The following is a 115,343-nucleotide window of genomic DNA, read 5'->3' as shown; positions in this document are numbered from 1 at the left end:
GCCCCGGCGACGTTCGGTGACGAGCTGCTGCGGTTCGACACGTCGTTCGGCGACTTCAACGGCGGCTGGTTCGGGTTCTCCGTCCGCTCGAAGACCGCGGGCCTGCCCGTGTGGACCAACAGCAACTCGGGCTACCTCGTGGTGATCAAGGAGGACGTCATCGAGATGCAGCGGTGGAAGCCGGACGTCTTCATGATCGACGTCTTCCCCAACACGGTGATCGAGCCGGGCTCGACGCACGAGGTCACGTTCGGCACCGTGGCCGTCGAGGGCGGCGTCCGCGTGGTGCTGCGCGTGGACGGCGAGCCGGTGTGGAGCTACCTCGACGACACGCCGGACAACCCGCTGGCGGCGCCGGGCTACTTCACGGTCTACCGCCAGGGCCCTGCGGGCGAGATGAGCATCTCCCCGATCAACTGACCACCTGGTTCGTTGAGTGCGGGCTATTTGTTGAACCAACGCGCGATATGCAACAAATAGCCCGCACTCAACGGGTGGGGGTCAGGTGAGGGAGGTGAAGGTGTGGGTCTGGCGGCCCAGGTGCTCGATCTCCAGGGTGACTTCGTCGCCGTCCCGCAGGTACGGGAAGCGGCCCGACAGGGCGACGCCCTCGGGCGTGCCCGTGCAGATCAGGTCGCCCGGCTCCAGCGCCATGTACTGCGACAGGTGGTGCACGATCGCGTCGACGCCGAAGATCATGTCCGCCGTCGACGAGTCCTGCCGCGGCTGACCGTTGACGAAGGAGCGCAGGCGCAGACCACCCGGGTCCACCTCGTCGGCGGGCACCAGGGCGGGGCCGGTGGGCAGGAACCCCGGGCCGCACTTGCCCTTGGACCACTGGCCCAGGGAGTCGTCGAGCTGCCAGGCACGCTCGCTGACGTCGTCCACCACGGTGTAGCCCGCGACGTGCTCGCGCGCGGCCTCGACCGACGGCAGGTAGCTCGCGCGCCGGCCGATCACGACCGCCAGCTCCACCTCCCAGTCGACCTTCTCGGCGCCGGGCGGCAGCGGCACGGCGTCGTCCGGCCCGGCGACGGTGTTGGGGTGCTTGAAGAAGATGATCGGCAGCCGCGGCGGCTCCGCGCCCGACTCGCGCGCGTGCGCGGCGTAGTTCTGCCCGACGCAGACGACGGCGGCGGGTCGCGCGATCGGCGCCCCGCGGCGCAGCGTGTCCGCGCCGTCGAGCACGGGCAGCTCCCCCGCGGCCAGGGCGGCCCGGGTACGGGCCACGCCGTCGGCCGCGAGGAACGCGCCGTCGACGTCGGCGGTCAGCGGGCGCAGGTCATGGGTGGCGCCGTCGGAGGCGACGGCGGGGATCTCCTGGCCGAGGGGGCCCAGGCGGAGCAGGTGCATCGTGTCCTCGTTCTCGGTGGGGTGAGCATGGTTCGGGTGGGCGCGCGCGTGACCGCGCCCGCGTCAGGCCTGCTCGGGCGGGCGCACACGCAGCTCGTGCATGCCGCCGTCGACCGCGAGCGCCGTGCCGGTGGTGGCCGTGGCGAGCGGGCTGGCGAGGTAGCAGACGGCGTGCGCGACGGCCTGGGGACTGACGAGCTTGCCCGTGGGCTGCCGGGCCTCCAGGGCGGCGCGCTCGGCGGCCGGGTCGGCGGCGGCGTCGAGCAGGCGGCCCACCCAGGGGGTGTCGACGGTGCCGGGGTTCACGCAGGTCACGCGGATGTTCTCGCGCACGTGGTCGGCGGCCATGGCGAGCGTGAGCGCCTGCACGGCCCCCTTGCTGGCGGAGTACAGGGCGCGCTGCGGCAGGCCGGTCCAGGAGGCGATCGACGCCGTGTTGACCACCGCGGCGTGCGCGGACTCGCGCAGGTACGGCAGCGCTGCGCGGGTGACGCGCACGATGCCGAGCACGTTGACGTCCAGCACGCGCAGCCACTCGGCGTCGTCGTTGTCGGCGACGGTGCCCTGGGCGCCGATGCCGGCGTTGTTGACGACGACGTCGATGCCACCCAGGCGCTGGGCGGCGGCCTCGACGGCGGCGCGGACGGCGGCGTCGTCGGTCACGTCGGCGACCTCGCCGCTCGCGCCGTCGGGCACGCCGTCGGCCGAGCGGTCGATCGCGACGACCTGGGCGCCGCGCTCCAGCAGGGCGGTCACGACGGCGGCGCCGATACCGGACGCCCCTCCCGTGACGATGGCGCGGACGCCGTCGAACTCAAGGGCTGTGGTCACGGGAACTCCTCCTGGAAAACGGCTGCGATGACGATTCATCCAATCTATAGCACCGATCCGTGCCGATTCGTAGGACTGGATCACGTTCTGGACCCGCTAGGCTCGACCCACTCGGAGCAATACGTCATACCTATTCCTGCTCCGGGACCGTCCGCTCGACGAGGAGTGATCCGCACATGACCCAGCCGGCCGATTCCGCCCCGCAGCCCCACCCGGACCGGGCCTGGTTCACCGAGGCCAGGTTCGGCCTGTTCGTGCACTTCGGGCTCTACTCCGCCGCGGCCCGGCACGAGTGGGTGATGAGCAACGAGCGCCAGACCGTCGAGCAGTACGAGCGGTACGCGGAGGTGTTCGACCCCGACCTGTTCGACGCCCGGGCGATCGCGCGCGCGGCCAAGGAGGCGGGGATGCGGTACGTGGTGCTGACCACGAAGCACCACGACGGCTTCGCCCTGTGGGACTCCGCCGTCAGCGACTACTCCGTCGCGCGCACGCGCGGGCGCGACCTGGTCGCGGAGCTGGCCGAGGCCGTGCGCGCCGAGGGGCTGCGCCTGGGGCTGTACCACTCGCTGATCGACTGGCACCACCCGGACTTCACCGTGGACTTCGTGCACCCGCGCCGGGACGACCCGGACGCCCACACCCTGAACGAGGGGCGCGACATGGCGCGGTACCGCACCTACCTGCACGCGCAGGTGCGCGAGCTGCTCACCGGGTACGGCGCCGTCGACTACGTGTTCTTCGACTACACCTACGCCCACGACCGGGACGGGTGGCGCGGCAAGTACCCCGAGGACTGGGACGCGGAGGGGCTGCTCGCCCTGGTCCGCGAGCTGCAGCCGCAGGCCGTGGTCAACGACCGCCTCGGCATCCCGGGCGACCTGGTCACCCCGGAGCAGTACCAGCCGGACCAGCCCATGCGCGACGACGACGGGGCACCCATCACCTGGGAGGCCTGCCAGACGCTGAACGGCAGCTGGGGGTACGACCGGGACAACACCCGGTTCAAGGCCCCGGACCTGCTGGTGCGCATGCTCGTGGACACCGTGGCCAAGGGCGGCAACCTGCTGCTGAACATCGGCCCGGACGGGCGCGGGGCGATCCCGGCCCGGGACGCGACCACGCTCGCCGCGCTCGGTGCCTGGACGCGGCTGCACGGCCGGTCGGTCCACGGGGCGGGGCCCGCGGAGCCCGCTCTCGCGGAGGCGGTCGCGCCGGGCCTGCCGCCCGGCGTCGTGCTCACCCAGCGTGCCGACCGGCTGTACCTGCACCTGTTCGCGTGGCCGTTCGCGCACGTGCACCTGCGCGGGCTGGCCGACCGCGTGCGGTACGCCCAGCTCCTGCACGACGGCTCCGAGCTGCGCGCCACCCGCACCGACCCCGACCAGAAGGCGTGGAACACCACGCCCGGCGGGCAGCCGCCCGGCACCCTGACGCTGCACCTGCCGACGGCACGACCCGGCGTCGCCGTTCCGGTGGTCGAGCTGTTCCTGCGATGAGTTCGGGCGGGCTCCGTCGTCGGACGTCACATGAACCTGAAAAAGCATCGGCGGGCCGCCCCCACGTCAGGCAGGGTTGAGCCATGAGCGACGTCGACGTGCCCCGCTGGAAGCGCAACGTCGGGCTGTTCCTCGCCGGCCAGACCATCTCCCTGTTCGGGTCGATGGTGGTCATGTACGCGGTCATGTGGCACCTGACCATCGAGACGCGGTCCGGGTCGGTGCTCATGCTGAGCATCGTGTTCGGCATGCTGCCGCAGGCATTCGTGTCGATCTTCGGCGGCGTCTGGGCGGACCGGCACCACCGCAAGTTCCTCATCATGGGCTCGGACACGGTCATCGCGCTCGCGACACTGGGGCTGGCGCTGCTCATGGTCAGCGGCGTCGACTCGCTGTGGGTCATCTACGCGGCGCTGGCGGTGCGCTCGGTGTTCGCCGGCATCCAGACGCCGGCCGTGAGCGCGATGATCCCGCAGATCACCCCGACCGACCAGCTCATGCGCGTCAACGGCATGTTCCAGTCCATCCAGTCGGGCATGATGCTGCTCGCCCCGGCCCTGGCGGCCGTGATCTACGCGTCCTTCGACATCGTCACCGTCTTCTTCGTGGACGTGGTCACCGCTCTGCTCGGCGTGGGGATGCTCGCCCTGGTCGCGGTGCCGCGCCTGGTGCGGTCCGACGACGGCGAGCAGGTCAGCTACTTCGGCGACCTCGCGGCGGGCGTGCGGTACATCCGCTCGAACGCGCCCGTGCGGTGGCTCATCACCCTGTTCGCGCTGGTCATGTTCCTGGTGGGCGCGCCGAGCTACCTCACGCCGCTCATGGTCACGCGCACGTTCGGCGACGAGGTGTGGAAGCTGACCGCGAACGAGCTGTTCTGGGGCGGCGGCATGCTGCTGGGCGGCATCATCATGGCGTCGGTCGGGCCGCGGATCACGCGCCGGGTGCGCCTGATGGTCGGGTCGGTCCTCGCCACGGGCGTGCTGGTCGCCGGGCTGGGTGTGTCCACGAACATGTGGGTCTTCTTCACGATCGGCCTGGTCATCGGCGTCATGTTCGCCGCGCTCAACACCCCGGCGCTGACGATCATCCAGGAGCGCGTGGAGCCCGAGATGCAGGGCCGGGTGTTCGGCTTCGTCGGCATCGTGATGACCGTTGCGATGCCGCTGTCCATGGTGGTGTTCGGTCCGCTGGCCGACCAGTTCTCCGTCCAGGCGCTGCTGGTCCTGGCCGGCGTGCTGCTGGTGGCGGTGCTGGGCGCGATCCTCGCGTTCCCCGGGGCGCGGCGCTCGCTCGGGCAGGTCGACGCGGCGCCGGCCGGTGCCCCCGAGGACGCTGTCGTGGCGGAGAGCCAGGAGACGTCGGCTGTGCCGCAGGACACAGCCGACCTGCGCTGACGGCGTGAAAGTATTACCGGGTCCCCTAGCCGTCAGCCATACGTGCGGAAGGTTCCTGTGAGCGCTCCGAAGATCTATGCCCTGCACGAGAACCCCGAGTGGTTCCCGCCGTTCGCCGAGGCCTTCGCGGCCGAGGGCGTGGACTTCGAGGAGTGGGTGCTCACCGACGGCGTCCTGGACCTGGACGAGGCGCCGCCGGAGGGCATCTTCTGGTCGCGCATCTCGGCGAGCAGCCACACGCGCGACCACGGCCTGACCAAGGACTACTCGCGCGCGGTGCTGTCCTGGCTGGAGGCGTACGGCCGCCGCACGGTCAACGGCCGGCGCGTGCTGGAGCTCGAGATGAGCAAGGTGGACCAGCTCACCGCGCTGCGCGCGACCGGGATCGACACCCCGCGCACCGTGGCCGCCGTCGGCCGCGACCAGGTGCTCAAGGCCGCGCAGGGGTTCCCCACACCGTTCGTCACCAAGCACAACCAGGGCGGCAAGGGGCTGGGCGTGCGCAAGTTCGACTCGTTCGAGGACCTCGCCGCGCACGTGACCTCCGACGAGTACGAGGAGCCGGTGGACGGCATCACGCTGATCCAGGAGTACGTCGTGGCGGCGGACGGCGGCATCACGCGCGTGGAGATCGTCGGCGGCGAGATGGTGTACGCCGTCCGCGGCGACACCGAACGGGGCGGGTTCCAGCTCTGCCCGGCCGACGCGTGCGCCGTCGACCCGGTCACGGGCCGTCCCGTCCCGCCGGTCGGCGCGACCATCTCCATGGCGCCCGACGACGAGTGGGGACTGTTCTCGGAGCGCGAGGGCTACGACGACCCGGTGGTGGCCAAGTACCTGGCGTTCACGCAGCGGCACGGCATCGAGGTGGCCGGCATCGAGAACATCCGGACGGCGGACGGCCGGGTGCTGACGTACGACGTGAACACCAACACGAACTACAACAGCGACGTCGAGCAGGGCACGGCGAGGTCGGGCCCACGAGAGATCGTCCGCCACCTGGCGCGGGTCCTGCAGGAGACGTACCCGAAGGCCTGAGCCGCTCCACGAGCGCGAGATCGGTCGGGGGGGGGGGGGGGGGGGGGGGGGGGGGGGCCGCCCCGGGGGGCCCCCCCCCCCCCCCGGCGGGGCCCCCCCGCGCCCCCCCCCCCGCGCGCCGCCCCCCCCCCCCCCCCCGCGCGGGGGGCGGCCCGCCGCCCCCCCCCCCGCCCGCCCCGCCCCCCCGGGGGCGCCCGGGGGGGGGGCCCCCCACCGGGGTCGTTCAACCGACCGATCTCAGGTCCACCGACCGATCTCGTTCTGGACCGTCAGGCGAAGCCGAAGATCGGGCCGAACGCGACCACCACGATCGCGGCCCAGGCGGCGTAGACCGGCAGGTACTGCGTCTGCCAGCGCTCGATCGCGCCGAACGTGCGATGCCCGCGCACGAATCCGGTCGCCAGCCACGCCGCCCACGCGAGGTGCACCAGCAGCACCAGGTTGAGCCCGAGCGCCGCGACCTTGTTGGCGGTGAAGCCGAACTCGGCGATCCGGGTGAGCATCGCGGTCAGCGCCACGGCGTCGACCGCGAGCGCCGCGCCGACCAGCACGAGCTGCAGCCAGTCGAAGATCCCGGGCGGCGCGAGCGGGTCGCGGGCCGAGATCGAGTACAGCAGCAGGAACAGGACGAGCACGAGGATCGCGTCCATGAGGATGAGCAGGTCGCGGTCGACGTCGGTGAGCGGCCCGTTGACGAGCAGCACCACGAAGATCGCGACCAGCATGACGATCGTCAGCGGCGTGAACACCCGCGTGAGCACCGGGGCGATGTTCTCCACGACGTTCTTCTTGGCCTCCACCAGCCAGGCGCCCACCAGGAGCGCGCCGGGAAGGGCGAACGGCAGGAGCCAGTCGCCGAGGAACGGCTCGAAGTCCACCCCGACCAGGCTGAGCGTGCCGATGGTGAGCCCGATGAGCAGCCCGCCGCCGAGCGCGATGAGGGCGAGGTAGATGATGAGCTCGCCGGTGAACCGGACGAAGTCCATGCGGCGCGCGCTCGACCGCCAGGCACCGCCGGCGTACACGACGCCGAGCAGGAGCCAGAGCACCACGGGGGTGTGGCTGATCGCGAGGAACTCGGTCATGCCGGGCTCGTCGTACGGACCGGACTCGAACGGGTAGAGGTTGACCACGAGCGCGAGTGCCGTCGTGATCGCGAGCAGCACGGCGCTCACGCGCCATGGCGCGCGCCGCTTCCACACGAAGTACCCGGCCAGGAACGGCAGGACGGCGAAGACGCCGTTGCGCACGAGCACCAGCTCGTTGCCGACGGTCGCGGCGAGCAGGACCTTGAGCACGATGCCCGCGCCGACCGCGAGGGCCAGGACGACGGCCAGCTCGCGCCAGCGCCCGCCGTCGCCGGGCTCCTCGGGCACGAGCACGAGCTGCTTCCAGAGCCGGTCGGAGTGCTCGCGCGCGAACTCGCGGGACACCTCGTCGAGGTTGCCCATGCGCTTGACCGCGACGAGGAAGGCCTCCTCGTCCTCGAGCCCGGCGGCGGTCAGGTCGCCGACCTGGCCGCGGAGGTGGTCCTCCATCTCGTCGACGTCGGCGGCCGAGATCGCCCGACGGCGCTGGACGTAGCCGCGCCACAGGTCGATCTGCTCCTCCAGCACGACGTGCTCGGCGGGCTCCGTGCGCTGGGCGGGGCCGGCGTCGTTTCCGTTCTGGTCGCTCATCAGGCCCACCCTTCGGCGACGGCGGGGCCGGGCTGGACGTCCTGCCACACCTGCTTGAGCGCGTCGGAGACGACGGCCCACTGCTGGCGGCGCTCAGCGAGCGCCTCCTTGCCCGACGCGGTGATCGCGTAGTGCTTGCGGCGGCGCCCGACGTCGGACGTGCCCCACGTGGCCTTGACGTACTCCAGGCGTTCGAGCCGGTGGAGCAGGGGGTAGAGCATGCCGTCGGTCCACTCCATGCGGCCGCCGGAGAGCTCGTTGACGCGCTTGAGGATCGCGTAGCCGTACGACTCGCCGTCGGCCAGGATGCCGAGGACGAGCGGCGTGGCGGACGCCGCGACCAGATCCTTGTCGATGTGCACCTGCACTCCTATGCCTAGTGCTGCTAGGGATACCTACCCTAGCAGCACTAGGCATAGGAGTCCTAGGTCAACGCCGGCGCGGGGTGGCGGCGCGGTAGGCCGAGACCGTCGGCTCGCCGTCGAGCCAGAACCGCCACGGGTACAGGTCCGCACGACCGCCGTCGCCGCTCACACCCACGCGCGGGCCGGACAGCACGGCGCCCGACGACGTCGTGGGGACTTCCAGCGCCACGGCACCGTCCGGGTCGGTGACGTCGGCGCCGTCGTCGGCCAGGTCGAGGCCGAGCGCGACGGCGAGCCGGGCCGGGCCGCGGGCCAGGTCACGGTCGGAGCGCGCCACACCCGAGGCGAGGCGCCGTGCCCGGGCGAGCGCCACCCCCTCGGGCCCGGGTCCCGTCACCTCGCCGGCGCGCAGCAGCACGGCCGACGCCGTCCCGTCAGGCCCGCACACCACGTTGGCGCAGTGGTGCAGGCCCAGGTGCCGGTACACGTACAGGTGCCCGGGCTCACCGAACATGGTCTCGTTGCGCCGGCTCGGCCCGCGGAAGGCGTGGGAGCCGGGATCGTTGGTGCCGTCGTAGGCCTCGACCTCGGTGACCCGGAGGGTCACGGTGCCGTCGGGCGTGCGGCGGGTCAGCGTGGCGCCGAGCAGGTCGCGGGCGACATCGACCACGGGGCGGGCGTAGAACTCGCGGACCGGGACGGTCATGGGTGCGTCGCTCAGGTTGACTCCTCGATTCTCACCGGGCGGACGGCACGGGGAGAACCCATCCGCCCGGGCCGTGTCACCGACAGTAGACATTGTCTACAGAGAGCAACCGACCCCGGCGAGAAACACATTCCTGCCGGCCGATCCACCACGCGGTACGACGCGCGTCAGCGCACGAGGAGCGTCACGTCGGCCGGCTGTCGCTGGGCGCCGAGGTCAGCGCACCGAACCCGTCGAGCCGCAGGTCAGCGCGCTCGCGGGTACGCTCCCGCGCGTAGTGCCCGGCCTCGTCGGCCATCCACCGCAGCCAGTGTTCGCGCGCCTCCTCGCCGTCGCGCTCCAGGCCGCGGCGCAGCCGCTCGGCGTCGTCCGCCTCCACCCAGATGCGGAACGCGCCCAGCGCGTCGACCTGGCGCGCGCCCGCGCCGCAGCCCTCGACCACCAGGTGGGGCGACGGCGGCACGTCGTGCCACTCGGCCCATTCACCCGCCACCCAGTCGTAGCGCCGGTAGCGCACCCGCTCCCCCGCGGCCAGGGGGTCCAGGACCCAGCGGCGGAGGTTGGCGGCGCCGCCGTCCGGGCCGGCAGCCCAGCCCTCGTAGAGGTCGTCCATGTGGATCACCGCCGCCTCCAGCGCGTCCCCTAGCTGGGCGGCGAGCGTCGTCTTGCCCGACCCGGCGGGGCCGTCGACGCAGACCAGCCGCGCGTCGGCGACCCGGATCCGCTCCAGGACATCACCCAGCACCCCTGGTGTGACGGTCATGCCGCTCCCCTCGTAGGTCTACCCGGCGATTGTGCCCGCTGACCGACGTGTCAGACACCCAGGTCACCGGAGGGACCTGGGTGTCTGACACCTCCGGGGTGCAGCGTCAGGCTTCCGGCTGGGCCCAGAAGCGGAACTCGGTGGCGCGCTCCTTGGCCGCCTCGATCTGCTCCGCGACCCGCACCGGGGCGGTGCCGCCGACGCCGTCGCGCGAGGCGAGCGAGCCCTCGACGGAGAGCACCGAGCGCACCTCGGGGGTGAGGTGCTCGGAGATCTTGGCGAGGTCCTCGTCCGACAGGTCCCACAGCTCGATGCCGCGGGCCTCGCACTCCTGCACGCAGGAGCCGGCCACCTCGTGCGCCACGCGGAACGGGACGCCCTGCTTGACGAGCCACTCGGCGATGTCGGTCGCGAGCGAGAAGCCCTGCGGCGCGAGCTCGGCCATGCGGTCGGTGTCGAAGACCATGGTGCGCACCATGCCCGTGAACGCGGGCAGCACCGTGGTGAGGGTCGCCACCTGGTCGAAGACCGGCTCCTTGTCCTCCTGCAGGTCGCGGTTGTACGCGAGCGGGAGGCCCTTGAGCGTGGTGAGCAGGCCGGTGAGGTCACCGATCACGCGCCCGGCCTTGCCACGCGCGAGCTCGGCGATGTCCGGGTTCTTCTTCTGCGGCATGATCGAGGAGCCCGTGGAGTACGCGTCGTCCAGGCGGACGAAACCGAACTCCTTGGTGTTCCAGAGGATGATCTCCTCGGAGATCCGCGACAGGTCCACCCCGATCATCGCCGCGACGAAGGCGAACTCCGCCGTCACGTCGCGCGACGCGGTGCCGTCGATCGAGTTCTCGACCGGCCCGCCCTCCAGGCCCAGGTCGGCGGCCACGGCCGCGGGGTCCAGGCCGAGCGACGAGCCCGCGAGCGCGCCCGAGCCATAGGGCGACCTCGAGGCGCGCACGTCCCAGTCCAGGAACCGGTCGACGTCGCGCAGCAGCGGCCAGGCGTGCGCCAGCAGGTGGTGCGCCAGCAGCACGGGCTGGGCGTGCTGCAGGTGGGTGCGTCCCGGCATGGGCGCGCTGCCCGCGGCCTGCGCCTGCACGATGAGCTCGTCCACGAGGTCGAGCACCTGCGTACCGATCGTGCGGGCCTGGTCGCGCAGGTACAGCCGCACCAGCGTGGCGATCTGGTCGTTGCGGGACCGGCCGGCCCGCAGCTTGCCGCCCAGCTCGTCGCCGGCCCGCTCCAGCAGGCCACGCTCCAGCGCGGTGTGCACGTCCTCGTCGTCGAGCACCGGGAGGAAGGCGCCCGAGGCGACGTCCTGCTCCAGCACGTCGAGCGCGTCGATCATCCGCGCGAGCTCCGGCTCGGTGAGCAGACCAGCGGCCGCCAGGGCGCGGGCGTGCGCCCGCGACCCGGCGATGTCGTACCGCGCGAGCCGCCAGTCGAAGTGCGTCGACTGCGACAGCGCCGCGAGCTCCGGCGAGGGACCGCCGGCGAACCGGCCGCCCCAGAGGGCGACCTTCGGCCCGGTGTGCTCGCCGACGGTCCGCGGGGTCGCGTGGCCGACGTCCTTGCCGTCGTGCTCGCTCACAGCGCGCCGGCCGTCAGGCTCGCCGAGGTGCCGAGGTCCACGCCGTTGCCGAACTTCTCGTCGCGCGCGGCGGCGAGCTTGGCGGTGAGGCCGTAGATCTCGATGAAGCCGCGGGCCTGGGACTGGTCGAACGCGTCGCCCTCGTCGTAGGTGGCGAGGTTGAAGTCGTACAGCGACTGCTCCGAGCGGCGCCCGGTCACGGTGGCCCGGCCGCCGTGCAGCACCATGCGGATCTCGCCGGAGACGTACTTCTGGGTGTCGTCCACGAACACGTCGAGCGACTTCTTCAGCGGCGAGAACCACATGCCGTCGTAGACGAGCTCGCTCCAGCGCTGCTCGACCTGGCGCTTGAACCGGGCCTGCTCGCGCTCGATCGTGACGTTCTCGAGCTCCTGGTGCGCCGTGATCAGGGCGATGGCACCGGGGGCCTCGTAGATCTCGCGGGACTTGATGCCCACGAGGCGGTCCTCGACGATGTCGATACGGCCCACGCCCTGCGCGCCGGCGCGGCGGTTCATCTCCTGGATGGCCTGCAGCGGGGTGACGGGCACGCCGTCGATCGCGACCGGGATGCCCTGCTCGAAGGTCAGGTAGACCTCGTCGGCAACAGGCGGGAACGTGGGGTCGTCCGTGTAGGAGTAGACGTCCTTGGTGGGCTCGTTCCAGATGTCCTCGAGGAAGCCCGTCTCCACCGCGCGGCCCCACACGTTCTGGTCGATCGAGAACGGGTTCTTCTTGGTGGTCGCGATGGGCAGGTCGTGCTTCTCGGCGTAGTCGATGGCCTTCTCGCGGGTCAGTGCGAGGTCGCGCACCGGCGCGATCGACTTGAGGTCGGGCGCGAGCGAGGTGGTGGCCACCTCGAAGCGCACCTGGTCGTTGCCCTTGCCGGTGCAGCCGTGGGCCACGGTCGAGGCGCCGAACTGGCGAGCTGCCCGCACCATGTGCTTCACGATGACGGGGCGCGAGATGGCGGAGACCAGCGGGTAGCGGTCGAGGTACATGCCGTTGGCCCGCAGGGCGGGCATGCAGTACTCGGCGGCGAACTCGTCGCGCGCGTCGGCGACGTACGCCTCGACGGCGCCGCAGTCCAGCGCGCGCTGGCGGATGACGTTCATGTCCTCGCCGCCCTGGCCGACGTCGACGGCCACGGCGACCACCTCGGCCCCGGTGGCCTCGGCGATCCAGCCGATGGCGACGGAGGTGTCCAGGCCGCCCGAGTAGGCGAGCACGACGCGTTCAGTCATGATTGACGATCTCTTTCCGGTGGTGGTGTCAGGTGCAATTCTTGTGCGTTCTCAGGCGCTGAGCGCGAGGAAGCGTTCGGCCAGCGCGGAACCGTCGGCGTCGCGGGCGATCACCAGGATGGTGTCGTCCCCCGCGATGGTCCCCAGCATCCCGGGGAAGACGGAGTGGTCGATGGCGGAGGCCAGCAGGTTCGCGGCCCCCGGCGGGGTACGCAGCACGACGAGGTTGCCCGAGGACTCCGCCGAGACCAGCAGCTCCTTGGCCAGCCGCGCGAGCCGCGCGGACAGGTACTCCTCGCTCGCGTCCGACTGCGCGCTGCGGTCGCCGCCCTCGCCGGGCACGGCGTACACGAGCGTGCCGTCCGAACCGCGCACCTTCTCGGCCTGCAGCTCGATCAGGTCGCGCGAGAGCGTGCCCTGGGTGACGCTCACGCCGTCCGCGGCCAGGGCGTCGGCGAGCTCGGCCTGGGAGTGGATGGCGTTGCGCGTCACGATCGCGGTGATCCGGGCGTGCCGGGCCGCCTTCGTCGTGGCGGTCGTCGCCGTCTGGCGGACGACCATCAGCCCTGCTCCAGCAGGAAGGCGAGCAGCGCCTTCTGCGCGTGCAGGCGGTTCTCGGCCTCGTCGAAGACCACGGACTGCGGCCCGTCGATCACCTCGGCGGTGATCTCCTTGCCGCGGTAGGCCGGCAGGCAGTGCAGCACGAGCGCGCCGGGGGCGGCGGCCGCGAGCAGCTCCGCGTTCAGCTGGTAGTCCCAGAACAGGTCCGCGCGCTGCTCGGCCTCGGCCTCGTCGCCCATCGAGATCCAGGTGTCGGTGGCGACGACGTCCGCGCCGGCCACGGCCTCCTTGGCCGACGTCGTCAGGGTCACCGAACCGCCCGTGGAACCGGCGATCTCACGCGCTCTGGCGACCACCTCGGCGTCGGGCAGGTAGCCCTCGGGGCCACCGATCCGTACGTGCATTCCCGCCGTGGCTCCACCCAGCACGTACGAGTTGCCCATGTTGTTCGCGGCGTCGCCCACGTAGGCGAACGTGGTGCCGGGCAGGGCGTCCAGCCCGCGGTGCTGCGCCACCGTGAGCAGGTCCGCGAGGATCTGGCACGGGTGGAACTGGTCGGTCAGCGCGTTGACCACCGGCACCCGCGAGACGGAGGCCATCTCGTCGATGCGCTCCTGGCCGAACGTACGCCACACGATGGCCGAGACCTGCCGGTCGAGCACACGCGTGGTGTCCACGACGGACTCGCGCACGCCGATCTGGGCGAGCCGGCCGTCGACGACGAGGGGAAAGCCCCCGAGCTCGGCGATACCGGCCGCGAACGACACCTGGGTGCGCAGCGTGGGCTTGTCGGTGATGAACGCGACGGCGCGCGGGCCCTCCAGCGGGCGCTTCGCGTACCGGTCGGCACGCAGGGCGAGGCCCAGCTCCAGGACGGTCTTCTGCTCGGCGGGCGTCAGGTCGTCGTCGCGCAGGAAGTGGCGGGTCATGCGAGATCCTCCGGGAGGGAAGCGAAGAAGCGGGCGGCCTCCATGGCCTGCTCCGTGGTCAGGATCAGCGGCGGGGCCAGCCGGATCGCGTCGGGTGCCACCGCGTTGACGATGAACCCGGCCTCCAGCGCGGCCGTGGCCACCTGCGGCGCCACCGGCTCGTTCAGCACGACGGCCAGCAGGAGCCCGCGACCGCGGACCTCCTTGACGATCGGGCTGCCGCACATCTCGATCTCCTGGCGCAGCAGCGCCCCGACCTCGCGCACGTTGGCCAGCAGGCCGTCACGCTCGATCACGCCGAGGGTGGCGAGCGCCGCGGCCGAGGCCACGGGGTTGCCGCCGAACGTGCTGCCGTGCTGGCCACGGCCGAGCAGGTGCGCGGCCTCGCCGTAGGCGATCACGGCGCCGACGGGGAAGCCGCCGCCGAGGCCCTTGGCGACCGTGACGACGTCGGGCACGATGCCGCCGCCGATCTCAGGCTGCTGGTAGGCGAACCACGAGCCGCACCGGCCCACGCCGGTCTGCACCTCGTCGAGGACGAGCAGCGCGCCGTGCGCCCTGGTCAGGCGGCGGGCGGCCGCGAGGTAGCCCGGCGGCAGGGGCCGTACGCCGGCCTCGCCCTGCACGGGTTCGACGACCAGGGCCGCGATCTCGCCGTGCTCGGCGACGGACTGCGGCGTGAACGCGGCCTCCAGGGCGGCGAGGTCCCCGAACGGCAGGTGCTCGACGCCGCCCGGGAGCGGCTCGAACGGCGTGCGGTAGGCGGCCTTCGCGGTCAGGGCGAGCGCGCCCATGGACCGGCCGTGGAAGCCGCCCTCCAGGGCGAGCACCCGCGTACGCGTGCCCACGCCGGACGACGTCGCCACGCGGCGCGTCATCTTGAACGCCGCCTCGACCGCCTCGGTGCCCGAGTTGGTGAGGAACACGCGCGACCCGTCGGGTGCCTCGGCGACGCGCAGGAGCGTCTCGGCGAGCGCGATCTGGGCGGGCGTGCCGAAGAAGTTCGAGACGTGGCCGAGCGTGCCGAGCTGCGCACTGATCGCGGCCGTCAGCGTGGGGTGCGCGTGGCCCAGTGCGTTGACCGCGATACCCGCGAGCAGGTCGAGGTGGCGCTTGCCGTCGGCGTCCCACACGTAGGCGCCCTCGCCGCGCACGAGCACGCGCTGCGGCGGGCCGAACGTGTCCATGACCGCGCCCGAGTACCGCTGGGTCCAGGCGGCGACCGAACCCTCGGCCGCGAGCGCCGAGCCCTCGTCGGCGGGGATCACCGTGCTCATTCGTTCGTTCCTTCCTGCGGTCCCGCGACCACCATGGTCCCGTTGCCGCGGGTGGTGAAGACCTCCAGCAGGGCGCTGTGCGGCTGCCGGCCGTCGATGACGGTCGCGGCGCCCACGCCGCCCTCGACGGCGCGCAGGCACGCCTCCATCTTGGGCACCATCCCGGACTCGAGGCTGGGCAGCAGCTCCGCCAGCTCCGGCACGGTGATGCGCTCCACCAGCGTGCCCTTGTCGGGCCAGTTCGTGTACAGGCCCTCGACGTCCGTCAGGACGATGAGCTTCTTGGCGCCGAGCGCCACCGCGAGCGCCGAGGCGGCGGTGTCCGCGTTGACGTTGAGCACCTGGGTCGGGTCGTCCTTGTCGGGCGCGATCGTGGAGACCACGGGGATGCGGCCGGCCTCCAGCAGGTCCTCGACGGCGCGCGGGTCCACCTGGACGACGTCGCCGACGAGGCCGACGTCGACGGGCACACCCTCGACGATCGCGTGGCGGCGCTGGGCGCCGAGCAGGCCGCCGTCCTCCCCGGACAGGCCGACGGCGACGGGGCCGTGGGCGTTGATCAGGCCCACGAGCTCACGGCTGACCTGGCCGGTCAGGACCATGCGCACGATCTCCATGGCCTCCGGCGTGGTGACGCGCAGGCCGCCCTTGAACTCCGACTTGATGCCGAGGCGGTCGAGCATGGCGTTGATCTGCGGTCCCCCGCCGTGCACGACGACGGGCCGCAGGCCCACCTGCCGCAGGAACACCATGTCCTGCGCGAAGGCAGCCTTGAGCTCGGCGTCGATCATGGCGTTGCCGCCGTACTTGACGACGACGAGCGCGCCGGAGAACTCCTGCAGCCAGGGCAGGGCCTCGATAAGCACCTCGGCCTTCTGGTCGGGCCGCAGCCCGTTCACGATGTCGCTGCTCATGAGCTGTAGGCGCTGTTCTCGTGCACGTAGTCGTGCGTCAGGTCGTTGGTCCACAGCGTGATCTCGGCGTCGCCGGCGTGCAGGTCGATCGTGAACGTCACGTCGCGGGACGCCGCCATGTCGACCTTCTCCGGGTCCTCGTGCGCGCCGCCGGCCTTGCAGACCATGACGCCGTTGACGCTGACATCGAGCTGCTCCGGGTCGAACGGCGCGACGTCCTCGGGCACGGTGCCGACCTGGGACAGGATGCGGCCCCAGTTGGGGTCGTTGCCGAACACGGCGGCCTTGACCAGGTTCGACCGGCTGACGGCGCGCGCGACGGCGAGCGCGGCATCCTCGGTGGTGGCGTTCGTGACGGTGATCGCGATGTCGTGGGACGCGCCCTCGGCGTCGGCCACGAGCTGGCGGGCCAGGTCGGCGCAGATCTCCGTGACGGCCGCGGTGAGCTCGTCCAGGCCGGGCGTGACCCCGGAGGCGCCCGACGCCATGAGCACCACGGTGTCCGACGTGGACATGGCGCCGTCGGAGTCGACACGGTCGAAGGTGACGCGTGTGGCCGCCCGCAGGGCGGCGTCGGCGTCCGCCGCCGGGACGACGGCGTCCGTGGTCACCACGCACAGCATCGTCGCCAGGGCGGGGGCGAGCATGCCGGCGCCCTTGGCCATGCCGCCCACCGTGAAGGTGCCGGACGGCGTCTCGACCGTGCGCACCGCCGTCTTGGCGACGGTGTCGGTGGTCATGATCGCGGTGGCGGCGGCCTGCCCGGCGGCGTCGTCGGCCGCGAGCTCGCCGACCGCCACGGGGATTCCCGCGAGCAGCTTGTCCGCGGCCAGCCGCACGCCGATGAGGCCGGTCGAACCGACCAGCACGTCGATGGCACCGATCCCGAGCTCGTCGGCGACCCTCTCCGCGGTCGCGTGGGCGTCCTGGAACCCGCCGGGTCCGGTGCACACGTTCGCGCCGCCCGAGTTGAACACCACCGCGCGGGCGACGCCGTCCTTCACCGCCTGTCGGGACCACAGCACCGGCGCGCCGACCACGCGGTTGCTCGTGAACACCGCGGCCGCGGTGAACTCAGGACCGTCGTTGACGACAAGAGCGAGGTCCGGGTTTCCGGAGGCCTTGAGGCCGGCGGTGACACCGGCAGCCCGGAATCCTTGTGCCGCGGTGACGCTCACGGTGCGACTCCTTCGGTGATGAGGCCGGCGGTCTCCCGCAGGCCGAGGGCGAGGTTCATGGACTGGACCGCGGCGCCCGCGGTCCCCTTGACCAGGTTGTCGATGGCCGTGACCGTGACCACCCGGCGGGCGGCGGCGTCCACGGCGACCTGGACCAGGGCGGTGTTGGCGCCGAGCGTCATCGCGGTGCTCGGCCACTGCCCCTCGGGCAGCAGGTGCACGAACGGCTCGTCGGCGTAGGCGGCCTCCCAGGCGGCGCGCACCTGCTCCGGGTCGGCGCCCTTGGCCAGCGGGGCCGTCGCCGTGGCGAGGATGCCGCGCGCCATGGGCACCAGGGTGGGCGTGAAGCTGATGGTCACCTCGGGCGCGCCGGCGGCCCGCAGGTTCTGCCGGATCTCCGGGATGTGCCGGTGCGTGCCGCCCACCGCGTACGGCTGGGCCGAGCCGAGCGCCTCGCTCGCCAGGAGGTGCGGCTTGAGCGCCTTGCCGGCGCCCGAGTAGCCGTTGGCCAGCACCGCGACGATGTCGGTGGGCTCGACGACGCCCGCCGCGACCCCCGGCTGGAGGCCCAGGGTCACCGCGGTGACGTTGCAGCCGGGCACGGCGATCCGGCGCGCGCCGGGCAGCTTGTCCCGCTGGCGGGCGGCGGTGGCCAGGTCGGTCGCGGCCCCGTCGGCGGCGGGAGCCGCGGCGTGGATCAGCTCGGGCATGCCGTACGGCCAGGTCCCCGCGTGGGTCGAGCCGTAGAACTGCTCCCAGTCGGCCGCCGACTCCAGCCGGTGGTCGGCGCCCAGGTCGATGACCAGCACGTCGTCGGGCAGCTGCGCGGCCACCTGGCCGGACGCACCGTGGGGCAGGCCGAGCACCACGACGTCGTGGCCGGCGAGCGTGTCGGGCGTGGTGGGCTCCAGGATCCGGTGCGCGAGGCTACGCAGGTGCGGCTGGACCTCGCCGAGGCTGGACCCGGCGCTCGCGTGCGCGGTCAGGGTGCCGATCTCGACGAAGGGGTGGGCCGCCAGGAGGCGCAGCACCTCCCCGCCCGCATAGCCGGAAGCGCCTGCGACGGCGACACGGATGAGCTGGCTGCTGGACATATTCGGCACTATACATAGTTATGCAGCGAGGGCGAAACCCGTCTCGTGGTCGCGACGTAGGCTCGGCCCATGCACGCAGTCGTAGCCCGTGAGGCGGGCGGCCCCGAGGTCCTGCAGTACACCCAGCTCCCCGACCCGGCGCCGGGACCAGGGCAGCTCCTGGTCCGCGTCGCCGCGGCAGGCGTGAACTTCATCGACACCTATCGCCGCTCGGGCGTGTACCCGATGCAGTACCCGCACACGGTGGGCGCCGAGGGCGCGGGCACCGTGGAGGCGGTGGGCGAGGGCGCGACCGGCTTCGCCGTCGGCGACCGCGTGGCCTGGCACGACGGGCCGGGCTCCTACGCGGAGCTCGTCGCCGTGGACGCCGCCGGCGTCGTGCACGTGCCCGACGGGCTCGACCTGACCACCGCCGCCGCGCTGCCGCTGCAGGGCATCACCGCGCACTACCTGGTGCGGTCCACGTTCGAGGTGCAGCCCGGGCACGACGTGCTGCTGCACGCCGGCGCGGGCGGCGTCGGGCTGCTGGCCACCCAGCTCGCCGTGGCGCGCGGCGGGCGCGTGATCACCACGGTCTCCACCCCGGAGAAGGCGGCACTGTCCGCCGCGGCCGGCGCCGCGCACACCATCGACTACGCAGCGCTGGACGACATCACCACCGAGCTGCCCGCCCTGGTGCGCGAGCTCACCGACGGCCAGGGCGTGCACGTCGTGTACGACGGCGTGGGCCGCACCACCTTCGAGGCCTCGCTCGCCTCGCTGCGCCCGCGCGGCATGCTCGTCCTGTTCGGCGGCGCGTCGGGCCAGGTCCCGCCGTTCGACCCGCAGCGGCTCAACAAGGGCGGCTCGCTGTTCCTGACCCGGCCCACCATCGCGCACTACACGCTCACGCGCGGCGAGATCGAGTGGCGCACCTCGGAGGTGCTCTCGTCCGCGGCATCGGGTGACCTCGACGTCCGCATCGGGGCCACCTACCCGCTGGCCGACGCCGCCGAAGCACACCAGGCGCTGGAGTCCCGGGCCACGACGGGCAAGGTGCTGCTGGTCCCCTGAGCTCGCCAGAGTCGTCGGCAGTTGGCATCGAGATCGGCACAGGCCTGGACCGATCTCAATGCCAACTGCCGAGTTTGCCGGGCAAACTGCCGACGCTGCCCCGCCGTCGGCCGCGACAGCCAGCCGTCAGATCGGTTTAACGTTGGACCTTTTTCGCCCTCGCCGCCGCTCAGGTCTTTACAGCGATCCGCGCGGTGGCGACAATTCACCCGACCGGTTCGTTCCAGCTCGGAGGTTCAACGTGGTACTTCCCCGCTTCTCCCGTGCCCTGGCCACGGGGATCGCCGTCGCCGCACTGGCGCTCGGCACCCTCACCACCAGCTCCGCCGTCGCGGCACCCGCGGACGACGCGCCCGCCGGCGACGTCTCCGTCCAGACGACGGTGCGGCCGAGCCTCGTGCTCGACCGCGACTTCCCCGACCCCGACGTGTCCAAGTTCGGGAACACCTACTACGCCTACGCCACCAACCAGGGCAAGAACCTGCCCTGGGCCAGCGCGCCCGACCCGGACGGCCCGTGGACCTTCCAGTCCACCGACGCCCTGCCGACGCTCGGGGCCTGGGCCAAGACCGGCCGGACCTGGGCGCCCGACGTCTCCCAGCGTGCCGACGGCAAGTACCTGCTCTACTACACGGCCTGGCACAACGCGTCCGGGCGCCAGTGCATCGGCGCCGCGCTGGCCGACTCCCCCGGCGGCCCGTTCGCCCCGGTCGGCAGCGAGCCGCTCATCTGCCCGCTGGGCGACGGGGGCGCCATCGACGCGTCCAGCTTCGTGGACAGCGACGGCACCCGGTACATCCTGTGGAAGAACGACGGCAACGCCATCGGCGCCACCACCTGGATCCACGTGCAGCGCGTGGCCTCGGACGGCATCACGTTCCAGGGCGGCGCCGCCCAGGTGCTACGCAACGACCGGGCCGACGAGGCCGGCATCATCGAGGCACCCGTGGTGACCAAGGTGGACGGCAAGTACGTGCTGTTCTACTCGGCCGGCCCGTACAGCACCAACTCGTACGGCACCAACTACGCCGTCGCCAGCTCCATCACCGGGCCGTACACCAAGGCCTTCCGGTTCCTCATGACCACCGACTCGCTCGACGGCGCCGTGGCCGGCCCCGGCGGCGCGGACGTGCTGCGCGACTCCGGCGGCGACAAGCTGATCTTCCACGGCCACCGGGACGCGGGCGGCCGCGGCATGTACGTGGCCGACCTCGGCTGGGCCGGCTCCAACCCCGTGGTGCGCGGCAGCCGGGTGCGCTACGAGGCCGAGCGCGGCACCCTGAACAACTGCTCGGTGCGCGAGAACGCGGCCGGCGCCTCGGACGGCAAGGTCGCCGCGTACATCGACCACGCGGACAGCTCGGTCGACATCGGCGCGATCTACGTGCCGACGTCCGGCAGCTACACCCTGCACGTGGGCTACGCCAACGGCTCGGCAGAGACGGCGTCGCACACGGTGACCGTCAACGGGACCTCCGCCGGGTCGATCAGCTACCCGATCACCGGCTGGGACAACTGGCAGCAGGTCAGCAAGGACATCACGCTGCAGGCCGGCTGGAACACCATCCGCCTGGGCAAGGGGACGGCGTTCACGGAGCTCGACTACATCGAGGTCGCGTAGCCGCCCCGCCCCAGCGAGTCGACAGCCCAGCGATCACGCCCGAACCGCAACCGTTCCGGCGCAATCGCTGGGCTGCGGCGTGCGCGGGGCACGATCGCCGGGCCATGGCGCACATCAGGGCCAGTACCGCGGCCCGCCGTGATGTATCTTGATATCAAGATACTCGACGGCGAGGAGTTGTGATGGCCGACTGGAACCCCGGCGCATACCTGCAGTACACGGACGAGCGGTCCCGGCCGTTCACGGAGCTGGTCGCCCGTGTGCCGGGGTCACCGACCACGATCGTGGACCTGGGCTGCGGCCCGGGCCATCTCACCCCGGTGCTCCGTGCCCGGTGGCCCGAGGCGCACGTGACCGGCGTGGACGCCTCCCCCGCCATGATCGAGCGCGCCCGGGAGGCGGACCCGGGCACCGAGTACGTGCTGGCCGACCTCAGCACGGACGAGCACCGGGCCGACCTCGTGATCAGCAACGCGGCGCTCCAGTGGGTGCCGGGACACCGCGACCTGCTGACGACGCTCGCCGACCGCGCCGCGCAGACCTTCGCGTTCCAGGTGCCGGGCAACCACGACGCGCCGAGCCACCGGCTGCTGCGGGAGGTCGCGGCGCGCGCGCCGTACGCCGACGTCGTCGGGCCGGTGGAACGGCGGGCCACCGCCGACCCGGGCGAGTACCTGGAGATCCTGGCCCGGCCGGGCTGGTCGGTGGACGCGTGGGAGACCACGTACACCCACGTGCTGCACGGGCCGGACCCGGTGCTGCGCTGGATCTCGGCGACCGGAGCCCAGCCCACGCTCCAGGCACTGGAGGCGAAGGACCCGGCCCTGCGCGCCCGGTTCGAGGAGGAGTTCGGGGCAGCCCTGCGCGCGGCCTACCCCGAGCACGCGCACGGGACGCCGCTGGCGTTCCGCCGGGTGTTCGTGGTGGCCACGCGGGTCTGAACCGGTACGGCGCCGAGCGCCGGTGCCAGGCCCGGCGTCAGCCCTGCCGGGTGACGCGGGCCTCGAGCCCGGCCAGCTCGGTGTCGACGTACTCCCGGGTGCGCTTCCCCACCAGACCGCCGACCAGCCACGCCAGCGAGCCGGTCTGCGTGATGGCGAGCGTCACCCTGGAGCGACCGTCCGGCAGCGGCTCGACCAGGTGCTCCGCCTGCGTGGTCACACCTGGCGCCTCGGTGATCCACGCGAAGTGCCGCGGCGGGTCCCACTCGTCCATCAGCCAGACCGCGAGCGGCAGCTCCGGCTGCTCGATCCGCACCTGGGTGCCGACGTCGGGCGGGTTGGGCCCGTCGATGATCTCGACCGACCGCATGGACGACGTCCAGTCGGGCATGTGCTCGACGTCGGACAGGACCGCCCACACCTCCTCGGGTGTCGCGTCGATCTCGGCGGAGGTGCTGTAGTTCGGCATCGGTGCTCCTGTCCTCGGGTCGGCGCCGTCGGCGGCGTCACCCCTAGTCTCGGCCTACAGAGGTGGCGTCGGCCAGGCGGGGCGGGTCAGGCCCTGCTCGAAGAAGAGGTACTCGTGCACCGACGAGATCTCGAAGGCCCGCAGCATCCGTTCCCGCTGGTCCGGGGAGACCCAGCGGGCGGCGGCGTCCGCCAGGGCGCGAGCCTGCCGGGTCGCTACCTGGAAGCCCTCGTCGCCGTAGGTGCCGATCCAGGCCGCGTAGGGGTGGCCGGCGAGGCCGCCGGGGCGACGTCCGGCCAGCTCCACGAGCACACCGCCGACATGGGCGTAGAGCCAGTAGCAGGGCAGCAGCGCTGCGATGGTCTCCGCGTAGCTGCCCGACGCCGCGGCATGCAGGTGACCGGTGTAGGCCGCGGTCACGGGTGAGGCCTCGACGGCGGCGACGTCGGCCGCGGCGAGCCCGGCGTGGGCGCCCAGCCAGTCGCGGTGCAGCGCCGTCTCGACCTCCAGCGCCGAGACCGACGACCGCGCGAGAAAGCCCTGTGCGGCCGGGTCTGGCGCACTCTGCGCGGCCCGTGCCAGGACGCGCGAGTACTCGCGCAGGTAGGCGGCGTCCTGGGCGAGGTAGAACGCGAACGCCTCGGCGGGCAGCGAGCCGTCCGCGAGCGCCACGACGAACGGCATCCGGTCGACGGCGTCGCGCCAGCCCGCGATGCGGTCCCAGGCCTCCTCCGTGAAGGGGCGGACGGCGTCGTCGTCCGGCGTGGTGCGGGTCTCGGCACGGGCAACGACGGGTGTCTCCGCGGAGACGGGTACGACAGAGGTCACGATGGACATCCCTTCGCCAGCATGATCTGGATCAGGTTCGACGGGTGTGGTCTCAGCCCTGGCAGGGCACCCCGTGTCACGTGCCGCCGAGGCTACCGGATGGAAGACGTGCCGGTCGTAGGCTGCCACCATGACAGACCGCCCCATCCGCATCGGAGTCCAGCTCCAGCCCCAGCACGCCGACTACTCGCAGCTTCGGGACGCGGTGCTCCGCGCCGAGGACGCCGGCGTCGACATCTTGTTCAACTGGGATCATTTCTTCCCGCTCAGCGGCGACCCCGACGGCAAGCACTTCGAGTGCTGGACCATGCTCGGCGCGTGGGCCGAGCAGACCGAGCGGGTGGAGATCGGCGCGCTGGTGTCGGGCATCGGCTACCGCAACCCCGACCTGCTGGCGGACATGGCGCGCACGGTCGACCACATCTCGGGCGGGCGGCTGATCCTGGGCCTGGGTGCCGGCTGGTTCGAGAAGGACTACGACCAGTTCGGCTACGAGTTCGGCACGGCTGGTTCCCGGATCGCGAGCCTGGCCGACGCCGTGCCGCGCATCAAGGCCCGGCTGGCGGCCGGCAACCCGGCGCCCACCCGCGAGATCCCGATCCTGATCGGCGGTGGCGGGGTGCGCAAGACGCTGCGGATCGTGGCCGAGCACGCCGACATCTGGCACGCGTTCGGCGACGTGCCCACGCTGACCGGCAAGTCGGCGATCCTCGACGAGCACGGCGCCGCCGTCGGGCGGGACACCGCGAACCTGGTGGAGCGCTCGGTGCAGGCGCAGGGTTCGCCCGAGGAGACGGGCGAGGCCCTGGTGGCGGCGGGGGCCACGCTGTTCACCGTGGGGGTGACGGGGCCGGACTACGACCTGTCGACCGCGGAGCGCTGGATCGCCTGGCGCGACTCCCACGGCTGAGACTCGGCCGGCACGGCGACGGTGCCGGGGTCGGCGGCACGCTCGCCGTCGACCTCGGCACCGGCAGCAGGCACGGCGAGGCCCTGGCCGAGCCGCAACGCGCTGTTGACCAGGCCCAGGTGGCTGAACGCCTGGGGCGTGTTGCCGAGGTGGCGCCCGGTGCGCACGTCGTACTCCTCGCTGAGCAGCCCCACGTCGTTGCGCAGCGTGAGCAGCCGCTCGAACAGGGCGACGGCCTCCTCGACGCGGCCGATGCCGTGCAGCGCGTCCACGAGCCAGAAGTTGCACACCAGGAACGTCGCCTCGGCGCCCGGCAGGCCGTCCACCTGGTCGTCGGCCGCGTTGTGGTAACGACGCAGGAGCCCGTCCTGGCCGAGCTCGCGCTGCACGGCATCGACCGTGCCGACCACGCGGGGGTCGTCCCAGGGCAGGAACCCCACCTGCCCGATGAGCAGCAGCGCGGCGTCGAGCCCGTCGGAGCCGTAGAACTGGGTGAACGTGTTGCGCTCGACGTCGAACCCGTTGGTGCAGACGTCCTCGTGGATGCGGTCCCGGACGGCGCGCCAGCGGTCCACGGGCTCGTCGACCAGGCCGTACTTCTCGACGGCGCGCACCGCCCGGTCGAACCCGGCCCAGGCCATGACGCGCGAGTGCACGAACGCCCGGCGCGGGCCGCGCACCTCCCACAGCCCGTTGTCGAGGTCGGCCCAGTGCTCCTCGAGGTGCTCCAGCAGCGCGCGCTGCAGGCGCCACGCCTCCCGGTCCTGCTCCAGCCCGGCCTCCCGGGCCTGGTGCAGGGCGTCCAGCGTCTCGCCCCACACGTCGATCTGGAGCTGGTTCGCCGCCCCGTTGCCGATCCGGACCGGCGCGGAGCCCTCGAAGCCGGGCAACCAGTCGATCGTGTACTCCGGCAGCCGACGCCGCCCGTCGAGCCCGTACATGATCTGCAGGTCGGCGGGGTCGCCGGCGACGGCGCGCAGCAGCCATGCCCGCCAGTCCCGGGCCTCGTCGATGAAACCCGTGCCGATCAGGGCCTGCAGGGTGAGCCCGGCGTCGCGCAGCCAGCAGTACCGGTAGTCCCAGTTGCGCTCGCCCCCGATCTCCTCGGGCAGCGACGTCGTGGCCGCCGCCGCTATGGCACCCGTCGGCGCGTAGGTCAGCGCCTTCAGCGTGATCAGCGACCGGTGCACGGCGTCGGACCACGGGCCGGTGTAGGTGCACCCGCCGACCCAGGACCGCCAGAAGTCCTCCGTGTCGGCGAGCGCCGCGTACGGGTCCACCGGGTCCTTCGTGGCCAGGTGCGACGCGTGATAGTTCAGGACGAACGGCACCCGCTCCCCCGGCCCCACGGTGAACTCCGCGCGCAGCACCGAACCCTCGTTCGCGCCCGCGTGCTCCAGCGGCACCGGCGAGTCGATCCGCACCGAGTCCGGGCCGGCGACGGCGCGCAGCGCGTCCCGGTCCCAGGTGATCCACGGCACGATGTCGCCGTAGTCGAACCGGAGCCGGAGCTCCGTGGTCATCGGCACGTGCCCGCTGATGCCTTCGACGATCCGGACCAGGTCTGCCTCCTCGCCGCGCGGCGGCATGAGGTCGAGCACCCGCACCCGGCCCTCGGGCAGGTCCCACTCCGTCTCCAGGATCAGCGTGTCGCCCCGGTAGCGCCGGCTCGTGCACGCGCCGCCCGACGTCGGGCCGAGCCGCCACGACCCGTGCCGCTCGTCGCCGAGCAGCGCGGCGAAGCAGGCCGGGGAGTCGAACCTCGGCAGGCACATCCAGTCGATCGAACCGTCCCGGCCGACCAGAGCCGCGGTCTGGAGATCTCCGACCAACCCGTAATCCTCGATTCGGCGCGTCACCGTCAAAGACTAGGTTCGCCGCGACCCGGACACCATGGATCGACGTGTCAGACGTACAGGCCGATCGGGTGACCCGTACGTCCGACACGTCAGGCAGCACTCAGAACGACGAGGCGTCCGCCGCGTACACCCACCGGTGACCCGGGTACTCGCCGAGCGACCACAGGTAGTCCCGCGTCGGGTCGTAGGACAGGTCCTCGGCACCCACGGTCAGCGCGTCACCGTGCCGCACGATCGCGCCCGACGGCGCGACGAACGTGTGCAGGTCACCGTCCGAGTTCGGGTTCGAGAAGTCGTCGCCGTCGCTCTGCGAGAAGAAGAACTCGCCGTTGATCGCCGTCGAGCCCTGCACGCTCTCCAGGTCCGTGCGGTACGCCTCGGTCGCCTTGATGACGCCGTCCGCGGCCGGCTTCAGGTACCGGTTCGTGTAGTCGATCGGCACGCGGATGGTCCGCACCTGGGCGCCCGCCGCGAGGTCGTCCTTGCTGCGGTACTCGCTGACGACCACCGAGTCCGGCGAGCTGCTGCGGTCCAGCGACACCGACGAATGCTGCAGCTGCGCGTAACCACCCGCCGTCGAGTCCGTGAACCTGGCCGTCTGGGGCAGCACGTACTTGTAGTCGAACGCGTGGTACGAGCCGTCGGACTGCCGCCCGATCTTCGACGCGCTGCCCGTCGAGACCTGCCACAGGTGGTCCAGGTCGAACACCCGGAAGCCGCCGCCCGTGTCCGCCACGTACAGCAGGTTGCCGTACCACATGATGCCGCCCGCGTGGATGTCGATCGGCTTGAACGACGGCGTGGCCGTGGTGCCGCTCGGCTCCACCAGCAGCAGGTGCCGGTACGGCGGGGCCGAGGCGCTCGCCGACAGGTTCGACACGCTGATGCGGACGCCCTTGTCGATGCCGTCCTCGGCGTGGTCGTACCAGCTCACCAGGTTGATGCGCTTGCCCTCGTAGGTACCCGCGGCGAACGCGTCCGAGCTGGTGGTGATGCCCTGCGGGTACCAGGCGCTCGTGTCCTGGTCGCCGTCGTTCCAGCAGTAGTACGCCGTGCGGTGCGTGACCGAGGGGGCGCTGCCGCAGCTCGGGGTGCGGTTGCCGTCGTCGGCCACGGTACTCATGGACACGTTCGGTAGAGCGGAATCGAGGGCGCCGATCAGGGACGACGACGTCTCGGACAGGGTGTAGCGGAAGTTGCTCGCGGTGAGCGGCGTGGCGGCGGCCGCGAGGGACGACCCCTGTTCGCCGGAGGCCTGGCTCGCGGTGGCCTGGCTCGCGGTGGCCTGGCTCGCGGACACGAGCAGAGCGACCACCCCCAGACTCGCTACGACAAGTGCGGAACGACGACGGCGCATGGTGGTCTCCTTGCTCGAAGGGACTTTCGCCCGCCCACCGTAGGGACCGGCCGCCCGCGGATGCGAGCAAAAAGCGGCTTCGACCGCGATGACAGCGTTGACAGTCGGATGCCCGGGTCATACGTTCCGTGCGGCGGATGTTTTGTCCGGTGTGGCGCACGGGGTGCCATGCCGCGTACTCGATCAGCGACGACTCGAGCAGCGAAGCAGGTGGACCGATGGAGTTCCGAGACCTTGCACGTACCGTGATCACGCTCGTCACCGCGGCCGGGATAGCGGCCGGTGGGGCGGTTGGCGCGAGCGCGGCAGCGCCCGCCGAGCCCGTGGCTGCCGGACCGATGATCGCCGAAGTGGCGGACGGCGGACCCTCGGACGGCGAGGCGGCCGCCGTTCCGCCTGGGCCGGACGCCGACACGTGGTCGACGTCGTGGACGCAGTCGCAGCAGCGCAGCTCCGGGCTGAGCCCGGAGACGTTCCAGAACCGCTCGGTGCGGGTCGTGACCCGGCTGACGCAGGGCGGATCGGCGCTGCGGGTGCGACTGCAGAACCAGTTCGGCACCGCACCCCTGGTGGTGAACGCCACCACGGCCGGCTTGAGCGCAGGTGGTGCGGCGGTTCGCCCCGAGAGCCTGCGCGAGGTCACTTTCGGCGGTTCGGCCTCCGTGTCGGTGCCCGCCGGCGGCGAGATCTGGAGCGACCCGGTGCAGCTCGCCACCGGCGCCATGGACGATCTGGCCGTGAGCTTCTACCTCGCGAACCCGACCCGCATGATGCTGCACGACCTGGCCGGCCGCACCAACTACTTCTCGGCCGTGGACGGCGGGAACACGACCGCCGACACCTCGGGCGGCGCCTTCCCCGACACGCACGGCTGGACCTACCTGGTCAGCGCGGTGGACGTGCTGGGTCCCGACGGCGCCGGCACGGTGGTCGCCTATGGCAGCTCGGTGGTCGACGGCGTGGGGGCGGACAACTGCGGCGCGGGCTGCCCACCGCCGGCCGTCTTCCAGCGCTGGACCGACACGCTCGCGCAGCGCGTCGTGGACGAGCTACCCGTCGACCGGCAGTTCGCCGTCGTCAACGAGGGGATCGCCGGGACCACGGCGGCGCCCGCGTGCGGGGGCGGGGGGCTGGACGGCGTCTCGCGCCTGGACCGCGACGTGCTCGCGCTGCACGACGTGCGGGCCGTCATCTACTACTACGGCACCAACGACCTCGCGAACAACTGCGCCGCGGAGACCATCCTCGCCGCCTACCGGGACACGTTCGCCCGGCTGCGCGCGGCCGGGATCAAGGTCTACGTCACGCCGATCACGCCCCGGCCCGGTTACACGGCCGAACAGAACGCGCGCCGCGCGGTCGTGAACGAGTTCGTCCGCGCCGGGGGCAACTGCTCGGGGACGTGCGACGGCGTCTTCGACTTCGACGCCGTGCTGCGCGACCCGGCGAACCCGAACTCCATCTACCCGCCGTACGACACCGGCGACGGGGTCCACGCGAACATCGCGGGACAGACGGCGATCGCCAGGTCAGTGCCGCTCGGTCGGCTCTGGCGGGGCGTGCTGGCGGTGCGCTGACGAGGCGGGCCCGATGGTCGCAGGCCCGATGGTCCCCGGCCCGGGTCGCGTCCCGCCGATCTCCTTTGAGGCCTAAGTTTCTTCGCTTTGAGCAGGCTCAAAGCGAAGAAACTTAGGCCTCGAAGGAGAAGGTGCGTCCCGGGTCGGGCCGGGACTGCAGCCAGTGAGCGGCGACTTCAGCGGCCCGTGAGGGCTCCCGTCAGGGGGTCGGTGCTGCCCGCCGGCAGCACGCGGAGCCGACGCGCCGTCCGCTGCGTGCCCTCAGCCGCGACCTGCGCCGCGCGCTCCTTGAGCGAGGCCGGGGTGTCGTGCGTGACGCGCAGGAACCAGCCCGAGCACTCGTCGAGCTCGCCGGCCGCGATCGCGTTCACGACGTCGGTGACGCGCTCGACCGGGGTCCACTCCGTGCGGTTCTCGTGCAGGGTCATACCCGTCGACATGTCGGTCTTCACGACCCCGGGCGCCAGCTCGAAGACACGGATCCCGTGGCGGAAGCCCTCGTCGTGCAGGTTGGCACCCATCCGCACCAGGGCGGTCTTGCTCGCGTTGTACGCCGAGCTGCCGCCGGACATCTCGTGCGAGCTCGCGCCCGAGGCCAGGTCGACGACCCGGCCCCCGCCGCGCGCGATCATGCCGGGCACCGTGCTGCGGCTGAACAGGAAGGGCGCGCGCACGTTGGTCTCGAAGACCGACCACCACTCGTCGGGGTCGGCCTCCCACAGCGGGTGCTCGGACTCGATGGCGCCTGCGTTGTTGACCAGCAGGTCGATCGACCCGAGCGCTTCCTCGGCCTGCCCGACGGCGGCACGCACCGCCGCCGGGTCGGACACGTCCGCGCTGAGCACCACGACCGCCGCGGCCCCGGCCGACCGGGCCTCGGCGGCCACGGCCTCGAGCCGCGCCGCGTCCCGCGCGAGCAGGGCGATGCCCAACCCCGCCTGCGCGAGACCCAGCGCGATCTCGCGCCCGATGCCGCGCGAGGCGCCCGTGACGAGCGCCGTACGCGCGGGCGGCACGGCGGCGGACACCTTCGCAGAGGTGTCCGCCGCCGTGGCGCCCGCCGCGGACGCGTCAGCCACGGAGCACCGCGCCGACCTTCTCCGACGCCGACTCCACGACGGCGTCGCGCACCGCGCGGACCTCCTGGGCCGACAGCGTGCGGTCCGCGGCGCGCAGGCGCAGCGAGTACGCGAGGGACTTCTTGCCCTCGCCCACCTGCTCCCCCGTGAAGACGTCGAACAGGGCGACGTCCTCCAGCAGCTCCCCGGCACCGGCCACGATCGCCGAGCGCACCGCTTCGGCCGGCACGTCACCATCGACCACGAAGGCGAAGTCCTCCTTGGCCGCGGGGAACGCCGACACGGGCGTGGCGCTGACTGGCTCGCCGGAGGCCGCGCCGACCAGGACGGTCAGGTCGACCTCGAACGCCGCCGCGCGGGCGGGCAGGCCCAGTGCCTCGACGACCTTGGGGTGCAGCTCGCCGGCGTGGCCGACGAGCGTGCCGTCCGCGAGCTCGAGACGCGCGCAGCGCCCCGGGTGCCACGGCATGCGGTCGGTGTCGGCGGTGACGACCAACCCGACACCGGCGCGCTCGGCCACGAGGCGGGCCGCCGCGAGGGCGTCCGCCCAGCCGGCGGCGCGGCCCGCGCCCCACCAGCCCGCGAGCTCCCGCTTGCCGGTCAGCACACCGGCGACCCGGCGCGGCTGGTCCGGGACCGCCGCCGCGAGCGCGGCGAGCTGCTCGTCGGTGGGGCGCACGCCTCCGGGCAGCGCGGGCGCCGCGGGCGCACCCGGCACCGGGCGGGTGACGAGCCCGATCTCGTAGACCGCGAGGTCGGTGAGCCCGCGCGACACGTTGCGCCGCACGGTGTCGAGCAGCGTGACCAGCAGGTTGGTCCGCATCAGCGGCTTGTCGTCGGCCATCGGGTTGACGAGGCGGAGCGCGTTGCGGCGCTCGTCGTCGGCGGGCAGACCGAGGGCGTCGTACTCCGGCATGCCCACGAACGGGTAGCTGAGCGTCTCGACGAAGCCCGCCTCGGCCAGGGCGCGCGCGACGGAGCGCCGCGTGCGCTGCTCGGCCGTGAGCCCGCGTCCGCCCGAGGCTGCCGGGAGAACCGACGGGATCTGGTCGTAGCCCAGGATGCGCACGACCTCCTCGACCAGGTCGGCCGGTTCGGTCAGGTCGGGCCGCCAGGACGGCGCGGTGACGGCGAGCACGCCGTCACCGGACGCCTCGACCGTGGCGCCGATCTCCTCGAGTGTGCTGCGCACCTGCTCGGGGGTGTACTCGACGCCCGAGAGCCGCGTCGGCTCGGTGACCTTGAGCGAGATGGGCCGGCGGCTGGTCTCGGCCGTGTGGTCGAGGTCGCTCACCGCGGCGTCGGCGGTGCCGCCGCCGAGCTCGACGAGCAGGTCGACCACGCGCTGGGCCGCGACCGCGGGCAGCAGGGGGTCGACGCCCCGCTCGAAGCGCTTGGCGGCCTCGCTGGAGAGCTTGTGCCGGCGGGACGTGCGCGCGACAGTGATCTGGTCGAAGTGCGCAGCCTCCACCAGCACGTCCGTCGTGGTGTCGCTGACCTCGGACGACGCCCCACCCATGACCCCGGCCAGGCCGAGCACGCGGCTGCCGGGTCCTGCGGGCGAGTCGGTGATCAGCAGGTCCTCGGTGTTCAGGGCACGGTCGACGTCGTCGAGCGTCGTGAGGCGCTCGCCCGCCGCGGCCCGGCGCACCACGATCGGCGCCGCGACCTTGGCCAGGTCGTACGCGTGGAGCGGCTGCCCGAGGTCGAGCATCACGTAGTTCGTGATGTCGACCGCCAGCGAGATGGACCGCATGCCGGAGCCCTCGAGGCGGTGCTTCATCCAGGCCGGCGTGGGCGCGGCCGGGTCGATGCCGCGCACGATCCGAGTCACGAACCGGTCGCAGCCCGGCACGCCGTTGATCGGCGCGTCGTCCTGCACCTGCACCTCGAAGCCGTCCGGTGTGGCCGCCGGCTCGGCGCCGGTGGCCAGGCCGTGGTCGGTGAACTTGGCGCCCGTGGAGTGGGCGTACTCGCGCGCCACGCCGCGGTAGCTGAACGCGTACCCACGGTCGGGGGTCACGTTGATCTCCAGGATCTCCTCCCCGAGGCCGAGGAGTGCGATCGCGTCCTGGCCGGGGGTGAGGTCCTCGGCGGCGAACCCGTGGCGGGTCAGCACCAGGATGCCGTCGTGGTCGTCGCCGATCCCGAGCTCGCGGACCGAGCAGATCATGCCGTCGGACACGTGCCCGTAGGTCTTGCGAGCAGCGATGGGGAACGGACCGGGCAGGACCGTGCCGGGCAGCGAGACCGCGACGAGGTCGCCGACGCCGAAGTTGTGCGCGCCGCAGACGATGCCGCGCGCGCCCTGCTCGTCGTTGTGCTCCGGGCCCACGTCGACCCGGCACCAGTTGATGGTCTTGCCGTTCTTCTGCGGCTCGGGTGTCATCTCGAGCACGCGGCCCACCACGAGGGGGCCGGTGACGGCGGCCGGATGGATCGCCTCCTCCTCCAGGCCCACCTTCACGAGGTCGGCCGCGAGCTGCTCGGCGGTCAGGTCGGCGGGCAGCTCGACGTGGTCGGCGAGCCAGTCCTTAACGATGAGAGGCACTTCAGATCTCCGTCCCGAACTGGGTGGAGAAGCGCACGTCGCCCTCCACGATGTCGTGCATGTCCGCGATCGAGTGGCGCAGCATGAGCGTGCGCTCGATGCCCATGCCGAAAGCGAAGCCCGTGTACTCGTCCGGGTCCACGCCCGCGGCGCGCAGCACGTTCGGGTTGATCATGCCGCAGCCGCCCCACTCGATCCAGCCGGCCCCGCCCTTCTTCTGCGGGAACCACAGGTCCATCTCGGCCGACGGCTCGGTGAACGGGAAGAACGCCGGGCGCAGGCGTGTCCTGGCCTCCGGGCCGAACATGGCCCGCGCGAAGGCGTCCAGCGTGCCCACCAGGTTGGCCATGGTCAGGCCCTTGTCGACGGCGAGGCCCTCGACCTGGTGGAACACCGGCGTGTGGGTCTGGTCCAGCGCGTCCGTGCGGAACGTCCGGCCGGGGCACGCGATGTAGAGCGGCACACCACGCTCGAGCAGGGAGCGCGCCTGGACCGGGGAGGTGTGGGTGCGCAGCACGAGGTTCGAGTCGGTGCCGCCCTGGCCCGCGACGTAGAAGGTGTCCTGCATCTGGCGGGCCGGGTGGTCCGGGCCGAAGTTCAGGGCGTCGAAGTTGAACCACTCGGCCTCGACCTCGGGCCCGTCGGCGATCTCCCAGCCGAGGCCGACGAAGAAGTCGGCGATGCGCTCCTGGACCAGTTCGATCGGGTGCCGCGCGCCGGTCGTCGTGCGCTGCACGGGGAGGGTCACGTCGACCGTCTCCTCCAACAGCACGCGCGCGTCACGGTCGGCCTCGAGCTCCGACTGGCGGGCGGCGATCGCCTGGTTGATCCGGCCGCGGCGCGGGCCGACGAGCTTGCCGGCCTTCGCCTTGTCGGGTCCCGGCAGCGCGCCGATCCCGCGGTTGGCGAGGGCCAGGGCGCTGCGGTCCCCCGTGTGCTGCGTGCGGACGGCCTTCAGCGCGTCGAGGTCGCCGGCCTTGGCGATGTCGTCGAGAGCGGACTTGACCGCGGCGTCGAGTGCCGCCTCGTCGAGCGGATCGATGGGTGCCTTCTCTTCGGGCGTGGACATGCTTGCCTTCCTGGCGGATTCGGGAGCCGGCCCGCTCCCCTGCTCGGGGACCCGTACCGGCATGTGAAGTCTAGGTGCCCGCCAGGGCTCAGGACGCGTTGTCCACAGGGCAGCTCAGTGCCCGCGCGCAGCGCTCGCCGCGCGGCCCGTGGCGGGCCGCATAAATCGGCGGGTGAGTGGCTGCATGCCGTCATCATTCCATGCGTCGGCGAGCCCGGGCAACGTGAATGCGGGGCGGCACGATTCCGCTTGGCACACTTTTTCCGGCTGTCGGTAGGCGGGCGTAGCCTCGCACCATCCGCCGAGTGAACGCTGCCCTTTTTACGGCTTTGGGCTTGATTAGGAACGGCCAACCCTGGTTGGCGACATGCGGTGGCATATCACGAAGCGATGCGTTAATGTAAAACACATGTTCGAATCTGGTGGGAGTGAGCGAGGCGCGTCGGCTGGTTCACCAGCCTCTTCCCTGGGGCGCCCGCCGCACTGCACACCAGCGCTTCGGGCAGTCATGTCTCCGTGGCCGGGGCGGCCCTGGTCCCGGCCACGGAGGCGGGGCTCGACGGCCCCGGGCAGGTCAGTACCCGCGCGCTCAACCCTCGAGCGACCAGGTCTCGACGATCTCGTAGCGCGGACCGCCCTGCGGCCCCTCCCCCGGATGGGACTCCAGGAGAGCGAACGAGTCCGCGGTCCAGTCCGGACCGGCGTACACGGAGAGCGCTTGGGCGGCAGGTTCCAGGGCCGACCGTGGCTCGGACCCCGCACGCTTGCCCCAGCGGTCCCGTCCGCGCGGCGGCTTCACCTGGCCGGCCCGCGCACGGGCGACGGTCACGTGCGCCCGGTGCGGCTTCACGTCGTCGGGCACCTCGCGGGGCGAGGCCGCGAGGCAGTCGGTCGCCAGGTCCTTCAGCGCGGCCGTGCCGCCGTCGACGCCGATCCACAGGACGCGGGCGCCGAACGAGCCCGCGCCCCGCAGACGCAGATCGATCGGCCCGTGCTTGCGCGCGACGTCGGACAGATCGTCGCGCAGCTCCGGCACCGTTCCTTCCGGGAGGTCGGCGTAGAACGCGAGCGTGATGTGCAGGCTCTCCCGGGGTACCCACCGCGGAGATGCCGGCACGCCGTCGATGGCAAGCCCGAGATGGTCAAGGACGCTCTGGGGCGGGATGACCGCCGTGAACAACCGCACCCGACGATCCTAGGGGCGCGCCCCGCGCTCCGGGGAGCCATTTCTCACGGGCGACGGCGACGGCGCGTGAGCGCCCACGCGACCGCGGCGGCCGCGAGCACGAACGCGATCTGGCCCCCGAGCACGATCCGGTTCACGTCGACCGCCGGCACCCAGCGCACACCCTGGTCGTCGACGACGAGCGCGCCCGCGGGCTCGGCGCGCCGGCCGAAGCCGAACCCGCCACCGCCGCCCTCGGCGAGAGTGCCCGACTCGCTGTCCGACCCGGGATCGGTCCCGGCGTCACCGCCGGGCCCGGCTTCGCCCTCGGCCTCACCGGCCCGGGCGTGGTGGCCGCCCGGCTCGGTGCCGCCTCCGCCCCCGGAGCCACCCCCGGTCGCCACCCGGGCGGCCGGGATCACGAGGGTCCCCTCGCGCTCGATCGGCTCGCCGTACACCTGCCGAACACCGAATGCCTCGGTCAGGGCCTCACTGATGCGGTTCAGATCAGGCATGTACCTCATACGATCACCGTAGGGGACCGTCCATCGGGGCGACACAGCAGCAGCATTTGTCACCCGCTCGCCCGGCTCCCGCGCGGCGAGCGCGCGGCCCACCATCTGCGGGAGCACAGCGCCGCCAGCAGGCCGCCGGCCGCGTTCACCAGCACGTCGTCCACGGAGGTGACGCGCCCGAGGCGGAGCACGTGCTGGAGCAACTCGACGGTCACGGACACTGCGACGAGCACACCGGCGACCCGGACCAGCACCGCCGCGGTGCGTGGTTCTGGTCCGGCCGCGAGCGGGAACCGCACCGGAAGGAAGAAGCCGAGCGCGGCGAGCGCGAGCAGGTTGCCGCCCACCTGGACGACGGCCACCGAGGCCGGGCCCGAGAGCTGGGCCGCGAGGTCCTGGAACGGGACGAGCGACAGGCCGCCCGCGCCGGGACGCGGCGTGAGGATCATCCACAGCCACGGCGCCGTCCCGACCACCATGCCGACCTCGGCGACGGAGTACCGCCACGCGAGCGCATGCGGTACGCCGCGCAGGCGCCGCACCCGCGCGAGCAGGCGGATCGCCAGGACGGCGACCAGCAGGCCCAGCACAGCGGGGCGGAGCACGTGGCCCCACGCACCCCACACGTCGGAGGCGGCGTCCGGCAGCCTCAGCGCTGCGCCCTGCTGCTCGCGTACAGGCAGACCGTCGCGGCCGTCGCCAGGTTGAGCGACTCGGCCCGGCCTCGGATCGGCACGCGCACCACGGCGTCGGCCAGGTCCCGGTCGGCCTTGGGCAGACCCCAGGCCTCGTTGCCGAACACCCAGGCGGTCGGCCCGGCGAGGTCCGGGGTGGTACCGCTCCCGGCGTCGTCGAGCAGCTCGTCCAGGTCGAGCGGCCCCGTGCCGTCGGCGGCCAGGACCTGACAGCCCGTGTCGCGCAGTTCCGTCAGGGCGGCGTCCAGCGGGAGCCCCGTGACGACGGGCAGGTGGAAGAGGGATCCGGCGGTCGAGCGCACCACCTTGGGGTTGTGCACGTCGACACTCTCTCCGGCGAGCACCACGAGGTCGGCTCCGGCGGCGTCCGCGGCGCGGATGACCGTCCCGGCGTTCCCGGGGTCGCGGACGGTGGCGAGCACCGCCACGAGCAGCGGCCGCCCGGCCCGCTCAGGAGCACGCGCGGCGAGGGCCTCGGCGAGCGAGGGCGCGCTGGAACGCACGACGGCGAGCACGCCCTGGGCGTCAGGGCTCATCGATTCCAGCACCTCGGGCGCGCCGACGTGCAGGTACAGCCCGGCGGCGCGGGCGTCGTCGACGATCTCGGTGTAGCGCGCCGCCGCCGCGGGCGTCAGATAGACGTCCCGGACCGACGACGCGGCGTGCCGCACCGCCTCCCGGACGCTCTGCGGCCCCTCGACCAGGAACTGGCCGTGCCGGGAGCGCGCCGAACGCCCGGCCAGTGCCCGCACCTGCTTGACCCGGTCGGCTCGCGGATTCGCGAGCGTCACGTCAAGCGGCGCGGAGGCCTCCGAGGAGGACACTGTCCGGGCGTCCGGTGAGATGCTCAACCTCAGGCAGCGGCCGGGGCGTTGACGTCCGCCGGCAGCGCATCCTTGGCGACCTGGACGAGGGCGTTGAACGCCGCCACGTCGTTGACCGCGAGCTCGGCGAGCATGCGGCGGTCGACCTCGACACCAGCGGCCTTGAGGCCCTGGATGAGGCGGTTGTAGGTCAGACCCTGCGCGCGGGACGCAGCGTTGATGCGCTGGATCCACAGCTTGCGGAAGTCGCCCTTGCGCACCTTCCGGTCACGGTAGGCGTAGACGAGCGAATGGGTGACCTGCTCCTTCGCCTTCCGGTAGAGGCGCGAGCGCTGGCCGCGGTAACCGGCGGCGCGCTCGAGGGTCGTACGGCGCTTCTTCTGGGCATTTACTGCCCGCTTCACGCGTGCCACGTGAGACTCCTTGTTACTTCGGGCTGGAAGGGTTCCTGGCGGCGCACGTCAGGCGCGCGCCACGGGGGTCACTTACCGAGCAGCTTCTTGATCTTCTTGACGTCGGCCGGTGCAACGACCTGGTCCACGGCCAGACGGCGCGTGCGACGGCTGGACTTGTGCTCGAGGTAGTGGCGGGCGTTGGTCTGCTCGCGCATGACCTTGCCGCTACCCGTGACCCGGAACCGCTTCTTGGAGCCGGAGTGCGTCTTGTTCTTCGGCATGACTGCCGTCTCTCCTCATGTCGGTCGACCGCTGCTGGAACGGCGACGTTTACCTGGGCCGGTAAGCCGGCCCGGTGTCGTGGTGGTCTTGTGGACCTGGCCTCAGCCGGCGTTGCGTGGCGCACGCGGCTTGGGGGCCACGGGCTTCGGCACCGGCTTGGGGGCCGGGGCCGGCTTCGGAGCTGCCTTGGCGGCAGGCTTCACTGCCGGCTTCGAGGCAGCCTTGGCCGCGGGCTTCGGCGCCTCCGCCGGGGCGGGTGCCTCCGCGACCGGCTCGGGCTCAGGCTCGGGCTCCGGCTCGACGACGGCCTCCTCGACGACCGGCTCCTCGACCGCGGGCTCCTCGACGGGCTCCGGCGCGACGACTGCGGCCGGCTCCTCGACGGGGGCCTCAACGGCTTCGGTGACCTGGTCCTCGGCGACCTCGTCGCTCTCGGGCGACTCGGCCGCACGGGCCTGTGCCTTGGCCTCCGACTTGGTCATCCGGCCGGCGTTGATCTCCGTAGCGCGCTTGCGCTGCTCGACCTTGGCGTCAGCCTTCTTCTTGACCGGCCCGAGGACCATGGTCATGTTGCGGCCGTCCTGCTTGGGCATGGACTCGACGAAACCGAGCTCGGCGACGTCCTCGGCCAGGCGCTCCAGCAGACGACGACCCATCTCGGGGCGCGACTGCTCGCGGCCACGGAACATGATCATGACCTTGACCTTGTCGCCGGCCGAGAGGAAGCGGACGACGTGGCCCTTCTTGGTCTCGTAGTCGTGCGGGTCGATCTTGAGGCGGAACCGGATCTCCTTGAGGACCGTGTTCGCCTGGTTGCGCCGGGCTTCCCGCGCCTTCATGTCGGACTCGTACTTGAACTTGCCGAAGTCCATGAGCTTGGTGACAGGCGGGCGGGCGTCCGGCGCGACCTCGACGAGGTCGAGGTCAGCGTCCTGGGCGAGCTTCAGGGCGACCGCCGTGGCAACCACGCCGACCTGCTCCCCGCCAGGACCGATGAGACGGACCTCGGGGACACGGATCCGGTCGTTGATGCGAGGCTCGGTGATGGTGATGCTCCTTGGAAGTCGTTGATCGACCACCAGGAACGGGAAATGGCCCCCGCCCTGAACACAGGTGGAGGCCATCACGAGGAAAGGACACGCTGGCCCGGCAACAGCACCGCCGGACCTTCGTACCCGACCAAGGACCCGGACTCTGTCGGCATCTTGCGATGCGCTGTCGTGACTCGGGTGGGATGGAATCCACTTTGCGCACCCGGCTCACACCGGGTCGGTCGTGCCTACACGGTACCAGCAGGAGGAGTCCACGTGCCAGGCGGGCCGGTGCGAGGTGGGCCGCCTCACATTCCACCGGGCGAAATCTGTTGCTCCACTCAACTGGAATGATTCCAGTTTAGGGCCTAGGCTCGGGTGCATGACGTCGACCGCCCCAGCCGCCGCGACGCCCGAGGACCTCCTCCGCGGCGCCGGCCTGCGCGTGACCGCCGCCCGCGTGGCGGCATTGCACGCCGTGGGCGAGAACCAGCACGCCACGGCCGACGCCGTCCTGAGCTCGGTCCGCGCCGAGCTCGGCACGGTGTCCGTGCAGGCGGTCTACGACGTCCTGCACGCGCTGACCGACGCCGGGCTCCTGCGCCGCATCGAGCCCGCCGGCCACCCCGCGCGTTTCGAGCGCCGCACCGGCGACAACCACCACCACATCGTCTGCCGCCGCTGCGGCGCCATCGGCGACGTGGACTGCTCCGTGGGCCACGCGCCCTGCCTCACCCCGAGCGACGACCACGGCTTCGTGGTCGAGACCGCCGAGGTGACGTACTGGGGGCTGTGCCCCGGCTGCCGCGGCCAGGGCTCCGGCGCCGATCCCAGCGTGCAGCCCTGACCGCAAGACCTTCCAGCACCGCTGGAACCCCGCAAGAACCCCCGCAAGCAGCAGCAGAGGAAGGCACGTCTGAATGACTACTCCCTACACCACCACGCAGACCGGCACCCCGGTCGCCAGTGACGCGCACTCGCTGACCGTGGGCGCCGACGGCGCCACGGTCCTCCACGACCGCTACCTGGTCGAGAAGCTCGCGCAGTTCAACCGCGAGCGCATCCCGGAGCGGATCGTGCACGCCAAGGGCGGTGGCGCCTTCGGCGAGTGGGAGATCACCGGTGACGTGTCGCAGTACACGCGTGCGGCGGCCTTCCAGCCGGGCGCCAAGGGCGAGGTCGCGCTGCGCTTCTCGTCGGTGGCCGGCGAGATGGGCTCCCCCGACACCTGGCGTGACGTGCGCGGTTTCGCGCTCCGCTTCTACACGACCGAGGGCAACCTCGACATCGTCGGCAACAACACGCCCGTCTTCTTCATCCGCGACGCGATCAAGTTCCCGGACTTCATCCACTCGCAGAAGCGCCTCCCCTGGTCGGGCCTGCGCGACGCCGACATGCAGTGGGACTTCTGGACCCTGTCGCCGGAGTCGGCCCACCAGGTCACCTACCTCATGGGCGACCGCGGCCTGCCGGCGTCGTGGCGCGAGCTGAACGGCTACGGCTCGCACACCTACCTGTGGACCAACGCCGCGGGCGAGAAGTTCTGGGTCAAGTACCACTTCCACTCCCGCCAGGGCGTCAAGTTCCTGAGCGGTGAGGAGGGCGAGAAGATCGCCGGTGCGGACGCCGACTACTACCGTCGCGACCTGTACGAGGCGATCGAACGCGGCGACAACCCGGTCTGGGACATCAAGGTCCAGGTCATGCCGTACGACGACGCGAAGACCTACCGGTTCAACCCGTTCGACCTGACCAAGGTCTGGCCGCACGCGGACTACCCGCTGATCCACTTCGGCCACTTCACGCTGAACCGAAACCCGAAGAACCACTTCGCGGAGATCGAGCAGATCGCCCTGTCCCCGGCCAACCAGGTCCCGGGCACGGACATCTCGCCCGACAAGATGCTGATGGCCCGCGTGTTCTCCTACCCGGACGCGCAGCGCTACCGCGTGGGCACCAACTACCAGTCGGTGCCGGTGAACCAGCCGCACGCCGCGCCGGTGCACAACTACTCGCAGGACGGCTCGCAGCGCCACCACTTCAACGAGGTGGGCACGCCCAACTACGCGCCGAACTCGTTCGGTGGCCCCGTCGCCGACCCGGCCCGCGGGCACGACGGCTCCTGGGCGCAGGACGGCGAGCTGGTGCGCACCGCGGCCACGCTGCACAGCGAGGACGGCGACTTCGTCCAGCCGGGCACGCTCTACCGCGAGGTCTACGACGACGGCGCCAAGGCCCGTCTGCTGGAGACCCTGACCGGCCAGGGCCAGTCGATCACGATCGACGAGATCCGCGAGCGCTTCTTCCAGTACTGGACCAACGTCGACGCCGAGCTGGGCGCCAAGCTGCGCGCGGCCGTCGCGGCCTGAGCCAGCAGCAAGCAGCCGAGGCCGGGCTCCCGTCGGGGAGCCCGGCCTCGGCCGTTGAGCGAAGTTCAGCAGGCCGGAGGCGACCGGAACCGGGCTGGTCGCAACCGCCTGTCGCCTGCTGAACGTGGCTCGGCCCGCGGCATGAGGGATTTCCACCGGGATGACGGCGGGTCCTTGTCGGGCGGCACCGGCGGCGGATAGCGTCCCGAGGTGCTCCACAGCGCTCCGGCGCCGTCCGAGATGCCCATCGCACCGAGAACAAGGGAGCCGACCATGTCCCGCTCGCTCGCCCGAATCGGCGCCGCCCTCGCGGCCGGCCTGCTGGCCCTGACCGCGGCTGCCGGCCCCGCCGCCTCCGCGCCGGACCCCGCCCCGGACCAGGCGCAGACCCCGACCGCCGCCGACCACCGGGTACTGGCCTTCTACCAGACGATCTACGAGACCGGTTCGGACGGCGTGCGCCGGTACGTCGACCCCAAGCCGCTGCTCGGCTCGGTCACCGACGTCAACGTCGGAGCGATCCACCTGAACGCCGACGCGTCCCTGACGGTCAACGACATCCCGGCCGATCACGCGGAGCTCGGCGTCATGTGGGACGACCTGGCCACGATGCAGGACCAGGGCGTCACGGTCAGCGCCTTCCTCGGCGGGGCAGCACCAGGCACCTATCGCTACCTGCGCGAGGACTTCGACCGGTTCTACCCGGTGCTCCGCGACTTCCTGCGCACCTACGGCCTGGACGGCGTGGACCTCGACATCGAGGAGACGTTCTCGCTGGCGGACACGGTGCACCTGATCGACGCACTGCGCGCCGACTTCGGCCCGGACTTCATCGTGACCCTGACCCCCGTGGCGACCGACATGGCCGGCCGGACGAGCTTCTCCGGCGGCTTCTCCTACGCCGAGCTGGAGCGTCAGGCCGGCGACCGCATCGACTGGTACAACACACAGTTCTACTGCGGCTGGGGCGACCTGCGCACCACGACGGTCTACGACCAGATCCTGGCCAACGGCTTCACGCCGGACCGCGTGGTGGCCGGAACGGTCACCAACCCCGGCAACTGCAGCGGGTACGTCGACTGGCCCACCTTCGACGCCACGGTCGGCTCCCTGGTCGCGGCGCACCCGGACTTCGGCGGCGTCTTCGGCTGGGAGTACTTCAACTCCGTGGGGTACGACGGCGGTGGCCGGGCGTCCTGGTTCTCGCACGTGCGGGACGTGGTGGGCGGTCGGTAAGACGTCGCGGCTCCTGCGGGCGGCCACGTACGAGGGAATCAGTCGCGGGCTCTGCTAGTTCTTCGTGGCGGGACCTGGCTCGCGTGCCTTCGGCGCGACCAGACAGTTGAACCCGTTGCGAGGAGCCCATCCATGACGTCACCGACCACGACCACGACCGCGCCCGGACCCACCGTCGTGGTCGTCCCGGTCGTTGCCGGAGCGGAGGTCGCGCGATGACCGCCGAGAACGTCGACCTGTCCGCCCTCGAGGAGCTCTTGGCCCAGCAGGACGAACCCCAGCTCGGCCCCGACGAGTTCAAGGCCGTCTTCCGCCACCACCCCGCCGGTGTCGCCGTCGTCGCCCTGCTGCACGAGGACCGGCCCGTCGGCTTCACCGCCACCTCGGTGATCTCGGTGTCGGCGGCGCCCCCGCTGCTGGCCTTCTCCCTGGCCTCGACGTCCTCGTCCTGGCCCGCGATCTCCGAGGCCGGCACCCTCGCGGTCAGCTTCCTCGCCGACCACCAGGACCACATCTCCGCCCGCTTCGCCACCAGCGGCATCGATCGCTTCGCCGACGGCGGGTGGTCGCCCCTGCCCACCGGCGAGCCGATCATCGACGGCGCCGTGTCCTGGTTCCGCGCGCGGATCGTGCAGCGCACGCCGGTCGGCGACAGCTACCTCGTTTCGATGCGCGCCCTGGCATCCAGCCTGACCGAGGGCAGGCGCGATCCAGCCGCCTCCCCGCTGGTCTACAAGAACCGCGCCTACCACCGCATCGGCGACGACACGGAGATCTGACCGGGGCGGGACCGCCGGGCGGCCCCGCCCCTCCTCACGGACGGCGAGAGGTCACCAGGACGGTAGCCCCAGCGCCGCCAGCGCCGAGCGCAGCCGCTCCCGCCCCCGCAGGGAACCGTGCCCGCGTAGCCGGGTCAGCACGCGACCGACCCAGCCGCCGTCGAGCCCCTCGGCGCGGTAGAACTCGGCCATGCGCCGCTCGTAGGCGGCCAGCGGCCGCAGCTGCCGCGCCGTGTCGTAGGTCTCGTGGTGCAGGACGACGGCCTGCGGCAGGCGCGGGGTCACCCGGCCGGCGCGGGCAGGGTCGGGCCGGCCGACGAGCAGGCCCACGACGGGCGCGGTGCCCCGGGGCAGCCGGAGCTCGGCCCCGAGCGCCTCGGGCCGGTCCCGGACACCATCGAGGTAGACGGTGCCCAGGCCCAGCGACTCGGCGGCGACGGCGGCGTTCTGGGCCGCGAGCGCCGCATCGACGAACGCGGTGACCGTGGTCTCCAGGTATCCGGTGGCGTGCACGGCCGTGTCGCGCCGCTCGGCGAGGGCGCGCACGCGGGCGACGTCGGCGACCCAGACCAGGAGGAGAGGAGCGTCGCGCACGCACTCCTGTCCGCCGGACAGGTCGGCGACGCGAGCCAGGCGTGCCTGGTCGGTGACGGCCACGACGCTCCAGAGCTGCAGGTCGGAGGCCGTGGGTGCGGACTGGGCGGCCGCCACCAGGGTGGGCAGCACCAAGGGTGGCAGGGGCCCGGGCAGGAACCGCCGGACCGAGCGGTGCCCGAGCTGGACGTCCAGCACGGACCGCGGGAGGTCGGACGCCGCGGCGACGGCAGCGGCGACCTGGGGCGCGACGGTGTCGGCCCGCCGGGCGGTCACGCCGTAGCGGGCGGCCACCTGGGCGCGTGCCGCCGCGAGCCGGCCGGCCTGCTCGGGTGACATCGAGTCGTGCGCCTCGTCGCGCACTGACTCGGGCGTGTGGTGGTGCGTGGGTTCGGGCTGGTGGGCCCGGGGTGCTCGGGTGATCCGGGCCGGCACGCGGGCCGGCGGTACGGGAGCGGTCTCGGTCGGGGTGGTGACCAGAAAGGCGTCGATGGCTGTCATGAGTGCTCCGTGGGGTGGACGGAAGGCCAGACACTCATGTCAGGGGCCCTTCGTCAATGCCCCAGTTCGGCGTCTCACATGCCGGTCACTCGTCGAGTGCGGCTGTCCCGCCTGCTCACAGGGTCGCGGGCGCAACCTGCCCACTATGTGGACTTTTTGTCAGATCGACCGACTCATCGGATTTTTTCCCGTCCAGCGGTATCCCGGGCTCGGACGACCGTGGCTCCCCCGGCGCGGTCGTACGGCGTGCGCCCCGCGCCCGCGAACAGGGTGACGACCCAGGCGATCGGCAGCACATAGGCCGCCGCGGTGAGGACGATCAGCCCCGGCTCGACCGTCGTCGACCCGACGAGGCCGATCGCCGCGGCGTGCCCGATCGTCCAGGGCAGCGCGACCTTGAGCGCATTCCGGAGCAGCGCCCGGGCGAATGTGAGCCGACCGCCGTCCCGGGCGCCCACCACCTGGAGTCCCAGCGCGCGCTTGCCGATCGTCGCCTGCCGCGGGCCCGACTCGAGGACGGCAAGGAAGGTCGTCAGCGGCACAGCTGTCAGCAGGGCGGAGACCACGTTGGTGGTCGCCGCGGACCACCCCGTCGTCACACCGGCGAGGTACAGCGGGATACCGATCGCGGCGAGCACCACGAGCCACGCCAGGAAGCAGAGCCAGTCGACGAGCCACGCCGCGATGCGCCGCCAGGCTTCGGAGTTCACGGCGCCGACGCTACCGCGCCCCACCTGTCAGAGATGCGGCGGCACGGCTCAGAACGCCCGCAGGTTGGCCCGCAGGCCGCCGTCGGCCCACTCGGTGCGCAGGATGCCGCGCCGCCGCAGGATCGGGACCAGCTCGTCGAGCGTGCCGTGCACGGTGACGGGGTGCAGGTCGCCCCACAGCAGCACGCCGTCGTTGCCCCACTCCCCCAGCTCCTCGATGAGGTCGGCCAGCTCGCCGGCCGTACCCACCCAGCCGGAGTGGTCGGCGATGCGGCCCAGCCGGGCGAGCCCGCCGAGCAACACGCGCAGCGGTGTGGTGGCCAGGTCGTGCTCGCCGACGAGCCGCTTGATCGACCCCTGCGAGACGTGGTCGCCGAACAGGCCCGTGGGCAGCGGCTTGTCGAGGTCGAGCGCCGTCAGGTCGGTCTCCAGGTCGCTCGACCGCTGCTCGGCGATGCGCAGCAGCGTCGCGTCGTCCGGGTTCGCCGCCTGCCCGCTGGCCAGGAACAGCGCGTCGGCGCCACCCTCCAGGGCGGCGATCCGCTGCTCGACGGCGGCCGTGGTCGGGTTGCCGGTGCGGGTGTAGGCGAACGCCTCGCCCGCGCCGAAGTGCCCGGCGGCCTGCTCCCACTCCTCGAACTCGAACCCCGCGGTGAGGTAGACGGGCGTGGCCCGCGGGACCACGCGGGCCGACGGCGCGGTGCCGGGCGCCGGTGGCACGCCCGGCGTCGTCCCGGCCTGCGCTGCGCGCGTGCACCTGCCGGCTGGCGAAGCCGGTCATGGCGCGGCGCTCGGCTCGGCCTCGGTGGCGGGCAGGCCGGCCTCCTTCCAGGCGGGGAAGCCGCCGTCGACGTGCGAGACGTCGGTGTAGCCGCGGGCGGCCAGCGCCTCGGCGACCGGGCCGGATCCGTTGATCGAGCCGCACACGATCACGACGGGCGTGTCGAGGGTGATCGCCGGGTTGTCGGACGGGCCGAACAGCGCGTCGAGGTCGTTCTGGTCGGCGAGCGTGGCGCCCGGGATCTCGCCCGCGGACGCGCGGCCCGCGGCGGAGCGGACGTCGATCAGCAGGGCGCCGCCGGCGACCTTGGCACCTGCGGCGACGGGGGTCTGCAGCTCAGGGGTGGTCATGTTGTCTCCTCGGGGTTCGTGGTGGGTGGTCAGGCGCTCAGCAGGCGGCCGGTGGGCAGCTCGCGGGCGGCCGTCGCGGCGTCGGGTAGACCGAGCGAGCCGCGCAGCGTGGTCTTCGTCCGCTCGGTGCGGAACAGGCCCGCGTGCTGGAGCGCGGGCACCAGGTGGTCGGTAATGGTGTCGAGGTCGGAGCTGAGCGAGGAGGGGCGCAGCAGGAACCCGTCGACGGCGCCGACCGTGGTCCAGTCGGCGATGAGGGTGGCCAGCTCGTCGGGTGTGTCGGCGACCACGAGCCCGTCGCCCATGGAGGCAGTGCCCTCCAGCGCCTCGACCAGCTCCAGCCGGGCACGGGCACCGGCCCGCTCGGTGGAGAGCACCACGTAGACCTCGGCGAGCACCCGCACGTCCTCGGGGTCGCGCCCGGCGGACAGCGCCGCGTCCCGCACGAGGCGGCGCAGCCGGACCGCGTGCGCGGCGTCGGTCACGGCGATCCGCGCGACGTCGGCGGTGCGGCCGGCCAGCGCCGCGCTGGCCTCGGAGCGCACGCGCACCACGACAGGCGGGGGCGTCCGCGGCAGCGGGGCGCCGCCGGCGGGACGGCCGCGGACGGCGAACCGGACGCCGTCGTGGTCCACGCGGAACCGGCCCTCGGCGTCGAGCTCCACGGCGCCCGCCCCGCCGCCGGGACGCCCGGTCCACACCCGCGTCACCGACTGGATGCCGAGCTCGACGCGGGTGGCCCAGGCGTCGTCGGACTCGGGCAGGGTGCCCTGCCGCACGGCCTGCCAGCCGGCCCGGCCGCTGCTCGCGCGGTCGATGCTGCTCAGCGCGAGGGCGGCGTGGGCCGCCTCGACATGGACCGTGTCGACGGCGGCGACCAGGCCGATCCCGGCCGTGACCCGTGCGGCGCGGGCCGCGGCGACGGCCGTGTCGAGGCGGCCGGTGACCTGGCTGCGGCCGGGGTGGAGCAGGAAGCCCTCGTCGAGGCTCACGAAGTCGAGCAGGCCGCGCTCAGCGGTCCGCACCAGGTGCAGGAACCGCTCGCCGTCGAACGGGCACGGGGCGATCGGGCCGCGTGCCCGGTGGGCACCGGGGCGGGCGCCGGCGGAGGTGAGGTCCACGCCGAGCACGACGGGACGGGACGAGAGGGCGGTGGCGGTCAGGGACGTGGGCTGCGGCGGGTACGGCACGGCGGGGCTCCGTTCGGGCTGCGGCTGCGCGACGGCACCCAGGTGGTCCCCGGGCTGCGTGCGGGTGCACGACGGCGACTGGGGTCGCCCGAGGGGCGTGGCTGCCGGAAGGCAGGAAAGAGACGTCCGGTCAGGAACGTGAGGGCCGGTTGCGGCCAGGGCTCGGCGCGAAGGCCGAGAGCAGGTCCGGGCGGCTGGCCGGTTGGGGCCGGTCAGCGCGCGGGGGTGGTGCGCGTCAGCGACAACACATGCTCGGGCGCGGGGCGGCACTCGCCGGCGCGCAAACGTTCCGGGTCGGCAGGGGCACGTGGACGGCGGGGGCAGCGCTCCGGGTCATCGTCGTTCTCCTCACCTGCTCGCCCATCGGCGAGCGACGCGTGTTGTCATCCGCCGACGGCGGTGGACCTGGTCCTCACCCGGGGCACCCACCCGCGCGGGGGGTTGCCGTCCGACCAGCCGGGGCTTCGTGTCGGAACTCATGACCTGCCGAAACTATCCACATTTTTCCGATCGGATTGATGCGGTAAATCTCGATGTCCAAGAAGATACGAATGGAACCCATAGAAGTCAACGATCTTTGCCCAGATCTCACATCCCGGGATCTGGTGGCTCGCGAAGGTGCGCTTCTACCCAGCCATCGGGCCGGTAACCTGCTGTGCTTCCCGGCCCAATGGCTGGGTAGAAGCGCACCTTGGGCCGGCACCCGCCAGTGGATGATCGGTCGCGCCGACGCGGTCGGGCCTCGTCGCCCCGGGGGCCTCGTCGCCCCGGACCAGCAGGCGACAGGCCAGTCCGACGGCGGGCGGGACCCGCGGCCGCACCCACGCCCCCGCCCCGAGAACGCGAAGTGCGCTTCTACCCAGCCATTGGGCCCGGAATCACGAGGTTTTTCGGGCCCAATGGCTGGGTAGAAGCGCACTTTCGCGCCGGCTCGCCGCGACTACGTCGTCAGCGCCCCCGCGGCGACGTGAGGAGCTCGATCTGGGAGAAGGCCCCTTCCTGGAGGAGCTCCAGGCGGACGGACGTGAGCGGCACTGGCTCGTCGAGCACGAACGGACGGAGCTGGCCCGGCCAGGGCCACTCCTCGCCGGAGCGCTCGTCGAGCACTCGGCCGTCGTCCCCGACCAGGCGCCATGCCGACGGCGGGGCCGTGCCATCCGTGCCCGAGGTCAGCGTGTAGGCACGCAGCAGCACACCCTCCGCGACGTCGGCGGCGGGCTGCCACTCCAGCGTGCCGTGGACGGCGGACGACGTCGCCAGCTCGCCGTCGGTCAGGCTCGGCAGCGCGCCCTCGGCCCCGTGCCAGGACCCAGCCGCGCGCAGCCACGGCCGAGGGCTGCCGGTCCCGGCACCGACGCCGTCGGACGAAGCCGCCGACGCTCCCTCGTCCTCGGCCCCGACGCCCTCGGACACCGCACCCCACCCCGTCGGCACGTCCGACAGTGTGAACCGCAGGGTCGCTCCCCCGACCAGGTCGCCGTTGTCGACCGACGGCCCGGCCACGGCCCGGCCGGCACCGGCACCGGCACCGGCACCGGCACCACCGACCTCCAGCCCCGCGACGTACCACCGCTCGGCGGCCCCGGGCGCCTCGATCACCAGGTCGCCGTCGGGCCGGTGCACCACCGCGCGCTCGAAGAGCGGCGACGTGACCGCCCACCGCGACGACCCGATCTCCAGCGGGTACAGCCCGAGCGCGGCCAGCACGTACCAGGCCGACATCTCGCCGTTGTCCTCGTCGCCGTGGTACCCCTGGCCGATGTCGTTGCCGGTCCAGAGCCGCGTCAGGATCTCGCGCACGACCTCCTGGGTGCGGTCCGGCCGCCCGGCGACCGACCACGTCCAGGCGATGTGGTGCGACACCTGGTTCGACTGCCCGAGCTGGCCCAGGCGCACGTCGCGCGCCTCGAACATCTCGTGGATCGGGTTGCCGTACGAGCCGGGCTTGTCGGCCCGCTCGGGCGCCGCGAAGAACCGCTCCAGCAGGCGTTCGAGACCGGCCCGACCGCCGTGCAGGGCGGCCAGCCCCGCGCCGTCGTGCACGGGGTGGAACAGGAAGTTCCACGCGTCCGACTCGGTGTAGTCGCCGCCCCACGCGTCCGGGTCGAACGGCGCCGGGTCGAACGCACCGTCCCGGCCACGTCCCCGGAAGAACCCGGTCGCGGCGTCGAAGAGGTGCACGTACCCGGCGGCGCTCTGCCGCAGGTAGGCGGCCTCGGAGCGCAGCGCGCGCCGGCGCTCGTCCGGGGTGCCGGGCGCGTCCGCGAGCGCCTGCGCCATCCGCGCCAGGCCGGCGTCGTTGATGTAGCCCTCCAGGCTCCACGACACCGACTCCTCGACGTCGCGCGGCACCCAGCCGTTGGTCAGCGCGAACTCCTGGCCCTTGCGGCCGACGCCGGAGCGGGTGGGCAGCGCCGTCGCGTTGCGCAGCCCGGCGTCATAGGTGCCGAGCGGGTCGGGCAGGTCGACGCCGCGCAGGTACAGGTCGGCGAAGGCGACGTCGGACGACGTGCCGGTCATCAGGTCGGCGTAGCCCGGCGACGACCAGCGGGCCACCCAGCCGCCCTCGCGGTACTGCTGCACGAACCCGTCGGCGAGCCGGGCCGCGATCTCGGGGTAGAGCAGCGCGTAGGCGGGCCAGCAGGTGCGGTAGGTGTCCCAGAACCCGTGGTTGACGAACATCTCGCCGGGCACGGCGGGTGCGCCGTCGAGCACGGGCGAGGCGTGCACGGGCGCGCCGTCCGCCCCGACCTCCGTGTAGGAGGACGGGTACAGGTTCAGCCGGTACAGGTTCGAGTAGAGCGTGACCTGCTGCTCCTCGGACGCGCCGTCGACGTCGAGCACGCCGAGCCGGTCCTCCCACTGCGTGCGGGCGGCGTCGGCGACCTCATCGAAGGCGCCGGACACCTCGCGCTCCAGTGCGAGCCGGGCCAGGTCCTCGCTGATGTACGACGTCGCCACGCGCACCTCGACCGTGCGTCCCGCCTCCGCATCACCTCCGGAGCCCAGCGCGACCGTCGCGTACGTCGCGTGGTCCCGCCCGCGGGCGCGGCCCGTGCGCAGCACCGGCGCGGAGATGCGGCCCACCACGTACATGCGGCTGCGGCCCACCGACAGGGGGCTGCCGTGGTCGCTCCAGCCGGTGAGCGTGCCGTCGTCGTGCACGGTGATCGACACGGGTGCGCCGTCCGCACCGGAGTCGCCCACGGCGTCGAACAGGAGGTGGCCCGTGCTCGCGTCGGGCGGAAAGGTGAAGCGCAGGACGCCGCCGTGGTCGGACGCCGCGACGGCCACGCGGGCGCCGCCGTCCAGCGCGACGTCGTAGCGGTGCGGGCGGGCGGTCTCGTCGTCGTGCGAGAAGCCGATCGAGCGGGCGGCCAGCCCGGCGTCGGGAACCTCGTCGCCGTCGGGCCCGGCGGGCACGAGGTGGAACGTGAGCTGGTCGCGGTCCCCCATCCAGGGGCTGGGCTCGTGGGAGATGCCGATGCCCTGCAGGCGCGGCCGGTTGTCCGGCCCGTTGTGCGCGGCCCAGGAGTAGAGCCAGCGCTCGGAGGCGCCGTCGGTCAGGGGCACCCACATGGTGAAGCCGTTGGGCACGGCGGCGGCGGGCACGTTGTTGCCGCGCGAGTACTCGCCCGAGGAGTGGGTGCCCCGGCGCGTGTCCACGAGGTCGGTGCGGCCGGTCACCACCCGCTCGGCGCGCGGCCCCACCGAGACCGTGTCGAGCCAGACCTCGCTCACGCCGCCGTCCGGCGCGGCGGTCACGACGGCGGCGGCGGTCACGCGGCGGCCCGGCAGCGCCTGCGCCACCGGGCTCAGGTCGACGCGCACGAGGTTCCAGTGGTCCGGCACCAGGATGCGCGCCTCCCCCTGGCCGAGGGCGGTCGCGAGCATGCCGTGCTGGTCGCGCAGCGCACGCCCGGACCCGGTCTGCGAGAGCCAGGTGCCGTCGTCGAGCCGCAGGTCGAGGGCGACGTAGGTGGAGCGGTAGGTGAGCTTCTCGTCAAGCACGGGCAGGACGGCGTAGCGCAGCTCGGCGCCGGCCTCCAGCGGCACGTCCAGGCCGTCGAGCAGCACCGTGCGGGCCGCGCCGTGGTGCCGCACCAGGTGGGCGTTCTCACTGGTCAGGCCGGCGCCGGGGCGGCCGGCGGGGACATGTGCGGGCCCGGTCACGCGGCCACCTCCCCGATCGGGTCGAGAACGGGCACGGGCGGTGCGGTGACGGCCGCGGGCGCGGCGACGTCGGTGTCGTAACGAATTGCGGTAGGCCTTTCTTCGTGGGCGGGGACCGCCCTGGTGTCGTACGGCTACGCGGACGCCGTCACTGGTCGGCGAGCAGCTTGTTGCACTCGCCGACCGCCGCGTCGAGGGCGTCCTGCGAGGTCAGGTCCCCGGCGATGGCCGCCGCGAACTGCTGGTTGATGATGGTGGTCATCTCCTCGCTGACCTCGACCGGCTGGAGCACCCGTGCCGTGGTGAGGTTGCTGAACGCGATGGCCTTGGCGTCGCCCTGGGGCGTGCCGTCGCTCTGGGACAGCTCCGGGTTCTCCTGCGAGGACGCCGTGGAGGGGAACACGCCGGGCACCTCGGCGGAGAACGCCTCCTGGTTGGCGGCGTTCGTGACGAACCTGGCCAGGGCCACCGCGGCGGGCAGGTGCTCCGACTCGTTCGAGACCGACAGCCCCTGCACGTACAGCGGGATGTCGCCCATGTACGGCGAGGCCACGATCTTGCCCTCCAGCGACGGGTTGCTCGCCACCGCGCTGTTGATGAAGTTGCCGCCGCCGGTCGACCAGGCCACCTTGCCGTCGGTGAAGAGCTGGCCGTTGCCGAGGTAGGCGTCGGTGAGCACGTCGTCCGGCAGGAGCCCCTCGGCGTAGGCGTCGCGGTAGACGTCCAGGAGCGCGGCCGCCTCCGGCGTGTTGAACGTGAACTCGGTGCCGTCGTCGGACAGCACGGGGATGCCGGCCGCCGCGAGGTCGCCCAGGCCGGGCTTCCGGCTCATGAGGTACCCACCGGTCGTGTCGTGCATGATCCGGGCCTGCGCGACGAGCTCGTCGAGGGTGGTCGGCGGGTTCGCCGGGTCGAGCCCCGCGTCCGCGAACAGCTCGGTGTTCCAGTAGTTCACGTCCGTGGTCAGGTACCAGGGGAACCCGTACGTGCCCTCCAGGCCCGCGTACCGGTAGGCCGCGAGCGCCCCGGGCACGTAGGTCTCCGCCAGGGCGTCGTCGACGGTGGTGACGTCGGTGAGCAGGCCTTCGCGCGCGAGCGAGAGCGCGAAGTCCGGCGGCAGGTTGATGACGTCGGGCAGCTCGCCCGCCGCTGCCTGTTCGAGCACCTTCTCCGAGTAGTTGTCGCCGGGCTGGTCGAGCCAGGTGACCTCGGTGCCGGGGTACTGCTTCTCGAAGGCGGCGATCACTCCCTCGACGTACTCCGTGTAGCGGGGCTGGAGCGCCCACGTCTGGAGCGTGACCGCGCCGGTCACGTCGCTCGTCGTATCCGCCCCGCCGTCCGGGTCCGTGGTGGCCGTGCCGTCGAGGCCGCAGCCGCTGAGCGCGGCCAGCATGGTCAGGGCGACTCCCGCCGCCCCGATCCTGGTGATGCTCATGACTGTTCCTTCCGGCAGAGGCGACATCGCCCCTGGGCTCTGTCCGGTGGTGCACGTGGTCGCCATGGCTCGACGAGCTCGCTCCAGCGAGGACCAAAGAGTCTTCGGCGGTTCCCTCCGGTGTCAAGACCGGAACGTCGCTCGTGTCAGACCTACAGTTCCCCGGCGTGAACTGTAGGTCTGACACGTCGCGGGCAGCGCGGGTGGGTTACGCCGGCGTGAAGCGCAGCGTGCGCACCTCGAACGGGCTGAGCTCGAGCGTCACCGTGCCGTCGGCCGTCAGGTCGACGGCGCCACCGTCCAGGTCGTCCTCGATGAGGGAGACTGTCCGGGCGCCGGTGACCCGCGCCGCCACCGTCACGGTGCCCGACGCGCGGCGGCCGTGCGCCTCGTAGACGCGCACCACGAGGTCACCCGACCGGTCGTCGGCGAGCTTGACGGCCGACAGCGTCACGCCGCCGCCCACGTGCACCAGCGGCTCGAACCCGGCAGCACCGCGCAGCTCCCGCGGACGCGCGCCGAACGTCGCGCCGGCCTCGGTCGCGACCGCGGTGTCCGCGCCGACGACCAGGCCGTACCGGTGGGTCTGGAGGCCCTGGTCGGTCTCCGGGTCGGGGAACCGCGGCGCGCGCAGGAGCGAGAGCCGCACCGTCGTGGTCACGCCCGGCACGCCCGGCGCCGGCGCCACGCCCTGGTCGGACACCTCGCGCGTGACGTCGTACGCGTAGGACGAGTCGTTGACGAACCCGACGCCGAAGCCCGGCTCCTCCGCGAGCACCCACCGGTGCATCGACGTCTCGAACTTGGCGGACTCCCAGCTCGTGTTGGTGTGCGTGACCCGCTTGTGGAAGCCGAACTGGGTCTCGGCGGCCACGTGCTCGGCGCGCACGTCGAGCGGGAAGGCGACCTTGAGGAACTTCTCGGTCTCGTGCCAGTCGGTGCGCAGGTCGACCTCGAGCGTCCGGCTGCCCGGCGCGAGCGTGATCACCTGCTCCAGGCTGGAGGCCGAGAACTGGCGGTGCACCGTCACGACGGCCACGCCGTCCTCCACGGCGGCGGTGACCTTCTGCGCCTCGCGCAGGTCGGTCACCGAGTTGCGGTAGAACCGGTCGACGTCCCAGGCGTCCCACTTGTTCGGGAAGTCCTGGTGCAGCTGCAGGACGTTCGCCTCGCGGCCGGGCGCCACGGCGTCCCGGCCCGTGGCCAGGTCGACGGCGGACGTGACGTGGCCGGCGGCGTCCAGCGTGATCCGGACGAGGTCGTTGGCGAGCACGTAGCCGCCGTCGGGCAGCTCGGTGACCGTGCTGGCGGCCGCCGCCGGGGCGGACGCCGGGGCCACGCCCAGCGCGGGCACCCCCGCCTGCGCGAACACCGCGGGGTTGGCCCGCAGCGGCACGTCGCCCTCGCCGACCAGTGCCCGCAGGGAGCGGTCGATGATGGCCTGCACGCCCTCGGTGATCGCCGCGTGCTGGGCGACGGCCTCGCGGTGCACCCAGGCGATCGACGTGCCGGGCAGGATGTCGTGGAACTGCAGCAGCAGCACCTGCTGCCACAGGGCGTCCAGCTCCTCGTAGGGGTAGTCAGCCCCGGTCCGGGCGGACGCCGTGGCCGCCCAGGCCTCGGCCTCGACCAGGAGCTGCTCGTTGCGACGGTTGCCCTGCTTGGTCTTGTGCTGCGACGTCAGCGTGGCCCGGTGGAGCTCCAGGTAGAGCTCACCCACCCAGACAGCGCTGTCATCCGTGCCGGACGCGAGCAGCTCCCCGCGAGCGCGCTCGAAGAAGGCGTCCGGGTGCTCCCAGCGCACCCTGGCGCTGCCCTCGAGGTTCGCGAGCCGCTTGGCGCGGCCGGTCATCTCGCGGGTGGTGCCGCCGCCGCCGTCGCCGTAGCCGACGGGCGCGATCGAGCCCGTGGCGCGCCGCGACTCGCGGAACTGGCGGGTCGCCTTGCCGAGCTCCTCGCCCGAGAGCTGCGAGTTGTAGGTGTCCATCGGCGGGAAGTGTGTCAGCACGCGCGACCCGTCGATGCCCTCCCACCAGAACGTGTGGTGCGGGAAGACGTTGACCTGGTTCCAGGAGATCTTCTGCGTGAAGAACCAGTCGAACCCCGCGCGGCGGACGAGCTGCGGCAGGGCCGGCGAGTAGCCGAACGAGTCGGGCAGCCAGACCCCGTGGGAACGCAGGCCGAACTCCCGCTCGAAGAACCGCTGCGCCTGCGAGAACTGGCGCGTCAGCGCCTCGCCCGACGGCATCACCGTGTCGGACTCGACCCACATGCCGCCCAGCGGCAGGAACCGGCCCTTGGCCACGGCCTCCTTGATCCGCTCCCACACCTCGGGACGGTGCTCCTTGACCCAGGCGTACTGCTGCGCGGACGACATGCCGTAGACGAAGTCGTCGGTGCGCTCGATCAGGTCGGTCATGGACGACGTCGTGCGCGCCACCTTGCGGATGGTCTCGCGCACGGGCCACAGCCAGGCGGAGTCGATGTGCGCGTGCCCGACGGCGGAGATCTCGTGGGCGCTGTGCTCGGCCGGGCTGGCCAGCACGTCCGCGAGCGCCGCCCGGGCCGCCGCCGCGGTCTCGGGGATGCGCTGCAGGTCGAGCACGTCGAGGGCGTCGTCGAGCGCCTGCAGCACGCGCATGCGCCGCGGGCCGGTGGGCAGCTCGGCCTGGAGCTCCAGCAGCACCTCGACGTCGAGCGCGAGGTCGTACACCTCGGACTCGAAGACCGCGAGGTCGATGCGCCGGGTCGTGTACAGCGGGTCCGGGGACGACGTCGTGGTGTCACCCTCGGTGGTGCGCTCGAACACGTTGTGCCCCAGGAGCACCGGGTTGGACGCCGCCTCCAGGAACAGCTCGACCCGCTCGCCGCCGGCCGCGGCGTCGGCCACGACCACGTGCTGGTTGCGGGGGTTGATGGACTTCACGGGGCTGCCGTCGGGCCGGTAGACCAGGGCCTCGGCCTGGAAGCCGGTGCGGTCCACGTCGAAGCCGAGGTCGACCACGGCCTCGACGGTGCGTCCGGCCCACTCGGCGGGCACGGTGCCCGTCAGCCGGAACCAGGTGGTGCCCCAGGCCGGGCCCCACGGGGTGCCCACCTCGTACGGCTCCATCGCGAGGGCGAGCCCCTCGGCCGGCGGGATCGGCTCCCCCGGCAGGGCATGCCACTCGACGTCGAGCGGGACCGACGTCTCGTGCACCGCCGGCCAGATCCTCTCGGTCAGGACCCGGTGCGCGCGCCCGGTGGTCAGTGTGATGTCGTCGTGCATCGAAAGGGCCTCCCCTGTTTCACCGTTGAACGCACGCAGGCTAACCCAGACTCCGGCCGCCGTCCGGAGGGTGTTCGGTGGGCGTCCGCACCCCCGGGGGGATGAAAGGATGGTGCCCATGAGCACGAGCGACGAGACGACCACCGGATACGACGCCCCGGTGGGCTCAGACCAGGCCACGCGGGACATCGCGGAGGTCGCCGCGGTCGAGGTCATCACGACCGCCGCCGTCCACCTGATGAGCGCCGCGGCGGTCAAGTGCGGACTGGCCGAGGGCGAGGACGCCGAGGACCTCAAGGACCTCGACGAGGCGCGCAAGCTGATCACGGCGCTGGCCGCGCTGGTCGTCGCGAGCGCCCCCGACATCGGCAACCAGCACGCCCGCTCGCTGCGCGACGGCCTGCGCAGCCTGCAGCTCGCGTTCCGCGAGGCATCGGTGATCCCCGACGCCCCGGGCGAGGGCCCGGGCGAGAAGTACACGGGCTCCGTCGTCTGATGACCGAGGCTCCCGTCGTGGTGGCGCCCGGTCCGGACCGGGCGCCGAGGCCCCGCCGGGCCTCTCGCGTCCTCGCGCTCGTGCTGGTGGCGACGATCGCCGTCGGCGCGTACCTGTGGCTGACCACCGTCCGCTGGCAGCGCACCGCCACGGAGTGGGAGGCGAAGGCGCAGGAGTACGCCGACGAGGTCGGTTCGCTGCGGATGCAGCTCGACGGCGCGAACTCGGAGCTGCAGGCCGCCCGCGACCAGCTCTCCACGGCGACGTCGCGCATCACGGACCTCGCGAACGAGAAGGCGCAGCTGGGTGACGAGAACGTCGCCTCCCAGCAGTACCTCGACTACCAGACGCAGGTCAGCGGGGCCGCGGCCACGGTGGCCTCGGCCCTGGGGCAGTGCGTGTCGGGCCAGGAGCAGCTGGTCGGCTACCTCAAGGAGGCCGACCAGTACGAACCCGCTGACCTGGTCCGGTACGAGAAGGAGGTCAACGCGCTGTGCGCCGACGCCGAGGACGCCAACCAGGCCCTGCAGCAGGAGCTGCGCCGGTGAGGCAGACGGCTCGTCGGCGCGCCGGCGGTGTCGCGCTGACGCTCGCCCTGACGGGCGCGCTGGGCGGCTGCGGCGTGCTGCCGCCGCTGCCGGACCCCGTGCCGAGCGACATCGTGCCGACCTCTCCGGCGGACCTGTCCCCCGCCGCGGGCGGCGACGCCCTGAGCCCCGACGGGTTCGACGCCGTGGAGCGCATGGCGGTCCGCATCCGCAACGTGGGCTGCGAGGAGCTGTCGACGGGTTCGGGCTTCGCGATCGACGAGCACACGCTGATCACCAACAAGCACGTGGTCGCGGACTCGAAGGACCTCGAGGTCAGCACCTACGACGGGCACGACATCACCGTGGGTGCCACCTCGACGGCCGGCCTCGCGGACCTCGCCGTGGTCCGCACGACCGACCCGCTGCCGTCGCACCCGGAGCTGGCGAAGGCCGACCCCGAGCCGGGCGACCACGTGACCGTGGTGGGCTACCCGGCGGGCGGCGAGCTCACCGTCACGGAGGGCGAGGTGAAGGGCTCGACGCGGGACCCGCTGAACGCCAACCTCGGCGAGGTGCTGCTCACGGACGCTCCCGTCGAGCCCGGGTCGTCCGGGTCGGCGGCGCTGGACGACAAGGGCCGCGTGATCGGCGTGGTCTACGCCAAGACCGGGGACGACAACAGCCTGCTCGTGCCGCTCTCCACGCTCCAGGAGATGCTGGACGACGACACGGCGTTCACCCCGGCGTCGGGGTGCTGAGCGGGTTCGCTCAGCGCGCCGCGCCGATCCGGAGCTCCAGCGAGTCCACCCGCGACGAGATGACCTCGGACGCCGCCAGGCGCGCGTTGACCTGACCCAGCACCGTGTCGAGCCCGGCGCGGTCCAGGCCCGGGTCCAGGGCGAGCACGACCGCCACCTCGGCCTTGCGGCCGGGCTCGGCGTGCGCCCGCACCACGTGCTGCACCGGTGCCGCGGCGACCGCCACCTCGGAGGCGACCTCCGGGTCCACGGCCAGCCCGTCCTCGTGCGGGACGACCGCGGGCTGCCAGGGCTTGCCCTGCGCCAGCGCCCACACCGCCGGACGCGGGACCAGCGCCGTCGCGGGACCGGCCGGGTCCACGACGATCAGCGCCCAGTTCTCGCTCACCGCCGACAGGGCGGCGCGGGTGGCCTCGACCGGGACCGGGCGCGCGTCGGGCCGCCAGGCCTGCATGGTGGCGACGGAGGTGAACACCGGCAGCGCCCGGCGGCCGTCGGGGGCCTCCAGGGCGACGACCCCGGACGACGCCTCCTTGTCGACGGCCAGCCCGTCCGGGTTCTGCTCGACGACGCCGGCCTCGGCCAGCACCGGCACGAGCACGCGGGTCTCGGCCAGGCGCGCGACGACCTCGCGCAGCGGGACCGCGCCGGTCGAGTGGCCCGCGAGCAGCCGGGTCAGCTCGGCGTCGGCCGACCCGTCGTCGCCTGCGAACTGGCTGGAGGGCTGGATCGACTTCACTCGGCGGCCTCGTCCGGCGCCGCGTCGCCCGGGCGTCCCGCGACGTCGAGTGCCTCGGGGAGCGTGAAGGCGCCGGCGTACAGGGCCTTGCCGACCACGGCGCCCTCGATGGTGCCCAGGGCGCGCAGCGCGCGCAGGTCGTCGAGCGACGAGATGCCACCCGAGGCGACGACGTGCGCGGGGGTGCGCGCGGCGACGTCGGACAGGAGGTCGACGTTGGGGCCGCGCAGCGTGCCGTCCTTGGTCACGTCGGTGACCACGTAGCGGGCGCAGCCGGCCTCGTCGAGGCGGCCGAGCACCTCCCAGAGATCGCCGCCCTCCTTGGTCCAGCCGCGGGCGGCGAGCGTGGTGCCGCGCACATCGAGGCCCACGGCGACGCGGTCGCCGTGCTCGGCGATGACCTTGGCCGTCCAGGCCGGGTCCTCCAGGGCGGCGGTGCCGAGGTTGACGCGGCGCGCGCCCGTGGCCAGGGCGCGCTCCAGCGACTCGTCGTCACGGATGCCGCCCGACAGCTCGACCTGCACGTCCAGCTCGCCGACGACGCGCGCGAGCAGCTCCGCGTTGGAGCCGCGCCCGAAGGCGGCGTCGAGGTCCACGAGGTGCACCCACTCGGCGCCGCCGGACTGCCAGTCCAGGGCGGCGGTCAGCGGGTCGCCGTACGAGGTCTCCGAGCCGGCCTCCCCCTGGACGAGGCGGACGGCCTGGCCGTCGGCGACGTCCACGGCGGGCAGGAGCACGAGTCGGTCGGTCATGTCTCTCCAAGTTCTGTCTGTCGAAGCGTTGAGTGCTGGGTATTTGTGGGCTGAGCGGCGTCTGCGCAACAAATACCCAGCACTCAACGAGTGGGGCTAGGCGAGGGTACGGAGCCAGTTCTCCAGGAGCTGGGCGCCGGCGTCACCGGACTTCTCGGGGTGGAACTGCGTCGCCGCCAGGGGGCCGTCCTCGACCGCCGCGACGAACCGGCCGCCGTGGTCGGCCCAGGTGACCTTCGGGGGCGTGAACCGGCCCACCGCGTTCTCGTCGTACCCCTTGGTGAAGGTCTGGGCGGCGTAGGAGTGCACGAAGTAGAAGCGCTCGTCGGCGATCCCGGCGAAGAGGGCCGAGCCCTCTGGCACCTCGACCGGCGACCAGCCCATGTGGGGCACCACGTCGGCGTGCAGCCGCTCGACGACGCCGGGCCACTCGCCGATGCCGTCGGCGCGCTCGCCGTGCTCGACGCCGGCGTCGAACATGACCTGCATGCCCACGCAGATGCCGAGCACGGGGCGGTTGCCGGCCAGGCGGCGACCGACGACCTCGTGGCCGCGCACGGCCGTGAGCCCGGCCATGCACGCCGCGAAGGCGCCGACGCCTGGCACGACCAGGCCGTCGGCGTCCTGCGCGAGGGCCCGGTCGGCGGTCAGCGTCACGTCGGCGCCCACGCGCTCCAGCGCGCGGACGGCCGACCGGACGTTGCCGAAGCCGTAGTCGAGGACGACGACGCGGGCGCCCACGCTCAGATCCCGCCCTTGCTGTCCGGGCCGGTCTCGCCCTTGCCCATGGACTTGCGGGCCTTGCGCGCGGCGGAGGTCAGCATCCGCACCGCCTTGAACTTGCTGATCGAGTCCGACCCGACCACGCCGTCGACCTCGGCCAGGGCCGTGGCGCCGGTCAGCAGGTCGACGACGCTCTCGGGCGCGCCGCCCAGCACGAGGCCGGGGGCGAGCTCGTCGCCGCGCACGCCGTCACTGAACCGGACGGCCGTCATCTGCTCGCCCGTGCGGGTGACCAGGACGAGCGGCACGCCCCGCACGAGCTGGGAGATCGCGGCGGCGGCCCGCTCGGGCGCGTCGCCGGAGCGGTCGCGCAGCACGCCGACGGCGCCGACCGAGGTCGGCACGGCGTCGAGGTCGAGCTGGGCCAGGGAGCTGGCGGCGGCCAGGGGCTCGGCGCCCGCGATCTGGGTGATCAGCGCGGCGAAGTCGGGCTCCCCGGAGCCGGTCAGGGACGACAGGTCGTCCGGGATCTCGAGGTCCCCGAGATCGAAGTCGGGCAGGTCGTCGCCGGCAGGCGTGCTGTCGGACCCGTTGTCGGGCCTGGGGCTGTCGGACATGGCTGCTAGAGCGCACCCTTCGTGGACGGGATGCCGTCGACCCGCGGGTCGACGGCCACGGCGGCGCGCAGCGCACGCGCCAGCGCCTTGAACTGAGCTTCGACGATGTGGTGGGGGTCGCGGCCGGACAGGACGCGCACGTGCAGGCAGATGCCCGCGTGGTGCGCGACGGACTCCAGCACGTGCCGCGTCAGCGACCCGGTGAAGTGGCCGCCGATCAGGTGGTACTCCTGGCCCGCGGGCTCGCCCTCGTGCACCAGGTACGGGCGGCCGGAGACGTCCACGACCGCCTGGGCAAGCGCCTCGTCGAGCGGCACGAGCGCGTCGCCGAACCGGGAGATGCCGGCCTTGTCGCCGAGGGCGATGCGCAGCGCCTCGCCGATGCTGATCGCGACGTCCTCCACCGTGTGGTGGGCGTCGATGTGCGTGTCACCGGTCGCCTGCACGGTGAGGTCGATCAGCGAGTGCTTGCCGAGCGCCGTGAGCATGTGGTCGTAGAACGGCACGCTCGTGCTGATGTCGGTGCGCCCGGTGCCGTCGAGGTCGAGCTCGACCAGCACCTTGGACTCGGACGTGGCACGCTCCACGCGGGCTGTCCTGCTCATGCCTGTTCCTCTCCCTGCTCCTGCAAGACCTCGGTGAGCGCCGCGCGGAACGCGGCCATCTCGGACGACGTGCCGATCGACACCCGCAGCCAGCCGTCGGGGCCGGTCTCGCGGATCAGGACCCCGCGGTCGAGCAGGCCCTGCCAGACGGCGTGCCGGTCGCCGAACGTGCCGAACAGCACGAAGTTGGCGTCCGTATCGGCGACGTCGAACGGTAGCCCGTCCGGGAGCCGCTGCTCGCGCAGCCACGCGACGGTCGCGTCGCGCTCGGCCCGCAGCGCCGCGACCTGGGCCATCAGCGACTCGCGGTGGCGCAGCGCGGCACCTGCCGCGGCCTGCGTGACGGCGCTCAGGTGGTACGGCAGCCGCACGATCCGCAGCGCGTCCACGAACTTCGTCGACCCGACCAGGTACCCGAGCCGCATGCCGGCCGCGGCGAACGCCTTGGACATGGTGCGCGAGACGGCCAGGTTCGGGTACCGCTCCAGCAGCGCGACGGCCGACGGCGTGCCGGGCCGCCGGAACTCCGCGTATGCCTCGTCCACGACGACGACCGGGCGTGCCCCGTCGAGGTCGACCGTGAGAGCGGCCTCGCAGACCGCCTCGATGGTGGCCGCTGGCAGCGCCGTGCCGGTCGGGTTGTTGGGGCTGGCCAGCAGGATCACCGACGGGCGCACCTGACGGATCAGCTCGACGGCGTGCGCCGGGTCCAGCGTGAAGTCGTCCTCGCGCCGGCCGACGACCCACTCCGTGTGCGTGTCCCGCGCGTACTCCGGGTACATCGAGTACGTGGGGGCGAACGAGAGCGCGGTGCGGCCGGGGCCGCCGAACGCCTGCAGCACGTGCAGCATGACCTCGTTGGACCCGTTCGCCGCCCAGACGTCGAACTGCGCCAGATGGACGCCGGTCTCCATCTCCAGGTAGTCGGCGAGGTCACGGCGCAGGACGGTGGCGTCGCGGTCCGGGTAGCGGTTCATGCCGCGGGCGGCACGCGCCACCTCCTCCGCGATGGTCGCGACCACGTCCTCACCGGGCGGGTACGGGTTCTCGTTGACGTTCAGCAGCACCGGCACGTCGAGCTGCGGCGCGCCGTACGGCTCCTCGTCCGCCAGCTCGGGGCGCAGCGGCAGGCGCACCGAGGACGCCGAGGCGCTGCCCCTCACGCTCTGCTCGTCGACGGCGTTGGTCATCACCGCACCAGTCTACGAACCGCGGGACACGGACCGGACACCAGTCCGCCCACCGGGCGGGTGGCCCTGGTCACCCGCCCGGCGCTGCCCGTCACCGCACGCCCAGCACGAACGGGTACACCGCCGCCGCGCCGGCCTCGCGCAGCAGCCGGGACGCCACCGTCAGCGTCCAGCCGGAGTCCGTGTAGTCGTCCACCAGGAGCACCGACCGGCCCGGCAGCCCGCGGAGCGCGCCGTCGCCGAGCTGGAGCTGCAGACGCCGGACCACGCCCGCCAGCCGCATCGCGGAGTTCACGTCGTGCCGGCCGGGCTCCTCCTGCCCGGCGACCGGTCCGACCGCGCCGATCATCGGCACGCCCAGGTACTTCGCCAGCCCGGTGGCCAGGTGGAACGACAGCTGCGGCCGGCGGACGGAGCGGATCGCGACTACCGCCTCCACCACGAGCGGACCCGCCTGGGGGCCGCCCTCCGTCCCGTCCTCGGAATCCTCGGCGCTCTCCACCGGCGGCCGCAGCGCCGGCCACTCGTCCAGCACGCGTGCGGCGGCCCGGCGCAGCGGCACGGGCAGCTCGCCGTCCTGCGCGTTCGGGGCGAGCAGGTCGCGCAGCGGGCCGGACCAGCCGAGGCCGTCGAGGCGGGCGACGGCCCGGCCCGGCTCGGCCAGCTCGGCGGGCGGGATCTTGCCCTTGAGGTCCAGGCCGATCGAGGCCAGGCCCGTGGGCCACATCTTGCGCGGCTCGACCTCCATGCCCGGGCGGTCCATCTCGGCGCGCGCGGCGGCGACCGCCTCGGCGTCGGGCGCCTCGGGCAGGGCCATGTGACCGCACCGGTCGCAGCGGCCGCACTCCCAGCCCGGCGTCAGCTCCGGGTCGTCGAGCTGGGCGCGCAGGTACGCCATGCGGCAGCCCGGGGTGTTCACGTAGTCGACCATCGCCTGCTGCTCGGCGGCCCGGGTCGCGGCGACGCGGCCGTACCGCTCGGCGTCGTACGACCACGGCCGGCCGGTCGCCTCCCAGCCGCCCTTGACCCGCCGGACTGCGCCGTCGACGTCGAGCACCTTGAGCATGGTCTCCAGGCGGCTGCGACGCAGGTCGACCTGTGTCTCCAGCACGGCCGTGGACATGGTGCCGCCGCCGCTCAGGGCGTCGAGCGTGGCCCGCACCTGCCCCTCGGCGGGGAACGCCTGCTCGCCGAACCAGTCCCAGATGGCCTTGTCCTCGGTGCCGGGCAGCAACACCACCAGCGCCTGGTCCACGCCTCGGCCGGCTCGGCCGACCTGCTGGTAGTACGCGATGGGCGACGAGGGCGCGCCCAGGTGCACCACGAACGCCAGGTCCGGCTTGTCGAAGCCCATGCCCAGCGCGGACGTCGCGACCAGCGCCTTCACGTCGTCGTTCTTGAGGTCCGCCTCGAGCTGCTCGCGCTGCGCCGGCTCGGTGCGGCCCGTGTAGGCGGCCACCGCGAGGCCGTATCCGCGCAGCTGCTCGGCCACCTGCTCCGCCGCCGAGACGGTGAGGCAGTAGACGATGCCGGAACCCTCGATGTCCTGGAGCGCCTCGGCCAGCCACGCCACGCGGGTGGGCTGGTCGCCGAGCTCCAGCACGGCCAGGTGCAGCGACTCGCGGTCGAGCCCGCCGCGCAGCACGAGCACGTCCTCCCCCGCCGCCTGGTCTCCGTGCACGGCGAGCTGCTCGGCCACGTCCTGCGTCACGCGCTCGTTGGCCGTTGCGGTCGTGGCCAGCACGGGGATGCCCGCCGGCAGGTCGGCCAGGAGCGTGCGGATCCGTCGGTAGTCGGGCCGGAAGTCGTGGCCCCAGTCCGAGATGCAGTGCGCCTCGTCGATGACCACGAGACCGGCGTCGGCCGCCAGGCGCGGCAGCACCTCGTCGCGGAAGCCCGGGTTGTTCAGGCGCTCCGGCGAGCACAGCAGCACGTCGACCTCGCCGCGCGCGATCGCCTCGTGCACCTCGTCCCACTCGGTCATGTTGGCCGAGTTGATGGTCACCGCCCGGATACCCGCGCGTGAGGCCGCCGCGATCTGGTCGCGCATGAGCGCCAGCAGCGGCGAGACGATCACCGTGGGACCCGCGCCGCGGGCCCGCAGCAGCCTGGTGGCCACGAAGTACACGGCCGACTTGCCCCAGCCGGTGCGCTGCACCACGAGCGCCCGCCGGTGGAACGCCGCGAGCGCCTCGATCGCCGTCCACTGGTCGTCGCGCAGCCGCGCGTCGTCGCGGCCCACCAGCTCGCGCAGCGCGGCCTCGGCCTCCTCGCGCAGCGAGGCGCCGGGCGCAGCGGGGATCGGGCGGGCGGTCTCCTCGGCCTCGACCGCCCCGGTCTCCTCCGGCGCCTCGACCCCTTCGACGTCCTGCTCCACCGGCTCGGCCGGCGGCCACCGACGGACCGGCGCCGCGGCCGCCACGCCGCCGTCGGGCAGCAGGCCACGCAGCATCTGCAGCTTGGCTGCCTGCGCCTCGGGCGTGTTGCGCGCGGACGGCGGCAGCCCCGGGTCACCGACGTCGGTCAGGTGGGCGTCGTCGGGCGGCTCCTCCATGGCGAAGGGGAGGTCTGCGAAGGGGTCCTTGGTCACGTCATCGATCCTAGGAGCAGCCACCGACACCGCGAGCCGGTTATCCACAGCCGGGTGCGCTTGGCACACTATTCGTGAGCGATCCCCTGCGTCTCCGCACGTGCCGTCGCGACGTCGTCGGGCACGTCCGCCGACGCCGCCAGCGACGCGAGCAGGGCGAGCCGCTCCCCGCTCGGCGAGTCCGGCGCGGCGTGCAGCAGCACGACCATCTGCCGGTCGGTCCCGGCGATCGACAGCTTCTCCATGTCGAGCTCCAGCTCACCGACCTGCGGGTGCAGCATGCGCGTGACGTGCGGCCGCCCCAGGTTCACGTCGTGCCGCGCCCAGAGGGTACGGAACCGCTCCGAGGCGAGCGAGAGCTCCCCGACGAGCCGTTCGGCGCGCTCGTCCGTGTCCGTGCCGACCGCCTCGCGGAACCGGGCGACGATCTTGGGTGCCACGTCGGGCCAGTCCGGGTGCATCGCCTGCTCGGCGGGGTCCAGGAACAGGTCGCGGAGCCGGTTGCGGCCCACCCGGAGGGTGGGCGACAGGGCCTCCGCGAGCCGGTTCACCGCCAGCACGTCGAAGTACCGGCCCTCGATGTAGCCCGGGATGCCCACCCGCTCCAGGAGCCGCAGCGTCCCGGCGGGCGCCACCTCCCGCCGGGGCCGCCGGGACCGCCGGCGCGGGGCCGGGGCGGCCAGGTCGAGCAGGTGCCGGGTGGCGGCCTCGTCCAGGAGCAGGACGCGGGCGAGCGACTCCAGGACCTGGACGGACGGGTTCCGGTCCCGGCCCTGCTCCAGCCGCAGGTAGTAGTCGGCGCTGATACCCGCGAGCAGCGCGACCTCCTCGCGCCGCAGGCCCGCCACCCGGCGCACGCCGCCCTCCGGCAGCCCGACATCGGCGGGGCGCACCAGCTCGCGGCGCGCCCGGAGGTACTCGCTGAGCTGGGTCTCCCGGGTCATGCCCACCACGGTAGGCCGGGCGGCTCGCGCGTGCCTGGTCCCCGTACTCCCAGGATCGTCCGGGCACTGCCTGTCCGCGCCGGGCCGGCGGACGGTGGAGCCATGACCACACAGACCCTCCCCGGCGGCACCTTCACGCTCGCCGAAGACCTGACCGTCAACCGCGTCGGCTACGGCGCCATGCAGCTCGCCGGCCCCGGCGTCCTCGGGCCGCCCGCCGACCGCGCCGCGGCCGTCGCCGTCCTGCGCGAGGCCGTCGCGCTCGGCGTCAACCACATCGACACCGCCGACTTCTACGGCCCGTATGTCACCAACGAGATCATCCGCGAGGCCCTGCACCCCTACCCCGCGGACCTGCACGTCGTCACCAAGGTGGGCGCGGTGCGCGACGCCGAGGGGAACTGGGTGCTGGACCGCGAGCCCGGCCGGCTACGGCGCCAGGTGGAGCAGAACCTGGAGCACCTCGGCCTGGACCGGCTCGACGTCGTCAACCTGCGGATGGGCGGGGTCGGCGCCCCGGAGCCAGGGTCGCTGGCGCCGCAGTTCGCCGCCCTGGCCGAGCTGCGGGACGAGGGCCTGATCAAGCACCTGGGGGTCAGCACCGTCACCGCGGAGCAGGTCGCCGAAGCGCAGTCGATCGCGCCGGTCGTCTGCGTGCAGAACATGTACAACGTCGCCAACCGCGGCGACGACGAGCTGATCGACTCGTTGGCGGCGCAGGGCATCGCCTACGTGCCGTACTTCCCGCTGGGTGGCTTCTCGCCGCTGCAGTCCGCGGAGCTGGACGCCGTGGCCGCCCGGCTGGGCAGTACCCCGGCCGCCGTCGCGCAGGCGTGGCTGCTGCGACGGTCGCCCAACATCCTGCTGATCCCGGGGACGTCGTCCGTGGCCCACCTGCGCGAGAACGTCGCCGTGGCCGACCTCGTCCTGCCCGACGACGAGGTCGCGGTGCTGGACTCGATCGGCGGCTGAGGCCTGGAGCACGCGCGACGGCGCCGGGCGGACCCGAGGTCCGCCCGGCGCCGTCGCGCCCGAGCCGCAGCCCTACCGGCCCTGCAGCGCCTTGACGTTGTCGCCGAAGGTCCAGCCGCGCGACCCGTCCCAGTTGATCGACCAGGTCATGAGGCCCTTGAGCGCCCCGTTGTACGAGCCGTACGCCTGCGAGACCAGCGACGGCGCCATGTAGCCGCCGCCCGCGCCCTGCTGGGCGGGCAGGCCCGGCACCTGCTTCTCGTACGGCACGCGGATCGTGGTGCCCTGGATGACGAGGCCGTCGTCCAAGCAGTCCGTCTGTGCCTGGAAGCCGGCCACCGTCCCGGCCGCGTACGAGTTGCCGGAGCAGTCGTACATCGAGCCGTTGTAGTACTGCATGTTGAGCCACCACAGGCGGCCGTTGTCGGCGTACTTCTTGATGATCGGCAGGTAGGAGCCCCAGATCGAGCCGTAGGTGACGCTGCCGCCGGTCACGTAGGCGGTCTCGGGCGCCATCGTCAGGCCGAACCCGGCCGGCATCCCGGCGAGCACGCCGTCGATGATCCGGATCAGGTTGGCCTGCGACGTCGAGAGCTGGCTGATGTTGCCGCTGCCCGTCAGGCCCGTCTCGATGTCGATGTCGATGCCGTCGAAGTTGTAGTCGCGCAGGATCGGCACGATGGTCTCGACGAACCGGTCCGCGACCGCCTGCGAGGACAGGTCGATCCCGGCCGTCGCGCCGCCGATCGACATCAGGATGGTCAGGCCCGCCTCCTTGGCGGCGCACATCTCCTCGGGGCTGGGCACCTGGACGCCGGAGTCCATGCCGTCCTCCCACAGCACCGTCCCGTCGGAGCGGATCACGGGGAACGCGAGGGTCGCCACGTTGTAGCCGTGCTGGGTGATCCGCGAGTCCGTGATCGGGATCCAGCCCATGCCGGGGTGCACGCCGTTGCTCGCGCCGTCCCAGTTCTCCCAGTAGCCCTGCAGCACCTTGCCCGACGGGCGCGGCCGCTGGCTGCAGTCCGCCGGTGTGGGCTCGGGGTCCGGGGTCGGGTCCGTGGGGTGGGGCGTCGGGTCGGTCGGGTCGGGGTCCGGCTGCGTGGCGCACGCGCCGTCGTCGGTCCAGAGGGTGGGCGTGACGTCGGGGCTCCAGCCCGCGCCGACGTGCGCGGTGTGCGCCACCAGCGCGGTGTAGGCCCGGCCCCGGTGGGTCACGTGGGCGCCGGCGGCGTACGTGCTGCCCTCCGTCCAGGCGGACGCCGTGCAGTCGGCCGCGGCGGCCTGCGCCACCGGCCCGGTCTGCGCCGCGACGACCGGTATGGCCAGTCCGGTGACGAGCAGGGCGGTGACACCCGCCGCCAGGAACGATGTACGCCGTCTCATGGCACTCCCTAGGGCCGTGGTATTTGTCAGGAACGCTAGCCAAATACCGGACCCCCGGGGAATACGGGGAACCCACAACCCGACCACACGGCGGGGCCGGGCGCTCGCCCGCCCCGACCTAGACTCACGGCGTGATCCGACTCAACCCCGAGCAGCTCGTCTTCGTCACCGAGCGCCACCTCGCGACCCTCACCACCCTGCGCCCCGACGGCACACCGCACGTCGTCCCGGTCGCCTTCACCTGGGACGCCGACGCCGGGGTCGCGCGCATCACCACCAACCGCTCGTCCTTCAAGGCCCGGCACGCCGTCCCGGGACCCGACGGCGGCGAACCGCGCGCCGCGCTGTGCCAGGTGGCCGGCGGCCGCTGGATCACGCTGGAGGGCACGATCGCCGTCAGCGAGGACGCCGACGAGATCGCCGACGCCGTGGCACGGTACGCGCGCCGCTACCGCCAGCTGGGGCCGAACCCGGACCGGATCGTGCTGCGCGTGACCGTGGACAAGGTGATGGCGTCGACGTACATGGCGTCCTGAGCTAGCCGACCTTCGCTGATTCCTCGCCGGCAGGCATCAGCACGCTGACGCGGTCGCCGCGCACGAGCTGGCGGCCGCGGCGGGTCTCGACCTCGCCGTTGACCCGCACCTCGCCGTCGGCGATCAGGTCACGGGCCTGCGCGCCGTCCTCGGCGAGGTCGGCGAGCTTCAGGAACTGGCCGAGACGGATGACCTCGTCGCGGATCGGGACCTCGGGGACGTTCGACTCAGAGTTGGACACCACAGCATTGTCTCCCGTCCGCCGCCATAGACTGGCCGGGTGATCCAACGTATCGACCTGCGCGGCCGGTCCCTGGGCCGCCGCGCCCTCCTCGACGTCCTACCCCGTGCCGAGGTCGGAGTGGACGAGGCCGTCCATGTGGTCGAGCCGCTCCTGCGCCAGGTCCGCGAGGGCGGCGCCGCCGCCCTGCGCGAGATCGCGCTGCGGCTCGACGGGATCGCACCGGAGCACCTGCGGGTTCCCGCGAGCGCCCTGACCGACGCGCTGGACAGCCTGACGCCGTTGGTCCGGTCCGGTCTGGAGGAGGCGATCCGCCGCGTGCGCCGGGTGCACGCCGAGCAGCTCCCGCCGAACCACGTCACGGAGCTCGCTCCGGGCGCCGTCGTCCGCCAGCGCTGGATCCCGGTCCAGCGGGTGGGCCTGTACGCGCCGGGCGGGCTGGCGGTCTACCCGTCGTCCGTGGTGATGAACGTGGTCGCGGCGCAGGAGGCGGGCGTGCCCGGCCTCGTGGTGGCGTCCCCGCCGCAGAAGGACAACGGCGGCCTGCCGCACCCGACCATCCTGGCTGCGTGCGCCCTGCTGGGCGTCGACGAGGTCTACGCCGTGGGCGGCGCGCAGGCCGTGGCGATGTTCGCGTACGGCGCCGCGGGCAGCGCGGAGCAGGACGGCGAGACGCTGTGCGAGCCGGTCGACGTCATCACCGGCCCCGGCAACGTGTACGTCGCGGCGGCCAAGCGCCTGGTGCGCGGCATCGTCGGGATCGACGCCGAGGCCGGGCCCACCGAGATCGCCGTGCTCGCCGACGGCACCGCGGATGCCGGGCACGTGGCCCTCGACCTGATCAGCCAGGCCGAGCACGACCCGATGGCGGCCTCGGTGCTGGTCACCGACTCGGTCGAGCTCGCCTCCGCGGTCGAGGCCCGGGTGGTGGACCTCGCGTCGGCCACCAAGCACTCCACCCGCGTGGCGCGTGCCCTGGACGGCCCGCAGTCCGCGATCGTCCTGGTGGACGACGTCGACGCGGGGCTGGCCGTCGTGAACGCGTACGGCGCGGAGCACCTGGAGATCCAGACGGCCGACGCCGCCCGGGTGGCCGCGCGCGTGCACAGCGCGGGCGCGATCTTCGTGGGCCCGTGGTCGCCGGTGTCGCTGGGTGACTACATGGCGGGCTCCAACCACGTGCTGCCGACCGGGGGCACCGCGCACTTCGCGAGCGGCCTGGGCGTGCACAGCTTCCTGAAGTCGGTGCAGCAGATCGAGTACACGCGCGACGCGCTCGAGGAGCTCGCCGACCGCATCGTCGCCGTCGCCAACGACGAGGACCTGCCCGCGCACGGCGAGGCGGTCCGGGGCCGGTTCCACTAGCGGCACGGGCGGCGCCTCCGCCGTCGGCCCTTCTCTTTCGAGGTCTAGGTTTCTTCGCTTTGGTCCGTCCCAAAGGGAAGAAACTTAGACCTCGAAGGAGAGGACGCGCTCAGGCCAAAGGCGAGATCACGCTGACGGCCGCGGCGCGCGCAGGTGCGCCCGCTCCGCGAGCTCCGACTCGGAGACGAGCTCCAGCATCGGCTTGCCCGGCGCGCACATCATCGTCACCACGAACTCCGTGCGCGCGTCGTCCAGCGCGTTGCCGTCCTGGTAGTGGATGGCGTCGCCGCCCGGCTCCCAGAACGTCCCGCCGGCCTCGACGACCCGCTCCGGCTCGCCCTCCAGCTCGAACCGGACCGCGCCCTGGATGACGTACCCGAAGGCCGGCCCGGAGTGGCGGTGCGGCGGGGTGCCGGGGTCGCCCGGTTCCCACTCGACGTGGATCGTCATCGCCGAGGCGCCCTCAGGCACCGTGATCGGCGAGGCGTCCTGCAGCATCGTGGCCGCCGTCATCCAGCTCGCCACCGGTCCGGCGTGCTCGGCCGCCGGGTGCACGTGCTCGGCGTGGTCCTGTGTGTCGGTCATGTGCCGCACCCTTCGTCGTCGTTTCCTTGCTACGACGTCTTGACCGGGCGGCCTCCGGATCTGTGACCTGACCTGTGTCCTGATCTTGGACTGGGTGAATCCTGTACAGAAGCATTGACATCGCACCGCGCGGTAAGCGAGGAATGTCGCACAACTGCACGTGCTCGTTCCATCGCTGCCGTACCGAGGGAGCCGTAATGTCAAACCGGTCCAGAACGCCCCTGCTCGCCGTGGCCGCGGTCACGGCACTAGCGGCGGCGTTCACACCCGCGGCCGCTGCCGTGACCCCAGCCGCCCCGCCGTCCGCGGACAAGGTGGACCCCCGCGACCGCCTCGCCGAGAACCTCGTGCCGGCAGAGACCACTCCGCAGGCCGGCGTCGAGCGGGACGCCGGGATCCAGAAGCTCGCGCTCGGCCGCGGCAAGGCGGAGCGCACCTACCTGATCCGCCTCACCGACGCCGCCGTGCCCACCTACACCGGCGGTGTCGAGGGTCTGGCGGCCACGGCACCCCGCGCGGGCCGGACGCTCGACCCGTCGACCACCCGCGTGCGCGAGTACACGGAGTTCCTCGAGGCGGAGCAGGACGACTTCGTCACCCGCATGGAGCGGAAGGTCGGCCACGACGTCGACGTGCCCTTCACCTACCAGTACGCGGCCAACGGCCTGTCCGCCGTGCTGACCCCGGCGGAGGCGCGGGAGATCGCGCAGGACCCCGCCGTCGCGCACATCGCGCTCGACAAGGAGCACGAGCTGCACACGGACGCCGGTCCGGCATGGAGCAACGCCGACGCGCTGTGGAACGCCGTCGAGGAGCTCGACCTCCCGGAGAACTACAAGGGCGAGGGTGTCGTGATCGGCACCATCGACACCGGCATCCACCCCTCCAGCCCCTCGTTCGCCGAGACCGGTGACGACGGCTACACGCACACCAACCCGCTCGGCGCGGGCAACTACCTGGGCGTCTGCGACCCGGCGAACACCGACCAGTACGACCCGGACTTCCCGTGCAACGGCAAGCTCATCGGCGCCTACGGGTTCCTGAGCGCCGCCGACCGCAGCGCCCTGGACGAGGACGGGCACGGCTCGCACACGGCCTCCACCTCGGGCGGCAACGTGGTCGACGACGTGACGCCGACGGCGCCGGAGGGCACGAACCCGCCGACGTTCGACGTGTCCGGCGTCGCCCCGCACGCGAACGTGATCAGCTACCGCGGCTGCTGCACCACCGCAGGCCTGACGGCGTCGATCGACCAGGCCATCGCGGACGGCGTCGACGTCATCAACTACTCGATCGGCTCCTCGTCGCCGTCGGACCTGTGGAACGACTTCGACGCGCTCGGCTTCCTCAACGCGCGCGCCGCGGGCATCTTCGTCGCCACGTCCAACGGCAACGACGGCCCCGGGTTCGCGACGACGGGCTCCCCCGCCGACGCCCCGTGGCTGACGTCGGTGGGTGCCTCCACGCACAACCGGCACATGCTCAACGCCCTGGAGAACCTCACCAGCAGCGCGGGCCCGCTGCCGGACCTCACCGGCAAGTCCCTGACCGGGCCGCTGCCCGCGACCGGGATCATCGACGCGGGCTCCGTGGGCGACCCGCAGTGCACCACGACCACGGGCCACGAGGCGGACTACGCCGACAAGATCGTGGTCTGTGCGCGCGGCGGCAACGGCCGCGTGGAGAAGTCGGCCAACGTCGCGGCGCAGGGCGCCACCGGCTTCGTGCTGACGAACGACGAGGTCAACGGCGGCTCGCTGCTCGGTGACGCATTCGCCGTGCCGGGTGTCGCAATCAGCTACGCCGACGGCGAGACCCTGCGGGACTGGCTCGCGGAGGGCTCGGACCACACCGGCACGATCGCCGGCACCACGTTCATCACGGACGACGCGCTGGGCGACACCATGTCCAGCTTCTCCTCGCGCGGCCCCAACCGGGCCGTCGACACGATCGTCCCGTCCATCACCGCCCCCGGCGTCGACATCCTCGCCGCGTACGGCGTGGCCGACGGCGCGTACGACCACGTCGAGTACGGCATCATCTCGGGCACCTCGATGTCGAGCCCGCACGTGGCCGGCGCGGGCGCCCTGCTCACGCAGGCCCGCCCCGACTGGACCCCGGCGCAGCAGCAGTCCGCGCTCATGACGACGGCGCGCACCAGCGTCAAGGACTTCGACGGCTCGCCCGCCACCCCGTACGAGCAGGGCAGCGGCCACATGGACATCGGGGCCGCCGTGCAGGCTGCCCTGCTGTTCGACGAGACCGGCGCCAACTACCTGGCCGCCGACCCGGAGCAGGGCGGCGACCCGAGCACGCTGAACCTGCCGTCCTTCGCCGACACCCAGTGCCTCGCGAGCTGCTCCTGGGAGCGGACGGCGGTCGCGCCGCCGTCGGCCCCCGCGGACGTCACGTGGACGGCGTCCGCCGTCTCCGACGACGGACTGTCACTCTCCGTCGACCTGTCGACGGACACCGTGTCCCCCGGTGACTCGCTCGGCATCTCCGTCACGGCGGACGTCGACGGCGCCCCCGACGGCGAGACGCTGTTCGGCCGCGTCACGCTCACCCCGAGCAACGAGGACGTCCCCGCGGTGACCCTGCCGGTCGCCGTCGTCCCGTCCGGCGCGATCCTGCCGAACGAGATCGACGTGACCACGCGCCGGGACACCGGCTCGCAGGCCGTGACCGGGCTGAAGTCCATCGCGGTCAGCGACTTCACCGGCTCGGTGCAGGGTCTCGTCGAGGCCGACCTCCACGAGGGTTCGCTCAGCCAGGACCCGACCAGGGACGATGCGTTCGACGACCTGAGCCAGGTCGAGGTCACCACACTGGAGGTGCCGGACGGCGCCACGCGGCTCGTGGCCGAGATCACCGCCGCCGAGGCGCCAGACCTCGACATGTTCGTGGGCACCGGGGACACGCCGAGCCCGGCGACCCAGGTGTGCGCCTCCACGACGTCGTCCGCCGCGGAGTACTGCGACGTGCCCGACCCGGAGGCCGGAACCTGGTGGGTGCTGGTCCAGAACTGGCAGGGCACCGACGACCAGCCCGACGCCCACACGCTGGCGACCGCCGTGGTCCCGGGCGAGGACCTCGGCAACGCCGGGGTGGCCGGGCCCGACGGCGAGGTGCCGGTGGGCGAGCCGTACGACGTGCGGCTGCACTGGAACCTGCCCACGGCCGCCGAGGGTGACCTGTTCTTCGGCACCGCGGTGCTCGGCAGCTCGCCGGACAGCCCGGGCGACATCGGTGAGATCCCGGTCCGCCTGTCCCGCATCGCCGACGACGTGACCAAGACGGCCTCGGTCGAGGAGGCCGGCCTCGGCGACACCATCGGGTACGACATCACGGTCCAGCCGAACGCGACGCCGGAGGACCTCACCTACACGGTCACCGACACGGTGCCGGACGGGCTGAGCATCGACGAGGCGTCGGTGACCGGTGACGGCGTCGTCGACGGGCAGACGATCACGTGGGAGGTCGACCTGCCCACGCTGGTGGGTGCGACGGGCTCCTACGAGGCGTCGACGCCGGCCGACGACCCGCAGTGTGCGGCGTGGGCCGGGTTCCAGGACCTGGCCACCGTCAACAACGGTGCCGGCATCCCGTTCAGCGAACTCGACGGCGACACCGTCGCCGTGAACACGTTCGCGAACATCGGCCCGTTCTCGCACTACGACCAGCAGTCGCCGGGTCTGGTTGTCTCCGACGACGGCCTGATCACGATCACCGGTGGATACGCCGGACGTCCGTGGGAGCCGCAGGAGCTGCCCAGCGCGACGGCGCCGAGCGGGGTCATCGCGCCGCTCTGGTCGGACCTGTCGCTGTCACTGGCGAACGACCGCGGTGTCCGGCTCGCGGCCACACCCGACGGCCAGGCCGCGGTGGTCCAGTGGGACGACCCGTTCCCGTACGGCGCCGACCCGACCGACCTGTCCAACTCCGTGGGCACGTTCCAGGCCTGGATCTACAAGTCCGTGGCGGACGACCGGCCCGAGATCACCTTCGAGTACGGCGAGGTGGGCGAGCTGCCAGACCTGGCCACGATCGGGATCGAGAACCTCGCGGGCACGCTCGGCACCGCCGTCGTGAACGCGGGCGACCCGTCGTCCGCCCTGACCGATGGCGGGTCGATCTGCCTCGACTACGTGGCGCCCGACGTCGACCCGGTCACCCTGTCGTACGACGTCACGGTGGCCCCGGACGCGGTGACGGGCACGTACACCAACTCCGCAGAGCACGTCACCGACAACCCGTTCGACGAGCCGGCCGTGGCCTCGGTCGACGTCGACGTGACGGGCGTGCCGGACATCCCGGCCTGGGACCGCAAGGCGATCTACACTGCCGGTGACGAGGTCCTCTACGACGGCTCCGTGTGGGTCGCGCAGTGGTGGACCCGAGGCCAGAAGCCGGGCGCCTCTCCGTACGGCCCGTGGGCCGAGGTCGGTGCCGACGTCGTCTGCGGCGACGAGACGTACCAGGCCTGGACCGACTCGTGGATCTACACGGGCGGCGAAACCGTCGAGCACGAGGGCAAGCTCTGGCGGGCCAAGTACTGGACCCGCAACCAGGAGCCGGGCACCTCGCCGTGGGGCCCCTGGGAGAAGGTGGGCACCTGCTGACCTGACGGCGTAGACCAGCGGGCCTGCCGGTCCTGCCTCCGCACCCGCGGGCAGGACCGGCAGGCCCGTCGTCGTAGGACCTGCATGTCGTTCCCGTCCCACGGTCAGCCCGTGGAGCTCACGAGCCCGTTCTGGTAGGCCCAGATCACCACCTGCACCCGGTCACGCAGACCGAGCTTGGTCAGCACCCTGCCCACGTGTGTCTTGACCGTCGCCTCCGCCAGGAAGACCTGGGCACCGATCTCCGTGTTGCTCAGGCCCTGCGCCACGAGCCGCACGATCTGGAGCTCGCGCTCCGTGAGCAGGGCCGCTGCGGTGGCCTGCTTTCCCGGATCAGGGACCGCTGGGAGCATGAGCTCGACGAGACGGCTGGTCGTCGACGGCGACAGGACCGAGTCGCCCCGGTGCACCACGCGGATCGCGGCGGCGAGCTCCTCGACCGAGGAGTCCTTGAGCAGGAACCCGGACGCCCCGGCCCGGAGCGCGGCGAAGACGTACTCGTCGGCATCGAACGTGGTGAGCACCAGGACCCGGGTGCGGGGATGACGGCCGAGGATCTGGCGAGTGGCGTCGATGCCGTCGAGCTGGGGCATGCGGATGTCCATCAGCACGACATCGGGTACGTGGAGCATCGCCTGGTGCACTGCCTCGACGCCGGTCGTGGCTTCGCCGACCACTGTCATGTCTGGCTGAGCGCCGATGCTCGCCACGGCGCCCGCACGCACGAGATCCTGGTCGTCGACCACGAGCACCCGGATCATGCCCTCTCCTCCGCCCGTGCGGGTACCGTCGCGGACACGACGAACCGCTCGCCGCCCGCGCTCTCCGGGTCCGTCGTGACCAGGGCCCCTCCAACAGCCATCAGCCGTTCCCGCATACCGGTCAGCCCCATGCCGACGTCGGACCCGGCCGGGCGCCCGGTCCGGAGCCGATCGTTCGCGACCGTCACCGTGAGGTGGTCGGCACCCCACCGCAGGGCAAGGTCCACGGCCGCTCCGGGATGCGCGTGCTTCGTCACGTTGGTGAACGCCTCCTGGACGAATCTGTAGACAGCAAGCTGCGCCGTCACCGAGACGACGGACGGCGCGCCGTCCGTCGTCTCGGTGACGGCGCAGCCGAGCGAACGTGCTCGGTCGACGAGCTCCGGGAGGTCGGCCAGACCGGGCTGGGGCCGGGCCTCCGCGTCCCCTTCCCTGAGCAACCGCAGGATGCCGCGGATCTCGTGGAGGGATGCGCGCGCGGTCTCCTCGATCGTCGCGAGCGCGGGTGCGGTCCGGGACTCGTCGAACCGCGCCACCCTGGCCTGGCCGATGATGGCCGACAGGGAGTGGGCAAGGACGTCGTGCATATCGCGCGAGATGCGGCCACGCTCCTGGGCGGCGGCGAACTCCTCGCTCCGCATCCGGTCGCGACGCTCGGCCTCGGCGCGTTCCTCGGCGAGCCTGGTCGCCACGACCTGCGCACCACGCAGCCGACCCATCGTCCACGAGCAGATCAGCACCGCCGCGAACAGGAGGAAGAGCAGCCACGACGCCGGCCCGAACCCTGAGCCGACGACGTCCGGATCGACCGCATGCCGCCCGGCCGCGATCCCAGAGCCCACAAGGCCCAGGACGAGGAGCCACCACCGTGCGGAATACGCGGCGGCGGCGTACAGAGCCATCGGGAGCACCAGCGTGGACGGCAGCAGGTAGAACAGGCCTGTCACCGCGACCTCGCCCCCGACGACCACGCCGACCAGGAGCGCCGAGGCCAGCGGCCGGGAGCGCCGCCAGGCGAGGGCGACGTGTGCGATGAGGGCGAGCACCGACACGGCCCACGCCTGCGGCGCGGGGAGCGAGGCGATCACCACCAGCACCGTGAGCGGGTAGAGCACGAGCGTGGCCGCGCCGGCGATGAGGACGTCCGCCCTCGTCGGCCCCGTGCTCACAACACTGCCCCCCCGCGCCCGTCACTGAGCTGCCGGTCCATGAGCCGGAGCGTCGCGGCCAGCACGACCACCCCGAGCATGAGCCAGGTGCCGTAGACGCACAACACCATCAGGCTCGCACCGCCCGAGGTGAAGCGTACTTCGGCCCCCGCGACGCCCGTCAGCTGCGCGAGCATCCCGAAGACCATGAGAAAGCCCATGCTGAGCAGAACCATCGAGGCACCCCAGCCCGCGACGACGAGCACCCGGCCGAGGACACGGGGCGTGCGCGACGAGAGCATCAGCAGCACGAGGACGAGGGCCGTGCCGAAGGCGAGCAGCTCCATCGCGGGGAACGGGTGTTCCGGCCCGGCCGCCGGGCTCGCGGCGTCCTGGGCCCACCACACGAGCTTCAGCAGCGGGTACGGGACCACCAGGGCGACCGCCGCACCGGTCAGCGCCCTGCGGCCCCAGGTGCTCGGTGCCGGACGGACCGCCCGTGGCGCGTCGGCGCCGAGCCGCCACGTGTGGTGGACGGTGATGAGAGCGGCGGCCAGGCTCACGGCGCGGGCAGTGGCCCCGGGCCAGTCGACGCGGGCGAAGTCCCCCGCCGGTATGCCGGTCGCCCAGAAGAACGCCCGGAACGCGTCGAGGACGACCCCGCCCGACCCGCCCAGAAAGAAGATGGCAGCCGCCCACCCGAGGGTCGTTCCCGCGCGGCCTCGCGGAACGAGGAGCGCGGCAAGCAGGAGCCCGACAGCGATGATGGTGACCCACGGCGGCGGGAAGATCCGGGCGTACTCCTCGGCCGGTCCGACGAGGAGAGCGATCGTGGACATAACGGCGGCGAGTACCGCCGTGCCGATCTCGATACCGGTCCCGGGCCGGCCCGTTGCGCGGCTGGTCGTGTGCGGGGAAGAGCTGGGCGTCGTTGTCATGTCGGCAGCGTCGCGCGCGGCCGCTGGTGACCACATCCGACGCAGGTCGCGCGGCGACGCGACCTGGGTCGCGCCGCCTGGGCGCACACCAGGGGCGCGGGACCATCAGGCAGTCAGAATCCGTAGGGCAGGATGCGCGGCATCTCGGTCCCGTGACGGCCCGCGTCGTGCACCGCGCGCAGGACCGCCAACTCGTGCGGCACGACCGGGTCCGGCAGCCCCACGAACGGGAACCACGCCAGGTCGGCGGCCTTGTCGGGCTCCTGGATCGACGGCGTCCCGGTCCAGCGGGTCACCTCGAACATGAAGTCGACGCGCTGCTCGATCGCCGGCCCGCCCGGCTCGCCGCGGTGCAGCACCGTCAGCGGCCGGACGTCCTCGGGCGCGACCTCCACGCCGAGCTCCTCGCGGGCCTCCCGCACGGCGGCGTCGATGACCGACTCGCCCTCCTCGACGTGGCCGGCCGCCGCACAGGCCCAGAAGCCGTCGCGGTAGCCGGTGCCCTGGCGGAGCTGGAGCAGCACCTGCCCCTCACGCCGGAAGTAGAGGTAGGCGGCGGGCACGAGCGTGAACCGCTCGTGGTCACGCTCGTCGTAGCGGTCTGCGCCGACCGGCGCCACGTCCGGAGCCTCGGTCACGACAGGCACCCCTGGCCGAGGAGCGCCTTGAGGTCGCCGAACAGCGCCGGAGACTTCTCGACCCGGAGGCTGTCGGCAGCGCGGATCACGGTCCGCTTGCCCGGCTCGGCCACGGCGACGTGCACCTCCGCCGACCCGGGGTGAGTGGCCAGCACCTCGCGCAGCCGCACGATGATCGGCTCGACCGCGCGGGTGTGCGGCACCGTCACGGCCAGCGGCGAGTCGGAACCCACGGTGACGTCCGGCAGGGCTACCTCCATGGCCTGCAGCGACATCGACTCGTCGCGGCGGCGCACCTTGCCGCGCAGCACCACGACCTGGTCCTCGGCGAGCATCGTCGAGTACGCCAGATAGGTCTCGCCGAAGAACATGACCTCGACTGCGCCCTCCAGGTCCTCGACCGTGACGGCGGCCCAGGGGTTGCCGTTCTTGCTCATCTTGCGCTGCACCGAGGTGAGCAGGCCGGCCACGGTGACCACCGAGTTGTCCGGCCGGTGCTCGTCGGCGAGCAGCGACGCGATCGAGGTGTCGGCGGCCCGCTGCAGCACGTGCTCCAGGCCCGACAGCGGGTGGTCGCTCACGTACAGGCCGAGCATCTCGCGCTCGAACTGGAGCTTCTGCTTCTTCTCCCAGTCCGGCAGGTCCGGCACGTCGACGGAGAAGCCCATGCCCTCGTCGTCGGCGCCGCCGCCGAAGTCGGCGAAGAGGTCGAACTGGCCCTCGGCCTCCTTGCGCTTCACGCCGATCACGGAGTCGACCGCCTGCTCGTGAATCACGAGCAGCGAGCGCCGGGTGTGGCCGAGCGAGTCGAACGCACCGGCCTTGATGAGGGACTCGATGGTGCGCTTGTTGCAGACGGGGGCGGGGACCTTGTCCAGGAAGTCCTGGAAGGACGTGTAGCTGCCCTTCTCCTCGCGCGCCTCGACGATCGCGTCCACGACGTTACGGCCCACGTTGCGCACACCGGTGAGCCCGAACCGGATGTCGCCGCCGACAGCGGTGAACTTGGCCGCGGAGTCGTTGACGTCCGGTGGGAGCACCGTGATGCCCATGCGACGGCACTCGTTGAGGTAGAGCGCCATCTTGTCCTTGTTGTCACCCACCGACTGCAGCAGGCCCGCCATGTACTCGGCCGGGTAGTTCGCCTTGAGGAACGCGGTCCAGTACGCGACGAGGCCGTAGCCCGCGGAGTGCGCCTTGTTGAAGGCGTAGCCGGCGAACGGGACCAGGGTGTCCCAGACCGCCTTGATCGCGGCGGCGCTGTAGCCCTTCTCCTTGGCGCCCTTCTCGAAGTTGACGTACTCCTTGGCCAGCACCTCGGGCTTCTTCTTGCCCATCGCGCGACGGAGCAGGTCGGCCTGGCCGAGCGAGTAGCCGGCCATGATCTGGGCGGCGCGCTGCACCTGCTCCTGGTAGACGATCAGGCCGTAGGTCTCGTCCAGGATCTCGGCGAACTTCTCCTTGACCTCCGGGTGGATCGCCTCGATCTGCTGCTGCCCGTTCTTGCGCAGCGCGTAGTTGATGTGCGAGTTCATGCCCATCGGCCCCGGCCGGTACAGGGCGATGACGGCGGAGACGTCCTCGAAGTTGTCGGGCCGCATCTGCCGCAGCAGGGAGCGCATCGCCCCGCCGTCGAGCTGGAACACGCCGAGCGTGTTGCCGCTGGCGAGCAGCTCGTAGGTGGCCTTGTCGTCGAGCGCGACGTTCTCGATGTCGACCGGGTCCTTGCCGTTCATCACGATGTTCTCGAGCGCGTCGTCGAGGATCGTGAGGTTGCGCAGGCCCAGGAAGTCCATCTTGATCAGGCCGAGGCCCTCGGACGTGGGGTAGTCGAACTGCGTGATGATCGCGCCGTCCTGCGGGCGCTTCATGATCGGGATGATGTCGATCAGCGGGTCGCTCGACATGATGACGCCGGCCGCGTGCACGCCCCACTGCCGCTTCAGGCCCTCGATACCGCGCGCGAGCTCGACCACGCGCTGCGCCTCGGGATCGGCCTCGTGCACCTGCCGGAACTCAGCCGCCTCCGAGTACCGCTTGTCCTTCGGGTCGAAGATTCCACTCAGGGAGATGTCCTTGCCCATGACGGCGGGCGGCATGGCCTTGGTGAGCTTCTCCCCCATGGCGTACGGCATGCCGAGCAGCCGCGCGGAGTCCTTGAGGGCCTGCTTGGCCTTGATGGTGCCGTAGGTGACGATCATCGCCACCCGGTCGTCGCCGTACTTCTCCGTGACGTACCGGATGGCCTCACCGCGCCGACGCTCGTCGAAGTCGACGTCGACGTCGGGCATGGAGACGCGCTCGGGGTTGAGGAAGCGCTCGAAGATCAGCCCGTGCTCCAGCGGGTCGAGCTCGGTGATGCCCATGAGGTAGGACACCATCGAGCCCGCGGCCGAGCCGCGCCCCGGTCCCACGCGGATGCCCTGCGCCTTGGACCAGTTGATGAAGTCGGCGACCACGAGGAAGTACCCCGGGAAGCCCATCTGGATGATGACCTCGACCTCGTAGTCGGCCTGCTTGCGCACCGCGTCCGAGTAGCCGTTCGGGTACCGGCGGAGCAGGCCCGCCTCGACCTCCTTGATGAACCACGAGATCTCGTCCTCGCCGTCCGGCACGGGGAAGCGCGGCATGTAGTTGGCCGAGGTGTTGAACGAGACCTCGCACTGCTCGGCGATGAGCAGCGTGTTGTCGCACGCCTCGGGCAGCTCCTTGAAGACCCTGCGCATCTCTGCGGCGGACTTCACGTAGTAGCCCGAGCCGTCGAACTTGAAGCGGTTCGGGTCGTCCAGCGTGGAGCCGGAGTTGATCGCGAGCAGCGCCTCCTGGCTGGTCGAGTCCTCCTCGCGCACGTAGTGCAGGTCGTTGGTGGCGACCAGCTTGGCGCCGATGACCTTGGACAGTTCGAGGAGCTCCTTGGTCACCCGGGTCTCGATGTCGAGCCCGTGGTCCATCAGCTCGACGTAGTAGTTCTCCTTGCCGAAGATGTCCTGCAGCTCGCCCGCCTGGCGGACCGCCTCGTCCCACTGGCCCAGCCGGAGCCGCGTCTGGATCTCGCCCGACGGGCAGCCGGTCGTCGCGATGAGCCCGTCGGAGTACTTCTCCAGCAGCTCCCGGTCCATGCGGGGCCACTTGCCCATCTGGCCCTCCAGGGAGGCCAGGGAGGACGCCCGGAACAGGTTGTGCATGCCGGTGTTGTTCTTGCTCAGCAGCGTCATGTGCGTGTAGGCACCACGCGCCGAGACGTCGTCCGACTCCTGGCCCGCCTCGCCGTAGCGCACACGCGTCTGGTCGAACCGGCTGGTGCCCGGCGTGATGTACGCCTCGACGCCGATGATCGGCTTGATGCCCGCCTTCTGCGCCTGCGCCCAGAACTCGTGCGCCCCGAACAGGTACCCGTGGTCGGTGGTCGCGATGGCGTGCTGCCCCTGCCGCCCGACCTCCTCCATGAGGTCGCCGATTCTCGCCGCGCCGTCCAGCATCGAGAACTCGGTGTGTACGTGGAGGTGGACGAAGTCGTCGCTCTTCGAGGCGGTGGCGGAGGGCATGTCCATGATCTTAGGACGGCTCTCCGACACTCCCGCCCAGCAACGCCGAGCCACTTCTCACATCACGTGTACGCGCCCCGCACGACCTCGAGAGCGGCCTCCAGGTCGGCCGGGTACGGCGACTCCACCTCGACCCAGCGCCCCGTGACCGGGTGCTCGAAACCCAGCCGGTGGGCGTGCAGCCACTGCCGTGTCAGCCCCACCCTGGAGGCCAGCACCGGGTCCGCGCCGTAGGTGAGGTCGCCCACGAGCGGGTGGCGCAGCGCAGCGAAGTGCACCCGGATCTGGTGGGTGCGCCCGGTCTCCAGGTGCACCTCCAGCAGCGACGCCGCGGACAGCATCTCCAGCGTCTCGTAGTGCGTCACCGACGGCTTGCCGTCGGCGGTCACCGCGAACTTCCAGTCCGAGCTGGGGTGCCGCCCGATGGGAGCGTCGATGGTGCCCGACGTCGGGTCCGGGTGCCCCTGCGCGAGCGCGTGGTAGACCTTGTCGACCGTGCGCTCCTTGAAGGCGCGCTTGAGCCCCGTGTACGCGACCTCCGACTTGGCCACGACCATCAGGCCCGAGGTGCCGACGTCGAGCCGGTGCACGATGCCCTGCCGCTCGGCGGCGCCCGACGTCGAGACGCGGTAGCCCGCGGCGATCAGCGCGCCGACCACGGTGGGTCCGGTCCAGCCCGGCGACGGGTGGGCGGCCACGCCGACCGGCTTGTCGATCACGACGAGGTCGTCGTCGTCGTAGACGATGCCCATGCCCGGCACGGGCTCGGCCACGACCTCGACGGCGGGCCGCTCCTCCGGCATGTCCACCTCGAGCCAGCCGCCCGCGACCACGCGGTCCGACTTGCCCACGGGACGCCCGTCGAGGTGGACGGCGCCGGCCTCGGCGAGCTCGGCGGCACGCGTGCGGGAGAACCCGAGCATGCGCGCCAGCGCCGCGTCGACCCGGTCGCCGGCGAGCCCGTCCGGGACGGGCAGGGTGCGCAGCGCCATCAGGCGGGGTCGCTCTGCTCGCCGTCCGCCTTCGCGACCGGCTCGTCGCTCTCGTCCCCGGTGTGCCGCTTGCCGTCCAGGCCGATGCCACGCAGCGACAGCAGCGCGATCAGCACGGCCGCGGCGACCACCGCGATGTCGGCCACGTTGCCCACGAAGAAGCCGGCGTAGTCGATGAAGTCCACGACGTGGCCGCGGGCGAACCCTGGCTCACGCGCCAGCCGGTCGATGAGGTTACCGACGGCGCCGCCGAGCAGCAGGCCGAGCGCGACGGCCCAGCCGCGCGACCCGAGCCGGCCGATGGCGCGGACGATGAAGACCACGACCACCGTCACGACGATGGTCAGGATCCAGGTGTAGCCCGAGGCGATCGACAGCGCGGCGCCCGGGTTGTAGATGAGGCGCAGCCCCAGCAGGTCGCCGACGAGCGGGATGGGCTCGGCGTTCACGGTCAGCGCGGACTCGGCCCACCACTTCGTGAGCTGGTCGACAGCCAGGACGAGGGCCGCGAGCACGCCGGTCCAGACGACGAGCACGCGACTGCCCGACGGTGCGGGCGTGGCGGGGCTCGTCTCGTCGCCGGCCACGGCGGAGGGTTCAGCGGGAGTAGACATCAGGCAAAGTCTCCCATGCCGCGGGCCCTCCCCGTCCCAGGCTCTGGCGGGCCGCCGGAAAACCCGCCAACGCGAGGCACGACGCGCCGCCAATTACTGAGCCCACGAACAAGAGAGCGCGCATTCCCCGCCTGCGACGCGAAAAGAGACGAGGCCCTTTCCCGGAGTTCCGGGAAAGGGCCTCGCCTGGTGCGACATCACCGCCGCGTCACCGCACGGCGAGAGTCAATCGACGTCAATGCGTCAGCAAGCGGCGTAGCCGGTCACGTTGCCGGTCTGGAACAGGTTCAGCGGGCCGTCCCAGTGCCACGGCGCGACGCACACGTTGTTCAGGACGTTGATGGAGTCCTCGCCACCGATGACGGCGTCGCCCTCACCGCAGGCCTGGTAGTCGGTCAGGTTGGCGGTGCTGCCCACGTTGCCCGGACCCTCCCAGTACCAGGGGGCGACGCACACGTTGTTCAGCGCGTTGAAGCTGCCGTCGCCACCGATCTCGACGACGTCACCAGCGGTCGCGACCTCCTCGGGGACCATCACGCCGTCGATCCCCTCGGGGAGCTCCGCGTTCTGGGTCGCACCGAGCACGTCGAGCGCACCGTCCGCACCGACGACGCCGACAGCGCCCTCGACGCCGCCGAGCACCGCGCTGGCCTCGGACGGGCTGACCACGAGCGCCTCAGGCGCGTCGCCGAAGGTCAGCGCGCTCGCGCCCGTCGCAGCGGCGACGACCAGCCCGGCCGACATGGCCACGGCAGCGCCCGCACGACACGTTGCACGGAATCCTCGGATCATTGTGTTTCCCCCTTGAATAGCGTCCGTCAAAAGAGCGATGAACCACACTTGTGTGATTCACCTGGACGAGCATCCGGGGAGAATTTCACCCTGTCAATCGGAACGTGACCCGCCGCACAGAGTGCCTGGAGACCTAAAAACGACATTCCAGGATCGAACTCCATACCAATGCATCAGGTATGCACGTAACTCAGACATCACAGCGTTGATATCCGGTGCGGAACCCGGAGCGCGATCCGGCGCGGCACCCTCGCCGCGCCGACCGCTCAGGCGCCTCGGCGCTCCTCGCGCGCCTTGGCCTCGACGGACAGCGTGGCCCGCGGGAAGGCCTGGAGCCGGGCCTTCCCGATCGGCAGGTCCGTGAGCTCGCACGTGGCGTACGTGCCCTTGCGGATCCGGTCCAGCGCATGGTTCGTCTGGTCCAGGAGATCCCGCATGTTGTTGACGAGCGTCAGCTCCTGCTCGCGCTCCAGGGCGCTCGAGCCGTAGTCGGCCTGGTCGTCGCCGGCGCCGTCACCGGAGTTGCGCAGCAGGTCGGACAGCTCCCGGTCGGCGACGTGCAGCTCACGCTCCAGCCGCTCCTTGTCCTCGAGGAGCAGTGCCGCCAGCTCCTCGGCCTCGCGAACGGTCCAGGGCTCCTCCCCGTCACGGACGGGAAACTTCTTCACGTCACGTGTCAGGTTCGGGAACTCCTGCTTGATCGCCGCTCGCGTCGCAGTCGAGATCTTGGTCATGGGTTCCCCTTCGCGGTCGCCCCCGGTGGTCAAGTGCACGAAGCGTAAGCACAAGCGGCCAGACGCACAACGGGGCGCGCCGGTGTGGCGCGCCCCCCATGATGCGGGTGTCTGGCACGACACGCACGACGACCGGACGTGAGGTGGGGACGTCCGGTCGCCGTGCGTGTCAGATGGTGCTGTGCTGTCAGATGCCCTGAGCCATCTCGGCCGGCCGGCCGGACTGCTGGTTGTTGCGCGGCGGCAGGGCCGAGCCACGTGCGTCCAGGTCGCCCAGCAGGTTCTGCAGGAAGCTCTTCAGCCGCGTGCGGTAGTCGCGCTCGAACAGGCGCAGCTCGTCGATCTTGCGCTCCAGCAGCGAACGCTCCTGCTCGAGCTGGGAGAGCGTGCGGTGCGACGTCTCCTCGGCGTCGCGCACGATGCGCGCACCCTCGGTCTTGGCCTCCGTGATGAGGCGGTCGCCCTCCTCCTGGCCGGAGCGCACGTAGTCGTCGTGCAGCTTCTGGGCCAGCTGGAGCATCCCGGTCGCCGACTCCGGCTCGGGGCCGTTGCCCTTGGGGCCGGCGGGGCCGGTCGGCATGACGGGGGCCGCGACCGGCGCGGCCTGCGGGCGGGCGGGCGCGGCGGCGTCGCTGCGCGACAGCTCCGCGATGCGACGCTCGGCGGCGGCGACCTTCTGCCGGAGGCCCTCGTTCTCCTCCTGGACGTTGGTCAGCGTCCGCACGACCTCGTCGAGAAAGTCGTCGACCTCTTCGACGTCATAGCCCTCGCGGAACTTCGTCGCGGAGAACTTCTTGTTGAGGATGTCCTCTGCAGTAAGCAGTGCCATCGTGTCACCTCGAAAGTTGGAACGGAACGCTGAACTCGGACGTCGGCGCTAGCAAGCCGCGCGCCCTTCGCCGAAGCCCACGGTAGCGGACGACATCGGCGCGGGACACCGGGAGCACCCCCGGGCACGATTTCCTCACAGAGTGTGCCGGGTCACCCCAGGCCGTTTCCATGGGTAGGTCAATGTTTTCGCACACTTCGCCGTCGGCAGCTCGACCAGGCCTGCCGCGAACCGGCACACATTCACCACGTGGCCCGGACGTGTCAGACCCTCGCCGCCCAGGCCCCGACCAGCTGCGAGAGGATCGAGACGCCGAAGAACAGGACGATGAAGGCCAGGTCGAGCTGCACCTGACCCAGTCGCAGCGGCGGGATCAGCCGGCGCAGGAACCGCAGCGGCGGGTCCGTCACCGTGTAGACCGCCTCGGCGATCACGAGCAGCACACCACGCGGCCTCCAGTCCCGGGCAAAGAACTGCACCCAGTCGAAGATGAGGCGGCCGATCAGGAACAGGATGAAGAGCCACAGCAGAAAGCCGATGAACTGCAGGATCAGATTCACAAGGCACAACCTAACGCGTCCGGCCCCTGGACCACACGAGCCACCACGAACATGCTTCCCGATTCACTCGTCCGTGCACCGGGGCCCGGGGACAGACGTGAGCGGAGGGCGTCCGCCGTAGCGACCGCCCTCCGCCCAGGTCTCGTGATGCCGGTGTTCAGCTCTGGTTGTAGAAGCCGCCACGGCCGTTCGGCTTCTCGGTGGCGACCTGCTCCTCGGCCGCGATCTCAACATGCTCGGGAGAGAGCAGGAAGACCTTGTTCGTCACCCGCTCGATCGAGCCGTGCAGACCGAAGATGAGGCCGGCGGAGAAGTCCACCAGGCGCTTGGCGTCGGCGTCGTCCATGTCGGAGAGGTTCATGATGACCGGGGTACCGGCGCGGAACGCCTCGCCGATGCTCCGGGCGTCGTTGTACGACCGCGGGTGCACGGTCGTGATGCGGCGCAGGTCCGAGGAGGACAGGGCCTCGCGGGGAACGCCGTCGCGGTGCAGCGGCGTGACCTGTGCGTGCCGGTGGTCCTCCACGTTTTCCTCCAGGCCCTCGTCGTACTCGTCGAGGTACTCCTGCTCGCCCTGATCGTCGGCGAGGCCCAGATACAGCATGGTCTTGCGAAGCGCTCCGGCCATCGCACACTCTCCGTTCGTCGCCTGCTGTGCGTCCTTCTGTCTGTGTCCAGCGGGCCCGTACAACAGGTCCGACCTTGACCTCTCGTCGAGGTCGCCTTGACAAAAGTAGCCCGGCGCAATCCGACCCGGAAGTGCGACACGCCGTGCCACGAACAACTTTGCCAAAGTTGTTCAGCGATTGCTCGCTAAAAACGACATCCGTGTGATTTCGCAGGTCAGGGCCTTGTTATCGGCGTGTCGCGGAGTTGGCGCAGATCGGCCACGGACGGTCAGAGAAGCGCCACGACGCCCGCCTGGCGGCCGGTCGTGACACCCGTCACGGTCGCCCGCCGGTGCGAGAACAGTTCTTTGTCCTCCAGCGTGCATCGCCCCACGAGCGTCGCTTCGACGCCCCGGGCGGCGAGCTGGGCGACCACGCCGGCGGGCAGGTCGAGGCCCGGCGTGCCGTCGTCCGTGGTCGCGAACGTCTCGGGCACGACGGCGGCCACCTCGTCGCGCATCGCGGCCGGCACCTCGTAGCACCGCCCGCACACCGCGGGCCCGACGGCGGCGCGTACGCACTCCGGATCCGCGCCCCGGGCGACCATCGCGTCCAGCGCCCGGTGCACCACGCCGGCCAGCACCCCCTTGCGCCCGGCGTGCGCGACGGCGACCACGCGCGCGACCGGGTCGGCCAGCAGCACCGGCACGCAGTCCGCGACCAGGACGCCGAGCCCCAGCCCGCGCTCGGCGGTGACCAGCGCGTCGCCCTCCCCCGCCGACGCCGGCGGCCGGTGCGCGGCCCACTGCTCCCGCTCGGCCGCACCCAGCCCGAGCACCACGTCGCCGTGCACCTGGGTGGCGAACGCCACCGGCGCGCCGAGCCGCTCCGCCACCCGGGACCGGTTGACCGCGACCCGTGCGTCGTCGTCGGACACGTTCAGGCCCAGGTTCAGGCCGCCGCTGCCGTCGGCCGCGGCCCACGGCGCGGGCGAGACGCCGCCCGCGCCGGACGTGAAGAAGGCGTGCACCCCGTCGCCCAGGTCGACGGGGTGCACGCCTGCAAGAGTCCGGGTTTCGCTCACGGGTGTGAGGCTACCCGGCCGATCACTTCAGGAAGTCCGGGACGTCCAGGTCCTCGGCCGAACGACGCGGGTTCTCGTCGTACAGCGGCGGCACCTCGACGCGCTCGCCCTGCTCGCGGCCGACGTCCTGCCGGTTGAACGAGCCCTGCACGACGACGGCCGGCTCGTCCAGCGTGCGCGGCACGTCGTCCGAGGTCTCGTCGTCGATCACGCGGGGCAGCGTGGACACGGGCGACGGCTGGTGCGTCGGCGGGACCGACGGCGGCATGCCGTTGACCCCGACCTGCTCGGGCGCGCGGCGGGCCGCGTCCGACACGTCGGGCAGCGGGACCGGCGCCGTCGCGGGGCTGCGCGAGCCCGCCCCGACCGCGCCCGCGACCTGACCGAGCGCCCGGTTGTCCTTGCGCTCCTTGGGCAGCCCACCGTCGAAGCCCGCCGCGATGACGGTCACGCGCACCTCGTCACCCAGGGCGTCGTCGATGACCGTACCGAAGATGATGTTCGCCTCCGGGTGCGCGGCCTCCTGCACCAGGCGCGCGGCCTCGTGCACCTCGAAGAGGCCGAGGTCGCTGCCACCCTGGATCGAGAGCAGCACGCCGTGGGCGCCGTCGATCGACGCCTCCAGGAGCGGCGACGAGATCGCCAGCTCGGCGGCCTGCACCGCGCGGTCCTCGCCGCGGGCGGAGCCGATGCCCATGAGCGCGGACCCCGCCCCCTGCATGACCGACTTCACGTCCGCGAAGTCCAGGTTGATCAGGCCGGGCGTGGTGATGAGGTCGGTGATGCCCTGCACACCGGAGTGCAGCACCTGGTCGGCCGAGTGGAAGGCCGCGATCGCGGACACGTTGCGGTCCGACATCGACAGGAGCCGGTCGTTCGGGATGACGATCAGCGTGTCGACCTCGTCACGGAGGTTCTCGATGCCGCTCTCCGCCTGCACCGCTCGCCGGCGGCCCTCGAACGTGAACGGGCGCGTCACCACGCCGACGGTCAGCGCGCCGAGCGAGCGCGCGATCCGCGCGACGACCGGGGCACCACCCGTGCCGGTGCCACCGCCCTCGCCCGCGGTGACGAAGACCATGTCGGCGCCGCGCAGGACGTCCTCGATCTCCTCCGCGTGGTCCTCGGCGGCCTTCTTGCCGACCTCGGGGTCCGCGCCGGCACCGAGGCCGCGCGTGAGCTCCCGGCCGACGTCGAGCTTGACGTCGGCGTCGGACATCAGAAGGGCCTGTGCGTCGGTGTTGATCGCGATGAACTCGACGCCCTTGAGGCCGACCTCGATCATGCGGTTGACGGCGTTCACACCACCGCCGCCGATGCCGACCACCTTTATCACTGCCAGGTAGTTCTGCGGAGTTGCCACGTCGTCGCCTTTCGATTCGGGTCCCGAGTCCCGACTCTCGTCCCTCCCAAAGTCTCAGGTTGAGGTAGAGGGTTAGAGTTATGTCAGGTTGCTGCTGAGTTCGACGGTAGGTGTGCCGCCGTGGTGTGTCGAAGACATCGTCGCGCGTGTCGCGCAACGATGCACTCGAGAAATCACAGCGATGTTATTCCTGCTCGGTGCGTGAGTCGGTGCGCGACGCGCGCAGTACCTGACCGGCTCAGTGCGTGACCGGAAGGCCGGGCGACGAGACGTCGATGGTGGTCGCCGTCGGCTCCGCCCGCAGCAGCGTCTGGGCGACCTTCGTCTTGAGCGGCACCTCCGCGCCGCTCCCCCACCGGATCACGCGCCCGTCCGACAGCGTGGTGCGGACGTCGTCCTGCGTCGCCGCGCTCACGGTCTTGACGTCGGACGCGAGCTCGGTCGGCAGGGCGCCGAGCACCGCGAGGGCCGCGTCCAGGGCGCGCTTTCCCGCCCCGGCGTCGGACAGGGAGGTCACGATCGCGGGCAGACCCTTCGGCACCTTCTCGACGGTCGCGACGCGGACGCCCTCGGCATCCATCAGGGCGTAGACGTCGCCGGGCTGCGGCACCGCGGCGACCGGCTCGCGCGACGTGAGCGCCACCGCGAGCCCGTCCGGCCAGCTCCGTGTGATGCGCACGTTCTTGACCGCGTTCATCGCGAGGATCTCCTCGCGGAGGCCCACCGTGTCCAGGCGCGGCAGCGGCACGCCGGCCTCGGCGGTGGCCGCGTCGCGCACCTCGCCGACGTCGACCGTGGTGCCCTCGCCCGTCACCCGGACCTGGTCCGGGTCGAGCGCGAACAACGGCGAGAAGAACGCCGCCCACACCACTCCCGCCACGACCGCGACGGTGAGCGCGGTCCAGCCGATGCGGCGCCACACGCGGTAGCGCGCCATCGCGGTGCGCTCGGCGAGGCGGTCGGCGAGCTGGTCCGAGACCACACCCACCCGGCCGCCCGCCGACGGCGTGGTGCCGGTCGCGGGACGGTCCTGGCGGGCGGGACGGTCCGGCCGGGACGGCCGGCTCGGCGGATCCTGTGGGTCCTGCCGCGGCCGGGCCGGCACCCGGCCGGCCGGCCGCGGGCGGGCCTCCTCCTGCAGGTCCCGGCCGCGCCGGTCCGGCTCCTGCGCGCCCCGCTCCTGCCGTGCCGCGCCCTCGTCCGCGGGGCGCGGCCGTGCCGTGCCCGCGGCGCGAGGGCGCGCGGGCGGGCGCATCAGTCCTCGCCCAGCCCCGGCGTGCCGGGCGTCGCCACGCGGGCCGCGAGGCGCGCCAGGACGGCGGGTCCGAGCTGGGTCACGTCGCCGGCGCCGACGGTGAGCACCACGTCGCCCGGCCGGGCGAGGTCGGCGATCGCGTGCGCGGCGTCGAGGCGGTCCGGCACCGCGTAGGCGGCGCCGTGGTCGGTCATGAGGTCGACGATCGTGCTGGGCGTGACCGTCGGGTCGAGCTCCTCGCGGGCCCCGTAGATGTCGGTCACGACCACCTCGTCGGCGGCGGACAGCTCGGCCGCGAACCGGTCGGCGAACGTCTTGGTGCGCGAGTACAGGTGCGGCTGGAACAGCACGAGCACGCGGCCGCCGTCGGCGATCTCGCGGGCCGCCGTCAGCACGGCCTTGATCTCGGTCGGGTGGTGCGCGTAGTCGTCGACGACGAGCACGCCGTCGGCCTCGCCCTTCTCCTCGAAGCGACGGCCCGTGCCGATGAACGCCTCGACCCCGGCGACCGCCCGCTCTGCGGGCACACCCAGCAGCACCGACGCGATGACGGCCGCGGTCGCGTTGAGCACGTTGTGCTTGCCCGGCACCGACAGGCGCATTGGGATGCCGGGCACGTCGCCGGACACGCCCGCGCCGTCGGCCACCTGCTCGTTGGTGCCGAGGATGTCGCCGCGCAGCACCGCCGTGGTGCCCTCCGGCGTCGTGGAGATGTCGGTGACCCGCACGCGCGCGGTGTCGTTGGTGCCGTAGGTGATGACGTGGCCGCCGGTGGCGCAGATGGTGGCGCCCACCGAGAGCGAGCCCTCGTCGTCGGCGCACGCGACGAGCCAGCCCTCGGGCACCAGGCGGCGCGCGAACCGGATGAACGCGCCGTTGAACGCCTCCGGGGTGCCGTAGTGGTCCAGGTGGTCGGCCTCGACGTTCGTCACCACCGCGATGGTGGGCGTGTAGTTCAGGAACGAGCCGTCCGACTCGTCGGCCTCGGCGACGAGCACGTCGGACGAGCCCAGGTGGCCGCCCGGCGTCGAGCCGTTGGCCGTGCGCACCGTGCTGCCGATCGCGTACGACGGGTCCAGACCCGCCTCGCGCAGGATGGTCGCGACCATGGCCGACGTCGTCGTCTTGCCGTGTGCGCCCGCGACCGCGACGCCGCGTGAGCCCTCCATCAGGGCGGCCAGCGCCTGCGACCGGTGCAGCACGTTCAGGCGGCGGGCGCGGGCCGCGGAGAGCTCCGGGTTGTCCTCGTGCACGGCGCTGGAGATCACCACGGTGTCCGCGCCGCCGAGGTGGGCGGCGTCGTGGCCGACCCACACCTGGATGCCCTCCTCCCGCAGCGCGGCCAGCGCCTCGGACTCCGCGGCGTCGGAGCCCTGCACCGGGACGCCGCGACCGGCGAGCAGACGGGCGACGACGGACATGCCCGCCCCACCGATGCCGATCATGTGGACGCGGCCGAGCTTCGCGACCTGATCCGCCATCTGATCCGTGACCGTGGTGCTCATGACCTGACCTCCGTGGTGTCGGTACCTGCTGACCGTACGGCTTGCTCGACGAGATCGACGACACGAGCCGCGCCGTCGCTGGTGCCGGCCGACCCCGCGGCCTTCGCCATGACACCGAGCCGCTCGCGGTCCGCGAGCAGCGTGGGAACGTTCTGGGCCACCCAGGCCGGTGTGACGTCCGCGTCGTCCACCAGGAGGCCGCCGCCGGCCTCGACCAGCGGGGCGGCGTTGAGCCGCTGCTCGCCGTTGCCGATCGGCAGCGGCACGTAGACCGCGGGGATGCCGAGCGCGGCGAGCTCGGCGACGGAGCCCGCGCCGGAGCGGCAGACCACGAGGTCGGCCACCGCGTAGGCGAGCTCCATCTGCTCGAGGTACTCGCGCACCTGGTAACGCTGGAGGTCGACGCCGGCGACGGTCTCGCGGACCTCGTCGCCCTTGCCCTTGCCCGTCAGGTGCAGCACCTGGGCGCCGGCCGCCAGGATCTGGGCGGCGGCGCCGGACACGGCGCGGTTCAGGCTCAGGGCGCCGAGCGAGCCGCCCGTGACCACCAGGGTGGGCAGCGCGGCGTCGAGGCCGAGCTCGGCGGCGGCGCGGGCGCGCAGGCCGGCGGCATCGGCCTCGCGTTCCTGGACCAGGGCCGCGATGGCCTGCCGCAGGGGCAGGCCCGTGAGCACGCCGCCGCGCAGCGGCGTGCCGGCGAAGGTGAGACCCACGCGGGACGCCCACCGGGCGCCGAGCCGGTTGGCCAGGCCCGGGCGCGCGTTCTGCTCGTGGATGACGATCGGCACGCCCTTGCGCTTCGCGGCGAGGTAGGCCGGGGTGGCCACGTACCCGCCGAACCCGATCACGGCCTGCGCGTCGATCTCGTCGATCGCGTCCTCCGCGGCCCGGACCGCCGCCGTCAGCCTGCCCGGCAGCCGCAGCAGGTCGGGGCTGGGGCGACGCGGCAGCGGCACGCGCGGGATCGGGCGCAGCTCGTAGCCGCGCGCCGGCACGAGGTCGGCCTCCAGGCCGGTCGTGGTGCCGAGCGCGAGCACGCGCGCGCCGGGCTGGCGGCGCCGCACCTCGTCGGCCACCGCGAGCAGGGGGTTGACGTGACCGGCGGTCCCGCCTCCGGCGAGCACCACCGACACAGCTGCTGAGCTCATCATCACCTTCTGGTCGTCGCCCGGTACCCGGGCGAATCGATCGCGCGCCGGCCCGCTGTGGAGGATCTGGCCACAGATCGAACCGCCGTGCACATTTCTACCGTCTCCGGACCGCGCCGCCCAGCACGGCCAGTGACTTGCGGACGACGCTACCGCGTGCAGCGAGGGCCTTGGCAGCCCCCGGCTCCGTCCGGGCGAAGGATATGACCATCCCGAGCGCGGCCATCGTGGTGATCAGCGCCGAACCGCCCGCGGACACCAGCGGGAGGGGCACGCCGATCACCGGGAGCACCCCGATCACCACGCCGATGTTCACGAACGCCTGGCCCACGATCCAGCAGCCGACGGCGGCCGTGGTCACCTTGACGAACGGGTCCTTGTGCCGCTGGATGACGCGGCTCATCGCCAGGCCCAGCACGGCGAACAGCGCGAGCACCAGCACCGTGCCGAACAGGCCGAGCTCCTCGCCGATCACGGCGAAGATGAAGTCGTTGTGCGCCTCGGGCAGGTAGTTCCACTTCTCGCGGCTGCCGCCCAGGCCGACGCCCCACAGCCCACCGGTGCCCAGCCCGAACAGGCCGTGCAGGGACTGGTAGCACTCCGAGGCGGCGTCGCACTCCGCGCCGTAGGTCGCGATGATGCGCCGCAGCCGGTCCCCCGAGCCCTGCTGGAGGATGAACACGTAGCCGACGACGAACGCGGCGATCGCGCTGCCGAGCCCCATGAGCGACAGCGGCACGCCCGCCACCAGGAACGCGCCCGCGACGAGCAGGCCGATCACGAGCGCCGTGCCGAGGTCGCCCCCGCCGAGCACCAGGCCCATCACCACGACCGCCCCGGGCACGGCGGGCATGATCGCGTGCGACCAGCTGCCCAGCAGCGCCTGCTTGCGGCCCAGCACGGTGCCGAGCCAGACGGCGAGCGCGAGCTTGGCCAGCTCGGAGGGCTGGAAGCGGACGGGCCCGAACGACAGCCAGTTCTGCTGGCCGTTGGTGACCTCACCCATGAAGATGACGGCCACCAGCAGGACCAGCGCCACCAGGAGCGCCGGGAGCGCGAGCCGTTTGTACCAGCGGATCGGCAGGTGGGCGGCGACCACCAGCACGGGCAGGCCCATCAGCGCGTACTGCGCCTGGACCAGGAACGCCGCGTACGGCGACTGCCCCTCCGCGATGGAGGTGACCGTCGAGCTGGACAGCACCATGATCAGGCCGATCACCGTCAGCAGCCCCGTGGTGCCCACCAGCAGGTAGTAGCTGGTCACCGTCGAGTTCCACTCGCCCAGCCACGGGCGGTCGGGCGCCTTGCGGCCCGTGGTCGTCGTGGCCATCCCCTGCCCCTCCCGCGCTCAGTGCGTGGTGGTCAGGTCACGCACCACGCGGACGAACTCCTCGCCGCGGTGGGCGTACGAGGTGAACTGGTCCTGCGACGCGCCCGCCGGGGCCAGCAGCACGGTGTCCCCGGGCTGTGCCAGGTCCCGCGCCGCCGTCACCGCCCGGCGCATCACGGTCTCAGTGTCACCGGGATCGATCACCACAACCGGGATCTTGGGCGCGTGTCGGGCCAGCGTGTCGGCCAGCGGGCCGGGCTCGGCGCCGATCACGACGGCGGCGCGCATGCGGTCCGCGCGGGAGGAGACCAGGTCGTCGAACGTGGCGCCCTTGGCCAGCCCGCCCGCGATCCACACCACGGTGCCGTGCGCGAAACCGGCCAGCGAGGCGGCCGCGGAGTGGGCGTTCGTCGCCTTGGAGTCGTTGACGTAGGTGACGCCGCCCGCCTCCGCGACGCGCTGGATGCGGTGCTCGCCCGGGCCGAAGGACCGCAGCCCGTCGCGGACGGCGGACGCGGGCACACCGTGCGCGCGCGCCAGGGCGGCGGCGGCGAGGGCGTCGGCCACGATGTGCGTCGGCACGACGCCGTTGTGGTCACCCAGCTGCTTCAGGTCCGCGAGCGTGCCGAGCTCCGCGGCGCTCTTGCGGCGGTCCGGGTCGTCGTGGGCGGCGTGGAAGGCGCGGTCGACGAGCACGCCGTCGACCAGGCCGAGGTCGCCGGGGCTCGGGGTGCCCACCACGAAGCCGACGGCGCGGGCGCCCTCGACCACGTCGGCCTCGCGCACGAGGTCCTCCGTCGTCGGGTCCGCGACGTTGTAGACGCAGGCCACCTGGACGCGCTCGAAGATGCGGCCCTTGTCGCGCGTGTACGACTCGAGCGAGCCGTGCCAGTCCAGGTGGTCGGCCGAGACGTTGAGGACGGCGCCCGCCTGCAGCGACATCGTGTGCGTGAAGTGGAGCTGGAAGCTCGACAGCTCCACCGCGACGACGTCGAGCAGGGGGTCCAGGGCGGCCTCGACGAGCGAGCGGCCCACGTTCCCGACGGCGGCCGTGCGCAGGCCCGCGGCCCGCAGGATGGCCGCGAGCATCTCGACGGTGGTCGTCTTGCCGTTGGACCCGGTGATGCCGAGCCACGGGGCCGGTGCGTCGGTGCCGAGCCGGTCGACCCGTAGGCGCCACGCGAGCTCGACCTCGCTCCACACCGGCACGCCCGCGGCAAGCGCCGTGGCGACCAGGGGGTGGTGCGGCGGGAAGCCCGGCGAGGCCACGAGCAGGTCGGCCTCGGCCAGCACGGCGGCCGCGCCGTCGGCGTCGAGCCGGCCGTGGTCGGCGTCGTCGGCCCTGTCGTCCACCGTGACCAGCGAGGCCACGCGCGGTTCGAGCACGCGCTGAAGAGACCGTCCGGTGACGCCGAGCCCGGCCAGGACCACGCGCGCCTCCGCGAGGGGGACGCGGGGCTCGACCGTGCCGTACGTGTCGGCCTCGGTCACGAGGCCACCCACTCGGCGTAGAAGATGCCCATGCCGAGGCCCGCGAGCAGGCCGGCGATGAGCCAGAACCGGATCACGATGGTGACCTCGCCCCAGCCGGACAGCTCGAAGTGGTGCTGCAGCGGCGCCATCTTGAACACGCGCCTGCCCGTCAGCTTGAAGGAGCTGACCTGGATCACGACGGACGAGACGATGAGCACGAACATGCCGCCCAGCAGCACGGCGAGCAGCTCGGTGCGGCTCAGGATGGACAGGCCGGCCAGGGCGCCGCCCAGGGCGAGCGAGCCGGTGTCACCCATGAAGATCTTGGCGGGGTTGGCGTTCCACCACAGGAAGCCGACGCAGGCGCCCGTGACGGCGGCGGCGACGATCGCCAGGTCCTGCGGGTCGCGCACCTCGTAGCAGCGTGGACCGGCGGTGGCCAGGAACTGGCAGGACTGGTTGAGCTGCCAGATGCCGACCAGCACGTAGGCGCCGAAGGTGATGATGGAGACGCCGGTGGCCAGGCCGTCCAGGCCGTCGGTCAGGTTCACCGCGTTGGACCAGGCCGAGACCAGCAGGTTGGCCCAGATCACGAACAGGATCAGGCCCACGGTCGCGCCGGCGAACGCGAGGTCGAACTCGGTGTCGCGCAGGAACGAGATCTTGGTGGACGCCGGGGTGCGCGAGTTCTCGTTGGGGAACTGCAGCGCGAGCACGGCGAACGAGATGCCGACGATGCCCTGGCCGATCAGCTTGGCGCGCGCGGTCAGGCCGAGCGAGCGCTGCTTGCGGATCTTGGTGAAGTCGTCGAGGAACCCGACCAGGCCCAGGCCCGCCATGAGGTACAGCGCGAGCAGCGCCGACACGCTCGGCAGCCGCCCCGACACCAGCATCGAGGCCGCGAACCCGATGAGCGTGGCCGCGATGATGACGACGCCGCCCATGGTCGGCGTGCCGCGCTTGGTGAAGTGCCCCGTGGGGCCGTCCTCGCGGACGAACTGGCCGTAGTTCTTGTGGACCAGGAACCGGATGAAGACCGGAGTGCCCAGCAGGGCCACGAGCAGCGCCACCGAGGCGCTGACCAGGATCGCGATCACTTGTTGTTGTCCTTAGCGGTCAGAGCCATCGACAGGTGGTCGCCGAGCTCCCAGAGTCCGGAGCCGAGCGAGGACTTCACGAGCACGACGTCGCCGGGCTCCAGCGACTCGTCCAGCATTGCGCGGGCGGCGTCCAGGTCGGGCACGAAGATCGACTCGGACCCCCAGGACCCCTCCTGCATGGCGCCCTCATGGATGTGATAGGCGCCGTCGCCGACGACGACGAGCTGCTTGATGTTCAGCCGTACCACGAGGCGGCCGATCTCGTCGTGCGCGGCGCGCGCACCGTCACCGAGCTCTCGCATCTCGCCGAGCACCGCGACGGAGCGGCGGGTGCGCCCGGCCATGACGGCGAGGGTGCGCAGGGCGGCCTTCATCGAGTCGGGGTTCGCGTTGTACGCGTCGTCGATCACGGTGACGCCGTCGGGCCGCTCGGTGACGGCCATGCGGTGCGGGCTGCGGGCGGTGGCGGCCGTGAGCCGCTGCGCGACGTCGGGCAGGGTCACCCCGAGGCGCAGGGCGACCGTGGCCGCGGCGAGCGCGTTGCTCACGTGGTGGGGCCCGACGAGCTGGAGGGCGACGTCAGCGCGCTGCTCGGTGTCGCCGGCCGGGGCGGCGGACGGCGCGATCCGGAGCGTGAAGCTGGCGCGGCCCGTGGCGTCGACCGTGATGTCCTCGGCGCGGACGTCGGCGGCGGGGATGGTGCCGAAGGTCTGGAGGGTCGTGCCGGGCGCGGCCTGGCCGGCCATGGCGGCGACGCGCAGGTCGTCGGCGTTGAGCACGACCGTGCCGCCGTCAACGACGCCGGAGACCATCTCGGCCTTGGTCTTCGCGATGGCCTCGACGCTGCCGAAGTGGCCCACGTGCGCCACGCCCACGGCGAGCACGACGCCGACGTTCGGCGGCGCGATGCGCGTGAGGTAGGCGATGTTGCCGATGCGGTCGGCGCCCATCTCGGCGATCAGGTACCGGGTCTGCTCGGTGACGCGGAGCACCGTGAGCGGCAGGCCGATCTCGTTGTTGAACGAGCCGGTGGGCACGATGATGGCGTCCTCGCCGCTCACCTCGGGGGTGAGTAGCTGCCCGAGCAGGTCCTTGGTGGTGGTCTTGCCGACCGAGCCGGTCACGCCCACGACCTTGGGCCAGCCGTCGCCGCCCTCGCGGACCGTCGCCAGGACGTACCGGGCGAGCTCGCCCAGGGCCGCCTGCGGGTCGTCCACCACGACGGTCGGCAGGCCGTCGAGCTCGCGGGCCGCCAGCACCAGCGCGGCACCCGCCGCGACGGCCCGGCCCGCGAAGTCGTGCCCGTCCACCCGCTCCCCCGGCAGGGCCACGAACAGCGCACCGGGCCCGGCCTCGCGCGAGTCGATGATCACCGCCCCCGTGACCGTGACGTCCGGGTCGGCGTGCAGCCGCCCGCCGGTGGCTGCGGCGACCTGTGCCGCAGTCAGCTCGATCATGCCTGTGTCGTCCTCTCCTGCGTGGGTCCTGCTGGGGATGCTGCTGCGCCGTCGGCGTTCCGCCCGGCGCGTCCTGCTCGGGTCACGCGCCGCGGGCCGCCAGGGCGGCGCGCGCCTCGACCCGGTCGTCGAGCACGTGGTCCACGCCGGCGATCTCCTGGATCGTCTCGTGCCCGCGGCCGGCCACCAGCACGGTGTCGTCCGGGCCGGCCGCCAGGATCGCGGCGCGGATCGCGTCCGCGCGTGGGGCGACCTCGTGGACCTCCACCGTACGCGAGGCGCCGTCGTCCGCGGTCTCCACGGTGCCGGGCGTGCCGCTGCCGGGGGTGCCGTCGCCGGGCGCGTCGACGCCGGTCCCGGCCAGGACCTCGGTGCGCACCTTGGCGGGGTCCTCGTCGTGCGGGTCGTCGTCCGTGACGTAGACGACGTCGGCGCCGTGCACTGCGGCAGCGCCCATGAAGGGGCGCTTGCCGGGGTCGCGGTCGCCGGTGGCGCCGAAGACGACAGCGAGCCGGCCCGTCGTCGTCGGGCGCAGGGCCGCGAGGGCGAGCTCCAGGGCCTCGGTGTTGTGCGCGAAGTCGACGACCACGCGCGGGGCCGTGGCCAGCACCTCCATGCGGCCGGGCACGGTGGCGCTCAGGCCGTCGGCGGCCGCCAGGGCGTCGGTGACGTCGCGGATGTCGGAGCCGCCCTCCAGCACCATCGCGACGGCGAGGGCCGCGTTGGCGACGTTGTAGCCGCCCGGCAGCGAGGTGGAGGTGCGCAGCGTGCGCCCGTCGTGGTGCGTCAGCGTGAAGGCGGACCCGGTGCCGTGCGGCGCGACATCGGTCACGACCCAGTCGGCGGCCTTGTCCGGCAGGGTGGTGAGCGTCGCGACGGGGATCTGGGCCTCGTTCGCCATGCGGTCGCCCCAGGCGTCGTCGACGGTGACGACGCCGCGGCGCGCGCGGGCGGGCGTGAACAGCTCGGCCTTGGTGGCGAAGTACGACTCGAAGTCGCCGTGGAAGTCCAGGTGGTCCTGCGTCAGGTTGGTGAACCCGGCGACGCCGAACACGACGCCGTCCACGCGGTGCTGTGCCAGCGCATGGGAGGAGACCTCCATGGCGAGGGTGCGCACGTGGTCCTCGCGCATCGCGGCCAGGAGCGCCTGCAGGTCGGCGGCCTCGGGCGTGGTGAGGGTGCTGGCGATAACGCGGTCCCCGGAGCGGGTCTCGACCGTGCCGATCAGGCCGCCGATCCAGCCCAGCGCCCGCAGCAGGTGGTCGAGCTGGTACGTCGTGGTGGTCTTGCCGTTGGTGCCGGTGACGCCGAACGTCATCAGGTCCTCGGCCGGGTTGCCCAGCACCCAGGCGGCGACGGAGCCGAGGATGGCGCGGGGGTCGTCGGCGACGATGACCGGCGTGGTGCTGCCGGCCCCGATCAGCTCGGCCCCGCACGCGTCCGTGAGGATCGCGGTGGCCCCCCGCCGGACGGCGTCCGCGGCGAACTGCGCGCCGTGCGCGCGGGCGCCGGGCAGGGCCACGAACAGGTCCCCGTCCTGGACCACCCGGTTGTCCGAGGCCACGCAGGTAACCGCGGCGTCAGCGGGCTGACCTGGGACGATGGTGAGGCCGAAGGCGACTGCGAGGTCCGAGACCTGACGCGCTGTCGTGGCGGCCGGTCGGATCCGGTCGATCGGGGATGTCACGGAGAAGAACCTACCGTCTCGCGGGGGTGGGTCTCGTCCTGGGTGTGGGCCTTGGGTGGTGGTTGTGGGGTGGTCCGGTCGCGAATCGTTGGGTCAGCGACTAGTCGCACTCACGCAAATGGTTGCCAGCCCAGAACTATTGACCCGCCCGACTCGGCAATACAGGCAACGGATTTCCACACATCGAGCCCGTGGCGAGTAAATCATCAACGCCGAATTGAAACTCACAGCGCCGGATGCAGCAGGTTACAGCATGAAAAAACAAGCACTGCGGCCCTTCGAATCATCAAACTTCCGCCTCAGCTATCACTTGAGGCATAACACCTCGAACCAGGTGAATCATAGCAACAGGCATCCGACCAAAGGTCGCCACCCAAGCTTCCACTGAATAGAGCTCGGAGTTTTCGTCCATCCCCAAGAACGATCGCCCACCGTCCAGTATGCCAACCGGCACGATCTGACGACCAAGATCCTGCGACCACTCGACGAACCTGTCTCCCTCACCTACACATTCCTGGGGGTCGATAGCGAACGACTCGCGAGCGCGCGTGATGCCCGGACCTTCGCGCTTCGTTACAATGCCGCCAAATTCCGCGAGAAACACGGCAGCAGCTTGGTGCACCTCGACCCCCTCGCTGCGCAACGTCTCCACCCAAGAATCAATGGGCACAGACCGACCAGGGAACCAGCCATATTTGGCGAGTGTCGAGTCGGTAACCTCGTCGAACATCAGCCCTCTCCCGTCACAAAATTCAAGCCAAACCCATCCCTAAGGACCTCGCAACTCGGGCACGGGCCGATCCCCTTACCGACACTCGAACTGTTCGGTGATCGGACAAGTATAGCGGCTGCAACGCCGTTCGTTGGGTCGTCCCCTTCATACAGCGCTTCGGAAAGACAGAAAACCATTCCACACCGGCCATGCCCCTCTCCACGATTCGTCACAGTATCCAGCATCCCCTGAACCCTGGGATGAATTGGGGGAACCGTGGATCCCTTAACACTGTTATGCCTATAAAGATTGCCCGCAGGAGTAACCAAGGATTCGCTAACGCCAGGCCGCGCCTTTCGAGACCCGGCGTTCGCCGCAGCATCGGCGGTGTCTCGTGCGGCTACGAGAGCCCTCTCTGCAGTCGCGACATCGACGGCACCTTTTGCGCCCTTTGCGATAGTAAAGGCAGAGCCAGCGACGGGGATTGTTGCTCCGCAGGAGAGGCCCGCATTGACTGCGTCGCCTTCAAGACCGTAAGCAGCACAGTTGAGTGCATCGGCTGGCTCGCCGACGACCGGTGCGAGGCCAATGAAGTCGAGCACTGTGTGCGCCCAGTCCGGAAGGACCTGGCCCTGGGCAGCTGCCACAGCGTCCTCCAGCGCCCGCCCTTCGGGAGTAATGCCTGCCCAGTACTGGGCAGTCCGTTCTGCCTTTACGGCCTCGGCGAGCCTAGAGCCGGCACCGTCCCGGAAATAGCGGTCCTCAAACTCACCTCCCGTGTTAGTCCCGTCGCATGAGGCGTATCGACATGAAGGTCCGCCAGCGATGCCATTAGAGGTACTTGCGGGTGCAACGGTCCCACTGTTCTTGACCATGTTGGAGACCGGCAGCGCCTCCCACCACAGGCCCGTTGGGTCGGAGTACGTGGTGGGGTTGTTGTTGGCGTAGGAGTACGCGTTCCACTGGTCCGGGTCGGTCAGGTCCATGACCGGGTCGACGGTCAGGAACTTGCCGACCGTCTCGTCGTACCAGCGCGCCCCCACCAGCGTCAGGCCGGTGGCCTCGTCGCGGACCTTGCCCAGGAACTCGTGGTCGCCAGGCGCAGAGTCCTCACCGCGCTGCTCACCGAACGGCAGCGTGTAGTGCTTGGCGACGCTCGCGGTGGTCCAGTTGGTGTTGTGCACCGACGCCAGCGACGTCCCCTGCGGGTTGTTGATCAGCGACGTCACACCACCGAGCCCGTTGGCGGTACGCATCGCGACCGTCTGCCCGGCGAAGCTGTAGTACCGAGCGGCGGTGACGCTGCCGTTCGCAGCCTTGGTGATCTCCTGACCACCGAGATACACCGTGATCGAACCGTCCGGCGCAGTCCGCACGATGCGGTCCCCGTCAGCGGTGTACAGGTTGCGGCCGACGGCCGTCGTCGTCGTGCCTGTGCCACGGTCCGGCCCCGTGCCCGAGGACTGGTCGCCGTCGCTGTCGTCGTCCCCGGAGCCCGGCTCAGGTTCCGGGTACACGGTGGTGGCGAGGCTGGTCGAGGCCAGCTCGGTCTCGTGGTCCCAGCCCAGGGACAGCTTAGTGGTCAGGTAGTCGCTGTCCTGGGTCTGGGTCAGCGTCCGGCCCGCGTTGTCGTACGTGAACGACCTTTCCGTGCTGCCACTGGGCCCGTCCGTCGTAATGGCCGTGACCGCGTGAGGCCCGGCGAACTCGCCCACATCCGTAGAGTCGCCGTCCGCGTTGAGGTCCCGGCTGCCCGCGTACGCGTAGCCGATCTCGGTGGTCTCCCCACCATCGATGTCACCCGCGAGGCCGCGCGTGCGGTAGGTCTCGTCGGTACGGTTGCCGATTGCGTCGTACTTGAACGACGTCCAGTACGGGGCAGCTCCACCCAGCGCGGGGATCGATCTCGCCAGCCCGCAGTCGCCGGAAGCCGGCGTCCATGCTTCGGCCAGACGTCGCATTGCTTCGTACTGGTAGCACTGCTTGTCCGCGGCGCGGCCCACCGCCGTGGGTTTGTCCTGGGCGCTGAGCACGTTGCCGGCGTCGTCGTACGCGTACCTGATGTCGAGCTCGGTACCACCGATCCGCTCGCGGTCGAGCTTCACGTTCGTGAGCCTGCTGGTGCCGACCTCGTAGGCGTAGGACACTACGGTGCCGTAGGTGTTGCCGAGGTCGAGGTAGGACAGCCGGCCGAAGACGTCGGTACGGCTGGAGGCGACGTACGTGCCCCATCCGAACCCACCACCCATCCACTCGGCGACGCTCGTCTCGTCGTCGAAGTGGTTGGTGACTGTCTCCTTTCTCAGTCCACCGGCGGCCGGGTATGTGGTCGAGGCGACCTGCCCGTCCGCGGTGTAGGTGACCTTCTGCTCGTAGGTCCCCGAAAGGCCCGCCATCTTGGTGTTCGTGGTCGGGATCACGGTCACCGTGCCGGTCGGACGATAGGCCGCGTCGAACCCGGTCAGGGCCGTGACGAACTCGCCGCCGCCATCAGCCGACGACGCGAAGCGCGTCGAGCTCGTGACCTGACCCTTGGCCGACGGCGGGTTCGTGCCCGCGTGGGAGGTCAAGACGTCATAGGTCCATTTGGCGCGCAGCGCGCCAGTCTCCGTGTCCTGCCGTACCGTCGTGCGACGCCCGAGCTGGTCGTAGGTGTAGAACACCTTCTGGTTCGCGCCATTCGTCACCGAGGTGACCTGACCCGCGTCGTCGTACTCCGTCGTCGTCTTGCCGGCATCCGGGTCGACGGCCTCGTACTGTCGGCCGAGCTTGTCGTACTTGTAGGCCCACTTGTTGGTGTCGGTGTCCTGCACCTCATCCAGCCGACCGGCCCCGTCGTAGTGATACCGGGTCGTCTGCTCGTCCAGGTCCAGCACGCCGGCCAGCGTGCGAACCGAAGCGTCCTCCACCGGGTCACGCAGGAAGTGGCTCAGCTCCACGGTCCGGCCGCGGGCGTCGACGACGGTCTGGGTCGGGGTCGCGCCGTCCGGAGGGATGACGGTGGTCGTGGCACCGTCGTAGTACGAGGTGGTGCGCCACCGCTCGTAGGACGGGTTCGAGAGCGTCCCCGCGAACAGGGCCTCGGTCCGGACCCGTCCCAGTCCGTCGTACGTGAAGACCGTGTTGGACTCCGGCTCGACGGCGGCGCCCACCAGGGTCGTGCTCGGGCTGCCGGTCGCGAACCAGGCAGAGGTGGTGAGCGCGACCCGGCCGTTGACGTCGTACTCCGTATCGGTCACGAGGCGGCCATTGACGGCCTCCTCGTTACCGTCCCGCGACTCCGTCTGCGTCTGAATGGGTCGCAGCAGCCCGTCGTACAGGGCCACGGAGACGTGGTACTTGACTCCGTCCGCGGCGAGCGTCTTGGTGGTCACCGTGTTCACGCCGTTACGCGACGTCGAGTACGCGTACGTGACGTTCGCCGACTTGCCCTCGCGGTCCGGGTAGGTCACCGAGAGCAGGCGTCCGGCGGCGTCGTAGGTCGCCTTCGTGGGACGTTGATTCGCGTCACTCACCGTCGTCTGGACGCCGAGCAGCGGATCCAGAGTGGTGGTCGAGACATGCTCGGTCAGTGTGACGCCGTCACCGTCTCCATCGCCCGGGCCATCGGGGTCCGGGCTCTTGGTGGTCACCGTGGCAGGGACGCCATGAGTGGTCTCTTCGTAGAGCGTCTCAGACACACGCCCCAATGGATCGGTCGAACTCTTGATACGACCTCGGCCGTCATAGACCGTGCGGACGGTCGGGGAGTCGTCGTTGAGAACGCCGTCCTTGTCGTTCGTCTTCACGCTCGTCGGCAGACCCCTGGTGGGCGCCGAGCCGTAGGTGAGCCCGTCATAGCTGATCTGCGACACGCCGACCAGGTCGGCCGGCCGGCTCGGCGTGACGGAGCACCGCACGCTCACCGTCTCGGTCTGCTGAGGCACCACGAGGTGCTTCTCGTCGTTGGTGAGATACGTGGTGCGAGTGCACAGGTCGTCCGACGTCGTGTTGTCCTCGGCAGTCTCGGAGAACGCCCCGTAGTCGTCGACCTGGGTCACCTGGCCGTTCTCGTCGTACCGGGTGTCGGTACGCGTCACGTACTCCTGCGAACCGTCGGCCTTGTACGACGCGGTGTAGACGTCCATCCGGCTGGTTCGGGTGGCGACCAGCAGGTCGTCCGTCCCGGTACTACCCGTTCTCGCCGTCTCCTCCGCCTCGGGGATCGTGATCGTCTTGGAGACCTCGGTCTGCCCGTTGACCACGGTGCTCGTGACCGGCATCCCGGCGAACCGCTCGTGGTCGGTGACATGACGGGTGGTGACCGAGTCCAGCCCCAGGTTGATCTCCTCGCCGGTGCCCTGCAGGTACCGGGTCCTCGTCTTCGCGGCGACCGAGCCCGACCCCGTGGTCGTGGTGACGGTCTTGTACCCGCGGTTGACCGAGTACGTGCGGTCCTTCTTCGGCGTCAGCGGGTCGTCGATCCGCGCCCACTCGATGCCGTTGCCGTACGAGTACGAGGTGACGACGGGAACGCTGAACGCACCGGTCTGGCCCGCCGACTGGGTCACCTTGGACACCATGTAGGCGTGGAAGTACTCGCTCCGCGGCTCGGGCATGCCCCACGGGTGCCACACCACTGGGAAGCATCGTGACTGGTTGTCCTGCTGTTGCTTGAGATCCAGGTAGCCCTGTGGCTTCGGCTTGTAGACATCGGCCGTGCACTCCGTCGGGGTGTACTCGATCGAGATCGCCGCACCGGTCTCGGTGGTGATCCCCGCGACCCGGATGCGGTTCATGACCGGCAGCCCGTCGACGACGGTGTCCGCAACCCGTCCGGGCATCTGGTCGCTGCCTGTGAACCGGATCGGGTCGAAGACGACGTCGTCCGACGTCGAGCTGCTGGGGCCGTTGGCCGTGCGCTTGATGGCGTCGAGCCACAGGATCCGGCCCGTGCCGTCGCCCGGGTCGCGCCACTTCTGGGTCAGCGCGACCGTGTCCTTGGCCGTCAGCGTGCCGCCGACGTTCACCTTCGTCACCACGGTCGTCAGGCGCTTGGTCGAGAAGAACGCCGGGCTGCGGACATCCGGGCAGCTGGTGCTCGACGAGCACTCCAGGTCCACGGGGGTGTCGTGCCAACGCACCGCGCCCGCCGTCGTCCCGCGGTCGGCGGTCTCGCAGTCCGTCGACGCCGCCAGGCAGCGCTCGGCGACGGCGAAGTCGACCAGGTTCGGGACGCTCCCCCCGTTCGCGTCCACCGGCTCGGACCCGGCGCGGGTGCCATAGCTGATCCAGTCCAGCGTGCCGCCGCGGGTGTAGGAGCGGGTCGCACCCGTGTTGTTGTTCGCGCCGTACCGGTTGCTCTCGCTCGCGTACCGGTAGGTCATCGTGTTGTCCGACGTGTCGCGGACGTAGTCGAGGTTGAACCGCCACCCCATCACGCGGCCCGAGTCCTTGAACGCGGTCTGGTACCCGGGCTCGTTCGGGTGGTTGGAGTACACCGGCACGGTCCAGCGGGAGTTCTGCGCCAGCGTGTCGCCGGAGTACCGGTGGTCCTTGCCGAAGTAGTACCTGGTGCCGTCGGTGGTGGTGACCTCCCAGTACTCCCCTGCCCAGCCGGCGTCGGTCTTGGCGGCGTCGCCCGTGGGGCGGCCGAACTGGCGCACGCGGGTGCCGTCGTCGGACTCCGGCCGCCACTCGATGGCGTCAGTGGTCGCGGAGTTGTCGTCCTTCACCAGGGCCGAAGACGTCCCGTTGAACACCAGGAAGGCGTTGTCGCTGTCCCAGCACAGGTCGCCCGTCTTGCGGTTGGCGTTGTTCGGGTTCTGCCCGCCGGACTCGTCGCGGTCCTCGGAGCACGGCACGTACCGTCGCTCCACGAAGCCGCTGGTCATGTCCCACCCGTCCCCGACCCACGAGGACTGGTTGTTCGTGCTGGACACCCGCCCGTCGAGGGAGGCGCTGGAGTACCCGATCGCGAGCTCAGGCGAGGGTCCGGCCGCCGGGGACGGAACCTGGATCGGGTACGACCAGCCCAGGGAGCCCGTGCCGCCGCTGACCGACCAGGAGGACGCCGACGACAGCGGGGTGGCACCCCAGTCGCCGGCCCCGGAGCTGGTGCCGGCCGTGACCGCGAAGGTGTCGCCACCGGTGGCTGCGAGCGTGCTCACCTGTGCCTCTGCGGCGTTCTCGTCCGCGGCGGCGGACTTCTCCGCACCGGCCACTGCGGTAGCCGGGGCACCAGCAGCGGCCAGATCGAGCGTCGCGGTGACGGTGCCCTGCTCGACGTCGTTCGTCGAGTCGACCGGCGTGGGCGAGCACTCCTCCAGGTCCGGGGTCGTGGCGTGGCACTCCGGAATGCGGACGATGCCGAGGCGACCGGACCAGTCGGCGCCCGCGAGGTCGGTGAACTCGTCGTAGTCCACCTGCACCTCGACCTGCCGTACTCCGCTCTCCGGCGGGGCCTCGGCGGAGGTGTCGGTGACGTCGAGGAGCACGCCGGAGATTCCGGCGCCGACGGCCGTGGCCTGGTCGGCGACCTCGACGTGCACCTCTGAGGAAGCCTCCGGCGTACCCGCGGCAGGAGCTGGGGCGCCGATCTTCAGGTCGAGTCCGCCCAGTGCCGAGTCCGGGACCGCGGTCAGCGTTTCGGGCACGGGGAGCGTCGCCTCGGCGGCCTCCGGTGCGTCCTGCACGGGGACGAGCGCCGGGTCGGCGGTCGGCTCCGGCGGGGTCGCCACCGGCTCCGCTGTCGGCGTGACAGCGTCCGGCGCCGCGTCGTCCGCGGCCTGCTGGGCCGGGTCGAGGTTCTCCGTACGTGCCGCCAGGTCGGAACCCTCGGCGTCCGGCGAGACGGCCGGGGGCTCGTACTCGACGGTGAGCTTGGCGTCGTGCCGGTACCTCTTCCACCCCAGCGTCATGTCGGTCTCGTCGAGGGTCACGAGGCCCAGGCTGAGCGTGCCGGTATCGGTCGAGGCCAGGTTCTTGGCACCGGTCGTCGCGTCGAAGTCGACCCATCCGGCGTTGTCGCACGCCTCCTTGTGCGCGACCGTCACGCGGGACAGCTCCGTACCGAACGGGGGCTTGCCCCAGGTCTCCCAGTTCGACGCCGCGTCGATCGGCTTCGTGCCGTACAGGCGGATCGTGCGCGCCGTGCAGTCCCAGCTGTGCTCGCCGTAGACGCTGAACGTGGCCGACGAGATGTCAGCCGGTTCGAGGAGCCCGAGATGGTCGAGGTCGGCGAACTGCCAGCCGAGCCGGTTCCGCGTCGTCTCCACGCAGGAGGCGACCACCGCGACGTCGCACAGCCCGACGCCCCGGTTGCCCTCGAACATGTACTCGCTGGCGCCGACGGTGCCGTCGTGGGTCATGATCCACTCGTTGCCCGCGGAAGTCACCGTCGGGTCGATCAGCGCGGGAAACACCGTGTCCGGGTCCGACAGCAGGAAGTCGCGGTCCGGGCGGATCCGCACACCGACCGTCGAGGTCTCGGTCGAACCCGCGGAGCCGAAACCACCCGCAGTCTCCAGCGGGTCGCCACCCACGGACAGACCACCGGAGAGGTCGACGCCGGGCGCGGCGGCGCCGCTGAGGGTGTCCGCGTCGGCCGACGACGCCGGAGCGGGCTCGCCGGTGGTGTGGCGGGCCCTGGCCGGGACGAGGTCCACCGGCATCGACATCTGCTCGTCCCCGAGGAGCGGGGCCGTCGCGCGGGCCGCCGGGTCGGCGGCGTCCTCGTCGCTGATCTGGTCCCACCGCGCGGCAGCCGTCGGCCCCTCAGAGGCCTTGGTGTCCGGCTGCGTGGCACCTGAGCTGAACAGACCGGATTCCGCAGCGCTCTCGTCTGGTGCGCCGGAGGCAGAGGAGTCCCACATCTTCGGCTCGGGAGCGCGGAAGATGTCCTGCCCGAAGGCGTCGACGACGTCGAAGCCGCCGGCGGCGTTCCGCGTGACGGTCAGGCCCGCCGAGGTCGTGACGGGAAAGGTGAGCTCGCCCAGGCCGAGCTCGTCGTCCGCGCGCTTGGCCGCGGCGCGGTCGGCCATCCGCAGCGCCGTCGAGATGCCCGTGCCGTCCTGGTTGATGGTGACGACCAGGTCTGCGCCCTTGCCGGCGACGGCGGGATAGGTCACCGTGTCGCCGTCGACGACCGGCTCCGTCAGGTCGAACGGGCTGTCGTAGGTGAGCTCGTGCCCGTCCTTGGTGATCGTCGCGAGCGGCACCCCCTCGGTGCCGTCCGACAGGATGATCGGGTAGACGGGCGCCGCCACGGAGAGCACGCCGTCGGTGGGGTCCGCGTCGACGACCCGGGTCGAGACGGGTCCCCAGGTGCCGGTCACCGCGGTGCGCGAGGCGGTCGCGGTCATCTCCTGGATCACCGTGCCGTCCTCGGTCGCGGTGAACGTCGACCACGGCGAGAGGGCCGAGGTGATCTCCACGTCCTGCCCGCAGGCGTCCGCCAGTTCCAGCGCCGTTTCCTGGTCCACCGCGCTGATCTGGCAGTCGATGCCCACGTGCGGGCCGGCCGCGAGCGCAGGCTCGACGACCAGGGCGAGGGCCAGACCGCTCGCGACGGTCACCAGACCGGCGCGGCGCGCTCCGGTGCGCCATCCCGACCGGACCTTTCGTGCCGTGCCGACCGTGGCCCTGGTCAGACCGTTGTGCACCCGCGCACCCATCCTCGTCACCGCTGTTCCCATCTGGTTCGTCAGCTTCCGCACGTCTCCACCCGCTCCTCGTGCGGTCACTGGCCCAGCTCCTCGACCGACTTGTCCTTGAGGGTCGGGTCCAGCGTCGGAGCGCCGCCCTCGAAGTCGGTGTCGTCCGCCCCCTGGCACAGCCGGCGGATCTTGTTCTCCGCCACGACCTGCCCGTCGAAGACCCGGACGTTGTCCACCTGACCGTGCCAGTAGTTGTCGGACACACCCGCGATGGTGCGGCGGCCCACGTTGAAGGAGCCGGTCGACGCCCACGGCGCGGTCAGTGTGGTGGACGAGTCGGCCCGTACGGGTTCTGCCGGCGACGGGACGTCGGGGGTGCCGATCTCGCACACCCACAGCGAGACCTTGTCCGTGTCGGCGTCGTACGCACCGGTCAGGTGGACCCACTCGCCCCGCACCGGGGTGATCCTCGACTGCGCGGCGACGTTGGACAGGTTCGAGGTGTCCGACTGGTACATCATCATCGACCAGCACGGCTGGTTGCCCGTGGCCGCGCACGACGTGCGGTAGCCGAGGGTGAACGCCGGATTGGTCGTCCCGTTCTGCGAGAGCGCCACGTGCTGCAGGTTCGTTGCCGCCGCCGGGTCGAGCCGGACGTGCGCCGAGACGACGAAGCTCTTGGCGGACGAGACGACTGCGGGCCCAGCAGCCTGGCTGCTCACCCCGTTGAGCCCCAGGGCCCGGTCGCCTGCCCGGGACTCGAAGAGGGTGTGCGGGCCGTCGCCCCAGGTGGTGCCCGTCCCCAGGGTGAGATTGCGCAGCACCTCCGATCCCGAGGCGTCGTACGCCGTGGTCCCGCTTCCCTCGTCGAACCGCCAGAGGCCCGTCGACTCCGGGTAGGCGACGTCGATCACGTGCTCGCGGTCGGCCGCCGACTGGTTGCCTGCGCGGTCGTAAGAGCGCACCCACAGCGTCTGCGGACCGGAGGTCTTGGGCGTGAACGAGATCGTCGCGGTTCCTGAGGCCTGCGCCTTGGCGGTCTTGTCGAACGACTGGGACCCGAACGAGTAGGCGTACTTTGCGACGTCGGTCGAGCCGTTCGGCCCCAGGCGGAACTTTCCGGTCAGGCCGACGCCACCGGTCTCGACGCCGTTGAGATAGGCCGCCTCGACGCCCTCGCCCGACGTGAGGACGGAGACGGTGGGCTGGTTCGGCTTGCTGGTGTCCACCCCGAACTCGCACCACTGCGACCACGAGCCTTCGCGGCCCGTCGAGTCCTTGGCCAGCGCGCGCCACCTGTAGACCACGTTGTTGCCCAGTCTCCCCGTCGGTACCTGGATGGTGTGCGTCCTCCCGGAGAACTGGAACGACGACATGTAGGCGCCCCAGACCTGCGTGCTGCTGTTGATCCGCCAGATCTGGAACCGCGCCTTGGTCGTGTTCCCGTCCGGGTCGCGGATGAAGACGGACAGCTTGGGGATCGTGGTGCGCAGCATCGGGCGGTCGGTGCCGGTCTTGCAGGAGAACTTCTCCGTGCCGTGCCACGTCGTCAGGCTCGTCGGGACGCCGGGCGCACGGTTGTAAGTGACCGACAGGGTCGCGCGCGCACTGGTACTACCGTTGCCGTCGTTGCGGCCGATGTACCGCTTCCAGCCGACCATCGTGGTCTCGTTCGCCGACCGGACGCCCAGGGTGAGCGACGACCAGTTCGACGACGCGACCTTCTTCGCGCCCGCCGTGACGTCGAACCCGACGGACCGCACCATGCCGGTGCAGCCCGACCGGTGTGTCACCAGTGCCGAGGCGAGGCGGGTCGACCAGGAGCCGGGGTTGTGCCACGTCGTCGAGCTGCTGACGGCGTTCGAGCCGGACTGGTACACCCAGACCCCGGTCTTGTCGCAGTTGTACGAGAACGTGCCGTTGATGTTGAAGACCGCCTTGGTGACGTCCGCGGACGCCAGGCTTCCCACACTGCTCAGGCCGCCGAACTCGTAGAGGATCCGGTGCGTGCTGGTCGAGCCGCACTGGTAGCCGGCGTACGGGTCGGGCGCCGAGCAGCGGCCGACTCCCGCGTCGCCGTCGAACTGGTACGAGGACGCGCTGTCCGGCCACGCGCTCCGGATCGCAGTGACCTCGGACAGGGTGCCCGAGACCGCCAGGGCCGCGAACATCGGGAAGGCGGTCGACTCGTCCTGCGCCGCGGCCTCGATCGCAGCGCCCACGGCATCTGGCTCGGTGTCCGCGCCGTCGTCCGTCGGGATCTCCACCACCGCCTCCGGGGTGAGTGGACCCGCCAGCGGGTCGGTCTCGTCGAGCGCCGCCGAGGGAGACGGGTCGGCGGACCCGGGGGCCGCTGCCCGTCCTGCCGTCGCGGCGGCTGGCTGCTCCGCGGGCGCCTCGGAGGTCCAGACCAGCGGGCGGGACGACCGGAACACCTCGGGGTCGGCGCCGTCGGTCTCGGGCTCGGCCGCGTCTGGGTCGGTGACGGTGAACGCCCCGTGCTCACGCGCGACCTTCAGGCCGGTGCCGGAGGCGTTCTTGGCGCTCACGTCGTAGCCGAGGTCGGCGTCGAGCTTCGTCACGTGCGGGTTGCGTGCCGCCGCCTCGTCGGTGAGGCGCAGCACCTGGCTGAAGCCGGACCCGTCAGCGTTCACCGCGACGACCAGGTCGACACCCGACGGCTTGCCGCCGGTGGACAGGACGTCCGGGTAGACGATGCGGTCGTCCTCGACAATGGGGTCGGTCAGCTCGAACGGCGCCTCGACGTCCACCACCTGGCCGTCGGCGGAGGTCATCCGCGCCAGCACCTCCGGGTCGGTCGCGGCGTCCTCGCCGCCCGCCGAGAAGCTCATGGCCACCGCGGGAGCGGCAGGGCTCAGGCGGCCGGACTCGTCCTCGGCCACCGCGGTCTCGATCGGCTCGAACTCGCCGTCGCCGTCGGCGTCGGACGCGTCCGCGCTGCTGCCGACCTCGAGCCGCACCTGGCCGGACGGCTGACCGAAGGACGACTGCCAGGGGGTCTTCTCGTCGAGCGCCTCGACCTCGTGACCGCATCGGGCCGCCGTGGCCAAGGCCTCCACCAGATTCGGCTCCTCGACCGGGCACTCCAGCACGGGCTCGTCGCCCATGGCGGCCAGCACGCCGTCCGCAGCCCCGGTCGCGACGAGGGCGGAGGCGCCCGTCGCCAGGACCACCAGCGCCGTCACAGCGGCGACCACAGTACCCGCGCGCGTCCGGATCCCCCGTGCCGCACGCCCCCACACCGTCGCCGCCGATCGGCGCACCCCACCAAGGTCCGGAATGTCCACGAAGAGGAGAGTATGGGTAAGAATCACCAGTTCTTGACGAAACAGCGGGTGATCTTTCCGGTCACGTGACGAGGTTCGCCCGGTGGCAGGCGTCAGGCGGCGCCTTGGTCATGACCTGCGCACTCCAGTGGGAGGCCCCTGCACGGCACGCACGTGAGGTCACCGATCAGCAGCCGTTTCGTCAACGGCTTCAGGCATGACTCCCAGAACCAGGCGATCCATGGCAAGCGGCATCGGGCCGAAAGTGCTCACGAAACCCTCAACCACATACAGTTCAGAGCGTTCATCGAGCCCCAGGAAGAATCGCCCATGGTCCAGCACGCCTACCGGGACGATCTGGTGGCCCAGATCCTGCGACCAATCGAGGAATCTGTCCCCCTCGCCGACGCACTCCTCAGGATCGAGTGCGAACGGCTCACGAGCGCGTGTAATACCCGGGCCGCCGTTCTCGACCGTCAAGCCGCCGAACTCCGCGAGAAACGCGGCGGCAGCAGCGTGCACCTTGACCCCTTCAGCCCCTAGCAGCGCGGTCCAGTGATCGATCTGAATCGACCGCTCAGGAAGCCAGCCGGCCTTGGTGAGCGTCACCACCGTCACATCATCAAACAATTCTCCTGCTTTCTACGTGATTTCAGCTACCAGCTCGGAAAGCTCGTAGCGATACTGTCCGGTCCGGACGAACTCTTGAAACACGGCAACCAGCGCATCGACTGTTCCCGTGCTCAGAACCAGCAGATCAGGGACCGGAAGAACGCGCCCGACTGACAGTCGCCGGACTCCCGGTAGGTGTCCATCAGCCTGGCGATCTCGCCGAGCGTCAGCACTGTCGCCGCCCCCCGAGAGCCGTCAGAAACTGTCAGCTCGACGTCGGCATTGACCACCGAACCGCCGTCGTCCATGCCGCGGACGACAATCCGCGCACCCTCACCGAGGTCGATTTCACGGTCCATGGGGCGTCATCAATTCGTTCATCGCGGTCCACTGATCGGCTCGCGTCTCATCGTGCGGAGGGTGGTGGCCCAGCAGGCGTCTTGGCGACGAGTTCGTCAAGCCTCTCGACCGAGCGCATCGAGTCGAGCACCCCGGCAGTGGCAACCAACCTCGCATGGAACCGCTCACTGATCTCACGCGCATCCTCGTAGATCCACGAGCACATCGTGTCGAAGGCGAGACGCTCTTCGCCGACCACCATCAGGTGGTGCACGTCTTCGATCACCGACTCGGATGTCAGCGGTGAGTCGGCAAGAAGTTCCGAGATCAACGCTCGATGGCGTTCGTATTCTTGCATCGCATGTCCTGTTCGAGCGGCCACGAGGACACATCCTGGTTGCGTACGGGGGCCTTGGAAAACGCACGCGCACGGGGTGTGTTGGGGGGGGGGGGGGGGGGGGGGGCCGCCCCCCCCCCCCCCCCCCCCCCCCCCCCCCCCCCCCCCCCCCCCCCCCCCCCCCCACG

At 71.9% G+C, this 115,343-nt stretch carries 95 protein-coding genes and 2 riboswitches (1 of these 97 running past the window's edge); of the genes, 20 read left to right on the top strand and 75 right to left on the bottom strand.

Annotated elements, in window-relative coordinates:
- On the top strand, positions 1-420 hold the end of the coding sequence (locus tag ACH47X_RS03635) for an Ig-like domain-containing protein (RefSeq protein ID WP_397401453.1). Its footprint begins 3,522 nt before the window's first position; 420 of the gene's 3,942 nt are visible here — the last part of the coding sequence; the start codon falls outside the window, past its left edge; the stop codon is at positions 418-420.
- Positions 421-501: 81 nt separating this feature from the next.
- Here the strand turns inward: ACH47X_RS03635 and ACH47X_RS03630 are convergent, their stop codons facing one another.
- Positions 502-1,353 (bottom strand): fumarylacetoacetate hydrolase family protein, encoded by an 852-nt coding sequence (locus tag ACH47X_RS03630; RefSeq protein WP_397401451.1) that lies wholly within the window; start codon positions 1,351-1,353, stop codon positions 502-504.
- Between the two features lie 63 nt (positions 1,354-1,416).
- Entirely contained in the window at positions 1,417-2,223 is an 807-nt protein-coding gene (locus ACH47X_RS03625; protein WP_397401449.1) for an SDR family NAD(P)-dependent oxidoreductase, read from the bottom strand.
- Positions 2,224-2,360: 137 nt separating this feature from the next.
- On the opposite strand from ACH47X_RS03625, the gene ACH47X_RS03620 reads away from it, so the two are divergent.
- The 3 genes from ACH47X_RS03620 (at position 2,361) to ACH47X_RS03610 (ending at position 6,118) form a co-directional block, all read left to right on the top strand.
- On the top strand, positions 2,361-3,683 hold the full coding sequence (locus tag ACH47X_RS03620) for an alpha-L-fucosidase (RefSeq protein WP_397401447.1): 1,323 nt from the start codon (positions 2,361-2,363) through the stop codon (positions 3,681-3,683).
- A gap of 83 nt (positions 3,684-3,766) precedes the next feature.
- On the top strand, positions 3,767-5,080 hold the full coding sequence (locus tag ACH47X_RS03615; RefSeq protein WP_397401445.1) for an MFS transporter: 1,314 nt from the start codon (positions 3,767-3,769) through the stop codon (positions 5,078-5,080).
- Between the two features lie 57 nt (positions 5,081-5,137).
- Positions 5,138-6,118 carry a RimK family alpha-L-glutamate ligase gene (locus tag ACH47X_RS03610; protein ID WP_397401443.1) on the top strand — a complete coding sequence of 327 codons (981 nt, stop codon included), beginning with the start codon at positions 5,138-5,140 and terminating at the stop codon, positions 6,116-6,118.
- Positions 6,119-6,387: 269 nt separating this feature from the next.
- Here the strand turns inward: ACH47X_RS03610 and ACH47X_RS03605 are convergent, their stop codons facing one another.
- The 12 genes from ACH47X_RS03605 to ACH47X_RS03550 form a co-directional block, all read right to left on the bottom strand.
- The gene (locus ACH47X_RS03605) at positions 6,388-7,797 is read right to left on the bottom strand and encodes a permease prefix domain 1-containing protein (RefSeq protein WP_397401441.1); all 1,410 of its coding nucleotides are present in this window, start codon (positions 7,795-7,797) and stop codon (positions 6,388-6,390) included.
- Entirely contained in the window at positions 7,797-8,159 is a 363-nt protein-coding gene (locus tag ACH47X_RS03600) for a PadR family transcriptional regulator (RefSeq protein WP_020016599.1), read from the bottom strand. The genes ACH47X_RS03605 and ACH47X_RS03600 overlap by 1 nt, the downstream gene beginning before the upstream one ends.
- A gap of 67 nt (positions 8,160-8,226) precedes the next feature.
- Positions 8,227-8,868: a DNA-3-methyladenine glycosylase gene (locus ACH47X_RS03595; protein WP_397401439.1), complete on the bottom strand. Its 642-nt coding sequence runs from the start codon at positions 8,866-8,868 to the stop codon at positions 8,227-8,229.
- Between the two features lie 184 nt (positions 8,869-9,052).
- Positions 9,053-9,631, bottom strand: a complete 579-nt coding sequence (locus tag ACH47X_RS03590; protein WP_397401437.1) for a uridine kinase — start codon at positions 9,629-9,631, stop codon at positions 9,053-9,055.
- Positions 9,632-9,737: 106 nt separating this feature from the next.
- Positions 9,738-11,216: an argininosuccinate lyase gene (gene argH / locus ACH47X_RS03585; protein WP_397401435.1), complete on the bottom strand. Its 1,479-nt coding sequence runs from the start codon at positions 11,214-11,216 to the stop codon at positions 9,738-9,740.
- Positions 11,213-12,460 (bottom strand): argininosuccinate synthase, encoded by a 1,248-nt coding sequence (locus tag ACH47X_RS03580; protein ID WP_020016604.1) that lies wholly within the window; start codon positions 12,458-12,460, stop codon positions 11,213-11,215. The genes argH and ACH47X_RS03580 overlap by 4 nt, the downstream gene beginning before the upstream one ends.
- A gap of 51 nt (positions 12,461-12,511) precedes the next feature.
- Complete coding sequence (locus tag ACH47X_RS03575; protein ID WP_036963638.1) at positions 12,512-13,021, bottom strand: arginine repressor; 510 nt, start codon at positions 13,019-13,021, stop codon at positions 12,512-12,514.
- Positions 13,021-13,950 carry an ornithine carbamoyltransferase gene (gene argF / locus ACH47X_RS03570; RefSeq protein ID WP_397401433.1) on the bottom strand — a complete coding sequence of 310 codons (930 nt, stop codon included), beginning with the start codon at positions 13,948-13,950 and terminating at the stop codon, positions 13,021-13,023. The genes ACH47X_RS03575 and argF overlap by 1 nt, the downstream gene beginning before the upstream one ends.
- Positions 13,947-15,227: an acetylornithine transaminase gene (locus tag ACH47X_RS03565; protein WP_397401431.1), complete on the bottom strand. Its 1,281-nt coding sequence runs from the start codon at positions 15,225-15,227 to the stop codon at positions 13,947-13,949. Before ACH47X_RS03565 ends, argF begins: the two co-directional genes overlap by 4 nt.
- Positions 15,224-16,141: an acetylglutamate kinase gene (argB, locus tag ACH47X_RS03560; protein WP_397401429.1), complete on the bottom strand. Its 918-nt coding sequence runs from the start codon at positions 16,139-16,141 to the stop codon at positions 15,224-15,226. Before argB ends, ACH47X_RS03565 begins: the two co-directional genes overlap by 4 nt.
- Positions 16,138-17,319 carry a bifunctional glutamate N-acetyltransferase/amino-acid acetyltransferase ArgJ gene (gene argJ, locus ACH47X_RS03555; RefSeq protein ID WP_397401427.1) on the bottom strand — a complete coding sequence of 394 codons (1,182 nt, stop codon included), beginning with the start codon at positions 17,317-17,319 and terminating at the stop codon, positions 16,138-16,140. The genes argB and argJ overlap by 4 nt, the downstream gene beginning before the upstream one ends.
- Positions 17,316-18,413 (bottom strand): N-acetyl-gamma-glutamyl-phosphate reductase, encoded by a 1,098-nt coding sequence (locus ACH47X_RS03550; RefSeq protein WP_397401425.1) that lies wholly within the window; start codon positions 18,411-18,413, stop codon positions 17,316-17,318. The genes argJ and ACH47X_RS03550 overlap by 4 nt, the downstream gene beginning before the upstream one ends.
- Before the next feature lie 69 nt (positions 18,414-18,482).
- On the opposite strand from ACH47X_RS03550, the gene ACH47X_RS03545 reads away from it, so the two are divergent.
- From ACH47X_RS03545 to ACH47X_RS03535, 3 genes are all read left to right on the top strand, one after another.
- Complete coding sequence (locus ACH47X_RS03545; RefSeq protein ID WP_397401423.1) at positions 18,483-19,466, top strand: quinone oxidoreductase family protein; 984 nt, start codon at positions 18,483-18,485, stop codon at positions 19,464-19,466.
- A gap of 241 nt (positions 19,467-19,707) precedes the next feature.
- Complete coding sequence (locus ACH47X_RS03540; protein ID WP_397401421.1) at positions 19,708-21,087, top strand: family 43 glycosylhydrolase; 1,380 nt, start codon at positions 19,708-19,710, stop codon at positions 21,085-21,087.
- A gap of 182 nt (positions 21,088-21,269) precedes the next feature.
- Entirely contained in the window at positions 21,270-22,028 is a 759-nt protein-coding gene (locus ACH47X_RS03535; protein WP_397401419.1) for a methyltransferase domain-containing protein, read from the top strand.
- Positions 22,029-22,065: 37 nt separating this feature from the next.
- Here the strand turns inward: ACH47X_RS03535 and ACH47X_RS03530 are convergent, their stop codons facing one another.
- On the bottom strand, positions 22,066-22,497 hold the full coding sequence (locus ACH47X_RS03530; protein ID WP_036963658.1) for an SRPBCC family protein: 432 nt from the start codon (positions 22,495-22,497) through the stop codon (positions 22,066-22,068).
- Positions 22,498-22,551: 54 nt separating this feature from the next.
- Positions 22,552-23,325, bottom strand: coding sequence for a TenA family protein (locus ACH47X_RS03525; protein WP_397401417.1), 774 nt, complete (start codon positions 23,323-23,325; stop codon positions 22,552-22,554).
- Positions 23,317-23,409, bottom strand: a riboswitch (TPP riboswitch). (Overlaps the previous gene by 9 nt.)
- Positions 23,410-23,455: 46 nt before the next feature.
- Here ACH47X_RS03525 and ACH47X_RS03520 point away from each other — a divergent pair.
- Positions 23,456-24,235: an LLM class F420-dependent oxidoreductase gene (locus ACH47X_RS03520; protein ID WP_397401415.1), complete on the top strand. Its 780-nt coding sequence runs from the start codon at positions 23,456-23,458 to the stop codon at positions 24,233-24,235.
- On the opposite strand, the gene ACH47X_RS03515 is transcribed toward ACH47X_RS03520, so the two are convergent.
- Positions 24,181-26,094, bottom strand: a complete 1,914-nt coding sequence (locus ACH47X_RS03515) for a glycoside hydrolase family 15 protein (protein WP_397401413.1) — start codon at positions 26,092-26,094, stop codon at positions 24,181-24,183. The genes ACH47X_RS03520 and ACH47X_RS03515 overlap by 55 nt on opposite strands.
- 100 nt (positions 26,095-26,194) lie before the next feature.
- Positions 26,195-27,451, bottom strand: a complete 1,257-nt coding sequence (locus tag ACH47X_RS03510) for a hypothetical protein (RefSeq protein ID WP_397401411.1) — start codon at positions 27,449-27,451, stop codon at positions 26,195-26,197.
- A 218-nt stretch (positions 27,452-27,669) separates the two neighbouring features.
- On the opposite strand from ACH47X_RS03510, the gene ACH47X_RS03505 reads away from it, so the two are divergent.
- Positions 27,670-29,028 (top strand): GDSL-type esterase/lipase family protein, encoded by a 1,359-nt coding sequence (locus ACH47X_RS03505; protein ID WP_397401409.1) that lies wholly within the window; start codon positions 27,670-27,672, stop codon positions 29,026-29,028.
- A gap of 176 nt (positions 29,029-29,204) precedes the next feature.
- Here ACH47X_RS03505 and ACH47X_RS03500 read toward each other — a convergent pair whose 3' ends face one another.
- The 10 genes from ACH47X_RS03500 to infC all read right to left on the bottom strand — a co-directional run bounded on the left by ACH47X_RS03500 (position 29,205) and on the right by infC (position 38,727).
- A complete protein-coding gene (locus ACH47X_RS03500) occupies positions 29,205-30,107 on the bottom strand; it encodes an SDR family NAD(P)-dependent oxidoreductase (RefSeq protein WP_397401407.1) in 903 nt (300 codons plus the stop codon).
- The gene (gene pheT, locus ACH47X_RS03495; RefSeq protein WP_397401405.1) at positions 30,100-32,658 is read right to left on the bottom strand and encodes a phenylalanine--tRNA ligase subunit beta; all 2,559 of its coding nucleotides are present in this window, start codon (positions 32,656-32,658) and stop codon (positions 30,100-30,102) included. The genes ACH47X_RS03500 and pheT overlap by 8 nt, the downstream gene beginning before the upstream one ends.
- Before the next feature lies 1 nt (position 32,659).
- The gene (gene pheS / locus ACH47X_RS03490) at positions 32,660-33,727 is read right to left on the bottom strand and encodes a phenylalanine--tRNA ligase subunit alpha (RefSeq protein WP_397401403.1); all 1,068 of its coding nucleotides are present in this window, start codon (positions 33,725-33,727) and stop codon (positions 32,660-32,662) included.
- Positions 33,728-34,316: 589 nt separating this feature from the next.
- Positions 34,317-34,913: an RNA 2',3'-cyclic phosphodiesterase gene (gene thpR, locus ACH47X_RS03485; protein WP_397401400.1), complete on the bottom strand. Its 597-nt coding sequence runs from the start codon at positions 34,911-34,913 to the stop codon at positions 34,317-34,319.
- A 44-nt stretch (positions 34,914-34,957) separates the two neighbouring features.
- Positions 34,958-35,407: a hypothetical protein gene (locus ACH47X_RS03480; RefSeq protein WP_397401398.1), complete on the bottom strand. Its 450-nt coding sequence runs from the start codon at positions 35,405-35,407 to the stop codon at positions 34,958-34,960.
- A 59-nt stretch (positions 35,408-35,466) separates the two neighbouring features.
- Positions 35,467-36,012, bottom strand: coding sequence for a VanZ family protein (locus ACH47X_RS03475; protein WP_397401396.1), 546 nt, complete (start codon positions 36,010-36,012; stop codon positions 35,467-35,469).
- Positions 36,013-36,056: 44 nt separating this feature from the next.
- Positions 36,057-36,893: a TrmH family RNA methyltransferase gene (locus ACH47X_RS03470; RefSeq protein WP_397401394.1), complete on the bottom strand. Its 837-nt coding sequence runs from the start codon at positions 36,891-36,893 to the stop codon at positions 36,057-36,059.
- A 62-nt stretch (positions 36,894-36,955) separates the two neighbouring features.
- Complete coding sequence (gene rplT / locus ACH47X_RS03465; RefSeq protein WP_020016627.1) at positions 36,956-37,339, bottom strand: 50S ribosomal protein L20; 384 nt, start codon at positions 37,337-37,339, stop codon at positions 36,956-36,958.
- Positions 37,340-37,407: 68 nt separating this feature from the next.
- Complete coding sequence (gene rpmI, locus ACH47X_RS03460) at positions 37,408-37,602, bottom strand: 50S ribosomal protein L35 (protein ID WP_020016628.1); 195 nt, start codon at positions 37,600-37,602, stop codon at positions 37,408-37,410.
- Between the two features lie 102 nt (positions 37,603-37,704).
- Positions 37,705-38,727, bottom strand: coding sequence for a translation initiation factor IF-3 (gene infC / locus ACH47X_RS03455; RefSeq protein ID WP_397401514.1), 1,023 nt, complete (start codon positions 38,725-38,727; stop codon positions 37,705-37,707).
- A gap of 289 nt (positions 38,728-39,016) precedes the next feature.
- On the opposite strand from infC, the gene ACH47X_RS03450 reads away from it, so the two are divergent.
- The 4 genes from ACH47X_RS03450 to ACH47X_RS03435 all read left to right on the top strand — a co-directional run bounded on the left by ACH47X_RS03450 (position 39,017) and on the right by ACH47X_RS03435 (position 43,018).
- Positions 39,017-39,481 carry a Fur family transcriptional regulator gene (locus ACH47X_RS03450; RefSeq protein ID WP_397401391.1) on the top strand — a complete coding sequence of 155 codons (465 nt, stop codon included), beginning with the start codon at positions 39,017-39,019 and terminating at the stop codon, positions 39,479-39,481.
- A gap of 73 nt (positions 39,482-39,554) precedes the next feature.
- Positions 39,555-41,003 carry a catalase gene (locus ACH47X_RS03445; RefSeq protein WP_142033927.1) on the top strand — a complete coding sequence of 483 codons (1,449 nt, stop codon included), beginning with the start codon at positions 39,555-39,557 and terminating at the stop codon, positions 41,001-41,003.
- A gap of 273 nt (positions 41,004-41,276) precedes the next feature.
- Entirely contained in the window at positions 41,277-42,239 is a 963-nt protein-coding gene (locus ACH47X_RS03440; RefSeq protein WP_397401389.1) for a glycosyl hydrolase family 18 protein, read from the top strand.
- A 215-nt stretch (positions 42,240-42,454) separates the two neighbouring features.
- Positions 42,455-43,018, top strand: a complete 564-nt coding sequence (locus ACH47X_RS03435; protein ID WP_397401387.1) for a flavin reductase family protein — start codon at positions 42,455-42,457, stop codon at positions 43,016-43,018.
- 51 nt (positions 43,019-43,069) lie between these two features.
- Here the strand turns inward: ACH47X_RS03435 and ACH47X_RS03430 are convergent, their stop codons facing one another.
- From ACH47X_RS03430 to ACH47X_RS03395, 8 genes are all read right to left on the bottom strand, one after another.
- Positions 43,070-44,113 carry a nitroreductase family protein gene (locus tag ACH47X_RS03430; RefSeq protein WP_397401385.1) on the bottom strand — a complete coding sequence of 348 codons (1,044 nt, stop codon included), beginning with the start codon at positions 44,111-44,113 and terminating at the stop codon, positions 43,070-43,072.
- Positions 44,114-44,286: 173 nt separating this feature from the next.
- The gene (locus ACH47X_RS03425) at positions 44,287-44,823 is read right to left on the bottom strand and encodes an RDD family protein (RefSeq protein ID WP_397401383.1); all 537 of its coding nucleotides are present in this window, start codon (positions 44,821-44,823) and stop codon (positions 44,287-44,289) included.
- 48 nt (positions 44,824-44,871) lie between these two features.
- Positions 44,872-45,507, bottom strand: a complete 636-nt coding sequence (locus tag ACH47X_RS03420; RefSeq protein ID WP_449582148.1) for a PLP-dependent transferase — start codon at positions 45,505-45,507, stop codon at positions 44,872-44,874.
- A 93-nt stretch (positions 45,508-45,600) separates the two neighbouring features.
- Complete coding sequence (locus ACH47X_RS03415; protein ID WP_397401379.1) at positions 45,601-45,954, bottom strand: rhodanese-like domain-containing protein; 354 nt, start codon at positions 45,952-45,954, stop codon at positions 45,601-45,603.
- Positions 45,955-45,983: 29 nt separating this feature from the next.
- Positions 45,984-47,144 (bottom strand): LLM class flavin-dependent oxidoreductase, encoded by a 1,161-nt coding sequence (locus tag ACH47X_RS03410; protein WP_397401377.1) that lies wholly within the window; start codon positions 47,142-47,144, stop codon positions 45,984-45,986.
- A gap of 372 nt (positions 47,145-47,516) precedes the next feature.
- A riboswitch (SAM riboswitch) is annotated at positions 47,517-47,628 on the bottom strand.
- A gap of 464 nt (positions 47,629-48,092) precedes the next feature.
- Complete coding sequence (locus ACH47X_RS03405; protein WP_397401375.1) at positions 48,093-51,317, bottom strand: GH92 family glycosyl hydrolase; 3,225 nt, start codon at positions 51,315-51,317, stop codon at positions 48,093-48,095.
- Between the two features lie 148 nt (positions 51,318-51,465).
- The gene (locus tag ACH47X_RS03400) at positions 51,466-52,752 is read right to left on the bottom strand and encodes an ABC transporter substrate-binding protein (protein ID WP_397401373.1); all 1,287 of its coding nucleotides are present in this window, start codon (positions 52,750-52,752) and stop codon (positions 51,466-51,468) included.
- Positions 52,753-52,960: 208 nt separating this feature from the next.
- Positions 52,961-56,020, bottom strand: a complete 3,060-nt coding sequence (locus tag ACH47X_RS03395; RefSeq protein WP_397401371.1) for an alpha-mannosidase — start codon at positions 56,018-56,020, stop codon at positions 52,961-52,963.
- 118 nt (positions 56,021-56,138) lie between these two features.
- Between ACH47X_RS03395 and ACH47X_RS03390 the strand changes: the two genes are divergently transcribed.
- The 3 genes from ACH47X_RS03390 to ACH47X_RS03380 are packed head-to-tail and all read left to right on the top strand — an operon-like array spanning position 56,139 to position 57,804.
- Positions 56,139-56,516, top strand: a complete 378-nt coding sequence (locus ACH47X_RS03390) for a DUF1844 domain-containing protein (RefSeq protein ID WP_397401369.1) — start codon at positions 56,139-56,141, stop codon at positions 56,514-56,516.
- Complete coding sequence (locus ACH47X_RS03385) at positions 56,516-57,064, top strand: hypothetical protein (protein ID WP_397401367.1); 549 nt, start codon at positions 56,516-56,518, stop codon at positions 57,062-57,064. The genes ACH47X_RS03390 and ACH47X_RS03385 overlap by 1 nt, the downstream gene beginning before the upstream one ends.
- On the top strand, positions 57,061-57,804 hold the full coding sequence (locus ACH47X_RS03380; protein ID WP_397401365.1) for a S1C family serine protease: 744 nt from the start codon (positions 57,061-57,063) through the stop codon (positions 57,802-57,804). The genes ACH47X_RS03385 and ACH47X_RS03380 overlap by 4 nt, the downstream gene beginning before the upstream one ends.
- A gap of 10 nt (positions 57,805-57,814) precedes the next feature.
- Here ACH47X_RS03380 and ACH47X_RS03375 read toward each other — a convergent pair whose 3' ends face one another.
- The 8 genes from ACH47X_RS03375 to ACH47X_RS03340 form a co-directional block, all read right to left on the bottom strand.
- Complete coding sequence (locus tag ACH47X_RS03375; protein ID WP_397401363.1) at positions 57,815-58,543, bottom strand: SseB family protein; 729 nt, start codon at positions 58,541-58,543, stop codon at positions 57,815-57,817.
- Positions 58,540-59,295 carry a bifunctional 1-(5-phosphoribosyl)-5-((5-phosphoribosylamino)methylideneamino)imidazole-4-carboxamide isomerase/phosphoribosylanthranilate isomerase PriA gene (gene priA, locus ACH47X_RS03370; RefSeq protein WP_397401361.1) on the bottom strand — a complete coding sequence of 252 codons (756 nt, stop codon included), beginning with the start codon at positions 59,293-59,295 and terminating at the stop codon, positions 58,540-58,542. Before priA ends, ACH47X_RS03375 begins: the two co-directional genes overlap by 4 nt.
- A 96-nt stretch (positions 59,296-59,391) precedes the next feature.
- Complete coding sequence (hisH, locus tag ACH47X_RS03365; RefSeq protein WP_397401359.1) at positions 59,392-60,036, bottom strand: imidazole glycerol phosphate synthase subunit HisH; 645 nt, start codon at positions 60,034-60,036, stop codon at positions 59,392-59,394.
- Positions 60,037-60,038: 2 nt separating this feature from the next.
- A complete protein-coding gene (locus ACH47X_RS03360; RefSeq protein WP_397401357.1) occupies positions 60,039-60,635 on the bottom strand; it encodes a hypothetical protein in 597 nt (198 codons plus the stop codon).
- 5 nt (positions 60,636-60,640) lie between these two features.
- Positions 60,641-61,240 (bottom strand): imidazoleglycerol-phosphate dehydratase HisB, encoded by a 600-nt coding sequence (gene hisB / locus ACH47X_RS03355; RefSeq protein ID WP_397401355.1) that lies wholly within the window; start codon positions 61,238-61,240, stop codon positions 60,641-60,643.
- Positions 61,237-62,430, bottom strand: coding sequence for a histidinol-phosphate transaminase (locus tag ACH47X_RS03350; RefSeq protein ID WP_397401512.1), 1,194 nt, complete (start codon positions 62,428-62,430; stop codon positions 61,237-61,239). Before ACH47X_RS03350 ends, hisB begins: the two co-directional genes overlap by 4 nt.
- A gap of 91 nt (positions 62,431-62,521) precedes the next feature.
- On the bottom strand, positions 62,522-65,020 hold the full coding sequence (locus ACH47X_RS03345; protein ID WP_397401353.1) for a RecQ family ATP-dependent DNA helicase: 2,499 nt from the start codon (positions 65,018-65,020) through the stop codon (positions 62,522-62,524).
- Positions 65,021-65,088: 68 nt separating this feature from the next.
- Complete coding sequence (locus ACH47X_RS03340) at positions 65,089-65,964, bottom strand: helix-turn-helix domain-containing protein (RefSeq protein ID WP_397401351.1); 876 nt, start codon at positions 65,962-65,964, stop codon at positions 65,089-65,091.
- A 102-nt stretch (positions 65,965-66,066) separates the two neighbouring features.
- Here ACH47X_RS03340 and ACH47X_RS03335 point away from each other — a divergent pair, with 102 nt between their 5' ends.
- The gene (locus ACH47X_RS03335) at positions 66,067-66,936 is read left to right on the top strand and encodes an oxidoreductase (RefSeq protein WP_397401349.1); all 870 of its coding nucleotides are present in this window, start codon (positions 66,067-66,069) and stop codon (positions 66,934-66,936) included.
- Between the two features lie 72 nt (positions 66,937-67,008).
- On the opposite strand, the gene ACH47X_RS03330 is transcribed toward ACH47X_RS03335, so the two are convergent.
- A complete protein-coding gene (locus ACH47X_RS03330) occupies positions 67,009-68,322 on the bottom strand; it encodes a glycosyl hydrolase family 18 protein (RefSeq protein ID WP_397401347.1) in 1,314 nt (437 codons plus the stop codon).
- A 131-nt stretch (positions 68,323-68,453) separates the two neighbouring features.
- Here ACH47X_RS03330 and ACH47X_RS03325 point away from each other — a divergent pair, with 131 nt between their 5' ends.
- A complete protein-coding gene (locus tag ACH47X_RS03325) occupies positions 68,454-68,858 on the top strand; it encodes a pyridoxamine 5'-phosphate oxidase family protein (RefSeq protein WP_397401345.1) in 405 nt (134 codons plus the stop codon).
- Position 68,859: 1 nt separating this feature from the next.
- Here the strand turns inward: ACH47X_RS03325 and ACH47X_RS03320 are convergent, their stop codons facing one another.
- Positions 68,860-69,102: an RNA-binding S4 domain-containing protein gene (locus ACH47X_RS03320; RefSeq protein ID WP_036963731.1), complete on the bottom strand. Its 243-nt coding sequence runs from the start codon at positions 69,100-69,102 to the stop codon at positions 68,860-68,862.
- Positions 69,103-69,138: 36 nt separating this feature from the next.
- Between ACH47X_RS03320 and hisD the strand changes: the two genes are divergently transcribed.
- Positions 69,139-70,464, top strand: coding sequence for a histidinol dehydrogenase (gene hisD / locus ACH47X_RS03315; RefSeq protein WP_397401343.1), 1,326 nt, complete (start codon positions 69,139-69,141; stop codon positions 70,462-70,464).
- A 126-nt stretch (positions 70,465-70,590) separates the two neighbouring features.
- Here the strand turns inward: hisD and ACH47X_RS03310 are convergent, their stop codons facing one another.
- On the bottom strand, positions 70,591-71,049 hold the full coding sequence (locus ACH47X_RS03310) for a cupin domain-containing protein (protein ID WP_397401341.1): 459 nt from the start codon (positions 71,047-71,049) through the stop codon (positions 70,591-70,593).
- Between the two features lie 197 nt (positions 71,050-71,246).
- On the opposite strand from ACH47X_RS03310, the gene ACH47X_RS03305 reads away from it, so the two are divergent.
- A complete protein-coding gene (locus ACH47X_RS03305; RefSeq protein WP_397401339.1) occupies positions 71,247-75,671 on the top strand; it encodes a S8 family serine peptidase in 4,425 nt (1,474 codons plus the stop codon).
- Between the two features lie 104 nt (positions 75,672-75,775).
- Here the strand turns inward: ACH47X_RS03305 and ACH47X_RS03300 are convergent, their stop codons facing one another.
- The 28 genes from ACH47X_RS03300 to ACH47X_RS03165 all read right to left on the bottom strand — a co-directional run bounded on the left by ACH47X_RS03300 (position 75,776) and on the right by ACH47X_RS03165 (position 115,176).
- Entirely contained in the window at positions 75,776-76,432 is a 657-nt protein-coding gene (locus ACH47X_RS03300) for a response regulator (RefSeq protein ID WP_397401337.1), read from the bottom strand.
- Positions 76,429-77,601, bottom strand: coding sequence for a sensor histidine kinase (locus ACH47X_RS03295; protein ID WP_397401335.1), 1,173 nt, complete (start codon positions 77,599-77,601; stop codon positions 76,429-76,431). The genes ACH47X_RS03300 and ACH47X_RS03295 overlap by 4 nt, the downstream gene beginning before the upstream one ends.
- Positions 77,598-78,518, bottom strand: coding sequence for a hypothetical protein (locus tag ACH47X_RS03290; protein WP_397401333.1), 921 nt, complete (start codon positions 78,516-78,518; stop codon positions 77,598-77,600). Before ACH47X_RS03290 ends, ACH47X_RS03295 begins: the two co-directional genes overlap by 4 nt.
- 113 nt (positions 78,519-78,631) lie before the next feature.
- Positions 78,632-79,165, bottom strand: a complete 534-nt coding sequence (locus tag ACH47X_RS03285; protein ID WP_397401331.1) for an NUDIX hydrolase — start codon at positions 79,163-79,165, stop codon at positions 78,632-78,634.
- The gene (dnaE, locus tag ACH47X_RS03280) at positions 79,153-82,707 is read right to left on the bottom strand and encodes a DNA polymerase III subunit alpha (protein WP_397401329.1); all 3,555 of its coding nucleotides are present in this window, start codon (positions 82,705-82,707) and stop codon (positions 79,153-79,155) included. The genes ACH47X_RS03285 and dnaE overlap by 13 nt, the downstream gene beginning before the upstream one ends.
- Positions 82,708-82,763: 56 nt before the next feature.
- Positions 82,764-83,693 (bottom strand): RluA family pseudouridine synthase, encoded by a 930-nt coding sequence (locus ACH47X_RS03275; RefSeq protein WP_397401327.1) that lies wholly within the window; start codon positions 83,691-83,693, stop codon positions 82,764-82,766.
- Entirely contained in the window at positions 83,693-84,307 is a 615-nt protein-coding gene (locus tag ACH47X_RS03270; protein WP_397401325.1) for a signal peptidase II, read from the bottom strand. The genes ACH47X_RS03275 and ACH47X_RS03270 overlap by 1 nt, the downstream gene beginning before the upstream one ends.
- 243 nt (positions 84,308-84,550) lie before the next feature.
- Entirely contained in the window at positions 84,551-85,057 is a 507-nt protein-coding gene (locus ACH47X_RS03265) for a hypothetical protein (RefSeq protein WP_157602336.1), read from the bottom strand.
- A gap of 308 nt (positions 85,058-85,365) precedes the next feature.
- A complete protein-coding gene (locus ACH47X_RS03260) occupies positions 85,366-85,833 on the bottom strand; it encodes a TraR/DksA family transcriptional regulator (RefSeq protein ID WP_036966460.1) in 468 nt (155 codons plus the stop codon).
- A 187-nt stretch (positions 85,834-86,020) separates the two neighbouring features.
- Entirely contained in the window at positions 86,021-86,662 is a 642-nt protein-coding gene (locus ACH47X_RS03255; protein ID WP_397401323.1) for a DivIVA domain-containing protein, read from the bottom strand.
- A 263-nt stretch (positions 86,663-86,925) separates the two neighbouring features.
- Positions 86,926-87,222, bottom strand: a complete 297-nt coding sequence (locus tag ACH47X_RS03250; protein WP_036958911.1) for a YggT family protein — start codon at positions 87,220-87,222, stop codon at positions 86,926-86,928.
- Positions 87,223-87,379: 157 nt separating this feature from the next.
- Positions 87,380-87,850 carry a cell division protein SepF gene (locus tag ACH47X_RS03245; RefSeq protein WP_020016673.1) on the bottom strand — a complete coding sequence of 157 codons (471 nt, stop codon included), beginning with the start codon at positions 87,848-87,850 and terminating at the stop codon, positions 87,380-87,382.
- 269 nt (positions 87,851-88,119) lie between these two features.
- The gene (gene pgeF, locus ACH47X_RS03240) at positions 88,120-88,914 is read right to left on the bottom strand and encodes a peptidoglycan editing factor PgeF (protein WP_397401320.1); all 795 of its coding nucleotides are present in this window, start codon (positions 88,912-88,914) and stop codon (positions 88,120-88,122) included.
- Between the two features lie 22 nt (positions 88,915-88,936).
- Positions 88,937-90,277: a cell division protein FtsZ gene (gene ftsZ / locus ACH47X_RS03235; protein ID WP_026365923.1), complete on the bottom strand. Its 1,341-nt coding sequence runs from the start codon at positions 90,275-90,277 to the stop codon at positions 88,937-88,939.
- A 238-nt stretch (positions 90,278-90,515) separates the two neighbouring features.
- Entirely contained in the window at positions 90,516-91,532 is a 1,017-nt protein-coding gene (locus ACH47X_RS03230) for a cell division protein FtsQ/DivIB (RefSeq protein ID WP_397401317.1), read from the bottom strand.
- Positions 91,532-93,037: a UDP-N-acetylmuramate--L-alanine ligase gene (gene murC, locus ACH47X_RS03225; RefSeq protein WP_397401315.1), complete on the bottom strand. Its 1,506-nt coding sequence runs from the start codon at positions 93,035-93,037 to the stop codon at positions 91,532-91,534. The genes ACH47X_RS03230 and murC overlap by 1 nt, the downstream gene beginning before the upstream one ends.
- The gene (gene murG / locus ACH47X_RS03220) at positions 93,034-94,188 is read right to left on the bottom strand and encodes an undecaprenyldiphospho-muramoylpentapeptide beta-N-acetylglucosaminyltransferase (RefSeq protein ID WP_397401313.1); all 1,155 of its coding nucleotides are present in this window, start codon (positions 94,186-94,188) and stop codon (positions 93,034-93,036) included. The genes murC and murG overlap by 4 nt, the downstream gene beginning before the upstream one ends.
- Positions 94,189-94,282: 94 nt before the next feature.
- Positions 94,283-95,515, bottom strand: coding sequence for an FtsW/RodA/SpoVE family cell cycle protein (locus ACH47X_RS03215; RefSeq protein ID WP_397401311.1), 1,233 nt, complete (start codon positions 95,513-95,515; stop codon positions 94,283-94,285).
- An 18-nt stretch (positions 95,516-95,533) separates the two neighbouring features.
- Positions 95,534-97,006: a UDP-N-acetylmuramoyl-L-alanine--D-glutamate ligase gene (gene murD, locus ACH47X_RS03210; RefSeq protein WP_397401309.1), complete on the bottom strand. Its 1,473-nt coding sequence runs from the start codon at positions 97,004-97,006 to the stop codon at positions 95,534-95,536.
- Positions 97,003-98,085, bottom strand: coding sequence for a phospho-N-acetylmuramoyl-pentapeptide-transferase (gene mraY, locus ACH47X_RS03205; RefSeq protein ID WP_397401307.1), 1,083 nt, complete (start codon positions 98,083-98,085; stop codon positions 97,003-97,005). Before mraY ends, murD begins: the two co-directional genes overlap by 4 nt.
- Positions 98,082-99,545: a UDP-N-acetylmuramoyl-tripeptide--D-alanyl-D-alanine ligase gene (locus ACH47X_RS03200; protein WP_397401305.1), complete on the bottom strand. Its 1,464-nt coding sequence runs from the start codon at positions 99,543-99,545 to the stop codon at positions 98,082-98,084. Before ACH47X_RS03200 ends, mraY begins: the two co-directional genes overlap by 4 nt.
- Positions 99,546-99,627: 82 nt before the next feature.
- Positions 99,628-101,232 (bottom strand): UDP-N-acetylmuramoyl-L-alanyl-D-glutamate--2,6-diaminopimelate ligase, encoded by a 1,605-nt coding sequence (locus tag ACH47X_RS03195; protein ID WP_397401303.1) that lies wholly within the window; start codon positions 101,230-101,232, stop codon positions 99,628-99,630.
- Between the two features lie 286 nt (positions 101,233-101,518).
- Positions 101,519-101,962 carry an SUKH-3 domain-containing protein gene (locus ACH47X_RS03190; protein WP_397401301.1) on the bottom strand — a complete coding sequence of 148 codons (444 nt, stop codon included), beginning with the start codon at positions 101,960-101,962 and terminating at the stop codon, positions 101,519-101,521.
- On the bottom strand, positions 101,962-110,640 hold the full coding sequence (locus ACH47X_RS03185) for an RHS repeat-associated core domain-containing protein (protein WP_397401299.1): 8,679 nt from the start codon (positions 110,638-110,640) through the stop codon (positions 101,962-101,964). Before ACH47X_RS03185 ends, ACH47X_RS03190 begins: the two co-directional genes overlap by 1 nt.
- 23 nt (positions 110,641-110,663) lie before the next feature.
- Positions 110,664-113,786 (bottom strand): hypothetical protein, encoded by a 3,123-nt coding sequence (locus tag ACH47X_RS03180; RefSeq protein ID WP_397401297.1) that lies wholly within the window; start codon positions 113,784-113,786, stop codon positions 110,664-110,666.
- A 261-nt stretch (positions 113,787-114,047) separates the two neighbouring features.
- Positions 114,048-114,479: an SUKH-3 domain-containing protein gene (locus tag ACH47X_RS03175; RefSeq protein WP_397401295.1), complete on the bottom strand. Its 432-nt coding sequence runs from the start codon at positions 114,477-114,479 to the stop codon at positions 114,048-114,050.
- A gap of 131 nt (positions 114,480-114,610) precedes the next feature.
- Entirely contained in the window at positions 114,611-114,838 is a 228-nt protein-coding gene (locus ACH47X_RS03170; RefSeq protein WP_397401293.1) for a hypothetical protein, read from the bottom strand.
- Positions 114,839-114,885: 47 nt separating this feature from the next.
- Positions 114,886-115,176, bottom strand: a complete 291-nt coding sequence (locus ACH47X_RS03165; protein WP_397401291.1) for a MafI family immunity protein — start codon at positions 115,174-115,176, stop codon at positions 114,886-114,888.
- Between the last annotated feature and the right edge of the window lie 167 nt (positions 115,177-115,343).

The sequence above is a fragment of the Promicromonospora kroppenstedtii genome, assembly GCF_044389675.1.
In the GTDB taxonomy this organism is placed as follows: domain Bacteria; phylum Actinomycetota; class Actinomycetes; order Actinomycetales; family Cellulomonadaceae; genus Promicromonospora; species Promicromonospora kroppenstedtii.
This window is presented reverse-complemented; position numbering and strand designations above follow the sequence as displayed.

What these genes read in the sequence shown, in the direction of transcription:
- hisB (WP_397401355.1), bottom strand. Translation starts at nt 61,240, where the DNA reads ATGAGCAGGACAGCCCGCGTGGAGCGTGCCACGTCCGAGTCCAAGGTG.
- ACH47X_RS03445 (WP_142033927.1), top strand. Translation starts at nt 39,555, where the DNA reads ATGACTACTCCCTACACCACCACGCAGACCGGCACCCCGGTCGCCAGT.
- ACH47X_RS03630 (WP_397401451.1), bottom strand. Translation starts at nt 1,353, where the DNA reads ATGCACCTGCTCCGCCTGGGCCCCCTCGGCCAGGAGATCCCCGCCGTC.
- ACH47X_RS03440 (WP_397401389.1), top strand. Translation starts at nt 41,277, where the DNA reads ATGTCCCGCTCGCTCGCCCGAATCGGCGCCGCCCTCGCGGCCGGCCTG.
- dnaE (WP_397401329.1), bottom strand. Translation starts at nt 82,707, where the DNA reads ATGGACATGCCCTCCGCCACCGCCTCGAAGAGCGACGACTTCGTCCAC.
- ACH47X_RS03335 (WP_397401349.1), top strand. Translation starts at nt 66,067, where the DNA reads ATGACCACACAGACCCTCCCCGGCGGCACCTTCACGCTCGCCGAAGAC.
- ACH47X_RS03385 (WP_397401367.1), top strand. Translation starts at nt 56,516, where the DNA reads ATGACCGAGGCTCCCGTCGTGGTGGCGCCCGGTCCGGACCGGGCGCCG.
- ACH47X_RS03565 (WP_397401431.1), bottom strand. Translation starts at nt 15,227, where the DNA reads ATGAGCACGGTGATCCCCGCCGACGAGGGCTCGGCGCTCGCGGCCGAG.
- ACH47X_RS03170 (WP_397401293.1), bottom strand. Translation starts at nt 114,838, where the DNA reads ATGGACCGTGAAATCGACCTCGGTGAGGGTGCGCGGATTGTCGTCCGC.
- ACH47X_RS03590 (WP_397401437.1), bottom strand. Translation starts at nt 9,631, where the DNA reads ATGACCGTCACACCAGGGGTGCTGGGTGATGTCCTGGAGCGGATCCGG.
- ACH47X_RS03580 (WP_020016604.1), bottom strand. Translation starts at nt 12,460, where the DNA reads ATGACTGAACGCGTCGTGCTCGCCTACTCGGGCGGCCTGGACACCTCC.
- argB (WP_397401429.1), bottom strand. Translation starts at nt 16,141, where the DNA reads ATGAGCAGCGACATCGTGAACGGGCTGCGGCCCGACCAGAAGGCCGAG.
- ACH47X_RS03450 (WP_397401391.1), top strand. Translation starts at nt 39,017, where the DNA reads ATGACGTCGACCGCCCCAGCCGCCGCGACGCCCGAGGACCTCCTCCGC.
- ACH47X_RS03260 (WP_036966460.1), bottom strand. Translation starts at nt 85,833, where the DNA reads ATGACCAAGATCTCGACTGCGACGCGAGCGGCGATCAAGCAGGAGTTC.
- argF (WP_397401433.1), bottom strand. Translation starts at nt 13,950, where the DNA reads ATGACCCGCCACTTCCTGCGCGACGACGACCTGACGCCCGCCGAGCAG.
- ACH47X_RS03625 (WP_397401449.1), bottom strand. Translation starts at nt 2,223, where the DNA reads ATGAATCGTCATCGCAGCCGTTTTCCAGGAGGAGTTCCCGTGACCACA.
- ACH47X_RS03255 (WP_397401323.1), bottom strand. Translation starts at nt 86,662, where the DNA reads ATGGCACTGCTTACTGCAGAGGACATCCTCAACAAGAAGTTCTCCGCG.
- ACH47X_RS03480 (WP_397401398.1), bottom strand. Translation starts at nt 35,407, where the DNA reads ATGCCTGATCTGAACCGCATCAGTGAGGCCCTGACCGAGGCATTCGGT.
- ACH47X_RS03200 (WP_397401305.1), bottom strand. Translation starts at nt 99,545, where the DNA reads ATGATCGAGCTGACTGCGGCACAGGTCGCCGCAGCCACCGGCGGGCGG.
- ACH47X_RS03430 (WP_397401385.1), bottom strand. Translation starts at nt 44,113, where the DNA reads ATGACAGCCATCGACGCCTTTCTGGTCACCACCCCGACCGAGACCGCT.
- ACH47X_RS03510 (WP_397401411.1), bottom strand. Translation starts at nt 27,451, where the DNA reads ATGCGCCGTCGTCGTTCCGCACTTGTCGTAGCGAGTCTGGGGGTGGTC.
- ACH47X_RS03245 (WP_020016673.1), bottom strand. Translation starts at nt 87,850, where the DNA reads ATGGCCGGAGCGCTTCGCAAGACCATGCTGTATCTGGGCCTCGCCGAC.
- ACH47X_RS03340 (WP_397401351.1), bottom strand. Translation starts at nt 65,964, where the DNA reads ATGACCCGGGAGACCCAGCTCAGCGAGTACCTCCGGGCGCGCCGCGAG.
- ACH47X_RS03290 (WP_397401333.1), bottom strand. Translation starts at nt 78,518, where the DNA reads ATGACAACGACGCCCAGCTCTTCCCCGCACACGACCAGCCGCGCAACG.
- ACH47X_RS03305 (WP_397401339.1), top strand. Translation starts at nt 71,247, where the DNA reads ATGTCAAACCGGTCCAGAACGCCCCTGCTCGCCGTGGCCGCGGTCACG.
- ACH47X_RS03360 (WP_397401357.1), bottom strand. Translation starts at nt 60,635, where the DNA reads ATGTCCGACAGCCCCAGGCCCGACAACGGGTCCGACAGCACGCCTGCC.
- murG (WP_397401313.1), bottom strand. Translation starts at nt 94,188, where the DNA reads ATGATGAGCTCAGCAGCTGTGTCGGTGGTGCTCGCCGGAGGCGGGACC.
- ACH47X_RS03395 (WP_397401371.1), bottom strand. Translation starts at nt 56,020, where the DNA reads ATGCACGACGACATCACACTGACCACCGGGCGCGCGCACCGGGTCCTG.
- ACH47X_RS03520 (WP_397401415.1), top strand. Translation starts at nt 23,456, where the DNA reads ATGACAGACCGCCCCATCCGCATCGGAGTCCAGCTCCAGCCCCAGCAC.
- ACH47X_RS03330 (WP_397401347.1), bottom strand. Translation starts at nt 68,322, where the DNA reads ATGAGACGGCGTACATCGTTCCTGGCGGCGGGTGTCACCGCCCTGCTC.
- ACH47X_RS03400 (WP_397401373.1), bottom strand. Translation starts at nt 52,752, where the DNA reads ATGAGCATCACCAGGATCGGGGCGGCGGGAGTCGCCCTGACCATGCTG.
- ACH47X_RS03165 (WP_397401291.1), bottom strand. Translation starts at nt 115,176, where the DNA reads ATGCAAGAATACGAACGCCATCGAGCGTTGATCTCGGAACTTCTTGCC.
- ACH47X_RS03620 (WP_397401447.1), top strand. Translation starts at nt 2,361, where the DNA reads ATGACCCAGCCGGCCGATTCCGCCCCGCAGCCCCACCCGGACCGGGCC.
- rpmI (WP_020016628.1), bottom strand. Translation starts at nt 37,602, where the DNA reads ATGCCGAAGAACAAGACGCACTCCGGCTCCAAGAAGCGGTTCCGGGTC.
- ACH47X_RS03535 (WP_397401419.1), top strand. Translation starts at nt 21,270, where the DNA reads ATGGCCGACTGGAACCCCGGCGCATACCTGCAGTACACGGACGAGCGG.
- ACH47X_RS03350 (WP_397401512.1), bottom strand. Translation starts at nt 62,430, where the DNA reads ATGACCAACGCCGTCGACGAGCAGAGCGTGAGGGGCAGCGCCTCGGCG.
- ACH47X_RS03415 (WP_397401379.1), bottom strand. Translation starts at nt 45,954, where the DNA reads ATGACCACCCCTGAGCTGCAGACCCCCGTCGCCGCAGGTGCCAAGGTC.
- ACH47X_RS03390 (WP_397401369.1), top strand. Translation starts at nt 56,139, where the DNA reads ATGAGCACGAGCGACGAGACGACCACCGGATACGACGCCCCGGTGGGC.
- ACH47X_RS03300 (WP_397401337.1), bottom strand. Translation starts at nt 76,432, where the DNA reads ATGATCCGGGTGCTCGTGGTCGACGACCAGGATCTCGTGCGTGCGGGC.
- pheS (WP_397401403.1), bottom strand. Translation starts at nt 33,727, where the DNA reads ATGTCCACGCCCGAAGAGAAGGCACCCATCGATCCGCTCGACGAGGCG.
- ACH47X_RS03575 (WP_036963638.1), bottom strand. Translation starts at nt 13,021, where the DNA reads ATGGTCGTCCGCCAGACGGCGACGACCGCCACGACGAAGGCGGCCCGG.
- ACH47X_RS03550 (WP_397401425.1), bottom strand. Translation starts at nt 18,413, where the DNA reads ATGTCCAGCAGCCAGCTCATCCGTGTCGCCGTCGCAGGCGCTTCCGGC.
- ACH47X_RS03545 (WP_397401423.1), top strand. Translation starts at nt 18,483, where the DNA reads ATGCACGCAGTCGTAGCCCGTGAGGCGGGCGGCCCCGAGGTCCTGCAG.
- murC (WP_397401315.1), bottom strand. Translation starts at nt 93,037, where the DNA reads ATGAGCACCACGGTCACGGATCAGATGGCGGATCAGGTCGCGAAGCTC.
- priA (WP_397401361.1), bottom strand. Translation starts at nt 59,295, where the DNA reads ATGACCGACCGACTCGTGCTCCTGCCCGCCGTGGACGTCGCCGACGGC.
- ACH47X_RS03605 (WP_397401441.1), bottom strand. Translation starts at nt 7,797, where the DNA reads ATGAGCGACCAGAACGGAAACGACGCCGGCCCCGCCCAGCGCACGGAG.
- ACH47X_RS03505 (WP_397401409.1), top strand. Translation starts at nt 27,670, where the DNA reads ATGGAGTTCCGAGACCTTGCACGTACCGTGATCACGCTCGTCACCGCG.
- ACH47X_RS03595 (WP_397401439.1), bottom strand. Translation starts at nt 8,868, where the DNA reads ATGACCGTCCCGGTCCGCGAGTTCTACGCCCGCCCCGTGGTCGATGTC.
- ACH47X_RS03530 (WP_036963658.1), bottom strand. Translation starts at nt 22,497, where the DNA reads ATGCCGAACTACAGCACCTCCGCCGAGATCGACGCGACACCCGAGGAG.
- ACH47X_RS03190 (WP_397401301.1), bottom strand. Translation starts at nt 101,962, where the DNA reads ATGTTCGACGAGGTTACCGACTCGACACTCGCCAAATATGGCTGGTTC.
- ACH47X_RS03275 (WP_397401327.1), bottom strand. Translation starts at nt 83,693, where the DNA reads ATGGCGCTGCGCACCCTGCCCGTCCCGGACGGGCTCGCCGGCGACCGG.
- ACH47X_RS03615 (WP_397401445.1), top strand. Translation starts at nt 3,767, where the DNA reads ATGAGCGACGTCGACGTGCCCCGCTGGAAGCGCAACGTCGGGCTGTTC.
- ACH47X_RS03230 (WP_397401317.1), bottom strand. Translation starts at nt 91,532, where the DNA reads ATGCGCCCGCCCGCGCGCCCTCGCGCCGCGGGCACGGCACGGCCGCGC.
- ACH47X_RS03435 (WP_397401387.1), top strand. Translation starts at nt 42,455, where the DNA reads ATGACCGCCGAGAACGTCGACCTGTCCGCCCTCGAGGAGCTCTTGGCC.
- ACH47X_RS03215 (WP_397401311.1), bottom strand. Translation starts at nt 95,515, where the DNA reads ATGGCCACGACGACCACGGGCCGCAAGGCGCCCGACCGCCCGTGGCTG.
- ACH47X_RS03270 (WP_397401325.1), bottom strand. Translation starts at nt 84,307, where the DNA reads ATGTCTACTCCCGCTGAACCCTCCGCCGTGGCCGGCGACGAGACGAGC.
- ACH47X_RS03310 (WP_397401341.1), bottom strand. Translation starts at nt 71,049, where the DNA reads ATGACCGACACACAGGACCACGCCGAGCACGTGCACCCGGCGGCCGAG.
- infC (WP_397401514.1), bottom strand. Translation starts at nt 38,727, where the DNA reads ATGGCCTCCACCTGTGTTCAGGGCGGGGGCCATTTCCCGTTCCTGGTG.